The 101,377-nt window shown below is 73.9% G+C and carries 96 protein-coding genes and 4 pseudogenes; 60 read left to right on the top strand and 40 right to left on the bottom strand.

What is annotated here, in order from left to right; translation table 11 throughout:
• Positions 1–142: 142 nt before the first annotated feature.
• Entirely contained in the window at positions 143–559 is a 417-nt protein-coding gene (locus tag ACFOX0_RS22035) for a hypothetical protein (protein WP_377549091.1), read from the top strand.
• A 22-nt stretch (positions 560–581) separates the two neighbouring features.
• Here the strand turns inward: ACFOX0_RS22035 and ACFOX0_RS22030 are convergent, their stop codons facing one another.
• Positions 582–1,217: a hypothetical protein gene (locus tag ACFOX0_RS22030; RefSeq protein ID WP_377549088.1), complete on the bottom strand. Its 636-nt coding sequence runs from the start codon at positions 1,215–1,217 to the stop codon at positions 582–584.
• Between the two features lie 506 nt (positions 1,218–1,723).
• Here ACFOX0_RS22030 and lpdA point away from each other — a divergent pair.
• Positions 1,724–3,124 carry a dihydrolipoyl dehydrogenase gene (lpdA, locus tag ACFOX0_RS22025; protein WP_377549086.1) on the top strand — a complete coding sequence of 467 codons (1,401 nt, stop codon included), beginning with the start codon at positions 1,724–1,726 and terminating at the stop codon, positions 3,122–3,124.
• A 46-nt stretch (positions 3,125–3,170) separates the two neighbouring features.
• Here lpdA and ACFOX0_RS22020 read toward each other — a convergent pair whose 3' ends face one another.
• Complete coding sequence (locus ACFOX0_RS22020; protein WP_377549084.1) at positions 3,171–4,136, bottom strand: MBL fold metallo-hydrolase; 966 nt, start codon at positions 4,134–4,136, stop codon at positions 3,171–3,173.
• Between the two features lie 147 nt (positions 4,137–4,283).
• On the opposite strand from ACFOX0_RS22020, the gene ACFOX0_RS22015 reads away from it, so the two are divergent.
• Positions 4,284–5,333, top strand: a complete 1,050-nt coding sequence (locus tag ACFOX0_RS22015) for an ArsR/SmtB family transcription factor (protein ID WP_377549082.1) — start codon at positions 4,284–4,286, stop codon at positions 5,331–5,333.
• 360 nt (positions 5,334–5,693) lie between these two features.
• On the opposite strand, the gene ACFOX0_RS22010 is transcribed toward ACFOX0_RS22015, so the two are convergent.
• Complete coding sequence (locus tag ACFOX0_RS22010) at positions 5,694–6,839, bottom strand: epoxide hydrolase family protein (RefSeq protein WP_377549080.1); 1,146 nt, start codon at positions 6,837–6,839, stop codon at positions 5,694–5,696.
• A gap of 63 nt (positions 6,840–6,902) precedes the next feature.
• Here ACFOX0_RS22010 and ACFOX0_RS22005 point away from each other — a divergent pair, with 63 nt between their 5' ends.
• Positions 6,903–7,856 (top strand): helix-turn-helix transcriptional regulator, encoded by a 954-nt coding sequence (locus tag ACFOX0_RS22005; RefSeq protein ID WP_377549078.1) that lies wholly within the window; start codon positions 6,903–6,905, stop codon positions 7,854–7,856.
• Between the two features lie 119 nt (positions 7,857–7,975).
• On the opposite strand, the gene ACFOX0_RS22000 is transcribed toward ACFOX0_RS22005, so the two are convergent.
• The gene (locus ACFOX0_RS22000; protein WP_377549076.1) at positions 7,976–8,413 is read right to left on the bottom strand and encodes a hypothetical protein; all 438 of its coding nucleotides are present in this window, start codon (positions 8,411–8,413) and stop codon (positions 7,976–7,978) included.
• Between the two features lie 2 nt (positions 8,414–8,415).
• Positions 8,416–8,877 (bottom strand): MarR family winged helix-turn-helix transcriptional regulator, encoded by a 462-nt coding sequence (locus ACFOX0_RS21995; RefSeq protein WP_377549074.1) that lies wholly within the window; start codon positions 8,875–8,877, stop codon positions 8,416–8,418.
• A gap of 77 nt (positions 8,878–8,954) precedes the next feature.
• Between ACFOX0_RS21995 and ACFOX0_RS21990 the strand changes: the two genes are divergently transcribed.
• Positions 8,955–10,484: a CoA-acylating methylmalonate-semialdehyde dehydrogenase gene (locus tag ACFOX0_RS21990; RefSeq protein WP_377549072.1), complete on the top strand. Its 1,530-nt coding sequence runs from the start codon at positions 8,955–8,957 to the stop codon at positions 10,482–10,484.
• Positions 10,485–10,554: 70 nt separating this feature from the next.
• Here the strand turns inward: ACFOX0_RS21990 and pip are convergent, their stop codons facing one another.
• Positions 10,555–11,526, bottom strand: a complete 972-nt coding sequence (gene pip / locus ACFOX0_RS21985; protein ID WP_377549070.1) for a prolyl aminopeptidase — start codon at positions 11,524–11,526, stop codon at positions 10,555–10,557.
• Between the two features lie 47 nt (positions 11,527–11,573).
• Here pip and ACFOX0_RS21980 point away from each other — a divergent pair, with 47 nt between their 5' ends.
• From ACFOX0_RS21980 to ACFOX0_RS21965, 4 genes are all read left to right on the top strand, one after another.
• Positions 11,574–12,083: a MarR family winged helix-turn-helix transcriptional regulator gene (locus ACFOX0_RS21980; RefSeq protein ID WP_377549068.1), complete on the top strand. Its 510-nt coding sequence runs from the start codon at positions 11,574–11,576 to the stop codon at positions 12,081–12,083.
• 231 nt (positions 12,084–12,314) lie between these two features.
• Positions 12,315–13,820: an arabinofuranosidase catalytic domain-containing protein gene (locus ACFOX0_RS21975; protein WP_377549066.1), complete on the top strand. Its 1,506-nt coding sequence runs from the start codon at positions 12,315–12,317 to the stop codon at positions 13,818–13,820.
• A gap of 591 nt (positions 13,821–14,411) precedes the next feature.
• A complete protein-coding gene (locus ACFOX0_RS21970) occupies positions 14,412–15,470 on the top strand; it encodes an SDR family oxidoreductase (RefSeq protein ID WP_377549064.1) in 1,059 nt (352 codons plus the stop codon).
• Complete coding sequence (locus ACFOX0_RS21965) at positions 15,467–15,964, top strand: hypothetical protein (RefSeq protein WP_377549062.1); 498 nt, start codon at positions 15,467–15,469, stop codon at positions 15,962–15,964. Before ACFOX0_RS21970 ends, ACFOX0_RS21965 begins: the two co-directional genes overlap by 4 nt.
• Positions 15,965–15,972: 8 nt before the next feature.
• Here ACFOX0_RS21965 and ACFOX0_RS21960 read toward each other — a convergent pair whose 3' ends face one another.
• From ACFOX0_RS21960 to ACFOX0_RS21950, 3 genes and pseudogenes are all read right to left on the bottom strand, one after another.
• The gene (locus ACFOX0_RS21960) at positions 15,973–16,044 is read right to left on the bottom strand and encodes a universal stress protein (protein ID WP_377549103.1); all 72 of its coding nucleotides are present in this window, start codon (positions 16,042–16,044) and stop codon (positions 15,973–15,975) included.
• Positions 16,045–16,126: 82 nt separating this feature from the next.
• A pseudogene (locus ACFOX0_RS21955) lies at positions 16,127–16,330 on the bottom strand (universal stress protein); the annotation flags it as partial.
• Positions 16,327–17,610: an RNA-guided endonuclease InsQ/TnpB family protein gene (locus tag ACFOX0_RS21950; RefSeq protein WP_377549060.1), complete on the bottom strand. Its 1,284-nt coding sequence runs from the start codon at positions 17,608–17,610 to the stop codon at positions 16,327–16,329. The pseudogene ACFOX0_RS21955 and the gene ACFOX0_RS21950, both read right to left, overlap by 4 nt.
• A gap of 44 nt (positions 17,611–17,654) precedes the next feature.
• On the opposite strand from ACFOX0_RS21950, the gene ACFOX0_RS21945 reads away from it, so the two are divergent.
• Entirely contained in the window at positions 17,655–17,816 is a 162-nt protein-coding gene (locus ACFOX0_RS21945) for a hypothetical protein (protein WP_377549057.1), read from the top strand.
• 145 nt (positions 17,817–17,961) lie between these two features.
• On the opposite strand, the gene ACFOX0_RS21940 is transcribed toward ACFOX0_RS21945, so the two are convergent.
• Positions 17,962–20,670 (bottom strand): bifunctional acetate--CoA ligase family protein/GNAT family N-acetyltransferase, encoded by a 2,709-nt coding sequence (locus ACFOX0_RS21940; RefSeq protein ID WP_377549055.1) that lies wholly within the window; start codon positions 20,668–20,670, stop codon positions 17,962–17,964.
• 178 nt (positions 20,671–20,848) lie between these two features.
• Here ACFOX0_RS21940 and ACFOX0_RS21935 point away from each other — a divergent pair, with 178 nt between their 5' ends.
• From ACFOX0_RS21935 to ACFOX0_RS21915, 5 genes are all read left to right on the top strand, one after another.
• Positions 20,849–21,553 (top strand): CBS domain-containing protein, encoded by a 705-nt coding sequence (locus ACFOX0_RS21935; protein WP_377549053.1) that lies wholly within the window; start codon positions 20,849–20,851, stop codon positions 21,551–21,553.
• Between the two features lie 15 nt (positions 21,554–21,568).
• Positions 21,569–22,006, top strand: a complete 438-nt coding sequence (locus ACFOX0_RS21930) for a CBS domain-containing protein (protein WP_377549051.1) — start codon at positions 21,569–21,571, stop codon at positions 22,004–22,006.
• Positions 22,007–22,158: 152 nt separating this feature from the next.
• Positions 22,159–22,929: an FkbM family methyltransferase gene (locus ACFOX0_RS21925; RefSeq protein WP_377549049.1), complete on the top strand. Its 771-nt coding sequence runs from the start codon at positions 22,159–22,161 to the stop codon at positions 22,927–22,929.
• Positions 22,930–23,057: 128 nt separating this feature from the next.
• Positions 23,058–23,693: an acyl-CoA-like ligand-binding transcription factor gene (locus tag ACFOX0_RS21920; RefSeq protein WP_377549047.1), complete on the top strand. Its 636-nt coding sequence runs from the start codon at positions 23,058–23,060 to the stop codon at positions 23,691–23,693.
• A 154-nt stretch (positions 23,694–23,847) separates the two neighbouring features.
• Positions 23,848–25,461: an FAD-dependent monooxygenase gene (locus ACFOX0_RS21915; RefSeq protein WP_377549045.1), complete on the top strand. Its 1,614-nt coding sequence runs from the start codon at positions 23,848–23,850 to the stop codon at positions 25,459–25,461.
• Here the strand turns inward: ACFOX0_RS21915 and ACFOX0_RS21910 are convergent.
• Positions 25,424–25,897: a universal stress protein gene (locus tag ACFOX0_RS21910; protein ID WP_377549043.1), complete on the bottom strand. Its 474-nt coding sequence runs from the start codon at positions 25,895–25,897 to the stop codon at positions 25,424–25,426. The two genes, ACFOX0_RS21915 and ACFOX0_RS21910, sit on opposite strands and share 38 nt — an antisense overlap.
• A gap of 292 nt (positions 25,898–26,189) precedes the next feature.
• Between ACFOX0_RS21910 and ACFOX0_RS21905 the strand changes: the two genes are divergently transcribed.
• The 3 genes from ACFOX0_RS21905 (at position 26,190) to ACFOX0_RS21895 (ending at position 30,688) form a co-directional block, all read left to right on the top strand.
• Entirely contained in the window at positions 26,190–26,978 is a 789-nt protein-coding gene (locus ACFOX0_RS21905) for a DUF6544 family protein (RefSeq protein ID WP_377549042.1), read from the top strand.
• A gap of 74 nt (positions 26,979–27,052) precedes the next feature.
• A complete protein-coding gene (locus tag ACFOX0_RS21900) occupies positions 27,053–28,945 on the top strand; it encodes a heavy metal translocating P-type ATPase (protein ID WP_377549040.1) in 1,893 nt (630 codons plus the stop codon).
• 111 nt (positions 28,946–29,056) lie between these two features.
• The gene (locus ACFOX0_RS21895; RefSeq protein ID WP_377549100.1) at positions 29,057–30,688 is read left to right on the top strand and encodes a GAF domain-containing sensor histidine kinase; all 1,632 of its coding nucleotides are present in this window, start codon (positions 29,057–29,059) and stop codon (positions 30,686–30,688) included.
• 39 nt (positions 30,689–30,727) lie between these two features.
• Here ACFOX0_RS21895 and ACFOX0_RS21890 read toward each other — a convergent pair whose 3' ends face one another.
• Positions 30,728–31,366 carry a response regulator gene (locus ACFOX0_RS21890; RefSeq protein ID WP_377549037.1) on the bottom strand — a complete coding sequence of 213 codons (639 nt, stop codon included), beginning with the start codon at positions 31,364–31,366 and terminating at the stop codon, positions 30,728–30,730.
• Positions 31,367–31,541: 175 nt separating this feature from the next.
• On the opposite strand from ACFOX0_RS21890, the gene ACFOX0_RS21885 reads away from it, so the two are divergent.
• The 4 genes and pseudogenes from ACFOX0_RS21885 to ACFOX0_RS21870 form a co-directional block, all read left to right on the top strand.
• Positions 31,542–32,558, top strand: coding sequence for an Acg family FMN-binding oxidoreductase (locus ACFOX0_RS21885; RefSeq protein WP_377549034.1), 1,017 nt, complete (start codon positions 31,542–31,544; stop codon positions 32,556–32,558).
• Between the two features lie 51 nt (positions 32,559–32,609).
• A complete protein-coding gene (locus tag ACFOX0_RS21880) occupies positions 32,610–33,638 on the top strand; it encodes an Acg family FMN-binding oxidoreductase (protein WP_377549031.1) in 1,029 nt (342 codons plus the stop codon).
• A 48-nt stretch (positions 33,639–33,686) separates the two neighbouring features.
• Positions 33,687–34,247 carry a hypothetical protein gene (locus tag ACFOX0_RS21875; RefSeq protein ID WP_377549030.1) on the top strand — a complete coding sequence of 187 codons (561 nt, stop codon included), beginning with the start codon at positions 33,687–33,689 and terminating at the stop codon, positions 34,245–34,247.
• 53 nt (positions 34,248–34,300) lie between these two features.
• Positions 34,301–34,507, top strand: a pseudogene (locus ACFOX0_RS21870) (mycothiol transferase); the annotation flags it as partial.
• Positions 34,508–34,590: 83 nt separating this feature from the next.
• Here ACFOX0_RS21870 and tsaA read toward each other — a convergent pair.
• A complete protein-coding gene (gene tsaA, locus ACFOX0_RS21865; protein ID WP_377549028.1) occupies positions 34,591–35,010 on the bottom strand; it encodes a tRNA (N6-threonylcarbamoyladenosine(37)-N6)-methyltransferase TrmO in 420 nt (139 codons plus the stop codon).
• A 246-nt stretch (positions 35,011–35,256) separates the two neighbouring features.
• On the opposite strand from tsaA, the gene ACFOX0_RS21860 reads away from it, so the two are divergent.
• Positions 35,257–36,009, top strand: coding sequence for a lysozyme (locus tag ACFOX0_RS21860; protein ID WP_377549026.1), 753 nt, complete (start codon positions 35,257–35,259; stop codon positions 36,007–36,009).
• A 54-nt stretch (positions 36,010–36,063) separates the two neighbouring features.
• Here the strand turns inward: ACFOX0_RS21860 and ACFOX0_RS21855 are convergent, their stop codons facing one another.
• The 4 genes from ACFOX0_RS21855 to ACFOX0_RS21840 all read right to left on the bottom strand — a co-directional run bounded on the left by ACFOX0_RS21855 (position 36,064) and on the right by ACFOX0_RS21840 (position 39,501).
• On the bottom strand, positions 36,064–37,128 hold the full coding sequence (locus ACFOX0_RS21855) for a P1 family peptidase (RefSeq protein WP_377549023.1): 1,065 nt from the start codon (positions 37,126–37,128) through the stop codon (positions 36,064–36,066).
• Between the two features lie 231 nt (positions 37,129–37,359).
• Positions 37,360–37,680, bottom strand: coding sequence for an STAS domain-containing protein (locus tag ACFOX0_RS21850; RefSeq protein WP_377549020.1), 321 nt, complete (start codon positions 37,678–37,680; stop codon positions 37,360–37,362).
• 154 nt (positions 37,681–37,834) lie between these two features.
• On the bottom strand, positions 37,835–38,851 hold the full coding sequence (locus tag ACFOX0_RS21845) for an FIMAH domain-containing protein (protein WP_377549017.1): 1,017 nt from the start codon (positions 38,849–38,851) through the stop codon (positions 37,835–37,837).
• An 11-nt stretch (positions 38,852–38,862) separates the two neighbouring features.
• On the bottom strand, positions 38,863–39,501 hold the full coding sequence (locus tag ACFOX0_RS21840) for an RNA polymerase sigma factor (RefSeq protein ID WP_377549015.1): 639 nt from the start codon (positions 39,499–39,501) through the stop codon (positions 38,863–38,865).
• A 348-nt stretch (positions 39,502–39,849) separates the two neighbouring features.
• Between ACFOX0_RS21840 and ACFOX0_RS21835 the strand changes: the two genes are divergently transcribed.
• Entirely contained in the window at positions 39,850–40,452 is a 603-nt protein-coding gene (locus tag ACFOX0_RS21835; protein ID WP_377549012.1) for a peroxiredoxin-like family protein, read from the top strand.
• A gap of 126 nt (positions 40,453–40,578) precedes the next feature.
• On the opposite strand, the gene ACFOX0_RS21830 is transcribed toward ACFOX0_RS21835, so the two are convergent.
• Both ACFOX0_RS21830 and ACFOX0_RS21825 read right to left on the bottom strand, forming a co-directional pair.
• On the bottom strand, positions 40,579–42,357 hold the full coding sequence (locus tag ACFOX0_RS21830) for an acyltransferase family protein (RefSeq protein ID WP_377549010.1): 1,779 nt from the start codon (positions 42,355–42,357) through the stop codon (positions 40,579–40,581).
• Between the two features lie 306 nt (positions 42,358–42,663).
• Complete coding sequence (locus tag ACFOX0_RS21825) at positions 42,664–42,981, bottom strand: hypothetical protein (protein ID WP_377549008.1); 318 nt, start codon at positions 42,979–42,981, stop codon at positions 42,664–42,666.
• A gap of 75 nt (positions 42,982–43,056) precedes the next feature.
• Between ACFOX0_RS21825 and ACFOX0_RS21820 the strand changes: the two are divergent.
• Positions 43,057–43,158, top strand: a pseudogene (locus ACFOX0_RS21820) (NAD-dependent epimerase/dehydratase family protein); the annotation flags it as partial.
• A 20-nt stretch (positions 43,159–43,178) separates the two neighbouring features.
• On the opposite strand, the gene ACFOX0_RS21815 reads toward ACFOX0_RS21820, so the two are convergent.
• Positions 43,179–43,844: a DUF6766 family protein gene (locus tag ACFOX0_RS21815; RefSeq protein WP_377549006.1), complete on the bottom strand. Its 666-nt coding sequence runs from the start codon at positions 43,842–43,844 to the stop codon at positions 43,179–43,181.
• Between the two features lie 109 nt (positions 43,845–43,953).
• Complete coding sequence (locus ACFOX0_RS21810) at positions 43,954–45,051, bottom strand: acetate/propionate family kinase (RefSeq protein WP_377549003.1); 1,098 nt, start codon at positions 45,049–45,051, stop codon at positions 43,954–43,956.
• 202 nt (positions 45,052–45,253) lie between these two features.
• On the opposite strand from ACFOX0_RS21810, the gene ACFOX0_RS21805 reads away from it, so the two are divergent.
• Positions 45,254–45,658, top strand: a complete 405-nt coding sequence (locus ACFOX0_RS21805; RefSeq protein ID WP_377549000.1) for a ChaB family protein — start codon at positions 45,254–45,256, stop codon at positions 45,656–45,658.
• A gap of 72 nt (positions 45,659–45,730) precedes the next feature.
• On the opposite strand, the gene ACFOX0_RS21800 is transcribed toward ACFOX0_RS21805, so the two are convergent.
• Positions 45,731–46,177, bottom strand: coding sequence for a MarR family winged helix-turn-helix transcriptional regulator (locus ACFOX0_RS21800; RefSeq protein WP_377548997.1), 447 nt, complete (start codon positions 46,175–46,177; stop codon positions 45,731–45,733).
• Complete coding sequence (locus ACFOX0_RS21795; protein ID WP_377548995.1) at positions 46,174–46,311, bottom strand: hypothetical protein; 138 nt, start codon at positions 46,309–46,311, stop codon at positions 46,174–46,176. The genes ACFOX0_RS21800 and ACFOX0_RS21795 overlap by 4 nt, the downstream gene beginning before the upstream one ends.
• On the opposite strand from ACFOX0_RS21795, the gene ACFOX0_RS21790 reads away from it, so the two are divergent.
• The 3 genes from ACFOX0_RS21790 to ACFOX0_RS21780 are packed head-to-tail and all read left to right on the top strand — an operon-like array spanning position 46,310 to position 47,542.
• Entirely contained in the window at positions 46,310–46,486 is a 177-nt protein-coding gene (locus ACFOX0_RS21790) for a hypothetical protein (protein WP_377548992.1), read from the top strand. The genes ACFOX0_RS21795 and ACFOX0_RS21790 overlap by 2 nt on opposite strands.
• Before the next feature lies 1 nt (position 46,487).
• The gene (locus tag ACFOX0_RS21785) at positions 46,488–47,231 is read left to right on the top strand and encodes a dienelactone hydrolase family protein (protein ID WP_377548989.1); all 744 of its coding nucleotides are present in this window, start codon (positions 46,488–46,490) and stop codon (positions 47,229–47,231) included.
• A gap of 20 nt (positions 47,232–47,251) precedes the next feature.
• The gene (locus ACFOX0_RS21780) at positions 47,252–47,542 is read left to right on the top strand and encodes a DUF6295 family protein (protein ID WP_377548986.1); all 291 of its coding nucleotides are present in this window, start codon (positions 47,252–47,254) and stop codon (positions 47,540–47,542) included.
• A gap of 216 nt (positions 47,543–47,758) precedes the next feature.
• Here the strand turns inward: ACFOX0_RS21780 and ACFOX0_RS21775 are convergent, their stop codons facing one another.
• The gene (locus tag ACFOX0_RS21775) at positions 47,759–47,968 is read right to left on the bottom strand and encodes a hypothetical protein (RefSeq protein ID WP_377548983.1); all 210 of its coding nucleotides are present in this window, start codon (positions 47,966–47,968) and stop codon (positions 47,759–47,761) included.
• Between the two features lie 143 nt (positions 47,969–48,111).
• On the opposite strand from ACFOX0_RS21775, the gene ACFOX0_RS21770 reads away from it, so the two are divergent.
• The gene (locus ACFOX0_RS21770) at positions 48,112–48,522 is read left to right on the top strand and encodes a GntR family transcriptional regulator (protein ID WP_377548980.1); all 411 of its coding nucleotides are present in this window, start codon (positions 48,112–48,114) and stop codon (positions 48,520–48,522) included.
• Between the two features lie 558 nt (positions 48,523–49,080).
• On the opposite strand, the gene ACFOX0_RS21765 is transcribed toward ACFOX0_RS21770, so the two are convergent.
• Complete coding sequence (locus ACFOX0_RS21765; RefSeq protein WP_377548977.1) at positions 49,081–50,361, bottom strand: glycosyltransferase; 1,281 nt, start codon at positions 50,359–50,361, stop codon at positions 49,081–49,083.
• A gap of 90 nt (positions 50,362–50,451) precedes the next feature.
• Between ACFOX0_RS21765 and ACFOX0_RS21760 the strand changes: the two genes are divergently transcribed.
• The 9 genes from ACFOX0_RS21760 (at position 50,452) to hpnH (ending at position 61,101) form a co-directional block, all read left to right on the top strand.
• Complete coding sequence (locus ACFOX0_RS21760; RefSeq protein WP_377548974.1) at positions 50,452–51,774, top strand: glycosyltransferase; 1,323 nt, start codon at positions 50,452–50,454, stop codon at positions 51,772–51,774.
• A 24-nt stretch (positions 51,775–51,798) separates the two neighbouring features.
• On the top strand, positions 51,799–52,641 hold the full coding sequence (locus ACFOX0_RS21755; protein ID WP_377548972.1) for a DMT family transporter: 843 nt from the start codon (positions 51,799–51,801) through the stop codon (positions 52,639–52,641).
• 153 nt (positions 52,642–52,794) lie between these two features.
• Positions 52,795–53,706 carry a squalene synthase HpnC gene (gene hpnC / locus ACFOX0_RS21750; protein ID WP_377548969.1) on the top strand — a complete coding sequence of 304 codons (912 nt, stop codon included), beginning with the start codon at positions 52,795–52,797 and terminating at the stop codon, positions 53,704–53,706.
• Positions 53,703–54,641 (top strand): presqualene diphosphate synthase HpnD, encoded by a 939-nt coding sequence (gene hpnD, locus ACFOX0_RS21745; protein ID WP_377548966.1) that lies wholly within the window; start codon positions 53,703–53,705, stop codon positions 54,639–54,641. The genes hpnC and hpnD overlap by 4 nt, the downstream gene beginning before the upstream one ends.
• Positions 54,638–55,987 carry a hydroxysqualene dehydroxylase HpnE gene (gene hpnE, locus ACFOX0_RS21740; RefSeq protein ID WP_377548963.1) on the top strand — a complete coding sequence of 450 codons (1,350 nt, stop codon included), beginning with the start codon at positions 54,638–54,640 and terminating at the stop codon, positions 55,985–55,987. Before hpnD ends, hpnE begins: the two co-directional genes overlap by 4 nt.
• A complete protein-coding gene (locus tag ACFOX0_RS21735; RefSeq protein WP_377548960.1) occupies positions 55,984–57,024 on the top strand; it encodes a polyprenyl synthetase family protein in 1,041 nt (346 codons plus the stop codon). Before hpnE ends, ACFOX0_RS21735 begins: the two co-directional genes overlap by 4 nt.
• The gene (shc, locus tag ACFOX0_RS21730) at positions 57,024–59,114 is read left to right on the top strand and encodes a squalene--hopene cyclase (protein ID WP_377548957.1); all 2,091 of its coding nucleotides are present in this window, start codon (positions 57,024–57,026) and stop codon (positions 59,112–59,114) included. The genes ACFOX0_RS21735 and shc overlap by 1 nt, the downstream gene beginning before the upstream one ends.
• A complete protein-coding gene (locus ACFOX0_RS21725; protein ID WP_377548954.1) occupies positions 59,111–60,100 on the top strand; it encodes a phosphorylase family protein in 990 nt (329 codons plus the stop codon). The genes shc and ACFOX0_RS21725 overlap by 4 nt, the downstream gene beginning before the upstream one ends.
• Entirely contained in the window at positions 60,097–61,101 is a 1,005-nt protein-coding gene (gene hpnH, locus ACFOX0_RS21720) for an adenosyl-hopene transferase HpnH (RefSeq protein ID WP_377548952.1), read from the top strand. Before ACFOX0_RS21725 ends, hpnH begins: the two co-directional genes overlap by 4 nt.
• A gap of 72 nt (positions 61,102–61,173) precedes the next feature.
• Here hpnH and ACFOX0_RS21715 read toward each other — a convergent pair whose 3' ends face one another.
• The gene (locus ACFOX0_RS21715; protein WP_377548949.1) at positions 61,174–61,935 is read right to left on the bottom strand and encodes an SDR family NAD(P)-dependent oxidoreductase; all 762 of its coding nucleotides are present in this window, start codon (positions 61,933–61,935) and stop codon (positions 61,174–61,176) included.
• 207 nt (positions 61,936–62,142) lie between these two features.
• On the opposite strand from ACFOX0_RS21715, the gene ACFOX0_RS21710 reads away from it, so the two are divergent.
• Both ACFOX0_RS21710 and ACFOX0_RS21705 read left to right on the top strand, forming a co-directional pair.
• Positions 62,143–63,072 carry a hypothetical protein gene (locus tag ACFOX0_RS21710; RefSeq protein ID WP_377548946.1) on the top strand — a complete coding sequence of 310 codons (930 nt, stop codon included), beginning with the start codon at positions 62,143–62,145 and terminating at the stop codon, positions 63,070–63,072.
• Positions 63,073–63,077: 5 nt separating this feature from the next.
• Positions 63,078–64,646 carry an asparagine synthetase B family protein gene (locus ACFOX0_RS21705; protein ID WP_377548943.1) on the top strand — a complete coding sequence of 523 codons (1,569 nt, stop codon included), beginning with the start codon at positions 63,078–63,080 and terminating at the stop codon, positions 64,644–64,646.
• Here ACFOX0_RS21705 and paaI read toward each other — a convergent pair whose 3' ends face one another.
• The gene (paaI, locus tag ACFOX0_RS21700; protein WP_377548940.1) at positions 64,647–65,063 is read right to left on the bottom strand and encodes a hydroxyphenylacetyl-CoA thioesterase PaaI; all 417 of its coding nucleotides are present in this window, start codon (positions 65,061–65,063) and stop codon (positions 64,647–64,649) included.
• Positions 65,064–65,891: 828 nt separating this feature from the next.
• On the opposite strand from paaI, the gene ACFOX0_RS21695 reads away from it, so the two are divergent.
• The 3 genes and pseudogenes from ACFOX0_RS21695 to ACFOX0_RS21685 all read left to right on the top strand — a co-directional run.
• Positions 65,892–66,650: a hypothetical protein gene (locus ACFOX0_RS21695; RefSeq protein WP_377548938.1), complete on the top strand. Its 759-nt coding sequence runs from the start codon at positions 65,892–65,894 to the stop codon at positions 66,648–66,650.
• A gap of 252 nt (positions 66,651–66,902) precedes the next feature.
• The gene (locus tag ACFOX0_RS21690; RefSeq protein WP_377548936.1) at positions 66,903–67,508 is read left to right on the top strand and encodes a response regulator; all 606 of its coding nucleotides are present in this window, start codon (positions 66,903–66,905) and stop codon (positions 67,506–67,508) included.
• Between the two features lie 295 nt (positions 67,509–67,803).
• Positions 67,804–68,277: pseudogene (locus tag ACFOX0_RS21685) on the top strand (LuxR C-terminal-related transcriptional regulator); the annotation flags it as partial.
• Here ACFOX0_RS21685 and ACFOX0_RS21680 read toward each other — a convergent pair.
• The 6 genes from ACFOX0_RS21680 to ACFOX0_RS21655 all read right to left on the bottom strand — a co-directional run bounded on the left by ACFOX0_RS21680 (position 68,218) and on the right by ACFOX0_RS21655 (position 76,594).
• Positions 68,218–70,161: an ATP-binding cassette domain-containing protein gene (locus ACFOX0_RS21680; RefSeq protein ID WP_377548933.1), complete on the bottom strand. Its 1,944-nt coding sequence runs from the start codon at positions 70,159–70,161 to the stop codon at positions 68,218–68,220. The pseudogene ACFOX0_RS21685 and the gene ACFOX0_RS21680 overlap by 60 nt on opposite strands.
• Positions 70,158–71,885, bottom strand: coding sequence for an ABC transporter ATP-binding protein (locus ACFOX0_RS21675; protein ID WP_377548930.1), 1,728 nt, complete (start codon positions 71,883–71,885; stop codon positions 70,158–70,160). The genes ACFOX0_RS21680 and ACFOX0_RS21675 overlap by 4 nt, the downstream gene beginning before the upstream one ends.
• A 121-nt stretch (positions 71,886–72,006) precedes the next feature.
• Positions 72,007–72,132, bottom strand: coding sequence for a SapB/AmfS family lanthipeptide (locus ACFOX0_RS21670; protein ID WP_377548927.1), 126 nt, complete (start codon positions 72,130–72,132; stop codon positions 72,007–72,009).
• A 31-nt stretch (positions 72,133–72,163) separates the two neighbouring features.
• Positions 72,164–74,878: a class III lanthionine synthetase LanKC gene (lanKC, locus tag ACFOX0_RS21665; protein WP_377548925.1), complete on the bottom strand. Its 2,715-nt coding sequence runs from the start codon at positions 74,876–74,878 to the stop codon at positions 72,164–72,166.
• Positions 74,879–75,071: 193 nt separating this feature from the next.
• On the bottom strand, positions 75,072–75,824 hold the full coding sequence (locus ACFOX0_RS21660) for an alpha/beta fold hydrolase (protein ID WP_377548923.1): 753 nt from the start codon (positions 75,822–75,824) through the stop codon (positions 75,072–75,074).
• Between the two features lie 80 nt (positions 75,825–75,904).
• Positions 75,905–76,594, bottom strand: a complete 690-nt coding sequence (locus ACFOX0_RS21655) for a class I SAM-dependent methyltransferase (protein WP_377548920.1) — start codon at positions 76,592–76,594, stop codon at positions 75,905–75,907.
• Positions 76,595–76,676: 82 nt separating this feature from the next.
• On the opposite strand from ACFOX0_RS21655, the gene ACFOX0_RS21650 reads away from it, so the two are divergent.
• From ACFOX0_RS21650 to ACFOX0_RS21635, 4 genes are read left to right on the top strand one after another with little or no spacing between them, the layout of a single operon-like run.
• Complete coding sequence (locus ACFOX0_RS21650; RefSeq protein WP_377548918.1) at positions 76,677–77,894, top strand: nucleotide sugar dehydrogenase; 1,218 nt, start codon at positions 76,677–76,679, stop codon at positions 77,892–77,894.
• Positions 77,891–78,709, top strand: coding sequence for a glycosyltransferase family 2 protein (locus ACFOX0_RS21645; protein WP_377548916.1), 819 nt, complete (start codon positions 77,891–77,893; stop codon positions 78,707–78,709). Before ACFOX0_RS21650 ends, ACFOX0_RS21645 begins: the two co-directional genes overlap by 4 nt.
• A gap of 8 nt (positions 78,710–78,717) precedes the next feature.
• Positions 78,718–79,743 (top strand): NAD-dependent epimerase/dehydratase family protein, encoded by a 1,026-nt coding sequence (locus ACFOX0_RS21640; protein ID WP_377548913.1) that lies wholly within the window; start codon positions 78,718–78,720, stop codon positions 79,741–79,743.
• On the top strand, positions 79,740–81,116 hold the full coding sequence (locus tag ACFOX0_RS21635) for a hypothetical protein (protein ID WP_377548911.1): 1,377 nt from the start codon (positions 79,740–79,742) through the stop codon (positions 81,114–81,116). Before ACFOX0_RS21640 ends, ACFOX0_RS21635 begins: the two co-directional genes overlap by 4 nt.
• Before the next feature lie 49 nt (positions 81,117–81,165).
• Here the strand turns inward: ACFOX0_RS21635 and ACFOX0_RS21630 are convergent, their stop codons facing one another.
• The 3 genes from ACFOX0_RS21630 to ACFOX0_RS21620 all read right to left on the bottom strand — a co-directional run bounded on the left by ACFOX0_RS21630 (position 81,166) and on the right by ACFOX0_RS21620 (position 83,661).
• Entirely contained in the window at positions 81,166–82,086 is a 921-nt protein-coding gene (locus ACFOX0_RS21630; protein ID WP_377548909.1) for an aminoglycoside phosphotransferase family protein, read from the bottom strand.
• A gap of 72 nt (positions 82,087–82,158) precedes the next feature.
• Complete coding sequence (locus ACFOX0_RS21625) at positions 82,159–83,247, bottom strand: hypothetical protein (protein WP_377548906.1); 1,089 nt, start codon at positions 83,245–83,247, stop codon at positions 82,159–82,161.
• A gap of 207 nt (positions 83,248–83,454) precedes the next feature.
• Positions 83,455–83,661: a hypothetical protein gene (locus ACFOX0_RS21620; protein WP_377549098.1), complete on the bottom strand. Its 207-nt coding sequence runs from the start codon at positions 83,659–83,661 to the stop codon at positions 83,455–83,457.
• A 180-nt stretch (positions 83,662–83,841) separates the two neighbouring features.
• On the opposite strand from ACFOX0_RS21620, the gene ACFOX0_RS21615 reads away from it, so the two are divergent.
• Both ACFOX0_RS21615 and ACFOX0_RS21610 read left to right on the top strand, forming a co-directional pair.
• On the top strand, positions 83,842–84,921 hold the full coding sequence (locus tag ACFOX0_RS21615; RefSeq protein WP_377548903.1) for a hypothetical protein: 1,080 nt from the start codon (positions 83,842–83,844) through the stop codon (positions 84,919–84,921).
• Positions 84,915–86,237, top strand: coding sequence for a lipopolysaccharide biosynthesis protein (locus ACFOX0_RS21610; protein WP_377548901.1), 1,323 nt, complete (start codon positions 84,915–84,917; stop codon positions 86,235–86,237). The genes ACFOX0_RS21615 and ACFOX0_RS21610 overlap by 7 nt, the downstream gene beginning before the upstream one ends.
• On the opposite strand, the gene ACFOX0_RS21605 is transcribed toward ACFOX0_RS21610, so the two are convergent.
• The 3 genes from ACFOX0_RS21605 to ACFOX0_RS21595 form a co-directional block, all read right to left on the bottom strand.
• On the bottom strand, positions 86,216–87,283 hold the full coding sequence (locus tag ACFOX0_RS21605) for a phage baseplate protein (protein ID WP_377548898.1): 1,068 nt from the start codon (positions 87,281–87,283) through the stop codon (positions 86,216–86,218). The two genes, ACFOX0_RS21610 and ACFOX0_RS21605, sit on opposite strands and share 22 nt — an antisense overlap.
• A 69-nt stretch (positions 87,284–87,352) precedes the next feature.
• Positions 87,353–87,994 carry a DUF47 domain-containing protein gene (locus tag ACFOX0_RS21600; protein WP_377548896.1) on the bottom strand — a complete coding sequence of 214 codons (642 nt, stop codon included), beginning with the start codon at positions 87,992–87,994 and terminating at the stop codon, positions 87,353–87,355.
• Complete coding sequence (locus ACFOX0_RS21595; protein ID WP_377548894.1) at positions 87,991–88,962, bottom strand: inorganic phosphate transporter; 972 nt, start codon at positions 88,960–88,962, stop codon at positions 87,991–87,993. Before ACFOX0_RS21595 ends, ACFOX0_RS21600 begins: the two co-directional genes overlap by 4 nt.
• A 313-nt stretch (positions 88,963–89,275) precedes the next feature.
• On the opposite strand from ACFOX0_RS21595, the gene ACFOX0_RS21590 reads away from it, so the two are divergent.
• The 10 genes from ACFOX0_RS21590 to ACFOX0_RS21545 all read left to right on the top strand — a co-directional run bounded on the left by ACFOX0_RS21590 (position 89,276) and on the right by ACFOX0_RS21545 (position 99,901).
• Positions 89,276–90,787, top strand: coding sequence for an FGGY-family carbohydrate kinase (locus ACFOX0_RS21590; RefSeq protein ID WP_377548892.1), 1,512 nt, complete (start codon positions 89,276–89,278; stop codon positions 90,785–90,787).
• A complete protein-coding gene (locus tag ACFOX0_RS21585) occupies positions 90,784–91,455 on the top strand; it encodes a histidine phosphatase family protein (RefSeq protein WP_377548890.1) in 672 nt (223 codons plus the stop codon). The genes ACFOX0_RS21590 and ACFOX0_RS21585 overlap by 4 nt, the downstream gene beginning before the upstream one ends.
• Complete coding sequence (locus ACFOX0_RS21580) at positions 91,452–92,240, top strand: DeoR/GlpR family DNA-binding transcription regulator (RefSeq protein ID WP_377548888.1); 789 nt, start codon at positions 91,452–91,454, stop codon at positions 92,238–92,240. Before ACFOX0_RS21585 ends, ACFOX0_RS21580 begins: the two co-directional genes overlap by 4 nt.
• Positions 92,241–92,247: 7 nt before the next feature.
• Positions 92,248–93,675, top strand: a complete 1,428-nt coding sequence (locus tag ACFOX0_RS21575) for an FGGY family carbohydrate kinase (protein WP_377548885.1) — start codon at positions 92,248–92,250, stop codon at positions 93,673–93,675.
• Positions 93,676–93,715: 40 nt separating this feature from the next.
• A complete protein-coding gene (locus ACFOX0_RS21570; RefSeq protein ID WP_377548883.1) occupies positions 93,716–94,714 on the top strand; it encodes a 2-hydroxyacid dehydrogenase in 999 nt (332 codons plus the stop codon).
• Positions 94,711–95,508, top strand: a complete 798-nt coding sequence (locus ACFOX0_RS21565) for an inositol monophosphatase family protein (protein WP_377548880.1) — start codon at positions 94,711–94,713, stop codon at positions 95,506–95,508. Before ACFOX0_RS21570 ends, ACFOX0_RS21565 begins: the two co-directional genes overlap by 4 nt.
• Positions 95,509–95,801: 293 nt before the next feature.
• Positions 95,802–96,545, top strand: a complete 744-nt coding sequence (locus ACFOX0_RS21560) for a glycerophosphodiester phosphodiesterase (protein WP_377549096.1) — start codon at positions 95,802–95,804, stop codon at positions 96,543–96,545.
• A 14-nt stretch (positions 96,546–96,559) separates the two neighbouring features.
• Positions 96,560–97,570 carry a carbohydrate ABC transporter permease gene (locus tag ACFOX0_RS21555; RefSeq protein ID WP_377548878.1) on the top strand — a complete coding sequence of 337 codons (1,011 nt, stop codon included), beginning with the start codon at positions 96,560–96,562 and terminating at the stop codon, positions 97,568–97,570.
• Positions 97,567–98,472 (top strand): carbohydrate ABC transporter permease, encoded by a 906-nt coding sequence (locus tag ACFOX0_RS21550; protein WP_377548876.1) that lies wholly within the window; start codon positions 97,567–97,569, stop codon positions 98,470–98,472. The genes ACFOX0_RS21555 and ACFOX0_RS21550 overlap by 4 nt, the downstream gene beginning before the upstream one ends.
• A gap of 85 nt (positions 98,473–98,557) precedes the next feature.
• On the top strand, positions 98,558–99,901 hold the full coding sequence (locus tag ACFOX0_RS21545; RefSeq protein WP_377548873.1) for an ABC transporter substrate-binding protein: 1,344 nt from the start codon (positions 98,558–98,560) through the stop codon (positions 99,899–99,901).
• 52 nt (positions 99,902–99,953) lie between these two features.
• Here the strand turns inward: ACFOX0_RS21545 and ACFOX0_RS21540 are convergent, their stop codons facing one another.
• Positions 99,954–101,354, bottom strand: coding sequence for a serine/threonine-protein kinase (locus ACFOX0_RS21540; RefSeq protein ID WP_377548869.1), 1,401 nt, complete (start codon positions 101,352–101,354; stop codon positions 99,954–99,956).
• Positions 101,355–101,377 lie beyond the last annotated feature (23 nt).

Here is a 101,377-nt window from a genome sequence, read left to right as displayed (position 1 = left end):
GTGGAGCGCAGGTAAGACCGGACCCCGTGCCGGCACCGCGCCGAGAAGCAGGAATCCACCCGGACGCCGCGTGTTCCACGCGCAGCGTGGAGGGAATCTCCGTCCTTTAGGGCGGAGAGATCGTCAAGGCACGATGCAGGCGATGTGGCGGCATCGGGGCGCGCTGCGCGACCGCGGCCCGGGTGGCCGGCTCGGCCGGCGCGGACTGCCGTACCTGACGGTGTTCCAGGTCGTGCTGCCGCTCACCGCGCCGGCCGTCGACGTCTTCGCCCTCTACGGCCTGCTGTTCCTGCCGTGGTCCCACCTGGCGCTGGCCTGGTTCGGCCTGCTCGGGTTGCAGGCGCTGACCGCCGCGTACGCGCTGCGGTTGGACCGGGAGCGGTACGGCCCGCTGTGGAGCCTGCCGTTGCAGCAGGTGGTCTACCGGCAGGTGATGTACCTGGTGGTCGTGCAGTCGGTGGTGACCGTCCTGCTGGGCAGCCGGCTGGGCTGGCACCGGATGGTCCGTACCGGTGCGGTGGCGGCGCTGGCCGAGACCGGCCGCCCCGCCGCCGGCTGACCGGGTCCCCGGCGGCCGTGGGTCAGGACCGCAGCCAGACCCGCAGCGGTCCGATCGGACGGAAGCCGGCCCGTTCGGCCGCCGCCAGATCGTCACCGGACTCGTAGCCGACCAGCGGGACGCCCGGCAGGTGCGCCAGCACCGCCCGCCAGACCCGATCCGGCGGGCCCACGGTGGTGAACACGTTGGAGAGCCCGGCGACCTCGGTGCCCCGACTGACCACCGCGCCGCCGAGAAGCGTCCCGGCGCTGTCCCGGACCGCCAGGACCGTCACCGCCGGATCGGTCAGCAGGGCCGGCCGGAACACGTCGCCGCCGCCGTGCGCGGCGGCCCAGGTGGCCAGTTCCGGCGGGGTGCCAACCTCGGTCGCGGTCACCGCGTCGCCCGGTCCCCGGCCGGCGCCCGGCGGCCGGTGCGCCGACGGTGCCCGGTGGATCCAGGCGGCCTCGAACAGCACCTGGAACCCGTGCCCGGTCAGGTCGAGTGTGGCGAAGCTGTCCTTCACGGTCGCGCCGGCCGTCGCGTCGATCCGGGACAGCAACCGGTCGTCGGCGTCGGGGCGCAGGGTGACGGCGTCCGGGTGGTACCGCGGCGGGCGGCGCGGCACCGTCCATCCGTCTGGTCGCCAGTCGCCGACCAGGCCGTGCGCGCGGCACACGGTGTCGCACCATCTGGCGTTGTCGCGGACCGCCGCCAGGAGCGGACGAGGGACGCTCACCGGGAGCCCGGGCCGGTGAGCCAGTCGGTGCCGATCACGTCGCCAGACTACGACCAGGCGACGGTGGGGGACGGTCCGCCACCCGCGACGCACGCGCCGGTACCGTCGGCCACCCCGGCGACGCACGCGCCGGCGGGCCGGCCCGCCACCCGAGAGTGCCGGACCGGCCCACCGTCCCCCGTGCGGACCGGGCCCCGGCCGGGCACCCCCGTGCCGTCCGGCCGGGACCCGCCCGGCCGTCGAGGACCTGGCCGTCGCCGGCGAAGACGATGGTGACGTCGGGGTGCAGCAGCGCGGCGAAACCGGCCAGGTCGCGGCGGTGGGTGGTGTCGACGTACTGGTCGACGGCCGCGTCGAACCGGCGGGCGCGTGACCGGTCCGCCTGTCGGCACGATCACACCGCCGGGGCCGGCCGCCCGCCGGGCAGGTCCCCTACCGTCGCGGGTATGAGCGCACATTTCGACGTGGTGGTGCTGGGCGCGGGCCCCGGCGGCTACACCGCGGCCGTCCGGGCCACCCAGCTGGGCCTGCGCACGGCCGTCATCGAGGAACGGTACTGGGGCGGCGTCTGTCTGAACGTGGGCTGCATCCCGTCCAAGGCGCTGCTGCGCAACGCGGAACTGGCGCACATCGTCACCAGCGAGGCGAAGACCTTCGGCATCGAAATCGACGGCAGCGTGCGGTTCGACTACGGGGCCGCCCACCGGCGCAGCCGCAAGGTCGCCGACGGGCGGGTCAAGGGCGTCCACTACCTGATGAAGAAGAACGGCGTCACCCAGTACGACGGGCGCGGCACCTTCCTCGACGCGCACACCCTCCAGGTCGCCACCGCGGCCGGCGGGACCGAGACGGTCACCTTCGACCACTGTGTCATCGCCGCCGGCGCCACCACCCGGCTGCTGCCCGGCAGCACGCTGTCCGACCGGGTGGTGACGTACGAGGAGCAGATCCTCAGCGCCGACCTGCCGGAGCGCATCGTGATCGTGGGCGCCGGCGCCATCGGCGTCGAGTTCGCGTACGTGCTGCGCAACTACGGGGTCGCGGTGACCCTGGTCGAGTTCCTCGACCGGATCGTGCCGACCGAGGACGAGGAGATCTCCGCCGAACTGGCCAAACGCTACCGGCGGCTCGGCATCGACGTGCACACCTCGACCCGGGTGGAGGGGATCGAGGAGACCGGCGACCGGGTCCGGGTCACCGTGTCGAAGGACGGCCGGCAGCGGGTGCTGGAGGCGGACAAGGTCCTGCAGGCGATCGGCTTCCAGCCCCGGGTGCAGGGGTACGGCCTGGACCGCACCGGGGTCCGGCTGACCGACCGGGGCGCCATCGACGTGGACGCCCGGTGCCGCACCAGCGTCGACCACATCTTCGCCATCGGCGACGTGACGGCGAAGCTGATGCTGGCGCACGCCGCCGAGTCGATGGGCATCGTCGCCGTGGAGACCATCGCCGGGGCCGAGACGATGGAACTCGACTACGTGATGATCCCGCGGGCCACCTACTGCCAGCCGCAGATCGCCAGCTTCGGCTGGACCGAGGCGCAGGCCCGGGAACGGGGCTTCGACGTACGGGTGGCGAAGTTCCCGTTCACCGCGAACGGCAAGGCGCACGGGCTCGGCGACAGCACCGGCCTGGTCAAGGTGCTCAGCGACGCGACGCACGGCGAACTGCTCGGCGCGCACCTGATCGGCCCGGAGGTCACCGAACTGCTGCCCGAGCTGACCCTGGCCCAGCAGTGGGACCTGACCGTGCACGAGGTGGCCCGCAACGTGCACGCCCACCCGACCCTCGGCGAGGCGGTCAAGGAGGCGATCCACGGCCTGGCCGGTCATATGATCAACATGTGACGACCCGGCCCGGCCCGGCGTGCGCCGCGACCACCGACGGCGCACGTCACGGCCGGTGGGCGGCGACGAACGGCTGCTTCAGGTGCGCGGTGGCCAGCACCGCGCTGTGTTCACCGGCCTCGGCCAGCAGCGCCCGCCGGCTGCGCCGGGCCACCTCCTGGTCGTCCTCGTACCGGTAGCCGACGTCCGGGTTGACCAGTTGCACCGCGTGCACCAGCAGGTCGCCGGTGACCACGAGCTGCCGCCGGTCGTGCGCGACAAGCACCGACTGGTGCCCGGGGGTGTGGCCCGGGGTGGGCAGCACGGTGACCTGTCCGCCGTACCGGCCGGCGGGGCCGGCGCCGAACAGCGCGGTCCGTCCGGTGACCTCGTGCAGCTGGCCGGTCCGGCGCAGCGGTTCGATCAGGTACGCCACCAGCCCGCTGCCGGCGGCCTCCAGCGCGGCGATCTCGGCGTGCTGCACGACGTACCGGGCGTTGCCGAAGACCGGCACCCCGGCCGGCGTCACCGACCAGCCGATGTGGTCGCCGTGCACGTGGGTCAACACCACCGTGTCGATGTCGGCCGGGTCGATGCCCGCCTCGGCCAACCGCTCGGGCAGGTGCCCGGGCACCGGGGCCCAGCTCGACGCGGGGGAGCCGGCCGGGCCGACCCCGGTGTCGACCAGGACGTACCGGCCGGTCGGCCGGCGGACGGCGTAGCAGCGGAAGTCCAGGTTCCAGCCGTCGTCCGGCCCGAACGCCCCGGGGTCGAGCCGTCGCGCGCGCTGCCAGTCGGCGTCGGTCGCGGCGGGGAACGCGTCCTGCCGGGTGGTGAAGAACGGACCGGTCGCGTCGTACAGGGCGATCACGTCGTACGGGCCGACGGAGCGGCTGGCCGTCGCGGTCGGACGACGCCCGGCTCCGACCGCCCACGCGGCGTCGCCACGACCGATCTGTGTCACGCCTGCTCCCAGGGCGGCGGCGCCCATCAGCAGCTTCCGCCGTCCGATGGGGTGCTGACCGAAACTCATCTCTTCTCCTTGGTCGGGGCCGTCGCCGGGGCGGTACGGTGTCGACACGCCGGGTGGCGATCGGAACGGGCCGATCCGTGCGGGCGTCAGTCGACCAGCCGGACCCGACGCGGTGCGAGCGATTCGAGGGTTTTCGAAAGGCGGCCAGTGATCACATTCGCCGTGGACGCCGAGCGGCTGACCCGGTCGAGGTTCGCCATCTCCCGGGTCGCGGAGCTGACCACCGGCCTGGAGGTGCTGACCCACCCGGAGCGGGCGCCGTTCGCCGCCGGCTGGGTGGCACAGACCCGGCACCGGCTGGCCGGACCGGACCTCGCGGTGCTGGTGGCGCTGGCCGAGTGCGCCACCTGGTACGTGCCCGACTTCCTGGTGCCGGTGCCCGCCGAGTACGAGCCCACGCTGGCCGCCGAACTCGACGCGGTGGCCGCCATGCCGCCGGACCTGGTACGCGAGCAGCTGCGCTTGGCGTTCCGGATCGGTCCGCCGCCACCGGAGGCGTTGCGCCGCACCAACTCCGCACCGGGCCGGGACCCGCGGGCGCCCCTGCCCACCGTGGTGGCGGACGTCCTGGCCGCCGGCGAGTCGGCGCTGACCGCGTGCGTGGCCGAACAGCTCGACCGCTGCTGGACGCTGGTGCTCGCCGACTCCTGGCCCGCCCTGCGCCGGATCCTCGACGAGGACGTACGGGAACGCGCCGCGCTGGCCGGCCGGACCGGCCTCGCCGAGATCTTCGGCAGCCTGCATCCGACGCTGAGCTGGGACGGCGCCCGGGTGATGCTGGACCGGCCGTGGCGCATCCACGTGGACGTCACCCCGGGACTGGTGCTCACCCCGTCGATCTTCCTGCCGTCGCCGGCCGTCTGGACCGGACGCCCGGGTCAGGGGATGCTCGGCTACCCTGCGCTCGGCCGGGGCCGGGTGTGGGCCGCCCCGGAGCGGGCCGCCGACCGTACCGGCCTGTTGGGGCTGCGCCGGACCGCGCTGCTGGCCGACCTGCGTACCCCGCGGTCGACCACCGACCTGGCGGCCCGGCACCAGCTCAGCCCGGCGACCGTCTCGTACCACCTGGGCCGGCTGCACCAGGCCGGCCTGGTGGCCCGCCGACAGTCCGGGCACAGCGTGCTGTACCAGCGCACCGACCAGGCCGCCGCGCTGCTGACCGCGGTCGGCGCCCCGGCCACCGGCGCGGACGACTGAGCGGGGAGCGGGATGTCATGTCGCGACCGGTGACGGCCGACTTCTGGTGCGACCCGAGTTGCCCCTACACCTGGGTCACCGCGCCTCGCCCGCCGCCGGCATCGACCTGGTCGGCCGGCACGTCGGTACGCCGATCATCGCCGTCGGCGCGGCGGACGGCAGCGGCGCTGCTGGTGGCCGGGGTGCCTTCGACGCCACACCTCGGGCCAGGACAGTCGCGGCAGCACAGCGGAACTATCGATCATCGAATCTGTCTCCGGGGGTGTTCGTCGGGCTTCCTGTGGTGATGCGCGGGTTGCGCGGTCTCGCTGGCCCGGACCGCGGTCCGGGCCAGCGAGACGACCGCCTGTCCGGTCACCGTCAGCGGAACGGGCGGAAGAACGCCCGGACATCGTCGGCCAGGAGGTCCGGTGCTTCCAGGGCGGCGAAGTGGCCGCCGCGGTCGAACTCGGTCCAGCTCACCAGGTTGTGGTCGCGTTCGGCGAGCGGCCGCAGGGTGATGTCGTTGGGGAACACGGCCACCCCGGTCGGCACCGGTGACCGGGGTTTTGTCCGGCCCCAGGTGCGGGCGTCCTCGTAGTAGATACGGGCGGCGGATCCGGCGGTGCCGGTCAGCCAGTAGATCGAGACGTCGGTGAGGATGAGGTCGCGGTCGATTGCGTCCTCCGGCAGGCCGCCGCTCGGGTCGGTCCATTCCTTGAACTTCTCGACGATCCAGGCGAGCTGGCCGACCGGCGAGTCGGTGAGGGCGTAGGCGATGGTCTGCGGCCGGGTGGCCTGGACGATCGCGTACCCGGACATGTCCGTACCCCAGGTGCCCATGAGCGCGAGGCGGGCCTGGTCGGTCTCGCTGAGGCCGACCAGTTCCCCCGGGTCGCCGGAGGGAAAGGTGCCCAGGTTGTTGACGTGCACGCCGACCACGTGCTCGGGGTCGATGCGGCCCAGCTGGGGGGAGACGATCGCACCGGTGTCGCCGCCCTGTGCGCCGTAGCGGTGGTAGCCGAGGCGGCTCATCAGCTTCGCCCAGGCGTCAGCCACCCGGTCGGTGGTCCATCCCGAGGTGGTGAGCGGGCTGGAGAAGCCGAAGCCGGGCAGCGACGGGGCCACGATGTGGAAGGCGTCGGCGCGATCGCCACCATAACTGGCCGGATCGGTCAGCGGGCCGATGATGTTCATGAACTCGACCACCGAGCCGGGCCAGCCGTGGGTGAGGATCAACGGCAGCGCGTGCGGCTCGGGCGAACGGACGTGCAGGAAGTGCACGTTCTGCCCGTGAATCTCGGTGGTGAACTGGGGGAATTCGTTGAGCCGCGCCTCGTGGGAGCGCCAGTCGTAGCTGGTGCGCCAGTACTCGACCAGGTCTTTCAGGTAGTCCAGCGGCACCCCGGCCGCCCAACCGTTGGTGGGGACGTGGCTCGGCCAGCGGGTCCGGGCGAGCCGCTCACGCAGGTCGTCGAGGCGGTCCTGGGATATGTCGATCCGAAACGGGGTGATCTCTTCGCTCATGGAAACGACACTATGAGACACCTAGGACAGCTTCGGCCCTAGGCGGCTGACAGAATCGCGGACATGCTGGAAACCTCGGCCCGACTGTTGCGGCTGCTCGGACTGCTGCAGACCCCGCGCGAATGGGCCGGCACGGAGCTTGCGCGGCAGCTCAAGGTCGACGTGCGGACGGTGCGCCGCGACATCCAGAAGCTGCGTGATCTCGGCTATCCGGTGCACGCCACTCCCGGCGCGGCAGGCTACCGGCTCGGAGCCGGAACGAGGCTCCCGCCGCTGCTGCTCGACGAAGAGGAAGCCGTCGCCGTCGCCATCGCCCTGCGCACCGCCGCCAGCGGCACGGTCACCGGTATAGCGGAAACCTCGCTGCGCGCACTGGCCAAGCTCGAACAGGTGCTGCCGTCGCGCGTACGACACCGGGTGAACCTGCTGCACTCGGTCACCGTCACCGTTCCCGCGGCCGGGCCCACCGTGCCTCCGGATGTGCTGACCGCCGCCGCCGGCGCCTGCCGCCGGCACGAGCGGATCCGGTTCGACTACCGCAGCCACGACGGCACCGACTCCGTTCGTGACGTCGAACCGCACCGGTTGGTCCACACCGGCCGACGCTGGTACCTGGTCGGCTGGGACACCGACAGGCGCGACTGGCGCACCTACCGGGTCGACCGAATCCGCCCCCACCTCCCGACCGGCCCACGCTTCACACCCCGCCAGGCTCCCGACGTCGACCTTGTCCGCTACCTCACCCGCGGGGTCTCCTCCGCCCCCTACCGCTATCAGGCCCGGATCATCATGTACGCGCCAGCCGAGACCGCCGCCGAGCGGATCCCGCCCACCGTCGGCGTCATCGAGGCCGTCGACCCGCACACCTGCCTGCTGCACGCCGGATCGAACTCTCTCGACGAGATCGCCGTCTACGTCGCGCTGTTCGGCTTCCGCTTCCGGATAGAACAGCCACCCGAACTGATCACACACATGCGACGCCTCACCGCCCGCCTCGCCGACGCCACCGACGACTAGGACCGCGTGAGCACACCCGTCCAGCCAACCCGGGCAGCCGCCGGGGTGCCGCGGAAGGGCACGCCCGGTAGCGGCCCGGGTCAGGCTGCCGGGTCAGGCTGCCGGGTCAGTTTGCCGGGTCAGGCTGCCCGGGTCAGCTCGGCGTTGGCACGGGCGGTCACGGTGGCCAGCACCCGTCCGGCGGTGGACAGGTCCGCGGCGGGCAGGTCGCCGTAGAGCCGGGCGGTGACCTCGTCGAGGGCCGCGCGGATGTCGGCGTACCGGGCCCGTCCCGCGTCGGTGAGGGCCACCGTCCCGGCGCCGACGGTCAGCAGGCCGGCGTCGGTCAGACCGTCGATCGTCGCGAGCGCAATCCCGTCATCGATCTTCAGGGCACCGGCCATCCGGTCCGCCAGGCGTGTCCGGCCCAGCGGCGCGTCGGCGGTGGCGGTGAGGTTCAGCGCCACCCAGTCGTGGAAGTCGACGCCGGCGCCGGCCAGCAGGCGGTCCAGGACCGCCCGGGTGGCGTGTTCGGCCTGGCCGATGACCTGGCCGTTGAGGGACGGGGGGTGGGACATGGTCACTCCTTGGTCGGATTGTCGAGCGGTACGTCCAGCAGGGCCCGCAGCTCGTCGGTGAACGCCGCGGTGCGTCGGCCGTCCAGACCGCCGAGCGGCGACAGCAGCCGGTCGGCGAGCTGGTGGACGATCGTGACGGCGCGTCGCGTGACGTCGGTGCCGCGGTCGGTGAGAGCCAGCCGGACCGCCCGGGTGTCGGTGGGATCCTCGGCACGGGTGACGAGGCCGGCGCTCTCCAGCGCCCGGGCCAGCTTCGACACGTAGAGCGGTTCGAGGCCGGTGTGGTCGGCCAGCTGCCGCTGGCTGGGCCGCAGTCCCGTCCGGCCCATGCCGGACAGCGATGCGAGCAGCGAGTACTGCGCGTGGGTGAGCCCCAGCGGTGCCACGGCCCGATCGACGGCCACCCGCCACTTCATGGACAGTCGCCAGATCAGAAAGCCCGGTGTGGGACCCGTCGTGCTCACGACAGATAGAGTACATGGACATCATGTACATGGCTAGTATCGGGTCGCGACGTCCGGTCCTGCCCTACGATCCGCCGATGGACGGTGTGACGCCAGCTGACAGGAATCCGTTGAGGACCACGACCCACCGGATCGGCGGCAGGGCGTACCAGGGGGTGGCCGGGCGTACCGGGGAGGTCTTCGACCCGGCGACGGGCCGGGTCGCCGGCCGGGTCGACCTGGCCGACGCGACGGTGGTGGACGCGGCCGTGGCCGCGGCGGCCGAGGCGTTCCCCCGGTGGCGCGACACCTCGCTGGCCCGCCGGTCGGCGGTGCTGTTCGCCTTCCGGGAGGCGCTGTTCGCCCGGCAGGACGAACTGGCCGCGCTGGTCACCGCCGAGCACGGCAAGGTGCTCTCCGACGCGGTCGGTGAGGTGCGGCGCGGCCTGGAGTCGGTCGAGTTCGCCTGCGGGGTTCCCTACCTGCTGCGCGGGGGGTTCACCGAGAACGCCTCGACCGGGGTGGACGTCCACTCGATCCGGCAGCCGCTCGGCGTGGTCGGGGTGATCTCGCCGTTCAACTTCCCGGCGATGGTGCCGCTGTGGTTCGTGCCGAACGCGATCGCCTGCGGCAACACGGTGGTGCTCAAGCCGAGCGAGAAGGACCCGTCGGCGGCGAACCTGCTGGCGGACTGGTTCGCCGAGGCCGGTCTGCCGGCCGGCGTGCTGAACGTGGTGCACGGTGACCGGGAGGCGGTCGACCGGATCCTGGTACACCCGACGGTGAAGGCGGTGTCGTTCGTCGGTTCCACCCCGGTCGCCCGGCACGTGTACGAGACGGGCACCCGGGCCGGCAAGCGGGTGCAGGCGCTGGGCGGCGCCAAGAACCATATGGTGGTGCTGCCCGACGCCGATCTCGACCTGGCCGCCGACGCGGCGGTGTCGGCCGGCTACGGCTCGGCCGGCGAGCGGTGCATGGCGGTGTCGGTGGTGGTGGCCGTCGACCCGGTCGGCGACGACCTGGTCACCCGGATCGCCGACCGGATCGGCCGGCTGACCGTCGGCGACGGGCGGCGGCCGGGCGTCGAGATGGGCCCGCTGGTGACCGGGGCGCACCGGGACCGGGTGGCGTCCTACCTGGACGCCGGGCGGGCCGCCGGAGCCGAACTCGTGGTCGACGGGCGGGACCACCCGGTCGACGGCGACGGGGGCGGCTTCTGGCTCGGTCCGACGCTGTTCGACCGGGTCACGTCGGCGATGTCCGTCTACACCGACGAGATCTTCGGCCCGGTGCTGTCGGTGGTCCGGGTGCCGACCTACGCCGCCGCGGTGGAACTGGTCAACAGCAACCCGTACGGCAACGGGACGGCGATCTTCACCACCGACGGGGGCGCGGCCCGCCGTTACCAGAACGAGGTCGAGGTCGGCATGGTCGGCGTGAACGTGCCGATCCCGGTGCCGGTGGCGTACTACTCGTTCGGCGGGTGGAAGGACTCCCTGTTCGGCCACGCGCACGCCTACGGCCCGGAGGGCGTCGACTTCTATCTCCGTTCCAAGGTCGTCACCACCCGCTGGCCCACCCCCTCCCACCCCTCCGCCCCCACCCTCAACTTCCCCCAGAACACCTGACCCCGGTTTGCCTCGTTGATCATGAAGTTGTTGTCACCCCACCCGGCGTGTCGTGACAACAACTTCATGATCAACGGAGCAGGTGGGGGCGGAAGTTGTTGAGGGTGGTGATCAGGGCTTGGACCATGCTCTGGGTGGTGGCGCCGTGGGCGGTGTCGTCCAGCAGGGTCAGCGTCGAGCCGGGCCACGCCTGATGCAGGTGCCAGGGGATGTCGGCGGGGCTGCTGATGTCGAGTCGGCCGTGGATCAGCGCGCCGGGGATGCCGGCCAAGGTGCCGGCCCCGCGCAGCAGGACGTCCTCGTCCAGCCAGGCGGCGTTGGCCCAGTAGTGGGTCACCAGGCGGGCGACGCACAGCCGCAGCGCCGGGTCGGCGAACCGGGGGTCGGGCCTGGGCGGCCGACCGGCGGTGGCCACGTGGGTGTCCTCCCAGGCGCACCAGGCCCGGGCGGCCCGGTCGCGGACCGCCGGATCCGGGTCGTGCAGCAACCGGGAGTACGCGGCGGCGAGGTTGCCGTCCCGCTCGGCCACCGGTACGCCGTCGCGGAACCGGGCCCACTCCTCGGGGAAGACCCGGCCCATCGACCGGGTGATCCAGTCCACCTCCTGCCGGGTGGTGGTGGCGACGCTGAACAGGACCAGCTCGCTGACCCGGTCCGGGTGCCGCTGCGCGTACGCCAGGCCCAGCGTCGAGCCCCACGAGCCACCGAACACCAGCCACCGGTCGATACCCAGCAGCCCGCGCAGCCGTTCGATGTCGGCGATCAGGTGGTGGGTGGTGTTGGCGGACAGGTCCACGGTGGGCTCGCCCGCGTGCGGCGTGCTGCGGCCGCAGTTGCGCTGGTCGAACAGCACGATCCGGTAGGCGACCGGGTCGAAGTAGCGGCGCCAGCCGGGGGTGCAGCCCGAGCCCGGCCCGCCGTGCAGCACCACGGCCGGCTTGCCGTCCGGGTTGCCGCAGGTCTCCCAGTGGACGAAGTGGCCGTCGCCGACGTCCAGCAGGCCGCGGTCGTACGGCTCGATCTCCGGGTGCCGGCCGGTCATCGGGCGCCTCCTCGGCAGAGATATGACAGTGCTGTTATATTTCTACCATGGCTACCCCGCCGGACCGCGTCCTCGTCGGCACGCTGCTGCGACACGTGCTGGAACTGCTCGACGGCGACGTGGCGAAGGTCTACCTCGAACAGGGCCTGCCGGACTACCGCCCGCGCTACTCACCGCTGGTGCGGGTGCTGGTCGCCACCGGCCCGATGTCGATCCGGGAGATCGCCGACGCGGTCGGGGTGACCCACTCCGCGGCCAGCCAGACGGTGGCCCAGATGGGCCGGGCGGGCCTGGTGACCCTCGAACCCGGGACGGACGCCCGCCGCCGGATCGTCCACCTCACCGCCCGCTGCCGGGACCTGCTGCCGGTGATCGAGGCCGAGTGGGCGGCCACCACCGCCGCGATGGACGAACTCGACCGCGAGCTGCCGGTCCCGCTGGCCGACGTGCTGATCCGGACCGCGCAGGCGCTGCGGGACCGCCCGTTCCGCGAGCGGATCGCCGACGCGCACGCTCGTGCCTGTCCGCCCACCGGCGCCGAGGTCACGGTTTCCTGACCGACGCCCCCGCGGGCGAGGCTTCGAAGAGTACGACTCATCGCGCGCCGGCGGACGGCGTGGTTGCGACGCAACCCAGTGACTGCTATCAATGAGTGGTTTGGTGTTGCGTACCGTCTGGCCCCGGGCTGCCAGATGGATCGCATTCTTCCGGTCGGGCGGTCGGACCTCCGCCAGCCGACCCGCCCCGAGGCATCCGGCTGATCCGCATCCGCACATCGAGGGAGTGTCATGAGAGCGAATCGTCGTCGGCTCCTGCTCGCGGCCGGGACGGCCGTCGCGGTCGGCGCCTACGGGCTCGTCGCGGCCGGGTCCGCGCACGCCGCGACCGGCTGCCAGGTCGCCTACACGGTCAGCTCGCAGTGGCCGGGTGGCTTCGGCGCCAACGTCACCATCACCAATCTCGGTGATCCGGTCACCAGTTGGCGGCTGACCTGGAACTTCGCCGCCGGGCAAACCGTCGGCCAGTACTGGAACGCGACCATCACCCAGACCGGTGGCGCGGTCACCGCGACCAATGTGTCCTACAACGGCGGCATCGCCACCGGAGGGAACACGAGTTTCGGGTTCAACGGCTCGTGGAACGGCAGCAACCCCGTACCGAGCGGTTTTGCCCTCAACGGCGTGACCTGCACCGGCGGCGTCACCCCGACCACGCCGGTTCCGACCACGCCGGCTCCGACCACGCCGGGGCCCACTACGCCACCCCCGACGACACCGGCACCGACCACGCCGGCACCGACCACGCCGCCGCCGGCGGGCGGCCTGCCGTGTGATCTCTACGCCGCTGGCGGCACACCCTGCGCGACCGCGCACAGCACCACCCGGGCGATGTTCGCGTCCTACAACGGCCCGCTCTACCAGGTGCAGCGCGCCTCCGACAAGGCGTACCGGGACGTCGGGCTGCTGTCGGCGGGTGGCTACGCCAACGCCGCGATCCAGGACTCGTTCTGCGCCAACACCTCGTGCACGATCACCAAGATCTACGACCAGACCTCGTACCACAATGACATGCCGGTCTCCTGGGGTGGACTCTGGAAGGGCAGCGGGCCCAACGGGTCGGACAGCCCGGCGAACGCCAAGGCGCTGCCGCTGACCGCGGGCGGGCACCCGGTGTACGGGATCAAGATCGACCCGGGCATGGGGTACCGGGTCGACAACGCCAAGGGCGTGCCGACCGGCTCGCAGCCGGAGGGCGTCTACATGGTGACCTCGTCCAACTACACCAGCGGTGACTGCTGCTTCGACTACGGCTCGGGCGTGAACAACCACACCGACGCCGGCAACGGCACCATGGCCGCCATCTACTGGGGCACCGCCTGCTGGTTCGGGACCTGGGGTAACAACCCCTGCGTGGGCACCGGTCCCTGGGTGGAGGCGGACCTGGAGAACGGCATGTTCCACACCGGCAGCGGGTCGAACAAGGACCCGAACAACCAGGGCGTGCACCTGCCCTTCGTGAGCGCCTGGTTGAAGGAGAACGGCACCAGCAATTTCACCCTCAAGTACGGCAACGCCAACAGCGGTGGCCTCACCACCCCGTACTCCGGGCCGCTGCCGCCGGGCGGTTACTCGCCGATGCGGATCGGCAACTCGATCCTGCTCGGCACCGGCGGTGACAACAGCCCGTACGGCAAGGGCTACTTCTTCGAGGGCGCGGTGACCATCGGCTATCCCACCGATGCCACCGAGAACGCCGTGCAGGCCAACATCACCTCGGTCGGGTACCGGTTCTGACCGCGGGGACGCGTTCTGACCGCGGGGACGCGCCGGGGAATTGATCGGCCGGGATCGCCGCCCGGGAGCGGGGGCGGCGATCCCGGCCCTGCCGGCGTCGTGTCGGCAGAAACCTTAATCCGAATTATCTTGCTAATTGACGTGCTTTTTACCCGCACATTGACGTTTCTCAGAATTGCACCTTATGGTCCGATCGGCCGGCTGGGGTTTGTCCGCCCGTCCTCAGTTACCACCTGGGCTTCTGGTTCAACTCGCCGGCCGACGCGGTCAAGGCGGGTTGCCCGGGCGGGGTGACCCCGTTCAACGGTGACCACACCGCCGGGGTCCAGGCGATGAGTACGCGCAGCTTCCCCGACCAGTTCGGTCCGCTGCGCCGGCTGCGGTCCTGACCGCGTCCGCCGGGATGCGGCGTCCCACGGAGGACGCCGCATCCGGGTGTCCATCCGGGTGCGGCGGGAGAATCCACCCGTGCGGGGTGTTTCGCACCCCGGGTCCGAGGGGATGACGTCAGATCGGTGACGGCCCCACGGACGGGACCGCCCCACAGCCGCCGGCCGCCGGGCCGGTTCGACGCGTCGAGAGGACGGGCGGATGCCAACGAAGGACGGGCGCAGGGTGGTGGTGGTGACGGGAGCGAGCGGCGGCATCGGCCGGGCGACGGCCCGGCAGTTCGCCCGGGGCGGGGACGCGGTCGCGCTACTCGCCCGGGGTGAGGCCGGTCTGGAGGCCGCCGCCGAGGACGTCCGGGCGGCCGGCGGGGTCGCGCTGCCGCTGCGGGTGGATGTCGCGGACCACGCGGCGGTCGACCGCGCGGCGACCGAGGTGGAGGAGGAACTCGGCCCGATCGACGTCTGGGTCAACGACGCCTTCTCGTCGGTCTTCGCCCCGTTCCTGGAGGTCAGCCCCGAGGAGTTCGAACGGGCCACCGCCGTCACCTACCTCGGTTACGTCAACGGCACCCGGTCCGCCCTGACCCGGATGACCAAGCGGAACCAGGGCGCCGTGGTCCAGGTCGGGTCCGCGCTGGCCTACCGCGGGATACCGCTGCAGAGCGTCTACTGCGGTGCCAAGCACGCCATCCAGGGCTTCAACGAGTCCGTACGGTGCGAGCTGCTGCACGACAAGAGCAACGTCCGGGTCACCATGGTGCAGATGCCGGCGGTCAACACCCCGCAGTTCGGCTGGGTGCTCAACCGGCTGCCGAAGCACCCGCAGCCGGTCCCGCCGATCTACCAGCCCGAGGTGGCCGCCCGCGCGGTCGTCTACGCCGCCGAACACCCCCGCCGCCGTGAGTACTGGGTCGGTGCCTCCACCGCGGCCACCCTGATCGCCAACGCCGTGGCGCCCGGTGTGCTGGACCGCTACCTCGGCCGTACCGGCTTCGGCTCGCAGCAGACCGATCGACCGGCCGACGTCGAGCCGCCCAACCTGTGGCAGCCCGCCGACCAGAAGCCGGGCCAGGACCAGGGCGCGCACGGCTCCTTCGACGACCAGTCCCACCCGCGCAGCGCCCAACTCTGGGCCTCGCAGCACCACGGGCTGCTCGCCGTCGGCGCCGCGGCGCTGGTCGCCGGCGCCGGGATCCTGGTCGGCAACCGCCGTCGGGCCCGTGCCGGCTGGGCCGGCCGGCTCGGCCTCGGCCGATCGTGAACCGCCGGTCGACCGGCCACTGGTCCGCCCGGTTCGCCCCGGCCGCGGCGCGGCTGACCACCGGCCTGTCCGGCGCCCCGTTCCGCCTGGCCGGGTCCGGTCCCAGCCGCTCCGGCTCGTTCGGGCGCTGGCGGTCGGGCCCGGTCCGGCCCGCCCGGGTACGGACGATGGAGGCCGGCCGCGCCGTCTGGGGCGTACTGCTGATCGTCGCCCCCGGGGCGGTGCTGCGCGCCGCCGGATCGGCCGACCGGCGGGTGGCCCGCAACACGATGCGGGTCCTCGGTGCCCGGCACGTCGCGCAGGCGGCGCTGTCCGGCCTGCGTCCCCGCCGGACCACCGTCGCCGTCGGGGCGTTGGTCGACGCGCTGCACGCCGCCAGCGACGTGGCGATCGCCGCGGTCGATCCGCGCTACCGGCGGATCGCGACCATCGACGCCGTCGTCACCGCCGCATGGTCCGGACTGGGCGGACGGGAAGCCACCCGCCGCCCCTGAGCTGGGTGTCAGTTCCCCCGGATCACCGCGACCGGGCAGTGGCCGTGGTGCAGCAGTTGCTGGCTGACCGAGCCGAGCAGCAGGCCACGGAAGCCGCCGTGGGTTGCCCAGCACCATCAGGGCGGCGTGCCGGGACTGCTCCCAGAGCGCCACCGAGGCCGGGCCGGCCAGCAGCGTGCCGGTGACGGTGACCCCGGGGTGCGCCTCGGCCGCCGCCTTCGCGGCGTCCTGCACCACCGTCTCGGCCTTCTGCTTGGCGACCATGTCCGGCCAGGTCGGGGCCGTGGCCAGGGTCGCCGGGACGACCGGCCACTCGAAGGCGTACGCGAGCACGACCGGGAGGTGGGTACGGGCGGCCTCGGTCATCGCCCAGTCCACCGCGGCACTGGCGGATCCGTCTTGACATCCTCTCCGCCCTGAAGGACGGAGATTCCCTCCACGCTGCGCGTGGAACACGCGGCGTCCGGGTGGGTTACCGCTTCCCTGCGCGCCGCCGGGACGAGGCCAGGTCTTACGTGCGCTCCACGGTCGTTGAAGTCCGCCTGTCCGGCGGCCTTGATATTCCTGGCGGCGTTGACGTCCCGGTCGTGGGCTGACCCGCACGGGCAGGTCCACGACCGGACATCGAGGGTCATCTTGTCGTTGATCCGGCCGCAGTCCGAGCACATTCGGGTGGACGGGAACCAGCGGTCCACCCGGCCGAACGTGCGCCCGCACCTCGCGGCTTTGTACTCCAACATGGCGGTGAAGCTCGCCCAGCCGGCATCGTGCACGGACCTGGCGAGCCTCGTCCGGCCGAGACCGACAACGCAGAGATCCTCGACGTACACCGCTTGGTTGTCGCGGATGATCGCCGTGGACAGCTTGTGCTGCCAGTCTCGCCGGGTGTCGGCCACCCGCGCGTGAGCGCGAGCGACCTTCTTGACTGCCTTCTTGCGGTTGGCCGAGCCCTTCTGCTTGCGGGAAAGGTCCTGTTGTAGCCGCTTGAGCTTGTGGGCCGCGCGGCGCAGGAACTTCGGCGCGGTGACTATCGTGCCGTCCGACATGACCGCGAAGTGGGTCAACCCGAGGTCGATCCCGACCTCCGAGTCCGTCTTGGGCAGGGGCTCGTCCGTGGTCTGGACGACGAACGAGGCGAAGTACCGGCCCGACGCGTCTCGGATGATTGCCACGCTCGACGGATCCGAGGGCAGCGGCCGGGACCAGCGGACCTGCACGTCGCCGATCTTCGGCAGCCGCAGGCTGCCGTTGTCGAGGATCTTGAACCGGGAGTTCTTGGTGAACCGGATGGCCTGCCGATTGTCCTTGCGGGACCGGAACCGGGGCGGTGCCACCTTGCGGCCCTTGCGCTTGCCGATGATCGAGGCGAAGAAGTTGCGGTAGGCGGTGTTCAGGTCGGCGAGGGCCTGCTGCAACACCACGGCCGACACCTCGCCCAACCACGCCCGCTCCGCAGTGGCCTTGGCCTGCGTGATGACCAACTTGGACAGCTCGGCGTCCGAGACGTACGGCAAGCCCTGCTCGCGGGCCTCCTGCCGCGCACGCAGTCCGTCGTTGAACACCACCCGCGCGCACCCGAACGCCTTCGCCAGCTCGATCTGCTGGCGGGGCGTCGGGTAGACACGGAAGTTGTACCGGAGCTGCATGTAAGCATTCTACCATCGTTTGTATTTAATATACCATGTTTGTCATGTCAGAAAAGCCCACTACGGTGCGGTTCACGCCCGAGATCAACGCCGCCATCCGCGCCTTCGCAGCCGAGATGGGTATCAGTTTCAACGCGGCCCTGAGCGTCCTCGTCTCTGAAGCCCTCATTGCCCGAGGCAAGCGCACCGCCGGCCGGCCCGGTTAGAGCACGCTCGGGCCTGGCGGCCCTCCCGCGCGGGCCTTCACCCCCACCCTGAAAGGCGGAGCACTGGCCCACAAATCGGTAGCCGACCACGATCGGGTTGGTTGTCATCAGACTTCTCCCTTCGGGGTGACGGGGACAGGGGACGTCAGCGCGCGCGGCGCAGCTGGCGCAGGGTCGGGTCGGGCTCCGTGCCGATCGGGGCGAGCCGCAGCTTCGCGTCGACGGTGATCGCGCCGTCCGGCCCGACCAGCACCGGGTTGAGGTCCAGCTCGGCCACCTCGGGCAGGTCCTCGGCGAGCCGGCCGAGCCGCAGCAGCAGGTCCTCGACCGCGTCGGTGTCCACCGGCGGCGCGCCGCGGTAACCGGTCAGCAGCGGCGCGGAGCGCAGCGACCGCCACATCCGGCCGGCGTCCCGGTCGGTCATCGGCACCAGCCGGAACGCCCGGTCGCCCAGCACGTCGGTGAGCACGCCGCCGAGGCCGGTCATCACCAGCGAACCGAACAGCGGGTCGTGCACGATGCCGGCCACCAGCTCGACCTGGCCGCGGACCATCGGCTGGACCAGCGCCCCACGGTCGGGCCGGCCCGCGGCGGTCACCGCCCGGTAGCCGTCCCGCACGGCCGCCTCGTCGGTCAGCCCGACCCGTACGCCGCCGACGTCGCTCTTGTGCACCAGGTCCGGGTCGGCCGACTTGAGCACCACCGGGTGGCCCAACCGCGCCGCCGCGGCGACCGCCTCCTGCTCGGAGTGCACCTCGACCGAGGGAACCAGCGGGATGCCGTACCCGGCGAGGATCGCGGCGGTCCGACCGTACGGCTGCCAGCCGCCACCCCCGGCGAGCCCCTCCCGGACCGCGGCGCGGGCGCCGGCCGGGTCGAGACCGGGCAGGTCGGCGCGGGTGCCGAGCGGTTCCCGGCGCCAGGCGGCGTACCGGGCGGCCCGCCCCAGCGCCTGCACGGCCCGTTCGGGCAGGTCGAACACGGGCGCCCGGCGCGCGCCGAACACCGGTGGCGCGTCGGGGCGGCCGACCACCACGGCGGCCGTGGTCAACGCCGGGTTGCCGTCCGCCACCGGCCCCAGGGCGGCCAGGATCTCCGGTACGTCGTTGGTGCGGGTGGCGGCGACCATCACCAGCAGCGCGTCCACCTCGCCGCTGGCGGCCACCGCGGCGGCCACCTCGCGGAACGCCGCAGTGCTGGCGCCGGCGCCGAGGTCGATCGGGTTGTCGTGACCGGCGGCCTCCGGTGCGAGGTCGGCCAGCCGTCGCCGCAGGTCGTCGCTCAGCGCCGGCAGGCGCAGCCCGGCGGTCTCGGCGGCGTCGGCGGCCAGCACGTTGATCCCGCCCGCGTTGCCGAGCACGGCCAGCCGGTCGCCGGCCGGCAACGGTTGGTCGGTGAGCATCCGGGCGGCGTCCAGCAGTTCGCCGAGGTTGTCCACCCGGACCACGCCGGCCTGAGCGAACAGCGCGTCCACGGTGACCGCGGGGGCCGCCGCGGCGGCGGTGTGCGAGGCGCCGGCCCGGGCGCCGGCCGCGGTCCGGCCGCTTCTGACCGTCAGCACCGGCTTGCGTCGGGCCAGTGCCCGGACCGTCCGGGCGAACTTGCGGGGATTGCCGAACGACTCCAGGTAGAGGGCGACGGCCCGGGTGGCCGGGTCGTCGAACCAGTACGCGATCAGGTCGTTGCCGCTGACGTCGGCCTTGTTGCCGAGCGAGACGAAGCTGGACACGCCGCACCCGGTGCGGGTGGCGTGGTCGAGCAGCGCGATGCCGACCGCCCCGGACTGCGAGGCCACCGCCAGCCCACCGGCCGCCGGCGCGGTCGGGGTGAAGCTGGCGTTCAGCCGGACCGCCGGGTCGGTGTTGACGATCCCGAGGCAGTTCGGCCCGACCAGGCGGACGCCGTACTCCCGGGCGATCCGGACCAGTTCGGCCTGCCGGGCCCGGCCCGCGTCGCCGGCCTCGCCGAAGCCCGAACCGAGCACCACGGCGGCGGGCACGCCGGCCGCCCCGGCCTCGGCGACCACCCCGGTGACCGCCTCCGCCGGCACGGCGACCACGACCAGGTCGACGGGCCCGGGCAGGGCGGCCATCGACGGGTACGCCCGCACCCCGGCCACCTCGGCGGCGTGCGGGTTCACCGCGTACAGGTCGCCGGAGAAGCCGTACTCGCGCAGCGCCCGCAGCGTCTCGTGGCCGATGCCGCCGGGGTGCCGCCCGGCACCGACCACGGCGACCGAGCGGGGCGCCAGCATCGGCCGCAGCGACGCGCGTTCGGCGACCCGGTCCCGCTCGTCCGCGGCCGACTGGGCGCCGTCGTCCGCGCCGGTGGTCAGGTCCACCTCGACGACCCCATCGGCGTAGTGCGGACTCCCACCCGTGGCCAGATCCCGGGCCACCCGCAACATCCGGCCGTTGCCCGGGAGCACGTCGCCGACCAGCTTCGCGACGCCGTGCGCGCGGGCGGACGCGGACAGGTGCTCCAGCAGCAGGGTGCCGATGCCGCGGCCGTGCTGCCGCTCGTCGACGAAGACCGCGAACTCGGCCCGTGGGTCGTCGGCGCCGGTCCGCTCGTACGACGCGACGCCGACGACGGCGCCGCCCAGCTCGGCGACCAGGGCCGCGTGCCCGGGCGAGCCGGTCCGGCACAGCCGGTCGACCTCGGTCCCGATGGTGGTGGGCCCGGGAACCGCGAAGAACCGCATGCGCAGACTCTCGATGCCGGCCCGCTCGTGGAGGGCGACCAGGTCGGCCCGGTCGGCCGGGTCGACCGGCCTGATCCGGATGATCCCGCCGTCGGCGGTGAGCGCGTCGACGCCGGGATCGACGGGTACGGCAGCGGCGGTGACGGTCACGGTCGTCTCCTGGGGGATCGGCTCTGTCGATCTCAGTCAACGCGCTCCGGCCGGCGTCGGGCAGGGTCCTTGGGCCCGTCGCCGGCCGGCCGCAGGTCCCGTGGACGCCGGTCGTCCGACCCTGACCGACCGGCTCCCGGGCTCCGTACGCTGATTTCGAGGCGACGAGGAGGCCGTGATGAGAACCTGGCAGGTACGCGACGTGATGACCCCGGACGTCGCCACGGTGCGGGCGGACACCCCGTACCGGGAGATCGTGGACGTGTTGACCGGCCGGCGGGTCAGCGCGGTGCCGGTGGTCGACGAGTTCCGGCACGTGCTCGGCGTGGTCTCCGAGTCCGACCTGCTGCACAAGGTGGAGCTGGCCGGCGAACCGCACGAGCGGCGGGTCTTCGAGGGCCGCCGGCGGCGCGCGGCGCGCACCAAGGCCGACGCGGCGGTGGCCGCCGACCTGATGACGGCGCCGGCGATGACCGCCATGCCGCACACCTGGCTGGTCTCGGCCGCCCGGACGATGAACCGGGAGCAGGTCAAGCGGCTGCCGGTGACCGACGACCTGGGCCGGCTGGTCGGCATCGTCACCCGCGGTGACCTGCTGAAGGTGCACCTGCGGCCGGACGCCGACATCCGCCGGGACGTGGTGCGGGAGGTGCTGAACCGGGTCCTCGCCGTCGAGGAGGGCGCCGTCCAGGTCACCGTCGTCGACGGCGTGGTGCGGCTGGCCGGGCAACTGGACCGGCGTACCTCGGTGGAGATCGCCGGCCGGCTTGCCGCGCAGGTCAGCGGCGTGGTCGAGGTGGTCAACGACCTCGGCTACGACTTCGACGACAGCCCGCTGACCGGGGTGGCCGCCGGCCGTACCACCTTCGCCGGCATCCTCTGAGGCGGAGGCGGCGCGATGAAGGCGATCTACGTGGCGGGTCCGGAACCGCGCGACCGGGCCGGGCGACTGGCCGCCCGCCCGGTCACCGAGGTGATGAGCAGCCCGGTGCTGGCCGTCGCCGCGGACGTGCCGTTCGTCGAGGCGTTGCAGACCCTGGTCCGCAGCGGGCGCCGGCACCTGGCCGTGGTGGACCCGGCGGGGCGGTGCGTCGGCGTGCTCGCCGACCGGGCGGTGGCCGCGGCCTGGGCGCACGATCCCGGGGCGCTGGCCCGGACACCGGTCGCCGCGGGCCTGGATCCGGAGCCGGCGCTGGTGGACACCGGCGCCCGGGTCGGCGACGCGGCGAAGCTGATGCGGTCGGCCGGCGTCGACGCGGTCGTGGTGGTGGACGCGGCGGCCCTGCCGGTCGGCATCGTCACCGGCAGCGACCTGATCGCCCTGCTGGCCCGCTGACGGTCACCGCAGCCCGTCGGGCGTCACCACCGGCACCGGGCCGCCGGGTCCGCGCGATCCGAACAGGCCGGGCATGCGGCGGACCGGCGGGGAGCCGGGTGCAGTTGTCGCGTTACCCGGCGTCACCCGCCCGGTCCGCCTACAGTCGGCGGATGGATGCCCGGGCCAGGACGATCGAGGCGCTCAACGCGGATCCGGCAACGGCGGGACTGTGCCGCTCGTTGGCGTTCTACTACGGCGACCCGGCCCGCGAGGCGGCGATGGACCGGTTCCACGCCGACTTCGTCGGCCCCGGTGACCTGGCCTTCGATCTGGGTGCTCACGTCGGCGACCACGTCGGCAGCTTCCGCCGGTTGGGGGCGCGGGTGGTGGCCGTGGAACCGCAGCCCGCCTGTGCCCGCGCGATCCGTGCCATCTACGGCACGGACGAGAACGTCGCACTGGTCGAGGCGGCGTGCGGTGCCGAGCCCGGTCGGATCCGGCTGTACGTCAACTCGGACAACCCGACGGTTTCCACCACCTCCACCCGGTTCCTGCGCGCCGCGGACGGCGCGCCGGGTTGGGCGCAGGAGCGGTGGGACCGCGAGCTGGACGTTCCGATCGTCACCCTTGACGGGCTGATCGACGCGTACGGCGTGCCGGCCTTCGTCAAGATCGATGTGGAGGGTTTCGAGGACGCGGTGCTGGCCGGGCTGGGTCGTCCGCTGGCGGCGCTGTCGTTCGAGTTCACCACCATCGAACGTCCGGTCGCACTGCGCTGCCTCACCCGGCTGGCGGAACTCGGTTTCCGGCGCTTCAACCTCGCGCTGGGCGACACGATGGCGTTGGCCCTGCCCGGCTGGTTGTCGGCGGACGAACTGGCGCGGCACCTGCTGGCTCTGCCGCGGGACGCCAACTCCGGTGACGTCTACTGCCGGAGCTGACCGGACGCCCCCCGGGCGATCGCAGGTGAATGGTTGCCGCCCTGCCGCCGGGCCCTCCCACCGAGCCGACCTAAAATTGCGCAGGGCGCATCTTTGCGTAGCGCGCAACTTTCTGTAGAGTCGATGGCGTGAGTACGGCGGACGGCGAGCACCTCGGGCTGCGGGAGCGCAAGAAGCGCGCCACCCGGGCGACGTTGAGCTGGGCGGCCATCCGACTCACCGTCGAACGCGGCTTCGACAACGTACGCATCGAGGACATCGCCGAGGCGGCGGGGGTGTCCCCACGGACCTTCAACAACTACTACTCCAGCAAGGGTGAGGCGATCGTCGCCCGCCACCTGGACCGGTGCCTGCTGATGGCGCGGGAGCTGCGTCGCCGGCCGGCCGACGAGCCGATCTGGACGGCCATCCGGCACGCCGTGCTCGGCCAGTTCGTGGCCGGCCCGGAGGTGGTCGCCGACCCGGTGCCGGCGGATTCCCGGCAGTGGCTCGCCGGGGTGCGGCTGATGGTGGCCACACCGGCGCTGCAGGGCGAGTTCCTGCGGGCCGGCGCGACCGCCGAGGCCGAGATCGCCGCGGCGGTCGCCGAGCGGACCGGCACCGACGCCGACCGCGACCTGTACCCGCGCCTGGTCGCCGCCGCCGTGATGGCGGCCACCAACGTCGCCATGACGCACCGCCTGCGCACCGACCCGCCCGTCGAGATGGAAACGCTGCTGCTCGACGCCCTCGATCAGTTCGCTGCCGGACTGCCCACGCCGTAACGGCGGAACACCGGCCCGATCCCCACCGGCTCGACCACATCCCGCCCGGCCGCCATCCGGCCCGATCCACCCGTACGGCGTCCGCACCGCCCGGTCGCCCGGCCGCCGCCGGGCCGGTCCACCCTGCGCACCCACGACCCTCGGAGGTTCTGCCATGTCCACCGACGTCCTCATCGCCGGCGCCGGCCCCAACGGCCTCATGTTGGCCTGCGAACTGGCCCTGGCCGGCGTCCGACCGACCGTCCTGGAACGGCTCACCGCCCCGACCGGTGAGCAGCGGGCGAACGGGCTCGTCGGTCAGGTCGTCCGGATGCTCGACCGCCGAGGCCTGTACGAGCGGCTCAGCGGCGACCCGAACCCGCCCCGGCCGGCGCCGCACTTCATGTTCGGCGCGTTCCCGCTGCCGCTGGCCGACCTGCCGGACAACCCGGTGTACCTGCTGATGGTGCCGCAGCGGCGGATCGAGCAGCTGCTCGCCGAACGCGCCCTCGAACTCGGCGTGGAGATCCGCCACGGACACGAGGTGATCGGGCTGATCCCGGACGCCGACGGGGTCACCGTCGAGGTCAGCGGTCCGGACGGCCAGTACCTGCTGCCGAGCCGCTACCTGGTCGGCGCGGACGGCGGTCGCAGCCTGGTCCGCAAGCTCGCCGGCATCGGCTTCCCCGGCGTCACCGCCGACCGTACGGTCTCCCGCAGCGCGCACGTGAGCGTGCCGGCGGAGCTGGTCGACCCGGTGACCGGCGGGCTGGTGGTGCCCGGGTACGGGACCGTCCCGCCGTTGTTGCACCACCGCACTGAGCGGGGACTGGTGGCGTTCGCGGCGTTCCCGGGCCGTCCGCCGTTGATCAGCACGATGGAACTGCGCGAGCCCGGCGACGACGGGCCGGACCCCGACCGGCCGATGACCATCGACGAGCTGCGCGGCAGCCTCCGGCGGGTGCTCGGCGCGGACGTACCGCTCGGGCCGCCCGAGGGCGACGGACCGCACCTGCTGCGCCGGCTGACCGGCGGCAACACCCGGCTCGCCGACCGGTACCACGACGGGCGGGTGCTGCTGCTCGGCGACGCCGCCCACGTGCACTCGGCGATCGGCGGGCCCGGCCTGAACCTCGGCCTGCAGGACGCGGTCAACCTGGGCTGGAAGCTCGCCGCGCAGGTGCGCGGCTGGGCGCCGACCGGCCTGCTGGACAGCTACCAGGCCGAGCGCCGGCCGGTCGCCGAGCGGGTGAACATGCACACCCAGGCGCAGTCGGTCCTGATCGGACCGGGCCCGGCGGTGACCGCGCTGCGTGAGCTGTTCGGCGAGCTGCTGGCCCAGCCGGACACCGTACGGCACCTCGCCCACCTGATCGCCGGCGCCGACGTCCGGTACGACATGGGCGCCGACACCGGGAACCCACTGGTCGGCCGCTGGGCACCGGACCTGACGGTGCACACCGGAACCGGGCCGGTACGGCTGGCCGAACTCACCCGTACCGGCCGGCCGTTGCTGCTGGACCTCACCGAGGGCGGGACGCTCGCCGCCGAGGCCGTGCCCTGGGCCGGCCGGGTGGACGCGGTGGCCGCCCGTTCCGACCGGTCCGACGTCACCGCGCTGCTGCTGCGCCCGGACTGCTACGTCGCCTGGGCGTCCGCGTCGACCCGGCCGGACGACGCGGACCGGACGGCCCTGCGGGACGCCCTGCACCGCTGGTTCGGCGAGCCGTCACCGGTCGACCGACCGGCGGTCACGACCGCAGCACCGGTGCCTGTGCCGGGGCCGTGACCGGCACCGGCACCGGCACCACCACGACCGGGCAGGTCGCCTTGCGGACGCACTCCTCGCTGACCGAGCCCAGCACGGTGTGCCGTACCCGGCTGTGCCCGTGGCTGCCGAGCACCAGCACGTCCGCGGTCCGGGCGGCGTGGCTCAGCGCGTCGGCGGGCCGGCCCTCGACCACCTCGCCCGCGACTGGGACGGTGACGTCCACGCGGGCGCGCAGGGCCCGCAGTTCGCGGTCCAGCAGGGCGGTGGCGCGGTCCTTCGCCTCGGCCGGGTTGCCGGGGGTGATCGGGCCGGCCTCGATCCCGTCCCAGCGCCAGGCGGTCACGGCCTGGACGGTGCCGCCACGGGTGGCCGCCTCGCGCGCGGCCCAGTCCAGGGCCCGCCGGCCGCCGTCCGAACCGTCCACCCCGACCACGATCAGATAGTTGCTGGTCATCGGGCTCACCTCTTTCCACAGCTTCTGCCCCCATCGCAGCCGGTCGCGGGCCGGCCCGGTAGGCGCGAGGGACCCGACGGTCCGGGTCCTTCGACCCGTCGTCGGGGCGGTCACCGGCGTCGACCTCGCCGGCCGGCTCTTCACCCGGGCCGCCGAAGCAACCTGAACGGACGGGTCTTCCGGCCCTGGCCGCCCGGCCCGTCGCCGCGCGACCCTGGGCGACGGACGGATCCGGCGCCGGAATCCACGAGCCGGAGATACGCGGGACCCGTAACCGTGAGGGAGCGGACCGATGCACGCCGTCGCCACCGCCTTCGACGCGCGGCTCGTCCCCGCCGACGAGCCGCCCGTCTTCACCGAGGCCGAACTGGCCGGGCTGCCGGACCCGGTTCGCCGCTATCTGCGCGCCGCGATCGCCCCCGGCACTCCGCTCGCCGAGGCGGCCCGGCTGCGCATGCGCGGCCAGCTCCGGCTCGGTCGTTGGCTGCCGTTCCGGGCCACCGAACTGCTCGCGCCGACCCGGGGGTTCCGCTGGTCGGCCCGGGTGGCCGGGGTGATCAGCGGGGCGGACCGCTGCGTCGACGGGACGGCGGAGATGGACTGGCGACTGTTCGGCGCGGTGCCGGTGCTGCGGGCGGTCGGCCCGGACCTGGCGCGCAGCGCCGCCGGCCGGGCGGCGGGGGAGGGCTGCTGGCTGCCGACCGCACTGCTACCCCGGTACGGCACCCGATGGACCGCGGTCGACCGGCGGCACCTGCGGGCGGAGTTGGCCGTCGGCGGGATCGGCTGCGCGGTCGACTTTGTGCTCGACGACCGGGACCGGGTGGCCCGGACCGTCTTCGACCGGTGGGGCGACCCGGAGCGGACCGGACACTGGGACTGGTACCCGTTCGGCTTCGAGGTCACCGGTTACGCCGGGTTCGGCGGGCTGACCGTGCCGGCCGCGGGCCGGGCCGGCTGGTTCCCCGGCACCGACCGCTGGCGCGACGGCGAGTTCTTCCGCTGCGTCGTCTCCGACCTGACGCCCGCGTACGCGGTTCCCGGATCGGGTGTTTCCGGTGCCCGGCCCGGCCTCGGTTGAGAGGCTGGAGGCGGGTGGCGATGGGCACGACGGTGGCCGGCGCGCGGCGCCGCCGGACGAGGGACGGCGAACGGATGCGACAGCACGCGGAGCACGCCGACTCGGCGCGGCGCCGGGTGCTGACCCAGTGGTGGCCGCTCGGGACGTTGACCGGGCTGGTGCTGGCCGGCGGGGGGTGCCGGCTGGCCGGGCGTACCGGCGTTGCCGACCTGCTCTGGGCGGCGGCCACCGTGGCGGCGCTGCTGCCGGCCACCTGGTGGCTGCTGAAGGACCTGTGGCACCGCCGGTTCGGCGTGGACGTGATCGCGGTGCTCGCCCTGGTGGGCGCACTGGTGTCCGGGGAGTACCTGGCCGGCGCGGTGATCGCGGTCATGCTGGCCACCGGGCAGACCCTGGAGTCGTACGCCCAGCGCCGGGCCAGCCGCGACCTGCGGGAGTTGCTGGCCCGGGCGCCCCGGTCGGCCCGGCGTCGGCGTCCGGACGGCACGGTGGAGGTGGTCGACCTCGACTCGGTCCGGCCCGACGACCGGCTGGTGGTCGGGCCGGGTGACGTGGTGCCGGTGGACGGTCGGGTCGAGGAACCGGCCACCCTGGACGAGTCGGTGGTCACCGGCGAGGCGCAGGTGGTCCAGCGCCGTCCCGGGGACCAGGTGGGCAGCGGCGTCGTCAACGCCGGACCGGCGTTCGGGATGGTCTCCACGGCGGTGGCGGCGGAGAGCACGTACGCGGGGATCGTCCGGCTGGCCCGGGAGGCCACCGCGCAGCGGGCGCCCACGGTCCGGCTGGCCGACCGGTACGCGGCCTGGTTCGTCCCGGTCACCCTGGTCCTGTCCGGCCTGGCCTGGCTGGTGTCCGGGCAGTTCGTCCGGGCGGTGGCGGTGCTGGTGGTCGCCACCCCCTGCCCGCTGCTGCTCGCCACCCCGATCGCGATCGTGTCCGGACTGTCCCGGGCGGCCCGGCGCGGGGTGCTGGTCCGCGACGGCGGTTCGCTGGAACTGCTCGGCCGGGCCCGGACCCTGCTGCTGGACAAGACCGGCACGTTGACCATGGGCCGGCCGGAGTCGACGGAGACGGTGGCCGGGCCCGGCGCCGATGCGGCGGAGCTGCTCCGGCTGGCCGCCTCGGTCGAGCAGGTGTCCCCGCACGTGCTGGCCACCGCCGTGGTCCGCGCGGCGACCGACCGGGGGCTGCGGTTGGCGCAGCCGCAGGAGGTGACCGAGCAGGCCGGTTCCGGCGTCACCGGCCTGGTCGACGGCCGGCGGGTCCGGGTGGGACAGGCGGCCGGTCCGCTGCCGGACTGGGCCGAGGAACACCGCCGGTACGCCGAGACGACCGGCCTGTCGACGGTGTGGGTGGAGGTGGACGGCGCGCTCTCCGGGGTGCTGCTGCTGCGCGACCCGGTCCGGCCGGACGCGCGGCGGACCGTGGCGCGGCTGCGCGACTCGGGCTTCGACCGGCTGGTGATGCTCACCGGCGACCGGTCCCGGGCGGCCGACGAGGTGGCCCGGGCGGTGGGGGTGGACGACGTGGTGGCCCGCTGCACGCCCGAACAGAAGGTGGACCGGGTCCGGACCGAGTCGGACCGGGCGGTGACCGTGATGGTCGGCGACGGGGTGAACGACGCGCCGGCGTTGGCCGCCGCCTCGGTGGGCGTGGCGATGGGCGCCACCGGCGCCACCGCCTCGGCCGACGTGGCCGACGCGGTGCTGACCGTGGACCGACTGGACCGGCTGGCCGACGTGGTGGAGATCGCCCGGCACGCCCGCCGGATCGCCGTGCAGAGCGCCACCGTCGGGATGGGACTGGCCTTCGCGGCGATGGGGGTGGCGGCGTTCGGCTACCTGCCGCCGGTGGCGGGCGCGTTCCTCCAGGAGGGCATCGACGTGGTGGTCATCCTGAACGCCCTGCGCGCCTTGCGGACGCCGGCGGGAATCGAGGGGTCGGGCGGGTCCGGTCCCGGCGGTTAACATCGGTTGGTGGCCGAGACCGAAGACCGCGACCCGACAACCGCCAGCGACCACCCGTCCCTGGGCCTGACCCCGTTGTCCCGGGTACGCCTGGACGAACTGCTGCAGGAGATGCTCGACCGGGTCGGCGAGGTGGTGACCAGCCGGGAGCGGCTGCGCGCCCTGCTCGACGCGGTCGTCGGGATCGCCGCCGACCTGGATCTGCGCAGCACCCTGCAACGGATCGTGCGGGCCGCCTGCGACCTGGTCGGCGCCCGGTACGGCGCGCTGGGCGTGGTGGGGCCGGACAACCTGCTGGCCGAGTTCATCACGCACGGCATCGACCCGGCGACGCACGCCGCGATCGGTGACCTGCCCCGCGGCCGCGGTGTCCTGGGCCTGCTGATCGCCGAGCCGCGACCGGTCCGGATGCCCGAGATCACCGACCACCCGCGGTCGTACGGCTTCCCGGCCAACCATCCGCCGATGCACAGCTTCCTCGGCGTGCCGGTGCGCATCCGGGACCAGATCTTCGGCAATCTCTATCTGGCCGAGAAGCGGGGCGCCGCCGAGTTCACCGAGGACGACGAGCAGATCGTCGTCGCGTTGGCCGCCGCGGCCGGCGTGGCGATCGAGAACGCCCGGCTGTACGCGGTGGCCAGCCGGCGGGAGCGCTGGCTGGCGGCCGCCGCCGAGATCACCGGTGTGCTGCTCGGCGAGGTACGCCGTACCGACGCGCTGGCGCTGGTCGCCCGCCGGGCCCGGGAGGTCGCCGAGGCCGAACTGGTGCTGGTGCTGCTCTACGACGAGGACGCCGACCGGTTCACCGTCGAGGTGGTCGACAGCGCGCACGACGGTCTCGCCGAGCTGACCGGCACGGTGCTGCCGGCCACCGACACCAGCTTCGCCCCGGCGGTGACCGACCGCCGGCACGCGGTGGTGGAGTGCCTGGCCAAGGCCGCGCCCTGGCCGGTCGAGCTCACCGCCGGTCCGGCGGTGGTGTCGCCGCTGGCCGCCGCCGGAACCCTGCACGGTGTCCTCGTCGTCGGCTACCCGGTGGGCCGGCGGACCGGACGCACCGAGGAGGACGTGCCGCTGCTGGCGAGCTTCGCCGGACAGGCGGCGTTGGCCATGGAACGCGCCCGCGCCCAGGAGGAACGGGAACTGCTGGTGGTGCTGGAGGACCGCGAGCGGATCGCCCGCGACCTGCACGACGTGGTGATCCAGCGGCTGTTCGCCACCGGGCTGCAACTGCAGAGCACCGTGCCGTTGGCCGTCCGGTCCGACGTGGCCGGCCGGATCAACGCGGCGGTCGACGATCTCGACTCCACCATCCGGGACATCCGCCGGGCCATCTTCGAGCTGCGTACCCCGATGACCGCCGCGCTGCGGACCGAGATCCGGGACGCCGTCGACCTGGCCGCCGAATCGCTGGGGTTCCGGCCGGAACTGTCGATCTCCGGGCCGGTGGACAGCGCGGTGCCGGACGCGGTCCGCCCGGACCTGCTCGCCGTGCTGCGCGAGGCGCTGTCCAACGCGGTACGGCACGCCCGGGCCAGCCGGGTCGGCGTGGACATCCGGGTCGACGCCGGTGACCTGACGGTGACGGTCACCGACGACGGGGTGGGCACCGACCCGGCCGCCGCCCGGGGTGGCCTGGTCAACCTGGCCGAACGGGCCGAGCGGCACGGCGGCGTCTTCGAGGTGACGGCCGGCGACCCGGGTGGCACGGTGCTGCGCTGGCAGGTCCCGCTGCGCGACTGAGACCCGGTCCGCGTCTGGACCGGGTCGGACGGGTCGGGCTCAGTGGCGCTGGCCGAGCAGCCGGGTGGCCAGCACCGCGGCCTGGGTACGCCGTTCCAGGCCGAGCTTGGCCAGCAGGCTGGAGACGTAGTTCTTGACCGTCTTCTCGGCCAGGAACATCCGGCCGGCGATCTCCCGGTTGGTCAGCCCCTCGGCGACGTACTCCAGGATTCGCCGTTCCTGCTCGGTCAGCGCCTTCAGCTCGCTCGGCTGCTCCACGCCGGAGCGGATCCGTTCCAGCACCCGCTGGGTGACCGCCGGGTCGAGCAGCGACTGCCCGGCCGCGACCCGGCGTACCGCGTCCACCAGGTCGTTGCCGCGGATCTGCTTGAGCACGTACCCGGAGGCGCCGGCCATGATGGCCGCGAACAACGCCTCGTCGTCCTCGTACGAGGTGAGGATGAGGCCCTTGATGGTGGAGTCGACGGCCCGCACGTCGCGGCACACGTCGATGCCGTTGCCGTCCGGCAGCCGCGCGTCCAGGATCGCCACGTCCGGCCGCAGCGCCGGGATCCGGCGGGCCGCCTCCGGGGCCGAGCCGGACTCGCCGACCACCTCGATCTCGCCGGAACTCTGCAGCAGGTCGGCCAGGCCACGGCGGACGACCTCGTGGTCGTCGAGGAGAAAGACGCGGATCATCCGTTCTTTCTACCCGAGGAACCCGGCCGGGGCACCAGGGCCGAAAGTCCCCTCCGGGACCGTCGGAGCGGGGTGGGCAGGGCCGGCGGTCCCGGCGGGGAGGGGACCTCCGGCCCTGTCCGTGCCCGCCCCCGCCGGGACAGCCTGGGAGCTGACACCGGCAAGGAGGCAATCCATGACCAGTACGTCCGTGACACCCTCGCCCGCCCGTACCGGCCAGATCCTGGCCGAGGCGGCCCGGCGGGCGCTGCGCGCCCCGTCCGTGTTCAACACCCAGCCGTGGCGCTGGCGGATCGGCCCGGACGGCCTGGAGCTGCACGCCGACCGGGACCGGCAACTGGCCGCCACCGACCCGGACGGCCGGCTGCTCGTCGTCAGCTGCGGCGCGGCGCTGCACCATGCCCGGGTGGCGCTGGCCGCCGAGGGCTACCGGGCCGAGGTCACCCGGTTTCCCGAGCCCGGACAGCCCGACCTGCTGGCCCGGATCCGGGTGACCGGCCGGGGTGAGCCGACCGACGACGACGTACGGCTGGGGGCCGCCATCGACCGGCGGCGGACCGACCGGCGCGGGTTCGGCGACCCGCCGGTGCCGGCCGCGGCGGTCGACCGGTTGCGCGCGGCCGCCGAGCGCAACGGCGGTTACCTGCACGTGGTGCGCAAGGACCAGCTGCCGATGCTGGCGGTGGCGACCGCGCACGCCGCGGCGTGCGAGCTGGCCGACCCGGCCTACCGGGCCGAACTCGCCCGGTGGACCAACCGGCCGCCGACCAGCGGGGACGGGGTGCCGGCCAGCACCGCGGTACGGCAGGCGCCGCGCCGGGTACCGGTGCGCGACTACGCGGTCGGCACCGAGCCGGGGCTGGAGGTCGGCGCCGGGCGGGACCGCGGCGCGACGTACGGCGTGCTCTTCGGCGCCACCGACGAGCCGGCCGGCTGGCTGCGGGGCGGCGAGGCGCTGTCCGCGGTGCTGCTCACCGCCGTGGTCGCCGGGCTGGCGGCCGCGCCGATCAGCGACCCGATCGAGGTGGACTGGCCGCGCCGGCTGATGCGCGACCTGCTGGCCGGGCTCGGTGAGCCCTACCTGGTGGTCAGGGTCGGGGTGCCGACCGGTCAGGACGACCCGCCGCCGGTGCCCCGCCGGGACGCCGACCAGGTCATCGAGTTCCCGACTGATTCGGCCGGGACGGACTGACCCGCAGCGCGGCGGGGGCACCCGGCCGGGCTCGGGTGAGAGGGGGAGACGATGTCGACCGACGCGTTCACCATGGACGACCTGCGCGCCGGCGTGGCCGCCGCGATCCGGGCACCGTCGTTGCACAACAGCCAGCCGTGGCGGTTCCGGCTCCGGTACGGCGCCATCGAGGTCCTGGTCGACCCGCGGCGACGGTTGCCGGTGGCCGATCCGACCGGTTGGGCGGCCCGGCTCAGTTGCGGCGCCGCCGTGTTCAACCTGCGGCTCGCGCTGGCCGCCGCCGGCACGCCCGCGCAGGTGCGGCTGCGGCCCGATCCGGCCGAGCCGGACCTGGTGGCCCGGCTGACCGCGGCCGGGCCCCGGCCGCCCACCCCGACCGAGCGCGGCCTGTACGCGGCGATCCCGCGCCGGCACAGCAACCGGTCGCCGTTCTGGCCGACGCCGGTGCCGCCGGAGGCGCGCTGGCGGCTGCTGGAGGCGGCCCGCGCCGAGGGCGCCTGGCTGGAGCTGGTCATCGGCCCCGCTCCGGTGGCCGCGCTGGCCGAGATCGCGCACGGCGCCAACCGGGTGCTGGACCGCGATCCCCGGTACCGGGCTGAGGTGGCCCGGTGGACCCGCCGGGTCGAGGCCCCGGACGGGGTGCCGGTGGGTTCCGGCGGGCCGGTCCCCGAGCCGCAGGACCTGTTCCCGCAGCGCCCCTTCGGGGTACGGACCCGGGCGCCCGGGCGGGACCTCGAACCCGAACCGCTGGTGGCGGTGCTCGGCTGCGCCGGCGACACCGCCGCCGACCAGATCCGGGCCGGTCAGGCGTTGCAGCGGGTGCTGCTCACCGCCACCGACGCCCGGCTCGCCGTGTCGCTGCTGTCCCAACCGATCGAGGTGCCCGCCGCCCGGGAACAGCTACGGCTGGCCCTGGGCCGGTACGGCACCCCGCAGATCGTGTTGCGCGTCGGCTACGGCCAGCCGGGTTGGCCCACCCCGCGCCGGGACGTCGCCGAGGTCCTCGAGGAGCGGGACCAAAGTCCCGGCGTACCACGGACCGCCGGCCCTGCCGGTGTCACCGCGCCCGGCGTCCAATAGAGGTGGCCCCGGCGAACGGGGAAGAAAGCGATGAAGGGACGGCAGACCATGACCGCGATGCTTGAGCGGCCCACCCCCGCGACGACCGCTCCGGCGGTCTCCCGGCCCACCGAGAGCACCCGGCAGAAGGCGGCCCGGTACGTCTGGGCCGGCACCCGGCTGGCCCTGGGTTGGATCTTCCTGTGGGCGTTCCTGGACAAGACGTTCGGCCTCGGGCACGAGACCGCCAGCAAGGCCGCCTGGATCAACGGCGGGCACCCGACGCAGGGCTTCCTCAAGTTCGGCGCCGAAGGCCCGTTCAAGGGCTTCTACCACGCCATCGCCGGCAGCGCCTGGGCGGACTGGCTGTTCATGCTCGGCCTGCTCGCCATCGGTGTCGCCCTGCTGCTCGGCATCGGGCTGCGGGTCGCGGCGGTCGCCGGTGGGCTGCTGCTGGTGATGATGTGGTCGGCCGTGCTGCCCCCGGAGAACAACGTCTTCATGGACGACCACCTGGTCTACGCCGCCGTGCTCGCCGGGTTGGCGCTGGTCGGCGCGGGCGACACCCTGGGACTGGGACGCTTCTGGGCCCGGCTTCCGCTGGTGCGGCGGATGCCCTGGCTCCGGTAGCGCCCGGATCGTCGGCGGGCCGGACACCTCCCGGGGGTGTCCGGCCCGCCGCGCGGGCGCTGGTCGACTACCACGAGGCCGTCGCGGCCCGGACCCGGAAGTTCCTGCGTGGTCTGCGGCCGGCGGACCTCGACCGGGTGGTCGACGAGCGGTGGGATCCGCCGGTGACCCTCGACGTCCGGCTGGTCAGTGTCGTCGACGACGACCTCCAGCACGCCGGGCAGGCCGGCTACGTGCGCGGTCTGCTGCCCACCGGCTGAGCGCACCCGCTGTACAAGTCGCACCGGCGCTCGATCCGCGCCGCCGGACGGGGTCGGCGCCCGGTCCCGCGCGGGACGGCCGCTCAGCGCTCGTCGGGCGGGCCGAGTACCGGCTTCACGTCCAGCACCGGCGTGCCGTCCAGCGCCTCCAGATCCCGCACCCGCAGGCGCGTACCGTCGACGGACAGCACCGTCACCCGGTGCAGCCCGATCGGGTTGGGCCGGTCGGGCGACCTGGTGGTGAACACGCCCTGCTCCGGCCGGTCGCGGTCGCCCCGCGGGTGGACCACCAGCACGTCCCGGTCGGCCCGGTCCAGCCAGGTCAGGACGAGCAGTTCCGCGCCGACCGCGATCCCGGCCAGGCCCGGTGCGACGTCCGCGGTGAACACCAGGGTGGACTCCGGTGCACCCTCGTCGCCCTGTCGGGGAGCGAGGTCGCGGTCGGTCAGCGGCGACCGGACCCGACCGATCGGGTGCACTGTGTACGGCGGATCGACCACCACGGCTCGCCACCTTCCGGCCGCCCGGTGCGGCCCCGGGCGCCCAGCGTACCGGCCGGCCGCGGTTCCCGCCGCGGCCCGTCCGCCGGGTCGCCGATCCCGGGGTCGACGGAACGCGCGCGGAGAAAATCTTCAACGAACCACTTGAATATTTCTTTCCATCTGTGCCCTAATGGCTGGCAGATCTTTTCTCACAGGTCGATCTCCGTCAATGCCGCTGATGCGGCTCACCCCCTCTCGGAGGCAACCATGAACCAACTCGGAAGGTCGGTGGCGAGGACCCGGGCGCGGCTACTGGCCCTGCTGTCGGCGCTGTGCGTCACCGCCGGGACGGCGCTGGTGGCCGCCCCGGCCAGCGCCGCACCGGCGGGCCTGCCCGGCATGGACGTGTCCAACTACCAGGGCAACGTCAACTGGTCGGCCGCCTACAGCAACGGCGCCCGGTTCGCCTACGTCAAGGCGACCGAGGGCACCTACTACACCAACCCGTCCTTCGCCCAGCAGTACAACGGGTCGTACAACGTGGGCATGATCCGGGGGGCGTACCACTTCGCCCGGCCGGACACCACCACCGGCGCCGCCCAGGCCGACTACTTCATCAGCCACGGTGGTGGCTGGTCGAAGGACGGCAAAACGCTGCCCGGGGCCCTGGACATCGAGTACAACCCGTACGGGTCGACCTGCTACGGCCTCTCGCAGGCCTCGATGCGCAGCTGGATCGCGTCCTTCGTGAACCAGTACTACTCGCGCACCGGCCGGTGGGCCACCATCTACACCACCACCGACTGGTGGAGCACCTGCACCGGAAACACCTCGCAGTTCGCGACGAACAACCCGCTGTGGATCGCCCGCTACTCCAGCAGCGTGGGCACCCTGCCGGCCGGCTGGGGGACGTACTCGTTCTGGCAGTACGCCTCGTCCGGCACGTTCCCGGGGGACCAGAACGTATGGAACGGCACCCTGGACCGGCTCAAGGTGTTGGCCTGCAACGGAACCTGCTGACCGAGGGGAATGGCGGTGGGGCGTGGCGGGGGGCCACGCCCCACCGCCGCGCCGTCATCCTTCCGCGGGCCGGTCCCGGACCGCGCCGGGGAACAGGTCGGCGTAGCCGGCGATGCCCTCGACCCCCGTGGCGGCCAACATCGCGTGTGCCACCGCCCGACTGACCGTGTCGCCGGCCGCGGCCAGCAGCGCGTTGAAGGCCAGCGGATCCGTACCCCCGTCGGCCCCGGTGGACAGCGCGAACACCGTGTCCCCGTCGAACATCGAGTGCACCGGCCGGATCGCCCGGGCCAGCCCGTCGTGCCCGATCCCGGCGAGCTTCTGGCACTGTGCCTTGGTCAGCGGGGCGTCCGTGCCCACCACCGCGAGCGTGGTGTTCAACGGCGTGCCACCTACCCGACCGGTCGTCGCGGTGGCCAGGGATTCCCGCACCGCGGTCAGGTCGGCCGGATCCGGCGCCCGCAGCCCGTCGAACTCGCCGGCCAGGCCGTACCGGGCGCCGTACAGCTCCCCGGTGGTCGGGTCGACGGGTGATCCGACGGCGTTGACCGCGACCAGCGCCGCCACCGTCGTCCCGCCGTCCAGCACGGTGCTGGCCGAGCCGATCCCGCCCTTCATCCCGCCCGCCCGCGCGCCGGTGCCCGCCCCGACCGACCCGAGCAGCACCGGTCCGTCGCTCGCCGCGTCGTACGCCGCGGCCCCGAATCCCGCATCCGGCGTGGCCCGGAACCGGCCGCCCCGACCCAGGTCGAACAGGATCGCGGCCGGAACGATCGGGACGACCTCGCCCGGGCCGGCGCCGACCGGGAACCCGACACCGGCGTCGGCGAGTCGACCGACCACCCCGGCCGCCGCGTCCAGCCCGAAGACGCTGCCACCGGCCAGCAGCACCGCGTGTACCCGGTCGACCAGGTTGCGCGGGTCGAGCACGTCGGTCTCCCGGGTGCCCGGCCCGCCGCCGCGCACGTCCACCCCGCCGATCGCGCCGCCGGGCGGCGCGAGCACCACCGTGCAGCCGGTCAGCCACCCGTCGCCGGTCCGCCCGTGATGTCCGACCCGCAGGCCGGTCACGTCGGTCAGGGTGTTCGTCGGTCCGGGCCGCCACGCCGCCGCGCTCACCGCGCACCGACCCGGTGGTACGCCGGCCTCGTCGCCATCAGCATCGCCCCAGCATGGCCGACGCCGACCCGACCGCGCACCCGCTCCGACCCGTCGTGCGGTTGTTCCGTCACGGAAAACGGTGCGTGCCGGCCCAGGGTGGGCCGGCACACGCCGGGCGGTTCGGGCCGGGGTCAGGTCCCCGGCGGCTCGGACGGCAAACGGATCAATGGAGCAGGTGGCGCCGCCGGCTCACTCGGGGCGGGCCAACTGGTCGTACAGCCCGACCACCCGCAGTTGCCGTTCGACGAACGGCGCCATCGACCGGACCGAGTACTCGATGCCGGCCTCCTCCGCGGCGTTGAACCCGGCGACGAGCGCACCGATGCCGGTCGAGTCGACGAAGCTGACGTGCAACATGTCGATCACGATGCGCGCGGGTGCCGCCTTGGTCACGGTCTCCACCAGCAGCACCCGGAGCGCGTCGTTGATGGCCAGGTCCAGTTCGCCACGGAGCTCGATGACGGCCGTGCCGTCGTCGAGAAACTGCTGCCGGACGACAGCGTCACCCACGTCATTCTCCTCCACCCGTGCGTCTTGCGGGCGTCGACCGTTCCCGCAGGTGGTGGCAACGTTAACCGAGGTTCGTCGGGGTCGCAGGGCGAGCGGCCCGGCTCCGGAGGGCCGGTGCCACGCGGTCGGTCACCGGCCGTGACGACGGGCCGGGTCAGGAATTCCCGTCCGGCGGATCCGTCGGCCCGACACCGTTCGCGACCGGGTCGACCAACGGCCGCAGGACGGCGGTGAGCCGGTCCGCGCTCTGCGCCGAGACGGTGTTGTTCCGGCGGTACCGGGCGATCTCGTCGGCCAGTCGGTCGGCGGTCCGGCGTACCTGGTCCGGTTTGCCCCGGGCGGCCTGGTCACGGAGCTGCGCGAGCGACTTGGCCAGCTTGTCCGACTCCTTCTGCTGCACCCGGCCGGCCGCGGTCTCCTCGGTCAGCACCTGGGCGAACTCGTCCGCCACCTCGGTCGCGGGAGCGGCCTGGGTCCCGAGCGTCGAGGCCGACTCGGCCGGCGATCCGGTCGGACCGGTGCCGACCGTCGCCGCGCAGTACGCCCGCACCGGCTTGTCGCCGGCCGCCCGCACCAGCGGCGCGTACTCCGGGCGGCGCAGCGCCCCGGCGGCCCGGTCGGCGGGCAGGGCGAGGTAGGCGCGGCACAGGTCGACGAGCGGTCGCGGTGCCGGTCCACCGGTGCCGGGGATGACCTGGTCGGGGGAGCGGGTGGGCGCGGGTGCCGGCGCGACCGAGCCCGGCTGGGACGGGACCACCGACGGTGTGGTCGGATCGGGTCCGCCCGGCAGCCAGTCACCGGGCGCCGTGGCGGCGACGAGGACCACCCCACCGGCGGTGGTGGCCAGCGCCACGGCCAGCACCTTGGCCGGAACCAGCCGGCCGAGCACCGGCCGCGACCGGGCCTGCCGGTCCGGCGTCGGTCCGGACCGCGCCGTGGCCGGGGCGTCCCGGGCGGCGCGGAAGGCGGCGACGGCGGCCTCCTCGCCGGCGTGTTCGTCCAGCCAGGCGGGCCCCCGTGCCCGGGCGAGCAGGTCCGCCACGGCGGCGGCCGGGGTCGCGTCCCCGGCGAACCCGGCCGCGCCGTTCGCGTCCGGTGTCGCGGCGAGATGGCCGGACAGCAACGCCTCGGCCGCCTCCCGGCTCAGCCGATCAGGATCGGACCGATCCACTCCCCACCTCGTCATCCTGACGCCTGCCCGGTCCCGGACGGGCCGTCCTGCGCCGATCGGTCCAACTGCGCGGCGAGGCGGCGCAGCCCGCGGTGCGCCGCGGTGCGCACCGCGCCCGGTCGCTTGCCGAGCACCTCGCCGGCCGACCTGGCGTCGAGCCCCATGATGGCCCGCAGCAGCACCGCCTCGGCCTGGTCCCGGGGCAGCGAGGCCACCAGCTCCAACGCGGCCGCCGTGCTCATCGCGCCGACCGCGAGGCTGGCGGTGTCGGCGTTGTCGGCGAGCCGTTCGAGCGACTCGACCGGCACCGAGACGCTCGGTCGTCGGCGCATCCGCCGCGCGTGGTCCATCGCCCGGTTGCGGGCGATGGTGGCGGCCCACCGCCGGAAGCCGGTGTAGTCGCCCCGGAAGCCGCCGAGGTCGCGGGCGATCTGCAGCCACGCCTCGGCCGCGACGTCCTCGGCGTCGTCGCCGACCAGCCCGTACAGGTAGCGCAGCAGCGGCGGTTGGACGGCCCGGTACAACCGCCGGAACGCCTGCTCGTCCCCGCCCTGCGCGGCCTCGACGTCGGCGGACAACCGGTCGTCGGCGGTCGCGTCGGCGCGCCAGCCGTCGGGCGGGTTCTGCGGCGCGGGGGAGTCGACTATCACCCGCGCCGCCCACCGGGCCGGGGACCGGCCGCGCCGATCGCCGACCGACCGGTCGCGCCGGCGGGGCGCCGGGTGTCGGCGACCGGGAGGGGCGGCATCCGGACAGCGTACCGATCCGGGCGCCCGGGCGGGTCCGTCGGCGGATCCCGGGACGTCGGCCCGGCGAGCCGTGCCGCCTCGGCCTCGGCGAGCCGGCCGGTCAGACCACCAGGTTCAGCGCCAGGATGAGGACCAGGCGGCCGCGGACGACCGGCAACCGGAGCGCACCGACATCCCTTGACGGTGTACGGCGTACGCTCATATCCTCCCTGTAGGAGTACAACGTACGCTAACGGGGGAGGACGATCCATGTCGACGACTCGACGACACGGCACGCGCTGGGCGGTCGGCCGGACGGTCACCGGTCGGGAGCTGGACACGGTCGGCGGTGGCCGGGTGCCCGTGCCGGATCCGGGCCGGCTGGTGCACCTGCAGTTCCGGCGGTTCGCCGGCTGCCCGATCTGCAACCTGCACCTGCGCTCGATCGTCCGCCGGCACGACGAGATCGAGGCGGCCGGTGTCCGGGAGGTGGTGGTGTTCCACTCCGACGCCGCGGAGCTGCGCGAGCACACCGACGACCTGCCGTTCGCCGTCGTCGCCGACCCGGCCAGGCGGCTCTACCGGGAGTTCGGCGTCGAGGCACACCGCCGGGCCCTGCTCGACCCCCGGGTCTGGGCGACCGTCCTGCGCGCGATCGTGCTCGACCTGCCGGCCGTGCTGCGCCGCCGCAAACCACTGCCGTCGCTGCGGCAGGAGAACGGTCGGCTCGGCCTGCCGGCCGACTTCCTGATCGACGGCGACGGCCGGGTGCTGGCGGTGAGGTACGGCGAACACGCCTACGACCAGTGGTCGGTCGACGAACTGCTCGACCTGGCCCGGTCCGACCGGCCCGGCCATCCGGCCCCGGCCTGACCGCGTCGGTCCCCCTGCGGTGGGAGACGGGAGCCTGGCGAGGCGGTTGTCCGGTCGGTGCCAGCCCGGCGGGCCGGGGTCGGCGGGTGCCGGTCGGGGTCGGGCGGCCAGCCCGGCGGGTCGGGGTCAGGCGGCGCAGACGAAGCGGGCGTCCGCCCAGATCGCCGAGGCGGTGCCCCGGGCGCTGACGCTGATCAGGTCGACCGTGCTCGCGCCGGGCAGTTCCACGTCGACGTTCGCGGGCGCGTCGGTGGTCCGCAGCGGACCGGAGTCGTACACGGTCACGCCGTCCACCCGGACCGCGAAGGTCACCCGGATCCGTTCGCTGTCGGTGTCGCCGATCCCGGCCACCGCCCGCAGCCGGTCGCAGCCGGCCGGCGGGTGGACGCGCAGCCGGTTGGGGGTGGGCGCCACCACGGCGTGCGGATAGCTCTCGCCGTTCACGCTCACCGTGCCCGGCTCGATCGCGGTGCTCCGGTCGGGCAGGCCGGGCGCGGACGCGTCGTCCAGGACCAGCAGCAGGTCCGAGACGTAGTGGGCCACCTCGTGTTGCGGTTGACGGCCCTGGCTCTGGGTCGTCGCCGAGCTGGGCGACACGTGCACCGCCGTGTACGCCAGGCTGAACGCCAGGGTCACCACCAACGTGACCATTCCCAGGTGCCACCGGTTCACCGGCCGTCGGAGGGTCGGTGCCACCTCCCCGACGGTGGTGGACCCGGCCACCGGCCCGGCGGCGCGCTTCGCCGCGACGCGGGGCGGTTCGGCGGACGGGGGCAGCAGGGCGGGTGTCCGGCGGGCGGCCAGGTCCTCCACCCAGCCGAACAGGGCCACCGCCGCCGCGGTGAGCAGCCACACCCCGGTGAGCCGGATGGCCACCTGGGCGGTGAACGAATTGATGGTGACCGGGGCGAGCAACGACGAGAGGATCATGGCGAGCGGCAGGTGCCACAGGTAGACGGTGACCGCGCGGGCGTTGAGCAGCTCGATGATCCGGGCCAGCGGGCGAACCCGGCCGATCCAGTCGAGCCGGGGCCGGAACCGCAGCACGGTCGCCACGAAGGCCGCCGACCACAGGGTGTTGCCGACCGGGATCCGGTTCAGGTCGTAGCTGCCGTGGGCGAGCGCGGAGATGACCACCCAGACGGCCCCGGTCACCGCGAGCGCGCCGACCATGCCGGCGTACCGCCGGGCCGGGATCCGCCGCAGCAGGCCGTCGTGGTGCGCGAAGCCCAGCATCCACAGACCCACGTACGTGGAGACGTTGGTGGCCTGCTCGTTGAAGTAGCCGCCGACCTGCACCACCTGGAACAGGAACAGGGCCGGCAGGGCGAGCCCGGCGATCAGGGTCGGCCACGGCCAGCGCCGGAACAGCGCCAACAGGGCCGGCGACAGCACCACCAGCCAGAGGTAGGTGACGATGTACCACAGGACCGAGTTGTAGGCCCAGGCCCAGTGCTGGCTGCCCACCGGGGGCGTCCGGGCGGGGAAGGCCCACCAGGCCAGTTCGCCCCAGCCGAGCCGGGCCGACGGGGCCGGTCCCCAGCCGGTCACGAACAGCACGGTCAACGCCACCGCGCCGAACGCCCACAGCGGCGGAAGCAGCCGGCGCAGCCGACGCCCGACCGAGCGTGACCCGGCCCGGTCCAACGAACTGGCCATCAGTGAGCCGGCGAGGGCGAACATCAGCCCCATCGCGGGGAACAGGACGGTGAGCCAGATCCAGCCGAACACGTGGTAGGCGACCACCCTTACCAGGGCCAGCGCGCGCCACATGTCCAGGTAACGGTCGCGGTCGCGGGGCTTGGTGGCGACGCCGGCGGTGGCGGTGGCCGGCGTGGCGGGGTCGACCGGCGGGACGGAATCGGTGGACGCGACGACGGGCGAACCCGGTGCGACGACGCTCATCAACGCCTCCTGCTGGGCCGGTGCCGAGGGTCACCCACCGGGCCGGACATCATCGACGGTACGGGGTTTCGGGGACGCCGAAGCCGGGCACCGGTTGCCCGGGAAGTCCGGATTCGATCGACCGTTCGTGGTGTGTCGCGGGGGAGGTCACGGTACGGGAAGGCGAATGCTGGACCCTTCGTGCCCGTTCCCCGACGTTGGCAAACGCCGGCCACGGCCGGACCGGTGAGCGGGTCGTGATCCGGCGTGCCCACCGGGAAAACATACCCGACCGAACCGCCATGATCAGTGGTCGACGGCCGGCGTTCACCCTGCCGAGAGGCCGAAAAGTGAGCGATCTCCCACCCGAGCCGCCCGCTCGGGTGGTGGGCCGCGCTCGCTCGCCCAGATCAGCAGGCCGTAGGTCGGGCCCGCCCAGGGTCGCCGGCGCACCGGCCGGGGCAGCGTGCCGAAGACGACCCCACCCGCGATGCCGTACGCGTTGTGCACCAGCTCGATCGGACGCCGCTCCGGCGGGACCCGGCGGAGCAGGCGGGGAGCGGCTCCGCGCAGCACGGCCTCCGGCGGGGTCGCCTCGATCAGCCCGAGCGGCTTGGTGATCTGCCGCAGGCCGGACATCGCCATCGCGATACCCGACGTTCCACCGGACAAACGCCCGTCCGGTCGCATGGCGGGCGCCGGTGCGGGTAGGGCCAACCCATGCGAATAGTGGTCACCGGGGCGACCGGAAACGTCGGCACGGCCCTGCTGCGACGGTTGCGGAACGAACCCGACCTCGACGTGGTCGGTCCGACCGTCCGACCGGCTGACCGCGCCGCCGGTCAGCTCGACCCGGTCAGGGCGTGCGGTGCGGTGACCGGTTTCGACTCGGGCGACCCGTGCTGGCGCAGCACGATGCTCAGCACGATCAGCGCGCCGACGGCGAGGAACTCGCTCTGCCAGTTCTGCATCGACTGGAACCAGAAGTCGTTGGTGCCGAGGAACTCCCAGGCACTGATCGGCGGGGCCCCGCTGGACAGCATCTGCTCCTCGTTGTAGGCGGCCGTGCCGCCGAGCAGGTGCCCGACGAACGAACCGGCGAAGATCAACAGCAGCGCGATGGCCAGGCTGTTGCGGTAGAGCACCAGCGCCGGGCCGCCGACCCGCGCCGGCCAGGGCGAGTCCGGGGTCGCCTGCTCGGCCCGGTCGTCCGGCCGGTCCTCCTGGTCCACCGGCTTGGACTCGGCCGACCCGCGCTGCACCAGGTACGCGGTGAGCAGGACGTACCCGCCCATCTGCAGGAACTCCGACTCCCAGTTCTCGAAGACCGCCTCGAAGAAATGCCCGCTGTGCAGGTACGTCAGCAGCGACTGGGCCGGCCGGCCGTACTCGGCGAGTTCCTCGTTGTGCGTCCGCCAGCCGAAGAACGCCTGCAACCCGAGGAAGATCACGAACGCGCCGAGCATGGCCACCGTCAGCCCGTGATCCCGCAACCATCGCCGCATCATGTGCCTCCCTGTGCCGGCCTGGTCCCCGTCGGGTGTTTCCGATCCGCGAGGTTTTCGTAACCCGTCCGCTTTCTCCAACGACCGACGGCCGCAAACGCCGACGGGCGGGTCAGGACGCCCCGCCGGCCAGTGCGGCGGCGGTCTCGACGGCCACCTGCAACTCCTCGCGCGGCTCGACGACCAGCACCGGCACCCGGGCGCCGGGGGCCGACACGACCGCGTCGGTGTCCCGATTGCCCCCGCCGGGCGGCACCACGCCGAGCAGACCCAGCCCGGCGCACACCCCGTCGCGCACCTCCGGCTGGTCCCAGCCGATCTCACCGGTGAACACGATGCCGTCCAGCCGGTCCAGGCTGGTCGCGGCGGCGGCCAGCTCGCGGCGTACCCGATGGATGTAGACCGCCATGGCCAGCGCGGCGGCCGGGTCGTCGGGCGCGGCGGCGACCAGGTCGCGGGTGTCGTCGGACCGGCCGCCGGAGAGGCCGAGCAGCCCGGACCGGTGGTTGAGCCCGTCGTCGAGCTCGTCCCGGTCGAGCCGGCCGTCCAGCAGCCAGAGCAGCAGGCCGGGGTCGACCGCGCCGGAGCGCCTGGTCATCGGCACGCCGTCCAGCGGGGTGAACCCCATCGAGGTGTCCACGCTGCGGCCGTCCCGGACCGCGCACACCGACGCGCCGCCGCCCAGGTGCGCCAGCACCAGGGACAGCTCGGCCGCGGGCCGGCCGAGCAGGTCGGCGGCCCGACCCAGGGCGTACGCGTAGGACAGCCCGTGGAAGCCGTACCGGCGCAGTCCCCACCGCTCGCGCCACGGTGCCGGCAGCGGGTAGGTGGCGGCCTGCTCGGGCAGGTCGGCGTGGAAGGCGGTGTCCGGACAGAGCACCTGCGGCACGTCGGGCAGTTGGCCGCGGATCGCGTCCAGCAGGTGCAACGCGGGCGGCAGGTGCAGCGGGGCGAGCGTGGTCAGCCCGTCCAACGCGGTCCGCAGCCGGTCGTCCACGGGCGTCGGTGCGGTGACCAGATCCCCACCGTGCACCAGCCGGTGACCGACCGCCCGGGGCGGCTCGTGCCCGGCGATGAACTCCCGCGTCGGCTCGTCGGCACCGGCCGTGCCGGGCGGTTCGGACCGGTCCAGCCGGTCGGTGACCCGGCCGTCGCGCACGTAGGCCAGGTGCAGGCTGGACGATCCGGCGACCACGGTGAGGATCGTCATGCCGGCCACCCGCCGCGGTGCCGGCCGGTTCGCTCGCTCATGTCCTCCATCCTCGCCGACCGTCGTTCCGTCCGCTGGCCGTCCCGCTTCACGACGGCATCCGGACGCCGGTGGACCGCCCGCCCGGCCGGTCGACTCGTCCGGTTTGCCGGGCGCGTTCGCTGGGCAGGAACGAGTCGAGGACTACCGGAAGGAGCACGAGATGCCGGCGCGTAAGGAGATGCCCAGCACCCTGCAGCGGTCGCCGAAGAAGGCGCAGGACACCTGGGCGGAGGCGCACGACTCCGCGGTCGACTCCTACGGCGAGGGGGAGCGCGCGCACCGCACCGCCTTCGCCGCGGTGAAGCACTCGTTCGAGAAGGTCGGCGACCACTGGGAACCGAAGGCGAACGGTCGCAAGGGCCCGAGCGACAAGCAGGCGGCCCGCAAGCGCCCGACCAACTCGGGGAAGACCGCCGAGGGCGTCGACACGAACGCCAGCAAGCAGCACCTGATGGACGTGGCCAAGAAGCTCGACATCACCGGCCGGTCCCGGATGACCAAGTCGGAGCTGGTCGAGGCGATCCGCAAGGCCAACGCCCGCGACACCCGCAAGGCGCGCGCCTGAAGGCGGTGACCGGAACGGACCTTGGCGTGCGGCGGCCCCTCGAAGGGCCGAAACGCGCCAAGGTTCCGCTCGTCAGTCCTCCGTCACCAGGGACTCCAGTGCGGGGAGGGCGGCCAGCAGGGCCGCCCGCTCGTCCGGGGTGAGGCGGGCCAGGCGGGCGTCCAGCAGGGCGGTGCGCTGCGAGCGGATCTCGCGTAACGCCCGCGTCCCGGCCGCCGAGATCGCCACCAGCGTCGACCGGGCGTCGGCCGGATCCGGCGTACGCAGGACCAGCCCCCGCTCGTCGAGGGCGGCCAGGATCCGGCTCATGGTCGGTGCGCTGACCGCCTCCCGCTGGGCCAGCTCGCCCTGTCGCAACGGGCCGTGCTGCTCGACGGTCACCAGCGTGGACAACTGCAGCGGTGGCACGTCGTTGCTGGCCAGGCGGATCCGCCGGTTCAACCGGCCGACCGCCAGCCGCAGCCGGCTGGCGAGCTGTGGATCGGCGAACACCGGTTCGTCGGTCGCCCGTTCGGTCATGCGCCTTCCGATTCGTCGTGGATGTAGATCCCGCCGCGGAACAGCGAGACCACCGCTCCGGCGGCGGCCAGCGCGGCGGCGAGGATGAAGACCACCACCAGCAACGAGAAGAACACCCCGATGGACAGCACCATGCCGCAATTCTGGAAGGCGGCCCGGATGCCGGACGCCACGCCACGCTGGTCGGCCGGCACCGCGTTCATCACCGCGGTGGTGTTGGGCGCGGAGAAAGCCGGAGACCTGCCCGGCGGCGTCGGGGCGATGGATGGTCGAGAATGGCCCGGGTCGGACGAGCGACAGGAGAACTGACGTGTACGACGCGATGCTGGCGGAGACCATTTCGATCCCCGGGGCCGGCGGTGACCGGATCGAGGCGTACCTGGCCCGGCCGCTCGGGCCCGGCCCGTACGGCGGGGTGGTGGTGATCCACCACATGCCCGGGTACGACGAGTCGACCAAGGAGATGGTCCGGCGGTTCGCCGCGAACGGCTTCGCCGCCGTCTGCCCCAACCTCTACAGCCGTGAGGCACCCGGGGCCAGCCCGGACGACGCCGCCGCCACGGTCCGGGCCGCCGGGGGAGTGCCGGACGACCGGATGGTCGGCGACGTCGAGGCCGCCGCCGCGTACCTGCGCGGGCTGACCTCCGCCACCGGCAGGGTCGGCGTCATCGGCCACTGCTCCGGCGGCCGGCACGCGTTCCTGGCGGCCTGCCGGTTGCCGCTGGACGCCGCCGTCGACTGCTACGGCGCCTTCGTGGTGGGCGACCCGCCGGACAACTTCCCGCTCGCGGTGACCCCGGTCGTCGGCGAGGCCGGCAAGCTGTCCTGCCCGTTGCTGGGCCTGTTCGGCGCCGAGGACCGCTACCCGTCGACCGAGCAGAACGCCGAACTCGAACGGGTGCTGACCGACCTCGGCAAGACCTTCGAGTTCCACACCTACCCGGACGCCGGGCACGCCTTCTTCTCCGTGGACCGGCCCAGCTACCGCCCGCAGGCCGCGGTGGACGGCTGGCGTCGCATCCTCGCCTTCTTCGACCGCCACCTGAACGCCTGACCCGTCGGGAGGAACGACACGTGTGCACCTATCTCACCGAGAAGATCGTCGTCGACGGCAGCGGCAAGGGACCCGACGGCTGGTTCACCCTGACCGACGGCACGGTCTACGTCGACCACCCGCAACACGCGCCGTACGGGCACACCGTCAACATCGACTTCCTGAACCCGGCGGCCGGTCCGGGCGCCCGGGTGGCCGTCGAACTGACCGAGGAGTCCGCCCGGGCGCTGGTTGCCGCGATCGAGGCCGCGCTGGCCGCCGCCCCGCCCGGCCTGGCCAGCGGTACGGCCGAGCCGGCACCGGGCCACTAGCCATTGGTTTCGGCGCCGCGGCCGTCAACGGGCGCAGGCCGGGGCCTGGGCCGGCGCCTGGGTCGGGGCCGGGTGCCAATTTTGGCGCTACATCAAGGAAGCAGTAGCTACTACTTCCTTGATGTAGCCCCGAAATCGCAACCACTCGGCCGGCGGTCGCGGCCCCGCAACGGGACCGCCAAACGAGTGGCATCGGGCCGTCCTCAGGTGGCAGGACTACAAGGCCTCGCACAGGCCGGGGTGTCCCGTTGGCCGGAAGCACTCCGGCCCTCCGGGCAGGACGCGGTCGCAGAAGACGCCGTGCAGGGTCTCGGTCGGGAGGTCCATCACCAGTTCGTCCCGCGCTCGGAGTTCGGGTATGTGCCGCAACGACCGGCCGAGGATCACGCCGAGATTCACGGCCTGGTCGAGACTGGCGGCCTCCATGGGGAGCAGGAGGACGAACCGCGGCGCCGTCCGATCCGGGCGGCCGGTGAAGGCGTCGGCTGAGGTTCGTAGCCTTCACTTCAGCCATATGGCCTTATGGCCACAAGGGCACATGGCTGTACCCATCAGCAAGGCTGCCGTCCATGTCGATCGACCGGCGCTCGCACACACCCGTGTACCGCCAGCTCGCGAACCTGATCCGCGAGGGGATCTACTCCGGGCAGTACGCCGCCGGAGCGCCGTTGCCGAGCGAGCTGGCACTGTCCCAGGAGTACGGCGTCGGCCGGGACGCCGTACGGCAGGCGCTGGCGCTGCTACGTACCGAAGGATTGGTCAGCACCGAACGTGGGGAGCGGTCCCGGGTGCGACCGGCACCTGAACGCGTGCCGGTGGAGCTGCCACCGGGCGGTCGGGCGATCGCCCGTATGCCCGCCGACCCCGAGCGAGCCGAGCATGGCCTTGACGAAGGGGTCCCGGTGATAGAACTGCACCATCTCGACGGGGCGATCGACGTGCATCCGGCCGACAGGACAGAGCTGATCCGTCCGACGTGATCACAGGTCGGATGGGCTGCTACGCCATCGATTGCCTCAGCTCGGACAACGGCAGTGGGCAGCGGCATGCGAAGTGCGCTTGGCGGCAGTCGTGCGGTCGTGAGTTTCGCTCATCGACGCCATCGGAACAATTCGGCCACCGCTCTGATGATGTTCGGTCGATCCTTCGGCTCAGTTCCTCGTAGAGCTAGAACCGTGATGACGATCTTGCCGGTCACCGTGATGCCAGCAATTAGCACAAGAGTCCAAGGGGCTGCGGCCAGTACAGGATCAAGCAATGCGAGCAAGGGACCCTCCGACAGGTCACCACATCGAGACTCGCCGCCTTGGGGCAGGCAAGTTCGTGCGCATCCGTGTGACTGTCGGAGGTCTCTCCCGCCACCGCCCACCATGGACAGTTACCCAGGTAGCCGGTGACCCACGAAGCCGGGCCGAACAACGGCCGTGTTGACGACTTGGTGGCGAGGGAATACTCCCCTCCTCAGAGTCCAGGCTTGCATGTTTTATCCCTGCCGGCAAGCACGGCGGCGGCACTGTCCCATCGACATCGTCAGCCGGTCAACCGGCCAGCCGTTCGACGGCCCGGAGCACCGCGCCCGCGCCGTCCTCGTCGGCGAGTTCGGCGGCCAGCGCCTTCGCCCGGCGGCCGTACGCCGGGTCGTGGACCGCCGCGCGGAGCGCGTCGGCCAGTCGGGCGGCGGTCAACCGCCGGGGCGGCACCGGGGCCGGGGCGGCGCCCAGGGCGGCCAGCCGGCCGGCCCAGAACGGCTGGTCGGCCAGCATCGGCACGGCGACCGCCGGTACGCCGGCGCGCAACCCGGCCGCGGTGGTGCCGCCGCCGGCGTGGTGCACCACCGCCGCCATCCGGGGAAAGATCCAGTCGTGCGGCGCCTCGCCGATGGTGATCAGGTCGTCGTTCTCGGCGTGGACGCCGGACAGGCCCGCCCAGCCGGCCTGCAGCACGCCGCGCAGTCCGGCCCGGCGCAGCGCCAAGGTGACCAGGTCGGCGAGCCGGTCCCGTTCGCTGACCATGCTGCCGAACCCGACATATACCGGTGGTGGTCCGGCGGCCAGGAAGTCGACCAGTTCCGGCGGTGGCCGCCAGGGCGTGGCCGGGTCCGGCCACCAGTATCCGACGACGCGCAGCTCGGCGGGCCAGTCCGCGGGCCGGGGGACCACGGCGGGGCTGAACCCGTGCAGCACCGGCCACCGGTCCGCGGCCGACCGGCGGGCCAGCTCGCGCAGGCCGACCGGGGGAAGGTTGGCGCGTTCGCGCAGGCGGCGGGACGCCGTCGCGTACACCTGCCGGCCGACGGCCTGGCCGAGGTGACCGGCCGCGCGGTTGAGCCGGGCGCCGAGGGTCCGGGTGCCCAGCATCATCGGCGGGAAGTCCGCCGTCGGTTGCACCGGTTGCAGGAACACACCCAGGCTCGGCACCCCGTGCAGCTCGGCGACCGAGTAACCCAGCGGCGCGGTGGTGGTCGACAGCAGCAGCGCGTCGACGCCCGGCTCGGCGGCGGCCAGCAGGCCGGCCCCGATCTGGTCGACGAACCGGCGGCCGATCCGGACGAACTCGCCGGCGCCGCGCAGCCCCGGACCGGATCGGCGCAGCCGCCGGGCCGCCGAGTCGGCCTGCAGGGTCCGCAGGTCGCCGGGCAGCGCCCGGAACTCCAGGCCGCAGCCGCCGACCAGGTCGGCGAACGAACTCTGCGCGGCGATCGCGACCTGGTGACCGGCCGCCCGCAGCCGGACACCGAGACCGGTGTACGGGGCGACGTCGCCCCGCGATCCGGCGGTGACGATCAGCAGCCGCACCCCATCCGCCCCCGTCCCGTCCACCTCGAATCCTAGGTCGGTCGGCAGAGGCGAGGCCGTTCCTTTCCTCGGAACGGTGAGGAATCTTCCGGTCGGAGGCGGGTAGAAGGCCGGATGACGTTCAACGACCGGGTCGTGATCGTCTCGGCGAGCGCCGGTGCCGGGCACGACGGTGCGAGCCGGGAACTGGCCCGTCGGCTACGCGAGCGGGGGCTGGCGGCCGACTGCCTCGATCTCGCCGACCTGTTCCCCTGGCGACTCGGCCGGTTGTTGCAGGGCACCTACCACGGCATGCTGAGCCGGCTGCCGTGGTTCTACGGGTTCCTCTTCTCCATCGGTGCCCGGTTCGGCGGTGCGGCGCCGAGCACCCGCGCGCTGCTGCGGCCCATCCGCCGCCGGGCCCTGGCGGTCCTGCCGCCGGACACCCGGGCTGTCGTGTCGACCTATCCGGTGGTCAGCCAGGTCTTCGGACCGCTGCGCCGCGACGGGCGGTTGGCGGTCCCCGTGATCACCTACCTGACGGACTTCGCGGTCAACCCGATCTGGGTGTCGCCCGGCGTCGACCTGCACTGCGCCGCCCACCGGACCACCCGTTCCGAGGCGCGCCGACTCGGCGCCGGGGGCGTACGGGTGGTGGGTCGGATGGTCGGGCCGGATTTCCGGCCCGGCTCGGAGGCGGAAAAACGCCGCGCCCGGGAACGGTTCGGACTGCCGGCGCAGGGACGGCTGGCGTTGCTCGTCGCCGGCTCGTGGGGGGTGGGCGAGGTGGCCAGGACGGCCGCCGAGATCGCCCGGACCGGGGTGGCGACGCCGGTGGTGGTCTGCGGCCGCAACGGCGCGTTGTGCCGGCGGTTGACACGTCGTCCCGGCGTGCACGTGTTCGGCTGGGTGGACGACATGCCGGCGCTGCTGCGCGCGGCCGACGTGCTGGTGGAGAACGCCGGTGGGCTGACCGCCCTGGAGGCGATGGCGTCCGGACTGCCGGTCGCCACCTACCGGCCGATTCCCGGGCACGGCCGGGCCAACGCGGCCACCATGGACCGGGCCGCCGTGACCACCTGGGTACGGCGCCGCCGGGACCTCGGCCCGGTCCTGCTGGAACTCACCGACGGTGTGCGCGGCCGGCGCCAGCGCGCGATCGGGCTGGGCCTGTTCGAGTCGGACCCGACCGCTGAGATCGCCGCCGTCGTCCGGGGACGGGTCCCGGCGGCGGTCCGGCCGCCGATCCGTACCACCCGGTGGACCAGCCGGGCCGGTGCGGTGGCCGTCGTCGCGACGGCGGCCCTGCTGGCCTGGCACGGGTCGGCGAGCCTGCGGGCGGTGGCCGCCGGGCGGGCGCCGAGAGACGATCGTCCGGCCGCCGTGCTCGGCTGGGTCACGCCCCGACCGGCCGGCGACCGGTGCGGGCCGGTCCGTCCGACCGCGCCCCGGTGGTAGGCCGGGCGCCGGGCGGATCGCGTCGTGAGCCTGCTGGCCGTCGTGCTGGGGCTCGCGTCGGCGACGGTCTTCGCGCTCGGTTCGACGCTGGAGCAGCACGCGGCGAAGCGGGAGCCGGCCACCCGGACGTTCGACCCGCGCCTGCTGTTCCGGCTGCTGCACCGCCCGATGTGGCTGTTCGGCTGGATCCCGGACGTGGCGGCGACCGTGTTGCAGGCGATGGCGCTCAGCTTCGGCGCGCTCGCCCTGGTCGAGCCGCTGCTGCTGGCCGGGGTGTTCATCGCGATCCCGCTGGAGGCCGCCCTGGAACGGCGTCGGCCGCACCGGCGGGACCTGCTCGTCGTCGCGCTCGGCGTGGCCGGGCTGGCCGCCTTCCTCATCGCGGCGAACCCGCGGGCCGGCGTCGACCAGCCGTCGCCGCTGGCCTGGACCGGCGTGGGGCTGGTGATCGGCGCCCTGTTCGCGATCTGTCTGATCGGCGCCTGGCGGGTGCGTGAGGCGTCCCGTGGCGTGCTGCTCGGCATCGCCACCGGCCTGCTGTACGGCGCGGCCGCCGCCCTGCTCAAGACGCTGACCGCGGAGTTCACCGCCGATCCGGTGGGGGTGCTCAACGACTGGCAGCTCTACGTGCTGGTCGTGGTCGGGATCGGCGGCGTGGTGCTCAACCAGAACGCCTTCCAGGGCGGTCCGATCGCCGCCTCGTTGAGCGTGATCGCGTTGGTCGACCCGCTGGTCGGGGTGCTGGTCGGGGTCACCGCCTTCCACGAGCGGCTGTCCCTGGAGCCGGCCCGGGTGGTGATCCAGGTGGCCGCCGCGGTGGTCATGACGGTCGGCATCGTGCTGGCCGGTACGACCCGCTCGCGGTGACGGCGATCGGCGAATCCGGCCCCGACGTCGGGTAATTCGGTACGCTCGGTCTGATCACACAGAGCTATCAGTCGATTACGTGAAGAAGTCTTGCCGTACCGGCCCGGTGCGCTCCGGGCCGTCGAGGCGTACCCGGCGAAAGGCAGCGCCCCCGTGCTCGAGCTGACGAGAACCGGCCCCGGCCAGCCCTCGCCGGCGTCCGTGGCCGGTCGCCGGTCGCCGGAGAGCGCCCTGGCCGGCGAGAACTTCCCGGTCGCCCTGCGGGTGCTGCCCGAGCGCGTCCGCCGGCACCTGCTCGCCATCTACACGTACGCCCGGTTCGTGGACGACGTGGGCGACGAACCCGGCGCTGGCGGGACCGCCACCGACGACGCCGCCGCCCGCCTGTCCACGCTGCGTCGCATCGAGGTCGAGCTGCGCGGCCTGTACGCCGGCGTGCCGTCCAGCCACCCGGTGCTGATCCGGCTCGCGCCGACGGTGACCGAGTGCCGCCTGCCGATCGGACCGCTGCTGCGGCTGATCGAGGCCAACCGCCGCGACCAGGAGCAGGTCCGCTACGCCACCTTCGACGACCTGGTCGACTACTGCCGGCTCTCCGCCGACCCGGTGGGCGAGTTGGTGCTGCACGTCTTCGGCGCCGCGTCACCGGGGCGGATCGCGCTGTCCGACCGGATCTGTACCGCGCTGCAGGTCGTCGAGCACCTCCAGGACGTCGGCGAGGACTACCGCCGGGGTCGGATCTACCTGCCGGCCGACGAACTGGCCCGGTTCGGGGTCGCCGAGGAGCAGCTGGCCGCGCCGCACGCCGGCGGGCTGCTGCGGTACGTGATCCAACGCCAGGCCGACCGCGCCGCCGGCCTGCTGGCCGCCGGCACCCCGCTGGTCGGGCAGCTGCGGGGCTGGGCCCGGCTGGCCGTGGCCGGCTACGTCGCCGGTGGCCGGGCCACGCTCGCGGCGCTGCGCCGGGCCGACTACGACCCGCTGCCCGGACCGCCCCGACCGACCCGGTGGACCACCGCCGGCCACCTGGCCGGAACCCTGCTGCGACCGGGAGCGCCGGCATGAGGCCCGGTCCGGGCGTCGACGCCGACGCCCTCGACCTGGCCTACCGGGAGTGCGAACGGATCACCCGGACCGAGGCCCGCAACTTCTCGTACGGGATCCGGCTGCTGCGCCCGGACCGGCGCGGCGCCCTCTCCGCCGTGTACGCGGTGGCCCGCCGGATCGACGACATCGGCGACGGTGACCTGCCGCCGGCCGCCAAGCTCGCCCGGCTGGACCAGATCCGGGCCGCCCTGCGTCGGCTGCCGGCCGCCGGCGCGGACCCGGTGCTGCTGGCCCTGGCCGACGCGGCCGGCCGGCTGCCGATCCCGCTGGCCGCCCTGGACGAGCTGATCGACGGCTGCGTCGCCGACGTCCGCGGCACCCGCTACGACACCCTCGCCGACCTGGTCGGCTACTGCCGGTGCGTCGCCGGCTCGATCGGCCGGCTGTCGCTGGGCGTGTTCGACCTGCGGCCGGCGGCCTCCCGGGAGCGGGCCGCCGAACTGGCCGACACGCTCGGCATCGCGCTGCAACTGACGAACATCCTGCGGGACATCGTCGAGGACCGCGGCAACGGCCGGATCTACCTGCCGGCCGAGGACCTGGCCCGGTTCGGCTGCACCCTGGAACTCGGCCCCGACGGCGGGCTGCGGGACGCCCCCGACCGGCTGGTCGACCTGATCCGGTGGCAGGCGGTACGCGCCGAACGGTACTACCGGACCGGCCTGACCCTGCTGCCGATGCTGGACCGCCGCAGCGCCGCCTGCGTGGCGGCGATGGCCGGCATCTACCACCGGCTGCTCGGCCGGATGATCACCGACCCGGCCGCGGTGCTGCGCCGTCGGGTGTCGCTGCCCGGCTGGGAGAAGGCGTACGTGGCGGCCCGGGCGATGACCGTCGGCGCCCCCCGGACCCGTCCGGCGGAACCGGCGGCGGACCAGGGTGTCCGACCGTGACCGGCGACCGGGTCTGCGTGGTCGGCGGCGGGCTGGCCGGCATCGCCGCCGCGGTCCGGCTCTGCGACGCCGGCCACCGGGTCACCCTCTTCGAGGCCCGGCCGCACCTGGGCGGCGCCACCTACTCGTTCCCCCGCGGCGACCTCACCGTCGACACCGGGCAGCACGTCTTTCTGCGTTGCTACCGGCAGTACCGCGGCCTGCTCGACCGGCTCGGCTCGGCCGCCCGTACGTCCGTGCAGGACGCCTTCGCGGTGCCCGTGCTCCGCCCCGGTGCCCGGCCGCACGTGCTGGCCCGCAGCCGCGCGTTGCCGGCGCCGGCGCACCTGCTGCCCGGCCTGCTCGGCTACCGCCCGCTGACCCCGCGGCGGCGGATCGCCGCGATCCGGGCGGCGGCCGCGCTGCGCGCGGTCGACCCGGACGACCCGGTCACCGACCAGGTCGGCTTCGGCGACTGGCTGGCCGCGCACGGCCAGGACGACCGGACCGTACGCCGGCTGTGGGAGCTGATCTGCGTGGCGGCGCTGAACGTCCCGCCCCGGCACGCCTCGCTGGCGCTGGCCGCCCGGGTCTTGCGCACCGGACTGCTGGAGCGCGCCGACGCCGGGGACATCGGCCTGCCCGACGTGCCGCTGCTGGACCTGCACGGCCGCCCGGCCCGCGACCTGCTGCTCGACCGGGGCGGCGTGGTGCGTACCGGCAGCCGGGTCCGGCAGATCGTCGCCCGGGCCGCCGGGTTCGACGTGCACGCCGACGGGACCGGGGAACGGGCCGACGCGGTGGTGCTGGCCGTGCCGCACCAGCGGGCCGCCCGGCTGGTGCCGCCGGCGGCCGCGCCGGACCGGGGCCGCTGGGCGCGCCTCGGCGCGGCGGCGATCGTCAACGTGCACGTCCGCTACGCGCACCGGGTCACCGACCTGCGGTTCGCGGCCGCCCTGGACAGCCCGGTCCAGTGGCTCTTCGACCGCACCCCGCCCGGCCAGCCGGGCCAGTACCTGGTGATCTCGCTCTCGGCCGCCGACGCGCTCGTCGGTACGCCGACGGCGGAGCTGGCCCGTACCCAGCTCGCCGCGCTGGCGGAGCTGTTCCCGGCGGCCGGGCGGACGCAGGTGCGGGACGTGTTCGTGACCCGGGAACCGCGGGCCACCTTCCGGCAGGCCCCCGGCACCCGGGCGCTGCGACCGCCGGCCCGGACCGCGCTGCCCGGACTGGCCCTGGCCGGGGCGTGGACCGACACCGGGTGGCCGGACACGATGGAGGGCGCGGTACGCAGCGGCCAACAGGCGGCCGACGTCGTACTCGCCCACCTCGGGGCGAGATCGAGTGCGACGGAGGCGATGACATGACGACGACCCTGCCCGGCATCCTCACCGAGGTCGACGAGTTCGTCCAGCCCGTGATCCGGGCCCACCTGGACCGGATCGACGAACGCACCCGGCGGGTCGCCGGTTACCAGCTCGGCTACTGGGACGTCGAGGGAAACCCGACCGTCCGGGGCGGCGGCAAGGGGCTGCGGCCCGCGCTGGCGCTGCTGTCGGCCCGGGCCGCGGGCCGCGACGCCCGGGACGGCCTGACCGGCGCCGCGGCGGTCGAACTGGTACACAACTTCTCGCTGCTGCACGACGACGTGATCGACGGCGACCGGGAACGCCGGCACCGGCCCACCGCCTGGGCCGCCTTCGGGATCGGCCCGGCCATCCTGGCCGGCGACGCGTTGCTCGGCCTCGCGGCCGACCTGCTGTCCGAGTCGCCCCGGGGCAACGCCGCCTGGGCCTCGCGCTGCCTCAGCGCCGCGATCCGCCGGCTGATCGCCGGGCAGGCCGCCGACATCGCCTTCGAGACCCGCGCCGAGGTGACGCTGGACGAGTGCCTCACCATGGCCCGGGACAAGACCGCCGCGCTGTTGTCCTGCTCGGCCACGCTCGGCGCCATCCTGTGCGGCGCGCCGGAGGAACTCACCCTCGGCCTGGCTCTCTACGGCGACCGGCTCGGGCTGGCCTTCCAGCTCACCGACGACCTGCTGGGCATCTGGGGCGAGCCCGCGGTCACCGGCAAGCCGGTCCTGGCCGACCTGCGGGAGCGGAAGAAGTCGGTGCCGGTGGTGCGGGCGCTCACCGCGGGCGGGCCGGCCAGCGAGAAACTGCGCGACCTGTACGCCGCGCCCGGTGACCTGTCCGACACCGACCTGGCCACCGCGGCGGCGCTGATCGAGGAGACCGGCGCCCGGGACTGGACCACCAAGGAAGCCGACCGGCTGCTCACCGAGGCGCTGGCGGAGCTGGACCGGCTGACCGGCCCGGGTGGCGCGGCCGGGCCGGAGCTGACCGACGTGCACGGCGAGCTGGTGGCCGTCGCGCACTTCATCACCGGCCGGGACCACTGATGGCGCAGGACGCCGACCTGCGTACCCGGGCCCGGGAAACCCTGGACCGGGCCCGCGATCACCTGCTCGCCGCCCAGCACCCGGCCGGCTGGTGGCAGGGCGAGCTGGAGACCAACGTGACCATGGAGGCCGAGGACCTGCTGATGCGGCAGTTCCTCGGCATCCTCACCGCCGACGTGCTGGAACCGACGGCCCGGTGGATCCGACACCGGCAGCAGCCCGGCGGCGGCTGGGCCACCTTCCACGGCGGGCCGGCCGACCTGTCCACCACCGTCGAGGCGTACGCGGCACTGCGGCTGGCCGGTGACGCCCGGGACGCCGACCACATGCGCCGGGCCCGGGAGTTCGTCCTGGCCGAGGGCGGCCTCGAGAACACCCGCGTGTTCACCCGGTTCTGGCTGGCGCTGTTCGGCCAGTGGCCGTGGCAGCGGCTGCCCGCCGTACCGCCGGAGGTGGTGCTGCTGCCGCCGTGGTTCCCGCTCAACGTGTACGACTTCGCCTGCTGGGCCCGGCAGACCATCGTCCCGCTGGCGATCATCCGGTCCGTCCGGCCGGTCCGGCCGTTGGGCTTCACGCTCACCGAACTGCGGACCGGTCGGCGGTCCGCCCCGCCGCCGTCGCTGCGGCACCGGTCCGGCTGGCTGCACCGGCTGGACGTCGTGCTGCGCGGCTACGAGCGCCGGCCGCTGCGGCCGTTGCGGCGCAACGCGATGCGCCGCGCGGCCGAGTGGATCGTGGCCCGGCAGGAGGCGGACGGCTCGTGGGGCGGGATCCAGCCGCCCTGGGTCTACTCGCTGCTGGCCCTGCACCTGCTCGGCTACCCGTTGGAGCATCCGGTGCTGCGGACCGGCCTGGCCGGGTTCGAGCGGTTCACCGTCCGGGACCGGACGCCGGACGGCGAGGTGCGCCGGCTGGAGGCCTGCCAGTCCCCGGTCTGGGACACCGCTCTCGCCGTGGTGGCGCTGGCCGACGCCGGTCTCGGGCCCGAACATCCAGCCCTGGTCCGGGCCGGTGGGTGGCTGCTGGACGAGCAGATCCGGGTGCCCGGCGACTGGGCCGTACGCCGGCCCGGCCTGCCACCGGGCGGCTGGGCGTTCGAGTTCGACAACGACGGCTACCCGGACACCGACGACACCGCCGAGGTGCTGCTCGCGCTGCGGCGTACCGCCGCGGACGGGCGTACCGCCGACGCGCTGCGCCGCGGCGCGGCCTGGCTGCGCGGGATGCAGAGCCGGGACGGCGGCTGGGGCGCCTTCGACGCCGACAACACCCGGCGGATCGCCCGTGACCTGCCGTTCTGCGACTTCGGCGAGGTGATCGACCCGCCCAGCGCGGACGTCACGGCACACGTGCTGGAGGCCCTGTGCGCGGTGGACCGGGCCGACTCGACGGCCGCCCGGCGGGCCGTGCGGTGGCTGCTGCGGGCGCAGGAGCCGGACGGCTCGTGGTTCGGCCGGTGGGGCGCCAATCACGTGTACGGCACCGGCGCGGTGCTCCCGGCGCTGGTCGCCGCCGGCCTGCCGGTCCGCCATCCGGCGATCACCCGGGGCGTGCGGTGGCTGACCGACCGGCAGAACCCGGACGGCGGGTGGGGTGAGGACCTGCGGTCGTACCGCGATCCGGCCTGGCGCGGCCGGGGCGCGTCGACCGCCTCGCAGACCGCCTGGGCGCTGCTGGCCCTGCACGCGGCCGGCGCCGGCGACTCGCCCGCGGCCGCTGGCGGCATCGGCTGGCTGGTCGACCACCAGCGGGCGGACGGCGGGTGGGACGAGCCGCTGTACACCGGCACCGGCTTCCCCGGCTACTTCTACATCAACTACCACCTCTACCGACAGGTGTTCCCGGTCAGTGCGCTCGGCCGGCTGCTGGGCGCCGACCCGTCGCCCGCCCCGGTCCTGCGCACCACCGTCCCGGCCGAGTCGGTCCCCGCCCCGGCCGTACCGGTGTCGAGCGGACCGGGGTCGACCGCGGTCGTCGGTGGGTCGACCGCGGTCGTCGGTGGGACGGCCGAACCGGGCGGGCGACTGCCGGGCGTACCGGTTGAGCTGGTCGAACCGGGGCTGGCCGGACAACCGGAGGCGCCGGCATGACGGTCGACTGGACCCTGTTCGCGGCGATGCGTCCGGAGGTGCGGGCGTTGCGCCGAGGGCTGCCCGCCGGGGCACCGGTACGGCGTACCGGAATCGGCCCGGCCCGGGCGGCCCGGACCGCCCGTCGGGACGGCGGCGGTGGCCCGGTCGCGGTGGCCGGCATCGCCGGCGGGCTCGCCGCCGGCCTGCGCACCGGCGACGTCGTGGTGGCCACCGAGGTACGCGCCGACGGCGCCGCCGCGACCGCTCTGCCCTGCCCGGCGGCCCCGATGATCGCCGCCGCGCTGCGCCGCCGCGGACACACCGTGCACCTCGGGCCGGTGGCGACCACCCGGCGACCGGCCACCGGCCGGCACCGGGAACGGCTCGCCGGCACCGGGGCACTGGCGGTGGACACCGAGTCGGCGGCCGTCCTGGCCGCCGCGGCGGACCGGCCGACCGCCTGCGTACGCGTGGTCGCCGACCCGGCGTCCCGCCCGCTGTACCGGCCCGGGACGCTGCCCCGGGTGCTGGCCGCCGTCCGGGCGCTCGGCCCGGTCGGGCCGGCGCTGGTCGAGTGGGCCGCCGCGACCACGGTTCGCCGGGTGCTGCTGGCCGCGTCGGGGCCGGAGAACCCGGCCGGTGCCGGGCCGGCGACCCTGCGGCTGATCGCCGCGGAGGCCGACGTGCTGCTGGTGCTGGGTCCCGGCGACCCGGCCGACGCCCGACGGTTGGTCGAGGCGGCCGAACGCGCCGGCACCCCCGCCCACCTCGTCGGCGACGTCGGCGAGGTCGACCTGCGCTGGCTGGCCGGGGCGCGGGCCGTCGGCGTCACGGCCGGCGCGTCGGCGCCACCCCGGCTGGTCGCGCGGACCGTCGCCGCGCTGGCCGGTCTGGGCGCGGACGACGTGCGGGAACGCGCGGCCGACACCGAGGACGTCCGGTCCACCGTTCCGAGGGAAGTCCCGGTCCGGATGAACGCTCGATACGGGGGAGGGTTGTCATGAGCATGCCGTTGCGGCAGAGCCTGCGGGTGGGCCGTTATCTGCTCGGGCAGAAGCTGCGGCGCCGCGCGTACTACCCGCTGCTGGTGGAGTTGGAACCGCTGTTCGCGTGCAACCTGGCCTGCGCCGGCTGTGGCAAGATCCAGCACCCGGCGGACGTGCTGAAGCGGCGGATGCCGGTGGAACAGGCCCTCGCGGCGATCGACGAGTGCGGCGCGCCGATGGTCTCCATCGCCGGCGGCGAGCCGCTGATGCACCCGCAGATCGACGTCCTGGTCGACGAGTTGGTGAAGCGGCGCAAGTACGTCTTCCTGTGCACCAACGCGGCCCTGCTGACCAAGAAGATCGACAAGTTCACCCCGTCGCGGTACTTCTCCTTCGCCGTACACATCGACGGGTTACGGGAGCGGCACGACGCCTCGGTCTGCAAGGAGGGCGTCTTCGACCAGGCGGTGGCGGCGGTCCGCGAGGCGAAGCGCCGCGGCTTCCGGGTCACCAGCAACACCACGTTCTTCTCCACCGACACCCCGCAGACCGTGATCGAGGTGCTCGACTACCTCAACGACGACCTGCGCGTGGACCAGATGATGCTGTCCCCGGCGTACGCCTACGACAAGGCGCCGGACCAGGACCACTTCCTCGGCGTGCAGGAGACCCGGGCGCTGTTCCGCAAGGCGTTCGCCGACGGGCGGCGCAGCCGGTGGCGGCTGAACCACTCGCCGCTGTTCCTGGACTTCCTGGAGGGCAAGGTGGACTTCCCGTGCACCGCCTGGGCCATCCCGTCGTACTCGTTGTTCGGTTGGCAGCGGCCGTGCTACCTGCTGAACGACGGGTACGCGAAGACCTACCGGGAGCTGGTCGAGACCACCGACTGGTCGGCGTACGGGCGGGGGCGCGACAGCCGGTGCAACAACTGCATGGCGCACTGCGGCTACGAGCCGACCGCGGTGCTGGCCACCGTCGGGTCGTTGCGCGAGTCGCTGCGGGCCGCCCGGGCCAACTGAGCCCGCCGTCGGGTCGGGCCGCCGCCCGGATCGGGCCGGCGGTGGCCGCCGGGTTCGCGCCGCCGGCCGGGCTCAGCCGTACCGGCCGGCCAGCGCCCGGTACGCCCGGGGCAGCGCGCCGCGCAGCGCCACCGGCAGCCGCAGCCAGCCCGGCAGGTACGCCTCGTCCCGTCCCGCGAGCAGCGCGGCCAGCAGCACGTCGGCGGCCCGTTCGGCCGGCACCGGGCGGGGTGAGCGGCGCTGGTAGGGGCGGCCCCGGCGGTCGAAGAACCGGGTCGCCACCACCCCGGGGACGAGTTCGGTGACCACCACGCCACGGCCGGCGACCTCCTGCCGCAGGCTCTCCGCGAAGACGCCCAGGCCGGCCTTGGCCGCCGAGTAGGCGGCCTCCTCGCGGACGCCGAGCCGACCGGCGATGGAGCCGACGAAACCGAGGTGCCCGCGGCCGCGGGACAGCATGCCCGGCAGCGCGGCGCGGGTGAGCAGCATCGGGGCGGTCAGGTTGACCGTGACCAGGTCGACGATCTCGGCGTCGGTCATCCCGACCAGCGGGCCGGCCCAGCCCTGCCCGGCGTTGTTGACCAGGATGTCGATCCGACCGGCGGCGGACAGCACCCGGGCGGCCAGCTCCGCCGCCCGGTCCGGCCGGGTCAGGTCGTACGCCAGCGCCGTGCCGGCGGTCCGGCCGGCGACCTCGGCCAACCGGTCCGGGTCGCGGCCGGTGACGAAGACCCGGGCACCGACCGCCGCGAGTCGTCCGGCGGCGGCCGCCCCGATGCCCGAGGACGCGCCGGTGACCAGGGCGACGGCGCCGCTCAACCGGCCTGCTGTCATGCCGCCATTGTTCGCGCCCGGAGCCCGGCGGGCGGCTGGAACCGGAAACGACTGACGTTTCCCGACGAACGGCCGGCGCCCGGACCGGAGGTCCGCGCCCCGATCAGGTGACCTGGTGGCGATATGCGTCGTTGGCGAGAAAACCTCCCATTAGCGTCGGTTTCATGTTTCGCCCAGCCGGGCCGAACCTGGGAGAAGGGGCCCGACATGCGACTGCCCGGACATGACCTGTCCCGGTTCCCGGTCCGGCGGCGGGCCGCCCACCCGGTCACCACGCCCGACTGGGATCTCGACGACTTCCGCGCCGCCGTCACCGACCTGCAGGACGAGATCGCCGAGCGGGTCGCCGTGGAGGACCTCCGCCGGGCCGAGACGGTGCTGGTCGAGCGCCTGCACGAACCGCAGTTCGCCGCGGTCCTCTCGGCCACCCCCGACGGGCTCGCCGAGTCGGTCCAACGGCTGCTGCTGGAACTGCACAACTACCGTCCCAACGAGCGCAGCTCCGCGCACAACCTGCCCGCCCTGGTCCGGATCTACCTGCTGTCCCGGATCGAGTCGGCCTGGTGGCGGGACACCCCGCCGTACGTGACCAACGCCGACCTGCTGGCGGCGACCGACCTGGTCGACCTCGACCCGCTGCGCCGCGCGGGCCGGTTGAACTTCCGCTACCGCCGCCAGGCGACCACCCTGCCGGCCCGGGCCGTCCGGGCCGCCGAGCGGCTGTGCTGGCCGAACCGGGCCCCCCGGACCGCGGGGCTGCGTTTCACCCGGGCCCGGCCCGAGGTGGTCACGCTGATCAACGACCTCGCCACCCGGTACGCCCAGCGGTCGCCGCGGCGCACCCCGCCGCTCTGGGTGACCAGCCTGGCCCGCAGCGTCGAGCACCAGCACCGGCTACGCAGCCTCGGCTACGCCGCCGTGCTGCCCAGTTCGCACTGCACCGGGTACGGCATCGACCTGGAGATGACCTGGCTGCGCCGGCGGGGGGCCGGTGACCGGCTGGCCGCCGTCCTGCTGGAGCGGCAGCGGGCCGGCGACGTCAACCTGATCGACGAGGGGCAGGCCTGGCACCTGTGCCTGAGCCCGACCGCCGCCGCGGACCTGCGCCGCGACCTGCCCGCCGAACTGATCGGCTGAGCGTCGTGTGCGGCATCGCCCTCATCCTCGGCCCGGGCGCCGACCGTGCGGTCTTCCGGCAGATGCTCGCGGCGCTGACCCCGCGCGGCGAGATCGACGAGACCCTGCTCGACGACGCCGTGCTGGCCGGCACCCGCCGACTGCCCATCGTGGACCGCGACCGTGCGGTCCAGCCCTGGCTCTCCGCCGACGGGCGCTGGCTGCTCTGCTACAACGGCGAGGTTTTCAACCACCGTGAGCTGCGCCGCGAGCTGACCGGCCGGGGTCGGACGTTCCGCACCGACAGCGACACGGAGGTGGTGCTGGAGGCGTTCCTGCAGTGGGGCGACGACGTCGTGCACCACCTGCAGGGCGAGTTCGCCCTCGCCGTCGTGGAGCGGCCCACCCGTCGGGTCTACCTGGCCCGGGACCCGCTCGGGGTGAAGCCGCTGTACTGGTCCCGCCAGGGCGGCCGGCTGCACCTGGCCTCCGAGGTCAAGGCGCTGGTCGGGGTCGGCGCCCCGGTCACCGAGGTGCCGCCGGCCCACCACGGCTGGGCCGACGATGCCGGCTGGCCGTACCTGGAGCCGTACCTCGACCTGCGCCGGCTGGGGGAGCGCCAGGCGCCGCTGGACGACCCGGACGAGGCGGGCAAGTTGCTGCGGACCGCGTTCGCCGACAGCGTCCGGCTGCGGGTGGACACCGACCTGACCGTGGGCGTGGTGCTCTCCGGCGGCCTGGACAGCTCGCTCACCCTGCTGCACGTGCGGCAGGAGCACCCGGACTGCGTCGCGTTCACCGTCGGCACGCCGGGCAGCGAGGACCTGACGTACGCCCGGCGGCTGACCGCCGACCTCGGGGTGCCGCACGAGGTGGTCGAGCTGCGTCCGCGGGACATCCGGTCCCGGACCGTCCGGGAGACCATCCGGATGTCGGAGCTGACCGAGTACGGCGACATCATCAACGCGGTCGTGTCCGTGCCGCTGTTCCGCCGGGTCCGCGAGGCGGGCGTACGGGTGGTGCTCACCGGCGACGGGTCGGACGAACTGTTCGGCGGGTACCCGATGTACCACGAGGTCGGACCGGAACGGGCCCGGGACCTGTTCCTGCACAAGCTGCGCAACCTGGGCCGGACCGAGCTGCAGCGGGTGGACCGCACCAGCATGGGGCACGGCGTCGAGGCCCGGGTGCCGTTCCTCGACCCGGCGCTGGTCGAGCTGGCCCTGCGGATGCCGCTCGGGCTGAAGTCGCGCGACGGCCGGGACAAGTGGATCCTCCGGGAGGCGTTCGCCGACCTGCTGCCGGACTACATCCTGAACCGGCCGAAGAACCCGATGTCCTACTCCACCGGCCTGCACGACCGGGCCCGGCTGTTCAAGCCGCGGTTCGCCCGGATGCACCGGTCGTTCGGCTACGACCTGCTCGAACCGGTACGCCGGGACTTCGACAGCGTGCTGATGGGCTGCGACCACGACCTCGAACGGGCGGTCGCCAACAGTGTGGCCCGGCAGGACTACACCCGCCGCGAGCACCTGCGCGACGTCGCCGGTGCGATCCGCTGGAACGCCACCCGCCTGCTCCGCGCCCGCCGTTGATCACACGCCTTCGGGAGTGCTGATCACGCGGCTCCGGCCGCGGAACTCCGCGATCACCTCCGCGTCCCGCCACACCGTGACGTCGTAGATCCCGCTGCGGCCGAACCGGGAGCGCTCCTGCGCCCGGGCCTCGAGCAGATCGCCCGCCCGGGCCGGGCGCACGAAGGTGACGTCCGCGCCGGCCGCGACGGTGACCGGTCCGTGGCTGTTGCAGGCGCAGGCGAAGGCGGTGTCGGCGAGCAGGAAGACGTACCCGCCGTGCGCGATGCCGTGGCCGTTGACCATCTGGTCGGTCAACCGCATCCGGGCCACCGCCCGGCCGTCACCGGCCGACACCAGCTCGATGCCGAGCGTCCGCGACGCGCTGTCCGCACCGAACATCCGGTGCGCCGCGTTCTCCGTCTCCGGCTGCGCCATCCACCCCACCCCCGACCCAGATACGAGGAGGCCAGGATAGGCAGCCCCCCGATCCCCCCACCCGCCCAGCCCCCACCCACCCGGAGGGCCGTTGATCGTTAACGCCTCGGCCGTCCGACAGCCGGGCGGCGAACGGCTGAACTGCACATGATCATGAGTGTGGGAGGTCCGGATGGCGACACCCGGCATTTCCCGGCGTGCGACCGGGTTGACGCGAAGATACGATGAGACTTCTGTCCGTAGTGGAGGGACCGGCCGGGACGCATGCGACGAGTGGTGGCTGGTGACGAGCGACCGCCGGGGTGGACCCGCGGCAGGTGGCTCGTCCGGATCGCACTGCGACTCGTCCTGCTCGCGGTGGCGGCCGCCGCAGGCTACCTCGCCCTTGCCGCGTTCAGCCCCGCCGCCTCCGCCGACCCGGGCGCCGGAATGCCGGCCGGCCCGGGCGTCGGAGCCCGGTCCGGCGCTGTGTCGGACCTTTCGCGCCGCACACCCCACGGTGCCTGCTCCGCGCGTCCGACCTGCGCTCCCGGCGGTCCGCGTACAGCGGTGGGGAAGGGCCCGACGTCCGTTCTGGATCGCGTCCTGGCCGGTCTGGACCGCATCCCGGCCGGGAAGGGCACCCGTCGCCTCCCGGGCCAGGACGGCACACCGTCCGTTTCGGACCAGGGTCCGGTCGGTGCCGCCGGGTCACCCGGTACGGCTCGTGGCGCCGGAGGCGACCGGCCCCGTCCCGACCCGCCTTCCACCGCACCGCACCGGGTCGCGGCCGTGGTGGAGCCGGCTGCCTCCCCGCTGAACGCCGGTGGCCGCGACAGTGTCGCGCCCGTGGCGGAGCCGGCTGCGTCCGTGCTGAACGCCGGTGGCCGCGACCGGGTCGTGGCCGTGGACCGGGTTGCCGGCCTGCTGTCCGGGACGACCGGACCGGTGCAGGGCACCGGCACCGCGACCGACGATCCGGTCGGGAGCGCGATCGACCTGCTGCTCCCACCGGTGCTGGGGCCGGTCGGGGTGGTCGGCGGGGTGGCCGGCCTGATCGAGGGTGCCGGTGGCCTGGTTTCCGGCGCGGTCGATGACGTGACCGACGATGTGACCGACGTGGTCGACGATGTCGTCCTGATCGGGCCCGCGACGCTTGACGGCACGCTTCCGGGGGGTCGGTTGCCGCCGCCCGCCCCGCCGCCGCTGCCGGAGTTCCCGGTCCACGTGGTGCCCGTACCGCCCTCCGTGGCGGTCGTGTCGCTCGTGCCGGCCGGGTCGGACGCACCACCGTCGGGCCTCGCGCCGGCTGGGCCGGCGGCGATCCCGGGTACGGCCGGCGAGACCGCGGCGAGCGTCGCGGGGGCCGGGCCGGACGGGGTGCTCTCCGGTGGTGGGCACCCGGCGGCGCCGGGTCACCTGCCGGACCCGACCGACCACGAGACCACCGGGCAGCGGGCCGCCGCGAACGCCGCCGGCCAGGCCCCGCCGGCGGCCCTGGCACCGCATTCCGGATCCGTCGACCATCCGGCCGGCCGGACCCTCGCCCGATCCGCCGAACCGACCCGGTCCGGTCGTGCCCAGGGCGTACTGTCCCGACCCGGCTGAGTCGACCGGCGGCCGACCTCGGGCCGCCCTCGCCGTTCCCGCCGCGTGACCGCCCGCCCGCCGGGCCGCCGGTACCACGCGCTGCCGGGAACCCTTCCGTCGCTGCCGGCCGGAGCCTCCGCGCTCGCGTCCAGTGCCCGGCCACCGGCGGATGCCAGTCGTGACCAGTCGTGCTCGTGTTCGGCCCCGGCGTGTCGTACCCCGGGTGCCGGTGTCGCCGGAGTTCGCGTTCCGAGAAACGGAGATGGCTTCGTGGTCCGCATTGTGATCATCGAAGGGATGGGTCTGCTACGTGGTGCCCTGCGCGCCGTACTGTCCGGTGAGGACGACCTGGAGGTGGTCGCCGACCTGGCCGACTGCGTCGGGATCCTCGACGTGGTGGCCCGGCAGCGGCCCGACGTCGTGGTCGTCGACCTGGACCTGCCGGACCGCGACATGCCGGTCGTGGTCGGCCGGCTGGCCGACCACGCGCGGAACGTCGCGGTCCTCGCGCTCAGTGCCCAGCGCAGCCCCGAGGCCCTGCAACGGGCGCTGCACGGCGGCGCCCGTGGTTTCGTCAGCAAGGACCTGCCGCCGTCGGAACTGGTCCGGGCGGTCCGGCTGGTGGCCGCCGGGGAACGGGTGATCGATCCGGCGATGGCGGTGGCCGCCCTCAACCCGCCGACGAATCCGCTCACCGCCCGCGAACGGGAGGTGCTGCGGGCCGCCGCCGAGGGGCTACCGCTGCGGGAGATCGCCCGCCGGTTGTTCCTCGCCTACGGCACGGTCCGCAACCACCTGTCGGCGATCCTGCGCAAGACCGGCGCGCGCAACCGGCTGGAGGCGATCCGTCGTGCGCAACGCGACGGTTGGCTCTGACACCGGGTCCGGTCTGGTCCAACCCGCCCCCGCCAGCACGTTTCCCCGGTGTGCGGGCGGGGCATCATCAGCGCGCTGGGCGCATCGTGGTGGCGGTTTGTCCGGCGGGCCGTTCTCCCCCGACCGGGTGACGGACGGAACCGGCAACGATGTGTTTAAATGCGTACGGACAGTGATATCTCTGCGCAAAAAGCACCGCTGCGAGGACCCGCACCGCTCATCGACCAGCACGGGAACAGGGGAGAGGTTGATCCGGACACTGCTCGCCCTCGACGGCGCACTCATCCGCGGCGCGATGGCGTATGTGCTGAGCACCCAGGAAGACATCGACGTCATAGCCCAGCTCGACCGGGGCGATCGCATCGTCCCGGCGCTCCGGTCGATCCGGCCGGACGTGGCCGTCGTCGACCTCGCCCGGTACGACGCCGACCAGGAGTCGGATCACACCTGCTGCGTCGACCTGCCCTGCCGAGTGCTGGTGCTCGCCGAGCCCCGCCAGTCCCGGGTGCTCGGCGACGCGCTGCGCAACCGCCGGGACACCCTGGGCTTCCTCGGCAACGACGTATCGCCCGAGCGGGTGGTGGAGGGCGTCCGCCGGCTCTCCCGCGGCGAACCGGTGGTGGACGCGGACCTGGTGGTGGCCGCCCTGACCACGTCCAGCCCGTTGACCGAACGGGAGTCGGAGGTGCTGACGATCGCGGCGGACGGGCTACCCGTTGTCGAGATCGCCGACCGGCTGGCGCTCAGGCCGGGCACGGTGCGCAACCACCTGGCCCGGATCGCCGGCAAGACCGGCGCCCGGACCCGGATCGAGACCGTCCGGATCGCCCGCGACAAGGGCTGGATCTGACCCGGGCCGGGCACCGGTGTCCGGTGCCACCGGGTCGGCTCCGCGCTGCCAGTGGCCGACCAGGTCCCGGTAGGTCGCCGACCGGGCGAACACGTCGTCGTGCCGCCCGAGGACCGGCGGACCGCCGTCGACCAGCAGCACCCGGCCGGCCCGCAGCGCCGAGCTGATCCGGTGTGCCACCACCACCAGCGTGCCGGGCCGGTCGGCGAACGCCCGCTCGGCGCGGGCCTCGGCGGGCGCGTCCAGGTGACAGGTCGCCTCGTCCAGGATCACCAGCGGCGCCGGCGACAGGTACGCCCGGGCCAGCGCCACCAGTTGCCGCTCACCGGCGGACAGCGTGCCCGGGTCCACCGTGCCGGCCAGCCCGCCGACCCGGTCGACCAACCGGTGCAGCCCCAACCGGTCCACCACCGTGGCCACCTCGTCGGGGTCGGCGGTCGGCCGCAGGTAGCGCAGGTTGTCGCCGAGCGAACCGGTGAAGACGTACGCCTCCTGCGGGATCAGCACCCGTCGGGCGGCCAGCTCGGCCTGGTCCCGTCCGGCCACGTCGGCGCCGTCCAGCCGTACCGTCCCGGTCTGCGGCGCGAGCAGGCCGGCGATCAGACCGGCCAGGGTGGACTTGCCGGCGCCGCTGGGACCCACCACGGCCAGGTGCTCCCCGGCCGCCAGGTCCAGGTCGAGGTCGCGGAACACCGGCCGGGCATGCGGCCCGTACCGGAAGGTCAACCCGGACAGGCGCACCGCGCCCGCGCCCGCGCCGCGCGGACCGGCCCGGGGCGGCTCGGGCGGGGGTGCCGGGGCGGGTGGCGACGCCGAGGCGGTGAGGATCCGGTCCAGGGTGACGGCGAACCGCAGGCCGCCGGTGGCCACGCCCTGCACCAGCGAGTGCAGGGCCGGGTGCAGGGCGGTGGAGACGTACACCAGGGCGCCGAGGATCGCGCCTGGGGTGAGTCCGTGCCGGACCAGGGCGGGCGCCCCGAGCACCAGCACGGCGAGCGGCAGCCAGCCACCCACCGCGAGGGTGAGGCTGCGCAGGGCGGCCATCCGGGCCAGTCGGCGTTCGGCCGTCGCCTGGGCCCCCACCAGGGCGCCGACCGCGGCGGTGACCTCGTCCTGCGCGCCGCAGGCGACCACGTCCCGGTGCCCGGCCAGGGCACCACCGGCCGCGGCGCCGAGGCATTCGTCGGCCCGCACGTAGGCGCGTTGGGCGGCGGCCATCGTCGGGATCGCGCAGCCGAACAGGACGAGTCCGACCAGCAGCGGCCCGGCGACCAGGGCGGCGACGGCCGGGGCGAGGGAGAAGAGGCCGACCAGCGCCGCGCCGGTGGTGAACACGAAGCCGCGGACCACCATCACCAGGCCGCCGAAGGTGTCCCGGACGATCTCCACCTGGTGGGTCAGCCGGGCCACCGCGGCGGTGTCCGGCCGACCGCCGGGCGCCGTGGAACGCCGCAACGCCCCGCCGACCACCCGTTCCACCAGGTCGTCCCGGAACGGTTCGACCAGGTCACCGAGGCAGGCATAGGTGCGGCCGGTGCCGACCGCGCCGACCAGCACCGCGCCGGCCAGGACGGCGAGCCAGGCCAGCCCGACGGTGGGCCGCCCGGCGAGGAACCCGTCGTCCACCGCCCGGGCGGTCAGCGCACCGACCAGCAGGGTGGGCACCGCCTCCGGCACGGACCAGCCGGCCAGCCGGCGTACCGCCCGGGCCCGCCGCCGCACCGCGCCCAGGGTGTACCGACCGACGCCCCGCAGGCCCTCGTCCGTACCGGCCGGGTCCGCCTCGGCGCGCGCCCGGCTCATCCGGGCCGCCCGGCGGGCTCGCCCGCCGGCTGGAAGACGGCCCGGTACGCCGGGTCGGTCCACAGCCGCGCGTGGCTCGCCAGCGCTCGCAGCCGGCCGTCGTCCAGCCAGGCGACCAGATCGGCGGCGGCCGCCGTGGTGGCCCGGTGGGTGACGATCACCCGGGTACGCCCGTCGCCGTGTTCGGCCACCGCCCGGGCGATCCGGTACTCGGTGGCCGTGTCCACGCTGGACGTCGCGTCGTCCAGCACCAGCAGCCGCCCGCCGTGCAGGGCGCGGGCGAGGCCGAGCCGTTGCGCCTCGCCGCCGGACATCGGGGCGTCGGCCAGTGCGGTCCGGTAGCCGTCCGGCAGCCGTTCGGCGAAGCCGTCGACGGCGGCGGCCCGCGCCGACCGCCGGACCCGGCCCAGTCGCCGCCCCGGATCGTCCGCGGCGCCGGCCGGTACGCCCAGGTCGATCACGTCGGCGACGGTGTCACCGACCAGCACCGGCCGTTCGAAGCCGTAGCCGACGGACCGGCGCAGCTCGTCGTGGCTCAGCCGGTGCAGCGGCACCCCGTCGAGGCGGACCTCACCCTCGTCCGGGTCGCGCAGCCGGCCGGCGACCGCCGCGAACGTGGACTTGCCCGCGCCGGAGGCGCCCACCACGGCGAGCGCCCGGCCGCCCGGCAGGTGCAGGTCGACCCGGTGCAGGACGGTACGCCCGTCGGGTGCCCGGACCGTCACCGCGTCGAAGGTCAGCGTCCCGGCACCCGTGGCCGGCACCCGCGCCGGGCCGTACGTCCGGGTCGGCTGGGCGAGCACCTCGGCGATCCGGCCCGCGCCGGCGCGGGTCCGTACCAGGCGGTTGAGGGTCGCGGTGACCGCGCCGAGGCCGGTGCCCAGGGCGGCGTACTGGACGGCGGCGACGAGTTGTCCCGGGGTGAGCCAGCCGGCGGCCACCGACCAGCCGCCCACCGCCACCACGGCCAGGCTCAGCAGCGGGGCGACCGCGGCGTTGCGGCCGGCCGCCCGGGCCAGGGTCTGCCAGGACCGCCGGCCGTGGCCGCGCAGCAGCGGCAGCGGCACCAGGATCCGGTCGATCTCGGCCGGTACGGTGCCGGCGGCGGCCACGGTCCGGTGTCCGGCGACCGCCTCGTGCAGCCGGCCGGCGATCAGCCCCTGGGTGCGTTGGTAGCCGGTCATCGCCGCGGACGCGTCGGTGACGAAGGCGCGCATCAGCACGGTGAGCAGCACCAGCCCGGCCACGAAGGTGATCCCGAGCAGCGGCTCGATCAGGGTGAGCGCGACCAGGCTGCCGACCGGGGGCAGCACGGCGACCAGTCCGTACACGACCGTGCTGCCGGCCTGACCGGCGTCGGCGGCCTGACCGACCAGCCGGGCCACCAGGTCGCCGACCGGATGCCGGCCGGCGGTACGCGGGTCGAGCGCGAACACGTGCCGCAGCAGTTGGTGGCGCAGCCGGGCGGTGGCCCGCGCGGTGCCCGTACCGGCGGCGAGGTCGCCCAGCGTGTCGGTGCCGGCCAGGACGGCCACCAGGGCGCACGCCGCGGCCGGCCACCAGCCGGGGGAGCCGTCCAGCGCCGCGTCCACGGCCCGGCCGAGGGCGGCGGGCAGCAGCAGTTCGGCCGCCGCGCCGAGCAGCGCGGTGACGCCGAGCAGCACCGTCCACCCGCCGCCGGCCCGGACGGCCCGGCGCAGCAGGCGATCGCTGCCGACGGTCACGGTGCTCCTCCTCGTCGTGGGAACGCGGACGGCCCCGGGCGGGGTCTGCCGCCCCGCCCGGGGCCCGGGCCCGTCCCGGGGACCGTTGTCCGATCCCCGGGACGGGCCGCAAATACGAAGGTCAGTTGCAGGTCGTCACCGAGAGCGAGCTGTCGCCGCAGAGCAGCAAGCTCGCGCGGCTTCCGCCGCCGCCCCCGCCGCCGCCGCGCTCGGTCATCTCCAGGCCCTGCAGGTCCAGAAGCACCATGGTCCTTACCGCCTTTCGGTTTGTTCGGACTTCACCCTCGCGGTCGCGAGGGGAGCTTGGTCGCGCCGGTCAGCGGCGCGAGGAAGGGGAGCCGTACCGGCTCGTCGTGCCGGGCCGCGCCCAGCGCCAGCAGCACCCCGGCGGTGCCGGTGGCCAGGTCCATCGACAGCCGCAGCAGTTGCTCGCCGGGGAAGGCCAGGTGCCCCCGGTACGGCAGGGCGTGCCAGGCCAGCCGGCGGACCTGCGCGTCGAGTTCGCGCCGGTCGGCGACGGTCCGGTCGGAGTCGGTCCGGTCGGCGTCGGCCAGCCGGAGCCGGTTCGCCAGGTACGCGATGATCCCGGCCCGGCCGGCGAACAGGCCGGACTGCACGTACAGCGGTGAGCGGGCGGCCCGCCGGATCGCCGCGGCGGCCCGGTCGAACTCCTCGTCCGGGCGGTGGGCCAGGTACTGGTCCAGCACCAGCCCGATCCCGACGCTGCCGTGCGCCAGGTACGGCATGGTGCGCCAGCCCTCGTCGACCTCCATCGCGCCGTCCGGGCGCACCACGCACCGGCGCAGGTCCCGGCGCAGGGCGGTGGCCGCCCGGTCGAGCTGCGCCGCGTCGCCGGTCAGCTCGTACAGCCGCAGGAACAGCAGCGCCGGTCCGGTGTGTCCCCGGGTGAGCCCGGCCCACGGGTGCCGGCCGCCGCTGACCGGGCCATCGGTGTCCGGTGCCTCGATCTGCGTGGCGACCAGGTCGGCGGCCCGCCAGGCGGCGTCGCGCAGTCCGGTCTCGCCGGTCCGGCCGGCGAACTCGGCCAGGTTCAGGGCCACCCCGGACAGCCCGCTGACCAGGTCGTGGTTGAGGTCCTCCCACGGCTGCCGCAGGCACAGATCCAGCACGTCCAGCGCCTGCTGCCGCCGGTCGAGGTGCTCCAGCGCGAACGCCACGCCGTGCAGGCCGTCGTAGAAGCCGGGCCGGCTGCCCGACGGCGGGTTCAGCGCCCGGCGGACGAGCCACTCCTCGTGGTCGGGGAACCGGCCCGCGCCGGTGGCGGCGAGGGCGAGGAGTACGCCGGCCGCACCGTGGCCGAGGTTGAGCCCGCCGGCCCGGAACTGCTCGATGTCGCCGGGGAACAGCCGGTCGTCCCGGTCCGGGGTGGCCGTCGCGAGGATCGCTCCGGCCAACGTGGACCGCAGCGCCGGCCAGCCGTCGCGACCGGCGTCGAAGGCCGCGAACGGGTCCGCGGCCGCCGTGTCCGTGAGCTGCGCGGCCGCCGTGTCCGTGAGCTGCGCCGTGGGCTGCGCGGCCGGCGTGTCCGTGGCCGCCGCGTCGGTGGGCTGCGCGGCCGGCCCGGGTACACCGGTGATCTCGCGGACCGCCTCGTCCAGGAACCCGGGCGGGACCGGGAAGTTCGCGGCGATCACGGCCGCCAGGTGGGCGGCCTTCGCCGGCACCAGCCGGAGCACCTGGGTCAGCGGCAGGAACAACGCGAGCCGTAGGCAGGCCAGGGCGTACCGGTCGACGGCGAAGCCGGTGCGGTCGCGCGGTGCGGCGAAGCCCTGGTTGCGCAGGCCGGGTCGGCGGGCCTCGGCCACCGGCGCGGCGACCTCGAAGTCCACCAGCGCGACGGTGTCGTCCGGCCGGACCATGACGTTGAACAGGTGCAGGTCGCCGTAGACCACGTCGTGCCGGTGGATCGCGTCGACGGCCGCCTCGACCTGCCGGTGGATGCTCAACGCCCAGTCCGTGTAGTCGGCCAGGTCGGCCGGGGTGGCGTCCGCGTCGGTCAGCGGGTAGCGCTCGACCAGCACCCGGTTCAGCGGCCGGCCCTCGATGAACTCCATGGCCAGGAAGTGGTGGTCGCCGAGGGTGAACTCGTCGTGCACCCGGGGCACCCGGGTCACGTCGGCGAGCCGGCGCAGCATCTCGCCCTCCCGGCGCAGCCGGGTGACCGCGTCGGTGCCGGCGGCGTCCAGCCCGGCGTACGGGCGGCCCTCCTTGAGCACCACCTCGGTGTCGGTACGGGTGTCCCGGCCGACGTAGAGGCCGCCGCCGTTGGAGAAGTGGATCACCTTCTCGATCCGGTACGGCAGGTCGGTGGTGCTTGTCGCGTTGCGGGCGGCCAGGTGCGGGGCGAGGAAGTCCGGCAGCGTCACCCAGTCGGGCACGTGGAACACGGGGTCCCGCCGGTCGGGCACCAGCGTGCCGTCGCCGTCGGCGATCGCCGGCACCACCTGCCCGTCCTCGGACAGGCAGTAGCGGGCCGCGAAGCCGCCGTAGCGGACGTACACCGGGCCGGCGCCGTAGCGCAGGTCGCTCAGGATGTACGGGCCGGGTTCGCCGTCGAGCAGTTCGGCGAGTTCCTTGCAGACCAGTTCCAGCTCGGCCTCGTCCCGCGGGTAGACGGTGACGAACTTGCCGCTGGAGCCGCGCCGGGCGTACTTGGCGTTGCGCAGCAGCAGCATCCGGGGGCCGCGGAGGAACTTGAACGGCAGGCCGCGCGGGACGCAGTAGTCGTACACCCGGTCCAGCACCCGGGCGGCGTTGTCCAGGCCGGCCGAGACGTGCACCTTCCAGCCCTGCTGCGGCAGCGTCCCGTCGACCGGACCGTAGATCAGCCAGTCGTCGTTCGGCTCGCGCCGCCAGCCCTCGGGCACCGGCCGGTCCGCCGCGGCCCACCCGGTGGTACGGGCGGTGGTGTTGGTGGGGGAGTCGTAGAACAGCGGGTCGATCGCGCAGTACGTGTCGTAGCGCTCGTCCACGTTCACCCTCCGTCCGGGTCCGCCGCGTCTCCGTTCTGCCATCGAGTCTCGTCCCCGGGACTCCACCACAGCTAGTGCGGTTAGTCATCACGGTGGGTGAAGGACGCACGGCCTGGTCTGACAAATGTCATGCCGGCCCGTGCGGACGTCACCGACGCCCCGGACCGGCCCGGTCACCGGCCGGCGGACGTGGTCAGCGGTACGGGTGCAGCAGCCGCAGCACGGCGGCCGGGTCCTCGACATGCGCGTTGTGGCCGAGGTCGGCCAGCGTGGTCGCCGGCGCGCCCAACCCGGCGAGCTGGGCGTCGGTGACCATCGGGTCCCGCTCGCCCCGGGCCAGCAGCACCTGGGCGGCGCAGTCGGCCAGCAGCGCCGGCAGGTCGGGGGCTCCGACGGCGAAGGCCGCCGGGTCCATCGCCAACCGCCAGCCCTCGTCCTCCTCGCGCAGTCCGGCGTCGACGATCGGGTCGTCCCCGTCGACCAGGCCGGTCAGCCCGGACACCCGCAGGTAGCGGGACGCGGCCTCGGCGCGGGTGGCGTACCGGGCGACCGGTCGCCGGGCGAGCGCCTCGGCCCGGGCCAACTCCTCGGCCGTCCAGGCCACCTTGACGCCGAGCGCGACGACCGCCGCCACCGGCAGGTCGAACCGCCGCCCGGCCAGGGCCAGCCCGACCGCGCCGCCGAGCGAGTGGCCGAGGACGACCATCCGGTCGTCGACCGGGAGCGTCTTGGCGATCCGCTCGGCGAGCGTCAGGCAGGAGTACTCCGGCAGCGGCTCCGACCCGCCGTGCCCGGGCAGGTCGACGGCCAGCCAGCGACCGGGCCAGCCGTGCGTCAGCAGCGGCCGGGACGGGTTCCACACCTCGCCGGTCGCCCCGAGGCCGTGCAACAACAACAGCAACCGCTGGCCGCTTCCACCGCCGCGGAGCCGCACGTCGCCGGTCATGCCAGCAGTGTCCCACCGGCCCGGCCCTCCGCGCGACGGTCAAGTTCGTCGATGCCCGGGTCCTTCGCCCGGTGCCGGTCCTACCGGCGGCGGGCCGCGACGAACATCTGCCCGCCGAACAGCCGCCAGGCCGGTCGCAGCCGGAGGTAGAGCCGGACCTGCCAGGGGCGGATCCGGACCGGCGCGCCCTTCACCGTGTACGGCAGGAAGCGGGGGATGACCTCGTGCGGTTCGAAGCCGCCCAGTCGGAGTCCCTCGACCAGGCTCAGGTGGGTCAGCGGCAGGTGGTGGTCGAAGTAGTCCCAGTACCGCCCGCCGACGTAGCGCAGATTGGGCATGAGGACCAGCAGCCGGCCGCCCGGCCGCAGCACCCGCCGGCACTCGGCGAGGGTGCGCAGCAGCGCCTTCTTGTCGGGCAGGTGCTCGAAGAAGTTCGAGGTGAACACCGTGTCGACGGAGTTCGACCCGACCTCGGGCATGTCGTCGCTCGGGGCGAGGACGACCCGGGCGTCCCGGGCGAAGCCCGCCGTGTCGGGGTTCAGGTCGACCGCGATCTTGTGCCGGGCGCGGCAGGCGTTGACGAACTCGCAGGAGCCGGCGGCCAGATCGAGCACCGTGTCGTCGGCCTCCACGTACCGGTCGAAGAAGCCGCGGCAGAGGGCGTCCCAGAGCAGGCGCTTGGTGGCGAGTTCGGCCGGGCTGAACCGGCCGGCGTACAACCGGGCGAGGTCGATATCGGAGAATTGCTCATACTGGCCTATAACATCCATCCAGGAATAATAGTGTGGAGAAGCGTTATAACCACTCCTTCAGGACTTAGAGTGATACGGGGTCGACCGAGCGGAGGGGTGGATGACCATCGCGGAACGCGAGCAGACGACGCCGTTCAGCCGGGACGTCGTGATCGTCGGCGGATGCGGGCGGGTGGGCCTCCCGCTGGGACTGGCCCTGGCCTCGCGGGGCCTGTCGGTGACCCTGTTCGACATCAACACCGCCGCCGTGGCGTCGGTCAACGCCGGGGTGATGCCCTTCGCGGAGGACGGCGCCGACGCCCTGCTCGGCGGCCTGCTCGCCGAGGGACGGCTGGTCGCCTCGACCGACGCCGCCGCGGTGGGTACCGCCGAGATCCTGGTGGTCGTCGTCGGGACGCCGGTGGACGAGCACCTGAGCCCGGACCTGGCGGCGGTGCCGCAGGCGATCCAGCGGTGCGCCGAGCACCTGCGGGACGGGCAGTTGCTGGTGCTGCGCAGCACCCTGTATCCCGGCGTGACCGCCTCGACCGAGAAGCTGCTGGTGCAGCTCGGTGTCGAGATCGACGTCGCGTTCTGCCCCGAGCGGATCGCCGAGGGACGGGCGCTGACCGAGCTGTTCGACCTGCCGCAGATCGTCTCCGCCCGTAGCGACCGGGCGCTCGGCCGGGCGGAGAAACTGTTCCGCCACCTCACCGACGAGATCGTGGTGCTGGAGCCGGAGGAGGCGGAACTGGCGAAGTTGTTCACGAACACCTGGCGGTACGTGAAGTTCGCGACCGTCAACCAGTTCTGGATGATGGTCAACGATTTCGGACTCGATTTTGCGCGGATCCGGAACGCGATCACCCACGGTTATCCGCGGGCGGCCGACATGCCGATGCCCGGCTTCGCCGCGGGGCCGTGCCTGTTCAAGGACACCATGCAACTGGCGGCCTTCCACCGGAACAACTTCGTGCTGGGGCACGCCGCGATGATGATCAATGAAGGGCTGCCGGCGTATCTGGTGTCCCGGTTGGAGGCCCGGTTCGACCTCGCCGCGTCCCGGGTGGGGATCCTCGGCACGGCCTTCAAGGGCGGCAGCGACGACCCGCGGGAGAGCCTGGCGTACAAGCTGCGCAAGCTCCTGCTGCCGAAGGCGGCCCAGGTGCTCTGCACCGACCGGTACGTCCGGGACGAGCGGCTGGTCGACCTCGACCGGGTGCTCGCCGAGTGCGACCTGCTGATCATCGGCGCGCCGCACCGGGAGTACGCCGACCTGGTCACCGACCGGCCGCTGATCGACATCTGGGGACTGACCGGACGGGGCGTACGGGTATGAGGCCGCAGGTCTCGGTGGTGATCCCGGTCTGCGACGAGGGCGCGGCCATCGTCGGTTGCCTGGACCGGATCCTGCGGGACGTCACGCTCCCGGCGGAGATCCTGGTGGTGTACGACCGGCCGCAGGACACCACGGTGCCGTACGCGGACCAGGTCGCCGCGCGGGACGCGCGGGTGCGTACGGTGCTGAACACCCACGGCCCGGGGCCGGCGCAGGCGATCCGGTTCGGGATCGACGCCGCGGTGGCGCCGGTGGTCGCGGTCACCATGGCCGACGGGTCGGACGACACGCGCCAGATCGACGACCTGACCCGCCTGGTGGAACGGGGCGTGGTGGTGGCCGCGGCGTCCCGCTACATGCCGGGCGGTCAGCAGGTCGGCGGGCCCCGGCTCAAGCGGATGCTGTCCCGGTGCGCCGGTCGCAGCCTCTACCGGCTGGCCGGGGCCGGCACCCGCGACGCCACGAACAACTTCAAGGCCTATTCGGCGGAGTTCGTCCGCGCGGTGGGCATCGAGGCGCGGACCGGGTTCGAGATCGGACTGGAGCTGACCGCCAAGGCGACCCGGTTGCGCCTGCCGGTGGCCGAGTTGCCGACGATCTGGCTGGACCGCCGGTTGGGCGAGTCCCGCTTCGACCTGGGCCGCTTCCTGCCCGGCTACCTGCGCTGGTACCTGTTCGCGTTCGGGCGACCGTTGACCGCCGAGGCGCTGGCCACGCGGCGACGCCGCCGGGCGGACACCGGACCGGTGTCGGGCCCCCGGTCACCGGCGCCCGCCGAGGACGCCGAACTACTCGGGCACACCTCGTCACGTTAGGAATCGCTGTGGGAAGAGTGCTGGTCACCGGCTCGGCCGGGTTCATCGGTGGTTACCTGGTGCAGGAGTTGCTGGCGCGTGGCCACGAGGTGACCGGGCTGGACAACTTCTCCAAGTACGGCCCGGTCGCCCGGTCGTACGACTGCCATCCGCGCTACCGATTGGTGGCCGGCGACGCCCGGGACGTCGACCTGTTGACCGACCTGCTGACCGACTGCGACCACCTGGTCGCCGGTGCCGCCATGATCGGCGGCATCTCCTACTTCCACGCCTACCCCTACGACCTGCTCGCCACCAACGAGCGGATCATGGCGGCCTCCTGTGACGCGGCGATCCGCGCGCACCGCGACGGGCGGCTGCGAAAGGTCACCTACCTCTCCTCGTCCATGGTGTTCGAGTCCACCGACCGGTGGCCGTCGAAGGAGGGCGACGAGCGCCTCGTGCCGCCGCCGATCTCCTCGTACGGCTTCCAGAAGCTGGCGGTGGAGTACTACGCCTGGGCGGCCTGGGAGCAGTACCGGCTGCCGTACACGATCGTGCGCCCGTTCAACTGCGTGGGCGTCGGCGAGGGGCGTGCCCTCGGTGAGGTCGAGGTGCTCTCCGGCAACGTGAAGCTGGCCATGTCGCACGTCGTGCCCGACCTCGTGCAGAAGGTGGTCAAGGGCCAGGACCCGCTGCACATCCTGGGCGACGGCCACCAGGTGCGCCACTACACGTACGGCGGCGACCTGGCGCGCGGCATCGCGACGGCGATGGAGCACGAGGCGGCCCACAACGAGGACTTCAACCTATCCACCGCCCGGTCGACCACGGTCCGCGAGTTGGCCGAGGTGATCTGGCGCAAGATCAAAGGTCCGGGATCGCCGCTGCGCCTGGTCTGCGATGACCCCTACGACCATGACGTGCAGAAACGGGTGCCGGACGTCACCAAGGCCCGCGATCTGCTGGGCTTCGAGGCCACCACCGCCCTCGACGGGATGCTGGACGAGGTGATCCCGTGGGTCACCCGCGCGGTCCGCGAGGGACGACTGTGAGCGGCGGCACCGCCGTACGACCCGGGCGGCGGACCGTCCGGGTCCGCCAGTTCGACCTGCGCGGCGCCGCCGACCGGTTGTGGCTCGTCGACCCGGGACGACCCGTCCCCTGGACGCGCTGGTTGCTCGCGGTGCTGGCGGTCGGCGGCGGTACGGTGCTCAGCCTGCTGCGGCAGGCCGGTGCCGGGGCGCTGGACACGCTCTGGGCCGAGGACGGCCGGGTCTTCCTCGCCGACGCCGCCGCCCGTTCGACGCTCGACGCGCTGGCCACCCCGTACGGGGGATACTTCAACACCGTCCCGAGACTGCTCGCCGAGGTCATGGTGTGGTTTCCCGCCGACCGGGCGGCCGCCGTGGCGGCCGTCGAGGCGGCGGTGGTCACCTCGGTGCTGGCGCTCGTCGTCTTCACCGCCTGCCGGAGCCACCTGACCGAGGTGCCGTTGCGCCTGCTCGTCTCGGTGCCGATGGTCGTGGTGCCGGTGGGCATGGCGGAGGTACCCAACTCGATCTCCTACCTGCACTGGCCCCTGCTGTACACCAGCCTGTGGATGTTCGTCTGGGTGCCGGCCAGCCGGACCGGTCGGCTGGTCGCGACCGCCGTCGTGGTGCTGACCGTCCTGAGTGACCTGCTCGCCCTGGTCTTCGTGCCACTGGCCGTGGCGCGGTGGTACGTCCGCCGCGACCGGCACAGCGCCCTGCTCGCCGGGGTGCTGGTGGTCGGCCTCGGCCTCCAGTTCGGCACCATGGCGTTGGGCGTCAACCAGCGCGGCCCCGCCTTCGCCCCGCCCCGCCCGGATCCGGTGTGGGCGTTGCTGGAGTTCGTGCTGCGACCGGTGCCGCAGGCGGTCCTGGGCGAACGGCTGGTGTCCGGCCGGATCGACGCGGGCTACCTGCCGGTCGCCATGCTCGGCTGGCTGGTCGTGGCCGCCGTCGTCGTGGTCGCGCTGCGGCGACTCAGCCGGCCCGACTGGCCGCTCGCGGCGGTGTTGGCCGGCGGAGCCCTCGCCCTGTACGTCGAAAGCCTGATCGGCGGCGGGCAGAGCATCGTCCGGTACGCCGTGGCGCCCGCGCTCATGACGCTCGCCGCGCTCGCGGCCCTGGTGCGACCGGCGCGCGACGACCGGCCCGGGCGGTGGAAGTCCGTTCCCATGTACGCGTTGGTGGGGCTGCTGACCGTGGTGTGCGCGGTCAACCTCCGCACGCACAACGCCCGGGCGGACGGTCCGCCCTGGCACACCACCCTGGCCGAGGCCCGGGCCGTCTGCGCGGGACTGCCCCCGGACGCCGTGGTGCGGGTGCCCGTGCCGCCGGGACAGGTCGCCGTCCTGCCCTGTCCCTACCTGCGTCGCGGCGCGGCCCGACCGGCACGGTGACCGTCCGGTCCCGGCGGGCACGGTGACCGGCCGGTCCGGCGGAGGGAACTCAGGGCAGCCGGGGGAGCAACAGCCGGGCGACGTCCAGCGCCCGGCTGACCGGGGACGACCCGCCGGGTGACCGGTCCTCGGCCGTCCACACGTCGGACAGCACCGCCTTGACGAACCCCCACCCGAGCACCCGGTCGGGCGGCAGGCCCGTCTGGTCCGCGAGCTGCTCCACCCGGGCCGGGACGAGGCGGGTCAACGCCTCGTCGCGGTTGTCCGGGTCGGGATTGAACAACAGCGCCCCGGTGTCGTACCCCGGGTCGCCGACGAGACCGTGCGGATCGATGGCCAGCCACGGCTCGCGCGTCGCGCGCAGGATGTTGTCGTGGTGCAGATCGCCGTGCAGCAGGACCCGGCGGTCGGCCGACGCGCGGAGTTCCCGCATCAGTCCGCCGGCCCGGACCACGAGGTCGAGCGGGAGTGGACCGGCGTCGCCGTACCGTGCCGCGTACGCGTCGAAGGCCCGGACCTGGTCGGCCGCGTCGGGCAGCGGACAGCCCGGCGGTGGTGTCCGGTGCAGGCGCCGCAGTACGCCGACCGCGGCCGAGGTGGCGTCGGCGTCGCGTCGGGGCACCAGGTCCCGGGCCCGCCAGCCGGGCGTCACGCGTTCCAGCAGCAGCGCGCCGCGACCGAGGTCCGCCCGGAGCAGCCGGACCGCGCCCCGGCCGTCGAACGCGGCGAGCGCCGGCGCCTCCTCGGCCAGTGACGGGCCGGTCGGTACGCCCAGCTTGAGCACCGCCGGGGAACCGTCGCCGCGGGTCACCGCGGCGACATAGTGGTACGACAGCTCGTACGGCGGGCCGACGGTGAGGTCCCAGTCCCGGGCCAGGTCGCGCAGGATGGTCGGCAGCCGCGCGAGCCACCGATCGCCGTCGGCACCCCAGTTCGCCCGGACGTTGCGGGCCAACGCGTCGCTGATCACCCGCCGACCGTACGGGAAAGGGGTGCGCGCGACCGGGCCCGGCGCGACGAGGTCGTCGCGCCGGGCCACGCCTCAGGAACCGACCGGCTGGTTCCCGCCGGTCGTCGTCGCCGGGCCGGTCGCGCCGCCCTCGGCCAGCGACCGGGCCTGCTCGGCCCAGTTGGCCAGGCCGGGGGCCGAGCGCAGGTTGGCCGCCCGGATCGCGGCCCGCAGCTCCGGCTCGGTGGCCTCGGCCAGCTGCCGGTAGGTCCGGAAACCGGCGGTCCGCAACGCCACCTCGATCTTCGGCCCGATGCCACCGATCCGACGGAAGTTGTCGTCCGGGCCGTCCGCGGGCCCGGCCTGCGCCGGCACCGTCGCCGGGCCGGTCGACGTGGTGGTGCCGGCTTCCGTGGTCGCCTCGGTCGTCGCGGTGGCGGTACCGGCCGGCTCCGTCGGCTCGGTGGCCGCGGTCGGGTCGGTACCGGCGTCGGCCGGCGCGACGCGTTCCGGGCCCGGCCCGGCCGGGGCGGGCTCGGTCGCGGCGGGCTCGGTCGGCTCGGGCTCGGTCGGCTCGGCGACCGGGACGGGCAGGATCTGCGTGTCGGTACCGCCGGTCGCGCCGTCATCGGCCGTGCTGTCGCCGGACGCGACGCCGACCGGCTCGACGGGCCGGGCCGACTCGTCGGACGGCGCCGGGGTGACCGGCGGGACCGGCTCGGTCGACGGCTCGTCGCCGGTCAACGGGTGCGGCTCCAGGTCGGCCGCGTCCGTCGCGTCCGTCGGGTCCGGACCGCCGGCCGGCGGAGCCGGGTCCTCGACCGCGTCGGGACGCGGCTCGTCGATGACCGCGCCGGTGGGCGCGTCACTCACCGGCGCGGCCGCACCGGCGTGCGTGTCCACCGGCGCGACCGGCGTGCTGACCGGCACGGTCGCGTCGGCGTCGGTGGGCCGGGTGTCCAGCCGGACGGTCTCCTCCGCCGGGGTGTCCAGCCGGACGGTCTCGTCCGCCGGGGTCCCGACCGGGGCGGTCCCGTCGTCCGGGGCGGCCGGCGTGGCCGGAGCCGCCTGGTGCGGGGGCGCCGGTCGCGCGTCCGACCCGCCCTGGGACCGGCCGCGAAGTATCCAGCCGGCGCCCGCTCCGACCAACAGACCCAGCAACAGGTACAGCACGTTCGTCACGGCGACCACCTTCTCGAGTACGGGGGTGTGAAGAAGTCTCGGGGCAGCTTTCCACATCGGCGTCGCACGCCTCGGTCAGGGCCACGACCGCGGCCGTACCGGGGAAGCCGGTCGGCGACCGGCGCGGACGTGGCCCGGACATGCGTCGGCCCGTTCCGCGAGCGACGGGAACGGGCCGGACGAACAACACGGACGGCGGATGCGGAACTACTGCGACGGTTGCGGAACGGCGCACTTGACCTTCGGGTTGACGCCGACGTAGTTCAGCGGTCCGGCGACGATGGTCACGATGGTGGTGCCCGCCGACGCGCAGCTGTCGTTGTCCCGGTTGTAGTAACCGCGCTGTCCCGCGGCGATCGCGCCGATGATCAGCCAGATGACCAGAAGGGCGGCGCCTACCGATCCGATGCGCATGGTCGTCTCCCTGGTGGTGGAAGTGTCGGCGGGATGGCCGACCACCGACGGTCGACTCTCGGCAGTCGGTGACTCGGTGTTGATACCCAACGCGGCTTCGTTCTGAAACGTGGCCGCTCCCCCGCGGCCGGTGGCCACGTCCTCGCGGCCGGTGGCCACGTCCTCGCGTCGGATCCGTCGTTGAGCCGCATGATGGGCGAGCGGGTTCTGATCGTCAACCAGGGGCCTGACGGGCACCGGCTGGTCTACGTCCGGTTGCTGGTCGACGGGGTGCTCGCCCGGTCCGGAACGCCGGTCCTCGCGATGCCGCGGCACGGGTTCGACGCACCGGAGTTCGGTCTGCATCTGGGCGACGTCGCCGACCGGTGCGTTGCCGAACGGATTCCGGATGCCCTCCTCACGCCGGCCCTGGTGCGCCGGTTGGCCGTCCGCACCCGCTGCGACCGGGTCCTCGTGCCGGACGGGGACCGCTTCGCCATCCGGCTCGGGGTCACCGGGTGGCGCCACGGAGCCGAGCTGCGGGTACTGGTGGTGCAGGATCCCCGCTGGTCCGACGACCCGCGACCGGCGCAGCGGCTCAAGATGGCCGTGAAACGGTGGTCGATCGCCCGGGCCCGGCGGTTTCCGCGGGTCCGGGTGCTCTGCCTGGCGGACCAGCGGGTAGCCGGGTCCGGATCGGGTGAGAACGTCGCCGACCCGGTCGTGTTCGACGCCGGGCAGCTCGACCCGTCGGACCTGCGGCAGGAGTTCGGACTGCCGCCGGACCGCTACCTCTTCGTGGTCGTCGGCGCCATGTCGCGGCGGAAGAACCTTCCGATGGTCGTCCGTTCCGTGCTGAGCCTGGCCGACAGCAAGGTGGGACTGTTCGTCTGCGGTCAGATCGGCGGCCCGGTCCGGGACGAGATCGCGCCGTTGTTGCGACGGGCCGACCGGATGGACGTCCCGATCGTGCTCAGCGACCGGCTGCACAGCGACCACGAACTCAACCGCGCGATCCAGGCCGCGGACTGCGTGGTGGTCGCGTACTGCACCTCGACCCCCAACTCGTCGATGGCCAAGGCCGCCCTCGCCGGACGGCGGGCGGTGGTGGTGGGATCGGAACACCTGCGGATGTGGGCGCGGAACGCCGGCATCGACCTCACCGGCCCGTTGGAGCAGTCCACCCTGGAAGAACTCATGCGCCGCGCGGTCAGCCTGCCGGCACCGGCTCCGGTCCCGGGCGCCGATCCTCGTGACTTCGCCGATTCCTTCCTGTGCTGACCGGCCGGCTGCTGGCCGGGCGGCGGATCCCGCCCACGCTCGCCGGGCGGCGGTCGCTGACCGGACAGGCACTGTCCCTGGCCGCGTCGACCGCGATCTCGCAGGTGCTCTACGCCGTCCTGCTCGCCGGCGCGGCCCGTGGCTCGGCGCCCGCGGCGTTCGGTGAGACCGTCAAGGCGATCGGCCTGGGCACCTTCCTGGCGGGCGTCCTCGACCTCGGGTTCACCGCCTACTCATTGCGGGAACTGGCCGCCGGCCGGATGCGCACCGGGGACTACTGGGACGGCCTGCGCACCAAGCTGATCGTCGGCGTGCTCCTCGCCGGTGCGTCGACCGTCGTGGCAGCGGTGTGCTGGCGGGCGGATCTGGTCGCCGGCGCGGCGGTGGTGGCGCTCAGCCGGATGCTGTCCGTCGGGGCGGTCGTGCCGAACCGGGCGGCGTGCCAGACCGGTCGCGTCGGGACGGTCCTGCTGGTGGAACGGTCGGCCGCGTTGGCCGTCTTCGTGGCCGTCACGACGGCCGGGTCCGCGGGCTCCCTGGTCGCCTTCTGGTGCGCCCTGGTGACCGGTGCGGTGCTGGGTGGCGGTGTCGGCGTCGCGCTGTCCGGCGGGGGACGGGAGTTCCTGGCGTCCTGGCGACCGGTCAACCCCTGGTCGGCCGTCGGCGGGTACGGAACCTTCACCCTCGCCGTCAACCTCGGCGCGTTGGACACGGTCGTGCTCGGGATCGCCGGCGGCAGCGCCCACGCCGGCATGTACGGAGCGGTGAGCCGCTGGACGCAGCCGGTCCAGTTGTTGTCCCAGTCGTACGGCGCGGCGGCCGCCCCGGTCATCGCGGCGGCCGGGTCGGCCCGGGAGGCGGTCCGCCGTACCCGGGGGTCGCTCTGGCTCATCGGGGTGGGCGTCGCCGTCTGCGCGTTGCTCGCCGCCGGGGCGGGCAGGTTGGTGCCGGTCCTGCTCGGCGAGGGCTACCGGGACGCCGCGCCGGTGCTCGCCCTGCTCTCCGCCTCGGCGGCCGTGGTGCTGGTCAACCAGCCGCTCGTCGCGTTGCTGCAGGCCCGCGGCTACGACCGGCTGGTGGGGCGGGCGACCATGACGGCCGTCCTGGCGTACCTGTGCGGGGTGTGGGCCCTGGCCGGGTCGTGGGGTGCCGACGGTGCCGCACTGGCCAGCCTGCTCGCCCAGGGCGCGCTGATGACCACGCTGGCGTTCGGGGTGGCCGTGCTCCTGCTGCGCCCGCCGGAGGTCGGGAACCGAACCGTTCCGGCGGGCACGCCGGCGTCGCCGGAAACCGGTCAGGAAAGGACGTCCTTGTAGTAGACGGTCGCCGTCCGCGCCCCGACGACGCCGGAGGCGAAGCCGAAGCACAGCCGTGCCCGATCGGGCCGAGCCGGGTCGGGCAGCTGGATCGCCAGGCCCTCCGGCTCCCGGAACGGCAGCCCGGCAGCGTCGGTGACGAGTCGCCGGTCGACCACCGCCCCGGTTCTCCAGTCCACACACGTCAGATAGGTGTTCCCGGTCGGCGGCTGGGAGCCGCCGCTGCCGTACGACGTTCCCTCCAACAGGTACAGGTGACCGCCGTACGACGTGTAGCCCTGGAAGGAGTAGCTGAGCGTTGGCTGGGCCACGTCGGCGAGCGGGACGAACCGGTTGCGTCGCACGTCGGACAGGTCGTAGAGGCCGAAGCGGAACGCGCCGTCGATCCGGTAGCGCATCACCAACCGACCGGTGGCCGGGTCGATGCCGCACGTCGTACGGTCCGAGCCGGCGACCGGACGGAGCCGACGCACCTCGGGGGAGTCCGGTGTGCGCACCGCGCCGTCGACGAACCGGAACCGGGCCAGTTGCGTTCCCCAGCCGTTGGTGCCGTCGTCGGCCACCGCGTCCACCTCGGTCCACAGGAACGCCGACGAGCCGACCGGTTCGGCGCCGATCTGTACGCCGTGTCCGAAGCCGGTGAGGTACATGTGGCCGAGTTCGTTGCCGGCCAGGTCGAGCCGGGTCAGGCACAGGTCACCGCGGTAGCCGCGGGTCGCGCCGCTGACCGGGGCGCTCTCCCCGGGCAGTTGCCGGCCGCCGGCCATCAGCTGCACGGTGTACACGTGCTTGTTGACGTTGTCGAAGGCCAGCGACTGGATGACCGTCGCGTCGTGCAGCGGGCGGCCCTCGAACAAGGCGGTGCCCGGGGCGGCGAGGTCGAACCGGGTCGCCGGATCGATCCCGCCGGACGGCCGGGCCGGCGCCGGGGCGGTGGACGCGGCGAGCGCCGCACCGCCGGCCCAGATCGCGCCCAGTCCGATCGCGCCGCCGAGACCGGCTGTCCGGATCAGCCGTCGACGACTCATTCCCTGTCGGTCCTGCATCGTCCGTTCCTCCTTCGGGTCGGGAATTTCCTGGTGTCACGCGCCGGCGCGGGCACGCCGACCGGACGTTCACTGGAAGCGTTTGACCACACCGTCGGCGAGGGCGTCGGCCGCCGTGGCCAGGTGCACCCCGGCGGTGTCCAACCGGCCGAGCAACAGGGTGGCCTTGACGACGTCCGCGGTCAGCGGCTGGGCGAGCAGGTCGGAGACCGCGTACTGGTACCGGGTGCGTAGCCCTTGCTTCTTGGCCCGTAGCGCGTGTTCGGCCGCCTGCCGGGGCGTCCCGGGCAGCATCCGTACCGCGACGGCCAACTCGTCCAGCCCGGCGGCGAGCGCGGTCAGCACCGGTTCGTACGCCGACCGGTTGTCGACCGCGAAGAGGTCGACCTCGCGGATGAAGTCCCGGACGGTGTCGAGGACGTCGTCGACCGACCGGGAGAGCCGGAACAGGTCCTCCCGGTCGATCGGTGAGCTGACACTGCGCCGGAGCCGGCCGACCAGGGCGACCCGACCGGTGTCACCCTCGTGCTCGATCTCGGCGATCCGGCCCCGGGCGTCGGTCGGGTCGACCTCGCCGCGGGCCAGCGCGGCGGCCAGCCGCACCCCGTCGGACGCGGCGGTGAGCTGGTCGACGATCAGGTCGGCCAGCACCCGGTCGGTGCGGCCGGACAGGTCCCGCAGCAGGTCGCCCAGCCGGGCCGGCACCATCATGGACCGGGTACCAGCAGCAGGCTGCCCAGCGCGGCGGCCACGAACGCCGCCGGTAGGGTCAGCAACCACGCGCGTCCCAGTCGGATCACGCCACGCCATCGCACCTTCCTCGATCGTCGGGACAGTCCGGTGCCCACCATGGCGCCGGACAGTGACTGGGTCATGCTCACCGGCGCGCCGAGTACCGCGGTGCCGAGCACCACGCCGGCGCCGGAGAGTTCGCTGACCACCACGGCGTCCGGGCGGCCCGCGGTCAGGCCGCCGGCCAGCGCCGCGGCCAGCCGCGGCAGGCCGAGCAGGCCGCCGAGCAGGAAGCAGCCGGTGATGACCAGTACCGCCAGTGGGGACCGGGCGGCGGCGGCCGGGGTCGCGCCGTGCACCGCCGCGTAGACGGCGAGCATCTTCTGCCCGTCGTTGGCGCCGTACGCCAGGCAGGTGGCGCCCAGGGCACCCGCGTGCAGCCGGCGCAGCCGCCGGCCGGCGCCCTCGGGGGCGGGCAGGGCGCCGACGACTCGGGTCAACAGGAGCGCGGCCAGCGCGCCGACGACCGGTGCGACCGCGGCGGCCAGCAGGACGAAGGCGACCGTGGCCCAGTCCACCGGAGCCCGTACGCCGACGCCGGCGCCCGCGATGCCGCCGATCAGCGCCAGCGTCAGGCTGGTGGGCAGGCCCCGGGCGGCCAGCGTGCCGGTGACCAGGACCGCCGCGCCGACACCGGCGATCATCGCGACGGTGGCCCGGCCCTCGTCGAGGGCCACCAGCCGCCCGCCCAGCGTGGCGGCCACCGCGGTACCGACCAGGATCGGGGCGGTGGCCACGGCGACGCAGAGCATGGTGACGGCGGTGACCGGGCGCAGCCCGCCGACCCGCAGTCCGACGCCCACCAGGGCACCGGCGTCGTTGAACCCGGTGAAGGCGGCGAAGAGGGCGGCCAGCGCGAACCCCACCCAACTCAGGTCCGCCGCCATCAGCACCTCCGCCCGGCCCGGCCGGGGTTACCGAGTCGGACTCGTATCGTCCGATCCCGTGGCATGTCGTGTTAGTTAACACTCGATCTTTCCACTTATCAACCGGGCATCACTCGCCGACGCCGTGGAGCGGTCGTCCCCGGATCGGCGGGGCTTTGCCATACAACGGCTCTGACCAGCGCATTACTGGTCGCGGAGATCCTCGGGAGAGGGGTTCCGGCTAACAACGCGCAGCACCCAGGTTCACAGAGAGCTCGTGTTAAGTTAACATCGACTCCTGCTCGCAGGATGCTCGTGGGAGGCGCGGACGCCGATGTTGATCAACCAGCCGGACAGCCCCGATCTGTGGGCGGGCGTGGACGTCGGCACCCAGAGCCTGCGGGTACGGCTCGTCGACGGCGAGGGTGTCGTCGTCGGCAGCGGATCCGGCCCGCTCACCAGCCACCGCGGCGCCGGCACCCACGAACAGGACCCGGAGCAGTGGTGGCGGGTGCTCGGCGACGCGTGCCGGCAGGCGCTGCGCGGGCAGCGCCCCGACCGGGTCGCCGGGCTGGCCATCTGCAGCACCTCCGGCACGTTCCTGCTGGCCGACGCCGACGCCCGACCCCGTACCCCGGCCCTGATGTACGACGACGCGCGGGCCGGCGCCGAGGCGGCCGAGGTGGCCCGGGTCGGGGCCACCCGGTGGGCCGCGCTGGGCTACCCGATGCAGCGCTCGTGGGCGCTGCCCAAGCTGCTCTGGCTGCTGCGACACGCCCCCCAGGGGGTACGGGCGGACGCCATCGCGGGCCGGCTCTCCCTGCTGCACAGTGCGGACTACCTGGCCCGCCGGCTGACCGGCGGGCCGGTCGCCACCGACTGGAGCCACGCCCTGAAGACCGGCTACGACCTCGACGCGGACGGCTGGCCGACCCGCGTGCTGGACGCGCTCGGTGTCCCGCAGGAGCTGCTGCCCGCCGTGGTACGGCCGGGTCGGGAGATCGGCCGGGTCGACCGGGTCGGCTCCGGACACACCGGCCTGCCGGTGGGCGTACCGGTCCGGGCCGGCCTGACCGACGGCTGCGCCGCCCAGACCGCCGCCGGTGCGCTCCGCCCCGGCGCCTGGAACTCGGTCCTCGGCACCACCCTGGTACTCAAGGGGGTCACCGTCGAACGGCTCACCGACCCGGGCGGCGCGGTCTACTCGCACCGGCACCCGGACGGCGGCTGGCTGCCCGGCGGCGCCTCCAACGTCGGTGCCGGCGTCCTGGCGGTCCGCTTCCCCGGCGCCGACCGGGACCGGCTCGAAGCGGCCGCCGCCGGGCACGAACCGGCGGGTGGCCTGAGCTACCCACTGGCCTCCCGGGGGGAGCGGTTCCCGTTCGTGCGTCCGGACGCCGAGCCCTTCGACCTCGGTACGTTCACCGACGACGGGGACCGGTACGCCGCCGTCCTGCAGGGCGTCGCCTTCGTCGAGCGGCTCTGCTTCGACTCGTTGCGGCGACTGGGCGCCGACGTGAGCGGTCCGCTGTCGATCACCGGCGGCGCGACCCGCAGCCACTACTGGAACCAGTTGCGGGCCGACATCCTCGGCCGGGACCTGCTGCTGCCGGCCGATTCCGAACCGGCCTTCGGGATGGCGGTCGTGGCGGCGGCCGGCGACGGCCCGCTGGCGGACACCGCCGCCCGGATGGTCGGCCCGGCCCGGGTGGTGCGACCCCGGCCGGCGGCCGTCGACCGGTTCACTCCCACCTACCACCGCTTCCTCGACGCGCTGTGCGACCGCGGCTACATCGACCCGGCCCCGAGCGCCGGGTCGCGGCCCGAACCGGAGCCGGCGCGATGACCCGGACCGTGGTGGTGCTGGCCCGGCACGGCCGTACCGGGTGGCACTCGCCGAACCGGTACGCCGGCCGCAGCGACATCCCCCTCGACCCGTACGGTGAGCGGCAGGCCGAGGCGCTCGGGCGGTGGGCCGCCGGTCAGGGCTTCACCAGCCTCGGCTGCTCGTCGATGGCCCGGGCCCGGGCCACCGTGGCGCCGACCGAGGCGTCGACCGGACTGACCGCCCGGGTGGACGCGCGGCTGCGCGAGGTGGACTTCGGGATCGCCGAGGGACGTACCCTCGACGACCTGCGGGCCGAGGACCCACGGCTGGTCGAACGGTTCGTCGCCGACCCGGTGGCGCACAGCTTCCCCGGCGGCGAACCGCCCGCCGCCGCGGTCGACCGGGCCCTCGCGGCGCTGACCGACCTGGTCGCCGCCGACCCCGGTGGACGGCTGCTGGTGGTCGCGCACAACACGCTGATCCGGCTGGTCAGCTGCGCGGTGCTGGGCATCCCGCTGAGCGAGTACCGACGCCGGCTGCCCGCGTTCGACCCGGCGGCCACGGTCACCCTGCGGTTCGCCGACGGCGCCGACGAGCCGGTGGCCCTGCTGGCCTACAACGTGCCGGTGCCGATGGAATGGCAGCATCAGCCCGTCACCGACGCCGACCAACCGAGGACGCGATGAGTGCTTCCGAACCGCAGGCCGACCGCGGTCGCCCCGCCCAACGCCAGGCCGAGATCGCCGAACACGTCCTGCAACACGGTTCGGTCTCGGCCACCGAACTGGCCGAGATGTTCCACGTCAGCCTGATGACCATCCACCGCGACCTGGACGAACTGGAACGCCAGGGCGTGGTCCGCAAGTTCCGGGGCGGGGTGAGCGCCCAACCGTCCAGCGTCTTCGAGTCCAACGTCTCCTACCGGCTGCGTGCCTCCCGGCAGGAGAAGCTGGCGCTGGCCCGGCGGGCCCGCGAACTGATCGAACCGGGCATGGCGGTGATGCTGGACGACTCGACCAGCACGTTGGAACTCGCCCGGCTGCTGCACGACGCCGCGCCGCTGACGGTCATCACCAACTTCCTGGAGACCATCAAACTGCTCTCCGGGGTACGCGGCATCCGGCTGCTCTCGCTCGGCGGCGAGTACTTCGCCACCCACGACTCGTTCCTCGGCGTGCCCTGCATCGAGGCGATCGAGGCGTTGCGGGTCGACCTGCTCTTCGCCTCCACCTCCGCGGTGTCCGGCAGCTACGCCTACCACCAGGAGCAGGAGATCGTACTGGTCAAGCGGGCGATGATCCGGGCCGCGCAGCGGGCGGTGCTGATGGTCGACCACACCAAGCTCGGTCGGGTGGCGTTGCACCGGGTCGCCCCGTTGCGGGACTTCGACCTGGTGCTCACCGACGCCAGCGCCCCCGAGAACAGCCTCCGGGAGATGCGGGAGAACGGTGTCAGCTACGAGGTCGCCTGAACCCGTCGTGGTCGGCGTGGACGCCGGCACGACGGTCACCAAGGCCGTGGCGTTCGACCCGGCCGGTGTGCCGCTGGCCCGGGTGGCCCGGCCCACCGCGCTGCACCGGGTCGCCGACGGCTGGTACGAGCAGGACGCCGACCAGGTGGTCGACTCGGTCCGGCAGGTGCTGGCCGAGTTGACCGCCGCCGTCGACCGGCCGGTGGCCGGCGTCGGCGTCACCGCGCAGGGCGACGGGCTGTGGCTGGTCGACCCGGCCGGTCGGCCGGTCCGCCCGGCGATCTCCTGGATGGACGGCCGGGCCGCGTCGATCGTGGAGCGCTGGGCCGCCGGTGGGCTGCTGGAGTCGGCCTACCGGCGTACCGGCGGGCTGATGTTCCCCGGCGCGTCCGGTCCGTTGCTGGCCTGGCTGGACGAGCACGAACCGGCCGCCCTCGACCGGGCCGCCACCGCCGCGTACTGCAAGGACGTGGTGCTGCAACGGTTGACCGGGGAACGGGCCACCGATCCCAGCGACGCCTCCATGCCGTTCCTGGATCCGCGCACCCGACGGTACGACGACGAACTGCTGGCCGCCTGCGGCCTGGCGCACCGGCGGGACCTGCTCGCCCCGGTGCACGACACCCCGTACGGCCGGCTGCTGCCGTCGCCCGCCGACGGCACCGGGCTGCCCGCCGGTACGCCGGTGGTGGCCGCCCCGTACGACCTGCCCGCCTCGGCCTGGGGGGCCGGCGTGACCCGGCCCGGCGACGGGTTGCTCATCCTCGGCACCACGCTGGCCTGCCAGGTCCTGGTCGACCGGCCGGATGCCGCCGGCGAGCCGTGCGGTTTCGTGCTGAGCACCTGGCAGCCGGACCGCTGGCTGCGGGCGTTGCCCGCGATGGTCGGCACCGCCGCCCTGGACTGGGTGCTCCGGTTGGTCGGTGCCGACCTCACCGACCTGCCCCGCCTGCTGGCGCAGGGGCGGTCCGACGGCCTGACGGTGCTGCCGTACCTCGCCGAGTCGGGGGAGCGGGCGCCGTTCGTGGCGCCCCGGGCCCGGGGCCGGATCGACGGTCTGCACCTGGGCACCGGTCCGGCGGACCTGGTCCGGGCGGTCTGCGAGGCGGTCGCCTACAGCGCCCGGCACTGCCTCACCACCGCCGGGCTGACCGGCGAACTGGTCGCCTGCGGGGGCGGGCTGGCCTCGACCGCCTGGGCGCAGATCCTCGCCGACGTGCTGGACCGGCCGGTCCGGGTGCTGGCCGGCCAGGAGGTCGGCGCGCTGGGCGCCGCCCTGGCCGCCCGCCGGGTGCTCGGCGAGCCGGCCACCGCCCCCGCGGACGCCGGTCGCGTGCACCACCCGGACCCCGTGGCGGCCCGCCGGTACGCCGACGGGTACGCCCGCTACCTCGACCACGTGGCCAACGCCCGCGCCGGTTGGGGCCAGGTCTGACCGACCGGACGAGACACCTCAGGAAGGACACCCCCGCACCGTGCAACTGAACAGGATCCTGGTCGTCGGCGACCACTTCGTCACTCCCCAGCTCTTGACCGACGCGCTGCGCGACCGGCTCGGCGCCGGCGTCGAGCTGCCCGAACTCACCCTGCCCTGGCCGCACACGCCGTTCGGCCCGGTCGCGGAGGTCGACGAGGCGTCCGGCGACGAGGACGAGCTGATCGCGGCGCTGCCCGGGGCGCAGGCGGTGGTCACCCAGATGGCCCCGCTGACCGCCCGGGTGCTGGCCGCCGCCGAGGACCTGCGACTGGTGGTGGTCTGCCGCGGCGGTCCGGTCAACGTCAACCTGAAGGCCGCCGCCGACCGGGGCGTCGAGGTACGTACCACCCCGGGTCGCAACGCGGTGGCCGCCGCGGAGCACACCGTCGCGCTGCTGCTGGCCGCCCTGCGCCGGGTCCCGGACACCGACGCCGGGGTGCGCGCCGGCCAGTGGCGCAGCGACCTGTACGCGCTGGACGCCGTCGGCTCCGAACTGGCCGGCAGCACCGTCGGCCTGGTCGGGTACGGCGCGATCGGCCGGCGGGTGGGCCGGATCCTGCGCGCCTTCGACGCCGAGGTGCTGGTGCACGACCCGTACGCGGACCCGGCGACCCTGGACGGCGCCGAGTCGGTCGGGCTGGACGACCTGTTGCGCCGCTCGTCGGTGCTGAGCCTGCACGCCCGGCTCACCCCGGACACCACCGGCATGATCGGCGCGGCGGAGCTGGCCCGGTTGCCGCGCGGCGCCGTCCTGGTCAACACCGCCCGCGGTGGCCTGCTCGACTACGACGCCGCGGTGGACGCGCTCCAGGCCGGGCACCTCGGCGCCGCCGCGTTCGACGTCTTCGACGCCGAGCCGATCCCGGCCGACTCCCGGCTGCGGACGGCGCCCCGGACGGTGCTGACGCCGCACCTGGCCGGGGCCACCCGGCAGACCGCCGAGCGGGCCGCCACGCTGGCCGCCGACGAGGTCCTCGCGTACCTGGGCCGGCGGTGAACCCGGCCGAGCTGCTGCCGGTCGCCCAGGCGGCGACCGGCGTCGCGGCCGAGCTGATCCGCACCCGGTTCCCCGGCGCGCTGACCGCCAAGGGCGACCGGGACATGGCCTCCGAGGTCGACTACGCGGTCGAGCGGGCGGTACGCGACCTGCTGCGGGAGCGGACGCCGCAGGTCGGGTTCCTCGGCGAGGAGGAGGGCCGCTCCGGTGCCGCGGCGGAGCTGACCTGGGTGCTCGACCCGGTCGACGGGACGGTCAACTTCGTGCACGGGCTGCCGCTGTGCGCGGTCTCGCTCGGCCTGGTGCGCGGCGACCGGGCAGTGCTCGGCGTGGTCGAGGCGCCGTTCCTGGGCACCCGCTACCACGCGGTGACCGGTGCTGGGGCGTACGCGGACGGCGAGCGGATCCGGGCCAGCGGGGTGGCCAAGCTGGCCGACGCCGTGGTGGCGGTCGGTGACTACGCGGTGGGCCCGGACGCCGATCTGGCGAACCGGCTGCGGCTCGCGGTGACGGCCCGGCTGGTGCCCCGGGTACAGCGGATCCGGATGCTCGGCACCGCGGCGATCGACCTGGCCTGGCTCGCCCACGGGCGGTTGGACGCGCTGGTCATGCTGGCCAACAACCCGTGGGACACGGCGGCCGGGGTGGTGCTGGCCCGGGAGGCGGGGGCGGTGGTGGTGGACCGGCACGGGGCGAACCACCACACCGGCTCGGCCGAGACGGTGGCCGGCGGCGCGGCCCTGCTCGAGGAGCTGCTTCCGCTGATCCGGGCCGCGGCGACGGCGACGGGCTGACCCGCCCGGCCGCCGGGGGTCGCCGCCGTGGTGTTTAACGCCGGGTAGCGGCCTTCTTAACATTGAAACTAACAGCCCTCATTCGGCGTCCGGCCGGGAGTGGCCTCCGCCGATCGTGCCGTGGAATCCGTCCTGAACAGGCAGGACGCTTGTTACCAGATCGTTTTGGCCGGACGTGCTACGTGACTCTTGCTCGCTTTGCGTCCATCGTGTTAACTACCGTCGTGAAGGAAACGCTCTAGAGCGTTAAAAGCGTCGGTTCCGACCTCCGCCGCAAGGAGACCCCCGTGTTCATGACCATCGCGCACCGAGGCGACCCGCTCGTGCACCGCGAGAACACCCTGCCCTCGTTGCAGTCCGCCGTCGACAAGGGCGCCAACACGCTGGAGTTCGACCTGCGGCTGACCCGGGACGGGCAGATCGTCCTGCTGCACGACGCGTCGCTCGAGCGGCTCTGGGGCGTCCCCGGGCAACTCGCCGACCATACCCTGTCCGACCTGCGGCAACTTACCCAGTCCGACCTGCGGCAACGCGACCTGGGCGGGTATCGGCTGCCGTTGTTCGAGGAGGTGCTCGCGGCGTTCCCGGAGACCACCTTCCTGGTCGACCTGAAGACCGACGACGTGGTCGCGCCGGCCGTCCGGACGCTGCGCGAATTCGGTGGTGACGCCTTCGAGCGGTCCATCTTCGTCGCGGCCCGCAAGGGTGGCCGGGAGGCGCTGATCGAGTTGCGCCGGAACGAGCCGGACGCGGTGATCGGACTGGACTGGACGGCCGCCGAACCGCCCGCCGAGGAACTGCTCGACACCCTGCGGCCGCAGTACTTCGGCCCGCGCTGGGCGGTCGCCGACGCCGCCGGCGTGCCGGCCATGCGCGAGCGCGGCTACCGGGTCTGGGTGGGGCCGCTGGCCGACCCCGGACAGGTCGCCGACGCCCTCGCGTACGGGGTGGACGGCATCGTCGCCGACGACATCTCGGACCTGCTCGCCCGCTGCGCGGCGGGTGCCGGTGCCGGCGCACCCGGCCAGGGCGACTGAGCCGGAGTGCGGACGTGAGCGTCAACGAGTCCACGCTGCGACCCGGCGCCCGGCGGTCACCCGTCGCCGGATCGGGGGCCGGCCGGTCGGGTGGCACCCCCGGCCGGCCGGCCGGCGTCCCGTCCGGGTCGGTCCGCCCGCGGCGCCGGCCCGGCCGACTCCGCGAATACCTGATCTTCCTCGCCTTCGTGGCGCCGAACTTCGTCCTGCTGGGCGTCTTCTCCTACTGGCCGGTGGTCTACAACGGTTACCTGAGCCTGACCGACTGGAACATGATCGCACCGGTCAAGCGGTTCGTCGGGCTGGACAACTACGTCGACATGTTCACCGGCGCCGAGTTCCGCGACGTCATGGTGAACACGGCCTACTTCATGGTCGGCGTGGTGGCCGGCAGCATGGCCCTCGGCCTGGCCGTGGCCCTGCTGCTCAACAAGGCGCTCAAGGGCCGCGGGCTGGTCCGTACCATGGTCTTCGCCCCGCACGTGCTCTCCGGCGCCGCCGTCGGTCTGGCCTGGGCGTTCATCTTCGACCCCAACTACGGCCTGTCCCGGGTCTTCTTCGAGCTGTTCGGCGCCTCGTCGCCGGGCTGGCTGACCGAGTCGAGCTGGGCGATGCCCGCCATCATGATCGTCTACCTCTGGAAGAACATCGGCTTCGCGGCGATCGTCTACCTCGCCGGCCTTCAGGGACTGCCGAAGGACCTCTACGAGTCGGCCGCGCTGGACGGGGCGGGCGGCTGGACGCTGTTCCGCCGGATCACCCTGCCGTTGCTGTCGCCGGTGACCTTCTTCCTCACCATCACCACCATCATCTCGTCCTTCCAGGCGTTCGACGTGATCGCCATGATGACCGGCGGCGGGCCGGGCGACGCCACGTCCATCCTGTCCTGGTACGTCTACGACAAGGGCTTCAGCGACTTCCAGGCCGGTCCGGCCGCCGCCGGTGCCGTGGTGATGTTCGTGATCCTGCTGGCGATCACCCTCCTGCAGACCCGATACCTCGAGCGGAAGGTGCACTACCGGTGACCGCCACGACCGATACCGAGGTGCCCGCCGCCGACCGGGCGGTACCGCCCCGGACCACCGCGCCCACGCCGTCCGGCCTGCCCGGCCGGGCCCGCCGGCTCGGGCTCCACCTGCTGCTGGTCGCCGTCGGCGCGCTGATGGTCGGCCCGCTGTACTGGCTGTTCACCTCGTCGCTCAAGACCTCCGGCGACATCCACTCCTTCCCGCCGGTGTGGTGGCCGTCGAAGGCGGAGTGGGGCAACTACGCCCAGGCCTGGCGGGCGGCGCCGTTCGGCGACTTCTACCTGAACTCGGTGATCACCACCGCGGTCGGCACCGCGCTGGAGGTGGCCAACGCGGTCCTCACCGCGTACGCCTTCGTCTTCCTGCGCTTCCCGTTCAAGCGGGTGCTGTTCGCGGTGCTGCTGGCCGCGCTGATGGTGCCGGGCCACGTCACCCTGCTGCCCAACTACCTGACCATCGCCGACCTGGGCTGGATCAACACCTACCAGGGCATCATCGTCCCCGGCGCCGGTTCGGCGTTCGCCGCCTTCCTGCTGCGCCAGCACATGCTGACGCTGCCCGAGGAGGTCATCGACGCCGCTCGGGTGGACGGGGCCGGGCACCTGCGCCGGCTGTTCAGCGTGGTGCTGCCGCTGTCCCGGCCGATGGTGGTCACCGTGACGATCGTGTCGCTGGTCAGCAAGTGGAACGACTTCATCTGGCCGCTCATCGTCACCAACACCGACAGCATGCGCACCCTGCCGGTCGGGCTGCTGATGCTCAAGAACGCCGAGGGCTACGTCAACTGGGGGTCGCTGATGGCCGCCGTGGTGTTCGTGGTGCTGCCGGTACTGCTCGTCTTCCTCGTCGCCCAACGACACATCGTGGCCGGACTCACCCAGGGCGCGGTCAAGGGATGATCCCCGGCCGGTCGGCGTGCGTCACCCCGACCGACCGGGCTCCCCGACCCCGTCAGGGCCCACCAACCTCGAAAGGACACCCCCGATGAACAGCAGCATGTTGAGTCGTCGCCGCCTGCTCGGACTGGCCGGTGGCGCCGCCCTCGCCCTGACCCCGCTGGGCTGCGGCGGCGGTGCCGGTGGCGGCAACGGCTTCGCCCAGCCCGAGGGCAAGGTGCCGGACCAGTACAAGAAGCGCCAGCGGGTGGTGGTCTGGCACCCGTACGCGGCCGCCGTGGGCGAGGCCTTCACCAAACTGGTCGGCCAGTTCAACGAGTCCCAGCAGGACATCTACCTGGAGTCGCAGTTCCAGGGCAGCTACGACGAGTTGGCCCAGAAGCTCGCCGCCGGCCTGCAGGCCCGGCAGGTCCCCGACCTGTGCGTCTTCTCCGAGGTGGTCTGGCGCAAGTTCCTGTTCAACGAGGCGCTGGCCCCGTTGACCGACCTGTTCGGCGACGGCTTCGCCCCCACCGAGTACGTGGACACCCTGATCAAGGAGGGCACCGTCAAGGACAAGGTGTGGTGGGTGCCGTTCGGCCGCAGCACGCCGCTGTTCTACTACAACAGGACCATGTTCGCCCAGGCCGGCCTGCCCGACCGTGGCCCGAAGACCTGGGACGAGTTGCGCTCGTGGGGCCCGGCGCTGCAGAAGGTGAAGACGAACGGCAAGTCGCCGAAGCTGCAGGCGTTCCCGCAGGTGGACGGGGACTGGCACTTCCAGGGGGTGGTGTGGCAGTTCGGCGGCAACTACTCCAAGGGCCTGGACGTCACCATCGACCAGGGCGGCGCGGTCGCCGCGGGGGAGTGGCAGCGGCGGTTGGTGCACACCGACCAGCAGGCGTACATGGCCAAGAGCCCGAAGGTCGACTTCGCCAACGGGCTGGTCGCCACCCTGCACGAGTCGACCGGCACGCTGACCAGCCTGCTCAAGGAGGCCAAGTTCGAGATCGGCGCGTCGTTCGTGCCCGAGCAGGTGCAGTTCGGCTGCCCCACCGGGGGCGGCGGGATGTCGATCATGGCCGGCGCGCCGAAGGAACGCCAGGAGGCGGCGTTCCAGTTCATCAGGTTCGCCGCCAAGGCGGAGAACGCGGCGCAGTGGTCGCTCGACACCGGCTACCTGCCCGCCACCAAGGCTGCCCTGGACACCCCGCAGATGCGGCAGCGGTTCACCGAGCGGCCCCAGTTCAAGGTGGCCGTCGACCAGCTGCCGAAGACGCAGGCGCAGGACCCGGTCCGGCTGATGGTGCCGAACGCCAACAAGGCCATCTACGGCGGCCTGCAGAAGATCTGGGCCGACAACCGGCCGGCCCAGGAGGTCTTCACGGCGGTCGCCGCGGAGTTGCGCAAGAGCACGGAGAGCGTCCGCGCCCAGGTCGAGAAGTACTCCTGACGGCCGCGCCGCCGGTGCGATCCGGCCGCCGGGCCGAACGTACGGGCCGGACTCAGCCGGTGGCGGCGTTCGGGGTGGCCGACGACCCGCCGTTGCCCGCGCCCGCGCTGGAACTGCCGCCGTCGGGGGTCGGGTTGCCGCCCCCGTCGGCGGGCGCCGAACTCTCCGGTGCGCCGGTCGGCGACGGTCGGTTCGACGGTGCCGGCGCGGCGGTGGAGGAGGTCTGTCCGGCCCCGGCCGACGGGCCCGCGTCGGTGGCGGTCGAGTCCCCGGTGCGTCGGGTGGGTGCCGGCTGGCCGTCCTCCCGGTTGCTGGGTCCGGTCGCCGGTGCGTTACCCGGCGCGCTGGAGGTCACGCCCGGCTTGCCGGGCGACCCGTCGTCGGCCTGGAAGGCGAGCATGGCGGTCACCCCGATCGCGGCGAGCAGCACGGCCGCCACCGTACCGGCGACGGCGACGGCCCGGTTGCGTCGCCGGCCCGGCGTACCGGTGTCGGCGGGGACGACGGGCATGTCGGCCAGGGTCGACGAACCGGGACGTACCGCCCGGTTGGCGAGGGCGGCGCCGCCCACCGCCGCCGGTGCGGCGGCGGCGAGCGGTGCGGTGGCCCCGTCCGTCGCCGGGGTCGCGCCGGTGGCCGCCGCGCGGGCGGCGTCGGCCAGCGCCGCGGCCGACGGGTACCGCTGTTCGGGATCCTTGGCCAACGACCGCATCACCATCGCCGCCACCGGCGCGGGTACGTCGGCGGGCAGCTCCGGCGGATCGTCGTGCAGGTGCCGGACCGCCACCTCCAGCGGGTTCTCGCCGGTGAACGGCGGGTTCCCGGTCAGGCAGCAGTAGGCGACCGCGCCGAGGGCGTAGACGTCGGTGGCCGCCGTCACCGGCTTGCCGGACGCCTGCTCCGGTGACATGTACAACACCGTCCCGGGTACGGCGTTGGTGCTGGTGACACTCGTGTGCGAGGACGACCGGGCGACCCCGAAGTCGACCAGCACGACGGTGCCGTCCGGCTGCACCAGCAGGTTGCTGGGCTTGACGTCGCGGTGCACGATGCCGGCCTGGTGCGCCGCGTGCAGCGCCTGGGCGGCCTGGGTCACCACGTTCAGCGTCTCGTCGACGCCGAGCCGGCCGGCCGCGTCGATCCGGTGCGACAGCGGCTCGCCGTCGACGAACTCCATCACCAGGTAGTCGGCGTGCCGATCCTCGGACATGTCGATGCCGCAGTCGAAGACCTGGACGACGCCGGGGTGGTGCAGGGCGGCCATCATCCGGGCCTCGGCCCGGAACCGGGCGATGAAGCTCGGGTCGGCGACCAGGGACGGGAGCAGCACCTTGACCGCGACCCGCCGGCCCAGCACGAGGTCGGTGCCCCGCCAGACGTCGCCCATGCCGCCGGTGGCGACGCGGTCGTCCAGACGGTAGCGGTCACTGAGTACCGATCCTGAGCCCAACACGGTTGCAACCGTACCCAGCGGGC

The organism is Micromonospora zhanjiangensis, assembly GCF_042650605.1.
GTDB classification, from domain to species: Bacteria; Actinomycetota; Actinomycetes; order Mycobacteriales; family Micromonosporaceae; genus Micromonospora_J; species Micromonospora_J zhanjiangensis.
This window is presented reverse-complemented; position numbering and strand designations above follow the sequence as displayed.

Coding starts and splice junctions, on each gene's coding strand:
- ACFOX0_RS21945 (WP_377549057.1), top strand. CDS start 17,655: ATGTCAGAAAAGCCCACTACGGTGCGGTTCACGCCCGAGATCAACGCC.
- ACFOX0_RS21835 (WP_377549012.1), top strand. CDS start 39,850: ATGTCGACGACTCGACGACACGGCACGCGCTGGGCGGTCGGCCGGACG.
- hpnD (WP_377548966.1), top strand. CDS start 53,703: ATGAGGCCCGGTCCGGGCGTCGACGCCGACGCCCTCGACCTGGCCTAC.
- ACFOX0_RS21655 (WP_377548920.1), bottom strand. CDS start 76,594: ATGGATGTTATAGGCCAGTATGAGCAATTCTCCGATATCGACCTCGCC.
- shc (WP_377548957.1), top strand. CDS start 57,024: ATGGCGCAGGACGCCGACCTGCGTACCCGGGCCCGGGAAACCCTGGAC.
- ACFOX0_RS21795 (WP_377548995.1), bottom strand. CDS start 46,311: ATGGTGCTGTCCATCGGGGTGTTCTTCTCGTTGCTGGTGGTGGTCTTC.
- ACFOX0_RS21895 (WP_377549100.1), top strand. CDS start 29,057: ATGCTCGACCGGGTCGGCGAGGTGGTGACCAGCCGGGAGCGGCTGCGC.
- ACFOX0_RS22035 (WP_377549091.1), top strand. CDS start 143: ATGTGGCGGCATCGGGGCGCGCTGCGCGACCGCGGCCCGGGTGGCCGG.
- ACFOX0_RS22010 (WP_377549080.1), bottom strand. CDS start 6,839: ATGAGCGAAGAGATCACCCCGTTTCGGATCGACATATCCCAGGACCGC.
- ACFOX0_RS21915 (WP_377549045.1), top strand. CDS start 23,848: ATGTCCACCGACGTCCTCATCGCCGGCGCCGGCCCCAACGGCCTCATG.
- ACFOX0_RS21810 (WP_377549003.1), bottom strand. CDS start 45,051: ATGACGATCCTCACCGTGGTCGCCGGATCGTCCAGCCTGCACCTGGCC.
- ACFOX0_RS21600 (WP_377548896.1), bottom strand. CDS start 87,994: ATGATGGTGCCGGCCCGGCTGGGCGACCTGCTGCGGGACCTGTCCGGC.
- ACFOX0_RS21790 (WP_377548992.1), top strand. CDS start 46,310: ATGCCGCAATTCTGGAAGGCGGCCCGGATGCCGGACGCCACGCCACGC.
- ACFOX0_RS21950 (WP_377549060.1), bottom strand. CDS start 17,610: ATGCAGCTCCGGTACAACTTCCGTGTCTACCCGACGCCCCGCCAGCAG.
- ACFOX0_RS21650 (WP_377548918.1), top strand. CDS start 76,677: ATGACCATCGCGGAACGCGAGCAGACGACGCCGTTCAGCCGGGACGTC.
- ACFOX0_RS21880 (WP_377549031.1), top strand. CDS start 32,610: ATGTCGACCGACGCGTTCACCATGGACGACCTGCGCGCCGGCGTGGCC.
- ACFOX0_RS21595 (WP_377548894.1), bottom strand. CDS start 88,962: ATGGCGGCGGACCTGAGTTGGGTGGGGTTCGCGCTGGCCGCCCTCTTC.
- paaI (WP_377548940.1), bottom strand. CDS start 65,063: ATGGCGCAGCCGGAGACGGAGAACGCGGCGCACCGGATGTTCGGTGCG.
- ACFOX0_RS21725 (WP_377548954.1), top strand. CDS start 59,111: ATGACGGTCGACTGGACCCTGTTCGCGGCGATGCGTCCGGAGGTGCGG.
- ACFOX0_RS21830 (WP_377549010.1), bottom strand. CDS start 42,357: ATGAGCGTCGTCGCACCGGGTTCGCCCGTCGTCGCGTCCACCGATTCC.
- ACFOX0_RS21605 (WP_377548898.1), bottom strand. CDS start 87,283: ATGCAGGACCGACAGGGAATGAGTCGTCGACGGCTGATCCGGACAGCC.
- ACFOX0_RS21930 (WP_377549051.1), top strand. CDS start 21,569: ATGAAGGCGATCTACGTGGCGGGTCCGGAACCGCGCGACCGGGCCGGG.
- ACFOX0_RS21890 (WP_377549037.1), bottom strand. CDS start 31,366: ATGATCCGCGTCTTTCTCCTCGACGACCACGAGGTCGTCCGCCGTGGC.
- ACFOX0_RS21905 (WP_377549042.1), top strand. CDS start 26,190: ATGCACGCCGTCGCCACCGCCTTCGACGCGCGGCTCGTCCCCGCCGAC.
- ACFOX0_RS21670 (WP_377548927.1), bottom strand. CDS start 72,132: ATGGTGCTTCTGGACCTGCAGGGCCTGGAGATGACCGAGCGCGGCGGC.
- ACFOX0_RS21715 (WP_377548949.1), bottom strand. CDS start 61,935: ATGACAGCAGGCCGGTTGAGCGGCGCCGTCGCCCTGGTCACCGGCGCG.
- ACFOX0_RS21970 (WP_377549064.1), top strand. CDS start 14,412: ATGCCAACGAAGGACGGGCGCAGGGTGGTGGTGGTGACGGGAGCGAGC.
- ACFOX0_RS21860 (WP_377549026.1), top strand. CDS start 35,257: ATGAACCAACTCGGAAGGTCGGTGGCGAGGACCCGGGCGCGGCTACTG.
- ACFOX0_RS21585 (WP_377548890.1), top strand. CDS start 90,784: ATGACCCGGACCGTGGTGGTGCTGGCCCGGCACGGCCGTACCGGGTGG.
- ACFOX0_RS21775 (WP_377548983.1), bottom strand. CDS start 47,968: ATGGAGGCCGCCAGTCTCGACCAGGCCGTGAATCTCGGCGTGATCCTC.
- ACFOX0_RS21990 (WP_377549072.1), top strand. CDS start 8,955: ATGGACGGTGTGACGCCAGCTGACAGGAATCCGTTGAGGACCACGACC.
- lpdA (WP_377549086.1), top strand. CDS start 1,724: ATGAGCGCACATTTCGACGTGGTGGTGCTGGGCGCGGGCCCCGGCGGC.
- ACFOX0_RS21620 (WP_377549098.1), bottom strand. CDS start 83,661: ATGCGCATCGGATCGGTAGGCGCCGCCCTTCTGGTCATCTGGCTGATC.
- ACFOX0_RS21800 (WP_377548997.1), bottom strand. CDS start 46,177: ATGACCGAACGGGCGACCGACGAACCGGTGTTCGCCGATCCACAGCTC.
- ACFOX0_RS21885 (WP_377549034.1), top strand. CDS start 31,542: ATGACCAGTACGTCCGTGACACCCTCGCCCGCCCGTACCGGCCAGATC.
- ACFOX0_RS21900 (WP_377549040.1), top strand. CDS start 27,053: ATGCGACAGCACGCGGAGCACGCCGACTCGGCGCGGCGCCGGGTGCTG.
- ACFOX0_RS21660 (WP_377548923.1), bottom strand. CDS start 75,824: ATGACCGGCGACGTGCGGCTCCGCGGCGGTGGAAGCGGCCAGCGGTTG.
- pip (WP_377549070.1), bottom strand. CDS start 11,526: ATGACCGGCCGGCACCCGGAGATCGAGCCGTACGACCGCGGCCTGCTG.
- ACFOX0_RS21935 (WP_377549053.1), top strand. CDS start 20,849: ATGAGAACCTGGCAGGTACGCGACGTGATGACCCCGGACGTCGCCACG.
- ACFOX0_RS21710 (WP_377548946.1), top strand. CDS start 62,143: ATGCGACTGCCCGGACATGACCTGTCCCGGTTCCCGGTCCGGCGGCGG.
- ACFOX0_RS21680 (WP_377548933.1), bottom strand. CDS start 70,161: ATGAGCCGGGCGCGCGCCGAGGCGGACCCGGCCGGTACGGACGAGGGC.
- ACFOX0_RS21560 (WP_377549096.1), top strand. CDS start 95,802: ATGACCATCGCGCACCGAGGCGACCCGCTCGTGCACCGCGAGAACACC.
- ACFOX0_RS22000 (WP_377549076.1), bottom strand. CDS start 8,413: ATGTCCCACCCCCCGTCCCTCAACGGCCAGGTCATCGGCCAGGCCGAA.
- ACFOX0_RS21645 (WP_377548916.1), top strand. CDS start 77,891: ATGAGGCCGCAGGTCTCGGTGGTGATCCCGGTCTGCGACGAGGGCGCG.
- ACFOX0_RS21825 (WP_377549008.1), bottom strand. CDS start 42,981: ATGGCGATGTCCGGCCTGCGGCAGATCACCAAGCCGCTCGGGCTGATC.
- ACFOX0_RS22005 (WP_377549078.1), top strand. CDS start 6,903: ATGCTGGAAACCTCGGCCCGACTGTTGCGGCTGCTCGGACTGCTGCAG.
- ACFOX0_RS21875 (WP_377549030.1), top strand. CDS start 33,687: ATGACCGCGATGCTTGAGCGGCCCACCCCCGCGACGACCGCTCCGGCG.
- ACFOX0_RS21580 (WP_377548888.1), top strand. CDS start 91,452: ATGAGTGCTTCCGAACCGCAGGCCGACCGCGGTCGCCCCGCCCAACGC.
- ACFOX0_RS22020 (WP_377549084.1), bottom strand. CDS start 4,136: ATGAGTTTCGGTCAGCACCCCATCGGACGGCGGAAGCTGCTGATGGGC.
- ACFOX0_RS21545 (WP_377548873.1), top strand. CDS start 98,558: ATGAACAGCAGCATGTTGAGTCGTCGCCGCCTGCTCGGACTGGCCGGT.
- ACFOX0_RS21770 (WP_377548980.1), top strand. CDS start 48,112: ATGTCGATCGACCGGCGCTCGCACACACCCGTGTACCGCCAGCTCGCG.
- ACFOX0_RS21735 (WP_377548960.1), top strand. CDS start 55,984: ATGACGACGACCCTGCCCGGCATCCTCACCGAGGTCGACGAGTTCGTC.
- ACFOX0_RS21590 (WP_377548892.1), top strand. CDS start 89,276: ATGTTGATCAACCAGCCGGACAGCCCCGATCTGTGGGCGGGCGTGGAC.
- ACFOX0_RS21980 (WP_377549068.1), top strand. CDS start 11,574: ATGGCTACCCCGCCGGACCGCGTCCTCGTCGGCACGCTGCTGCGACAC.
- ACFOX0_RS21805 (WP_377549000.1), top strand. CDS start 45,254: ATGCCGGCGCGTAAGGAGATGCCCAGCACCCTGCAGCGGTCGCCGAAG.
- ACFOX0_RS21975 (WP_377549066.1), top strand. CDS start 12,315: ATGAGAGCGAATCGTCGTCGGCTCCTGCTCGCGGCCGGGACGGCCGTC.
- ACFOX0_RS21925 (WP_377549049.1), top strand. CDS start 22,159: ATGGATGCCCGGGCCAGGACGATCGAGGCGCTCAACGCGGATCCGGCA.
- hpnH (WP_377548952.1), top strand. CDS start 60,097: ATGAGCATGCCGTTGCGGCAGAGCCTGCGGGTGGGCCGTTATCTGCTC.
- ACFOX0_RS21760 (WP_377548974.1), top strand. CDS start 50,452: ATGACGTTCAACGACCGGGTCGTGATCGTCTCGGCGAGCGCCGGTGCC.
- ACFOX0_RS21910 (WP_377549043.1), bottom strand. CDS start 25,897: ATGACCAGCAACTATCTGATCGTGGTCGGGGTGGACGGTTCGGACGGC.
- ACFOX0_RS21815 (WP_377549006.1), bottom strand. CDS start 43,844: ATGATGCGGCGATGGTTGCGGGATCACGGGCTGACGGTGGCCATGCTC.